The sequence below is a fragment of the Brachybacterium sp. AOP43-C2-M15 genome (assembly GCF_052446295.1).
GTDB lineage: Bacteria > Actinomycetota > Actinomycetes > Actinomycetales > Dermabacteraceae > Brachybacterium.
Map to the genome: position 1 here is coordinate 1 of NZ_JBQSWB010000001.1, position 114,217 is coordinate 114,217.

Sequence of the window (114,217 nt, forward strand, 5' to 3'; positions counted from 1 at the left end):
CTCCCGAGCCCTGGAGATCCCATGACCCTCGTCCTCGCCGAGCTGCCCGCGGACGTCCGGGCCGCCGTCGCCGCCACCCGCGATCGCGTCGCCGCGCTGCACGCCGAGCTCCCCCGCAACGACCTCGTGGTGTGGACCGCCGGGAACGTCTCCGAGCGGGTTCCGCTGCCCGAGGGCGCGGACGTGCCCGGCCTGCTGGTCATCAAGCCCTCCGGGGTCTCCTACGACGAGCTGTCCGCGTCGACCATGGTGGTGTGCACGCTCGACGGCGCGAAGATCGACGACGGCACCCCGGAGAGCCTCCAGCCCTCCTCGGACACCGCCGCGCACGCCTACGTGTACGCGCACCGCGAGGACGTCGGCGGTGTGGTCCACACCCATTCGACCTACGCCACCGCCTGGGCGGCCCGCGGCGAGGAGATCCCCTGCGTGCTGACGATGATGGCCGACGAGTTCGGCGGGCCCATCCCCGTCGGCCCCTTCGCGATCATCGGCGACGACTCCATCGGCCGCGGCATCGTCGAGACCCTGAGCACCTCCCGCTCCCCCGCCGTGCTGATGCAGAACCACGGGCCCTTCACCGTCGGGAAGGACGCCCGCGCAGCGGTCAAGGCCGCCGTCATGTGCGAGGAGGTCGCCCGCACCGTGCACGTCTCGCGCCAGCTGGGCGAGCCGCTGCCGATCGAGCAGCACCACGTCGACTCCCTGTTCGATCGCTACCAGAACGTCTACGGCCAGCACTGACGCGGCCCGACCCGTCGCCCACCCCTGAGAGGACCCCCGATGAACAACCCCTTCGACACCCGCGAGATCTGGTTCCTCACCGGCAGCCAGGGCCTGTACGGCCCCGAGACCCTCGAGCAGGTCGCCGACCAGTCCCGCGTGATCGCCGAGACCCTCGACGCCGCCGGGGACATCCCCGTGAAGATCGTCTGGAAGCCGGTGCTCACCGACCGCGACGCGATCCGCGAGACCGCGCTGGCCGCGAACGTCGATCCCGCCTGCGTGGGCGTCATCGCCTGGATGCACACCTTCTCGCCGGCCAAGATGTGGATCCAGGGCCTGGACGCCCTGGCCACCCCGCTGCTGCACCTGCACACGCAGGCGAACGTCGAGCTGCCCTGGTCCACGATCGACATGGACTTCATGAACCTCAACCAGGCCGCGCACGGCGACCGCGAGTTCGGGTACATCGCCACCCGGCTGGGCGTGGACCGCAGGACCGTCGTGGGCCACGCGAGCGACGCGGGCGTGCAGACGAAGGTGGGCCGCTGGGCGCGCGCCGCCACCGGCTGGGCCGAGATGCACTCGCTGAAGCTCGCCCGCTTCGGTGACAACATGCGGGGCGTCGCCGTCACCGAGGGCGACAAGACCGAGGCCGAGCTGCGGCTCGGCGTCTCCGTGAACACCTGGGGCGTCAACGACCTCGTCGAGGTGGTCGACGGCATCTCGGACGCGGCGATCGACGAGCTGGTCGCCGAGTACGAGGAGCTCTACGACGTCGCCCCCGAGCTGCGCGCCGGCGGGGACCGCCACGAGTCGCTGCGCTACGGCGCGCGCCAGGAGCTGGGACTGCGTTCCTTCCTCGACGACGGCGGCTTCGGCGCGTTCACCACGAACTTCGAGGACCTGGGCGGACTGCGCCAGCTGCCCGGCCTCGCCGTGCAGCGCCTGATGGCCGACGGCTACGGCTTCGGCGCCGAGGGCGACTGGAAGACCGCGATCCTGGTGCGGGTCGCCGCGGTGATGGGCCACGGCCTGCCCGGCGGCGCCTCCCTCATGGAGGACTACACCTACGAGCTCACCCCGGGCAGCGAGAAGATCCTCGGCGCCCACATGCTCGAGGTCTCCCCCTCGCTGACCACCGCGAAGCCCACCCTCGAGATCCACCCGCTGGGGATCGGCGACCGCGAGGACCCGGTGCGCCTGAAGTTCACGGCCGACGCCGGGCCCGCGATCGTGGTGGCCCTCAGCGACATGCGCGAGCGCTTCCGCATGGTCGCCAACGTGGTGGACGTGGTCGAGCCCGAGCACGAGCTGCCGAACCTGCCGGTGGCCTGCGCCGTGTGGGAGCCCGCCCCGGACTTCGCGACCTCCGCCGAGTGCTGGCTGACCGCCGGCGCCGCCCACCACACGGTGATGACCAGCGCCGTGGACCTGGAGACCTGGGAGGACCTGGCGAGGATCGGCGGCCTCGAGCTCGCGATCATCGACCAGGACACCACCGTGCGCTCCTTCGCCCAGGAGCTGCGCACCAACCAGGTCTTCCACCGCCTCGCCCAGGGGTTCTGAGCACGCCCGGGGACCGCGGGCGCACTCCGCCTCGCCCTCCCCCGGGCGCGCCCCTGGCCCCCCACCCGCCGAGCCCCTCGCCTGATCCCCACCCGCCGAGCCCCACCCGGTGTCCACTCCCTGCTCCCCACCCGGTGCCCCACTCCCTGCTCCCCACCCGGTGAGCGGGGCGAAGGTGGGGGAATGGCGGCGCGATTCCCCCACCTTCGCCCCGCTGAGCGAGCAGATCCCGGGCGCGGCAGCAGTGCCGCGCGAGACGGACGAGCAACGACCAGCACGGCCCGACGACAGACCGACGACACACTGACAACAGGCCGACGACAGACCGACAACACACTGACGACACACTGACAACAGACCGACGACAGACCGGAGCGATGATGCCCACCTCGAGCACCCCCGACCCTGCTCTCGAGCGGCCCGGCCGCAGCTGGTCGGGGACCGTGGACTACGGTCCCGGGCCGCTGCACGCCCCGGCCTCCGTCGAGCAGCTGCGGGCGCTGGTGGGGCGCAGCCGACGGATCCGGGCGCTCGGCACCCGGCACTCCTTCTCGAGCATCGCGGCCAGCGACGCGGACCTGGTGACCCTCGCGCAGCTGCCGCCGGACCTGGACGTCGACTCCGCTGCGCGCACCGTGCGCGTCGCGGCCGGGGTCCGCTACGGCGAGCTGGCCGTCGCCGCCCACGAGCGAGGGCTGGCGCTGCCGAACATGGGTTCCCTGCCCCACATCTCCGTGGGCGGGGCGAGCGCGACGGGCACCCACGGCTCCGGGAACCGCCGCCGCTCGCTCGCCGCCTCGGTGCGCGCGATCGAGCTGGTCACCGCGTCGGGCGAGCTGCTGACGCTCTCCCGCGCACAGGATCCGGAGATCTTCGACGGCGCGGTGCTGGCGCTCGGGATGCTGGGCGTCGTCACCCACCTGACCCTCGACCTGGTGCCCGCCGCGCCGATGCGCCAGAGCGTCCACCTCGACTTCCCCGCCGACCGGATGGGCGGCGAGGACCTGGCGACCCTGCTCGCGGGCGGCACCAGCGTGAGCCTCTTCCACCACTGGGACGGGCACATCGCCCAGGCCTGGGTGAAGCAGGTGGTGGGGGACGACGAGGAGCTCCCCGAGGAGTGGCTGGGCGGCCGTCGGGCCCTCGAACCGGTCCATCCCCTGCCCGGCATGCCGGCGGATTTCTGCACCGACCAGAGCGGCGAGCCCGGACCCGCGCACGAGCGCCTGCCGCACTTCCGGCTCGAGTTCACCCCGAGCAGCGGCGAGGAGATCCAGTCGGAGTACTTCGTCGCGCGCGAGCAGGCGGCCGACGCCCTGGCCGCGGTGATGCCGCTCGGGGAGCGTATCCGCCCTCTGCTGCACGCCTCGGAGGTGCGCACCGTCGCCGCCGACGAGCTGTGGCTCTCCCCCGCGCACCGACGGGACAGCGCCTGCGTGCACTTCACCTGGAAGCAGCTCCCCCGCGAGGTCGCGACGCTGCTGCCCGAGATCGAGGAGCGCCTGGCGCCCTTCGCGCCGCGCCCGCACTGGGGGAAGGTCTTCACCCTCGCCCCCGAGCAGGTGCGCGCCCAGTACCCGCGCCTGGAGGACTTCCTCACCCTGCGCGACCGCCTGGATCCCGACCGGGTCTTCACCAACGCCTACGTCGAGCGTCTGCTCGGGGAGTGACGCCATGACCGCCGGGAACAGTGCCGCACCCACCACGGCCGCCGCCGACCGCCCGCCCATGGGCTGGAACTCCTGGGACAGCTACGGCACCACCGTGACGGAGGCGGAGGTGCTCGCCAACGCCCGCTTCCTCGCCGAGCACCTGGCGCCGCTGGGCTGGGACACGGTGGTGATCGACATCGACTGGTCCGACCCGTCGGCCCGCTCGCACGGCTACAACGTCGACGCGCCGCTGACCATCGACGCGCACGGCCGGCTGCTGCCGGACCCGGGCCGCTTCCCGAGCGCCGCGGGCGGCGCCGGGTTCGGGCCGCTCGCCGAGCAGCTCCATGCGCTCGGGCTGCGGCTGGGCATCCACGTGATGCGCGGGATCCCGCGCCGCGCGGTCGCCGCGAACTCCCCGGTGCTCGGCAGCTCGCTGTGCGCCTCGGACATCGCCGATCCCACGAACTCCTGCGAGTGGAACCCTCACATGGTGGGGATCGACCACTCCGTGCCCGGGGCGGACGCGTACTACGACTCGGTGCTCGCGCTGTACGCGGGCTGGGGCGTGGACTTCCTCAAGGTCGACGACATGCTGTGGCCCTACCAGGCCGCCGAGATCGAGGCGTTCTCCGCGGCGATCGCCGGCTGCGGCCGGCCGATGCAGCTGAGCCTCTCGCCCGGTCGCGACCTGTCCCTCACCCGTCTCGATCACCTCCGTGAGCACGCCACCATGTGGCGGATCTGCGACGACCTGTGGGACCGGTGGGAGGACGTCGAGGCGAACTTCGCGCGCTTCGCCCGCTGGGCCCCGCACGCCGGGCCCGACGGCTGGCCCGACGGGGACATGCTGCCGCTGGGCCGGATCGGAATCCGCGCCGAGCGCGGGGAGCCTCGCGACGACCTGCTGACCCCGCACGAGCGGCGCACCCTGATGACGCTGTGGGTGATCGCCCGCTCCCCGCTCATGGTCGGAGGCGACCTGCCCGGCTCCGATCCCGCGACGATCGCGCTGCTGCAGAACGCCGGCGTGCTCGCCGTGCACGCCGGGGCCACCTCGAGCCGCGAAATCTTCCGCGAGGACCCGCTGATCCTGTGGACGGCCGACGGCGCGCGGGGCGAGATGTACGTGGCCGGGTTCAACGTGGGCGAGGAGGAGCTCACCGTCTCGATCGACGCCCAGGACGTGGGGCTGCCCGCGCAGGGTCTCGGCGAGATCATCGAGCTCTGGAGCGGGCAGACGGTGCCGACGCGGGAGGTCGCGGCGCAGTCCGACGCCGCCCGCGGGGTCGCGCCGGGGTCGACCGCGATCGACGTGCGGATCCCCCGCCACGGCGCGGTGCTGCTGCGGCATCGCCCTCGCTGAGGCGGCGACGGAACGGCCGCAGGGCCCTCACGTCGCCGCTGCTGTGCTCAGGCTCGGGCCCAGGGCGCGGTGAAGGTCGTGATCGAGCGCGGAAGGAGCGTCACCGCGGTCCGGGCGAGACCGTCCTCCTCGCGGTCCAGGCGTGCCACCGATCCCCTGGCGAGCGCCTCCCCGTCCGCGGTGCGGAAGGAGCTCAGGCGGAGCGACGGCACCTGCAGGGGGATGCACAGCTCGATCTCCCGCTCCTCCGCGGCCTCGTTGATCGTGACGACCACCAGGTTCCCGGTCTCCTCGTCGAGGTAGGCCGAGGCGAGCACGTCGACGCGGGTGGCGGGCGTCCAGGCGAGGGCCTCGGCCTGCGTCATGCCCTCGGGGACCAGGAGGTCGAGGATGTTGGGGTCCTCGTCGCCGTCGGACCCTCCGCCGAAGTTCCACTCCGAGGCGTTCCTGTGCACCTCCCGCACGCGCAGGGAGTCCGCGGCCATCGACCCCTCGGAGCCGGTGACGACGACCTGGAGGGCCCAGCCGGGCCGCATCTCGCCGAGGAAGGACTTCGGCACCCGCAGGGTGAGGGTGTCGCCGTCGACGGACTGCGCCTCCGCGAGCGGCACGAAGAGCGCCTCGCGCATCGCGGAGGTGACCTTCTCGGCGACGTCCTGCTCGACGACATCGGTGCGCCCGGAGGCGAAGACCGCCCTGTCCCAGGAGAAGCCGTCCGCGACCAGGGCGCGGCGCCCCGGCAGCAGCTCGGTGAATCCGCCATCGGCACCGGTGTCGACGTAGATGTCGATGTTCTGCAGGTCGTAGCCCACCGGGGAGTCTCCCCATGGATCCTCGAGATCGGTGCCGAGCCGGACAGCCAGGAGCACGTCGTCCCCGTCGTCGACCGCCTCGACGGAGAGCAGGTCGAAGCTGCCGGGGGTGAACGCCTCGTTGCCGGGATAGGTGTACTCGCCAGGCCCCCGGTCGTCGCCGGCAGGGTCCTCGACCAGGAAGATCCGATCCCCCGGAGAGGTCCCGGTCGCGATCTGGGGGACCACGAAGGGGATCCGCGCCATGGCGCCCTCGGTCCGCTCCGCCGTCTCGACCTCGAGACCGATGCGTCGGGCGCCCGGCCGGAGGAAGCGGCTGTAGTTGCCCAGCGCCCACAGTCGCTGAGTCTCCTCGATCGTCTCCTCGTCACCGGGAGCGACGAAATCCGTGTAGATCAGGCCGTCACGGTAGTCGTAGCGGCTCACGGCGATCCAGTACTGCCAGGCGGTCGCGTTCGCGATCGTGAGATCGGCGTGCACGGTGCGGGCGAGCACGAGCGCCGAGTCCATGCCGGCGTCGCGGCCGCCGACCATCTCGCACCATTCGGTCATCGCGAGCGGGGCCTGCGGATGCTCGGCCATGCGCTGCGCCGCAAGCTCCCGCTGCTCGTCGGTGGACCAGTAGGAGTGCGTCGCGAACTCGCCGAGCCCGTCGCGGATCGCCTCGTCCTCGAGCAGCCACCCGGCGTAGTCCTGGTCGCTGTACACCGAGGCGTACTCCCCCGCCTCGGGCGCCGAGACCAGGGTGTCGAGGTCGCTCGCCGCGAACGCCTCGATGACCGTGGCGGTGAGATCGCGGACCTGCTCCGGCTCGTAGTGACAGCCTTCCTGGCCGGGGCCGTCCCAGCTCCATTGGGGCTCGTTGATCGGGCTGACGTGGCGGAAGTCGATGCCCTCCTCGTCCCGGAAGTGCCGGACGATGTCGATCAGGTAGTCGGTGAACTCCTCGTGGTGCTCGGGAGGGAGGTTGGAGGTTCCCGGGTCGCCGTAGGTGCGGCCGTTGGCCGTGAGCCTGCGCGGCGGCGAGTTCACGAAGGCGGTGAAGTCCTCGACGCCGTGCTGCTTCGCGAGCTGCAGGAAGCGACGGGCCGCGGCGTCGCGCGACCAGTCGTAGGTGCCGCGGCCGGTCTCGAAAGTCTCTGCGGTGCGCCAGGGATCGTCGATGGTGTCGTCGAGGCCGCCGCCGACGTTGTAGCGGTACTGGGACAGGCCGATGCCCCGGGTGCGGGAGAAGAGCAGCCGTGCCACACGATCACGCCGCGGGGCGGACCATGCGCCGAGGTACTGCGACCACCAGGAGCCCGAGGCGCCGAAACCGTCGAGGCGCTGATGTCTCACCGCGGGGTCGATCGTGAGCCTGTGGGTCGGGGAGTCCGGGGCGGCGCCGTCGGAGAGCGTGCGATCGGCGGAGGCCGGGCCGACGGTGCGGACGGACGCCGCACCGGCGGGGAGCGCGCCGACGCTCACCACGAGTCCCGTCGTGACGCCGGCTCCCATGAGGCCGCGCCTGCTGAGGGTGCGATCGGGGCGTGCCGTGCCGGCACCGGCGGCAGCGTCGGCGGTGCCGGGGACGGCTGTGCCGGGACCGGCTGTGTCGGGTCCGGCGGGGATGCCTCTGGGCTGGGGTGCTGGCTGCATCGGGGCGTCGTCTCCTCGTGTCGATCCTCGTCGATCCCACTTCAAATAACCCTTAGCGTAAGTGGTTGCGTCAGAAGCGTCCAGAGGGACCGTCGAACCGACCATCCCCCTTCCGCTGCTCACGTCCGTGCATTACCGTCGAGCCGTCCCACTTTTAATACTGGGTGAGATAAGGGTGATCGAATGTCGCCCGGCTCGGCACCACGTGCCGATCGACCCGACTCGACGAGGAGTCCTCATGTCCGCATCCCCGCACAGCCTCCGCCGACGCACTCTCTTCGGGGCCGCGCTCGCCGCTCCCCCGCTCGCGATGCTGGGAGCGTCCGCCGCCCGCGCCGACGGAGCCGGCCCCGCCGACGGCCCAGGCTCCGGCACCAGCACCAGCACCAGCACCAGCACCAGCACCAGCCCGGCCTTCACCCCCGGCGAGCCGTGGCTGGACACCTCCGGGAACGTCATCCAGGCCCACGGCGGGCAGGTGGTCATCTCCGAGGACGGGGACGGCCCGCTCTACCACTGGTACGGCGAGGACCGCAGCAACGGCTACGGCTCGAGCCCCGGCGTGCACGTCTACTCCTCCCGCGACCTGTACTCGTGGACCGACGAGGGGCTCGCCCTGCGCGCCCTGACGACGGCGGAGGAGATCGACACCGATCCGTACTTCACCGCGCTCTACGGCGGGTACTCGGAGGAGCAGCGGGCCGCGGTCGTGCGGGATCTCCTGACCACCGCACCGGAGGGCAGCACCGCCGCGATCCTCGAGCGCCCCAAGGTGCTCCGCAACGAAGCGCGGGACACGTGGGTGATGTGGGTCCATGCAGACGGACCCTCCGAGACCTCGGACGCGCAGTACGCGAAGGCCAATGCCGGGGTCGCGGTCTCCGACTCCCCCACCGGACCGTTCCGCTGGATCGACAGCTACCGCCTCCACCACGCTCCCGAGGGCGAGCCGAACTGGCAGCCGGACAACCCCGGGATGGCCCGGGACATGACCCTGTTCCTCGACGACGACGGGACCGCGTACATCATCTACTCGAGCGAGGAGAACTACTCGCTGTTCATCTCCCGGCTCGACGAGGACTTCACGGCGCTCGCCACCCCGGCCGACTCCGCGGTGAAGGGCGTCGACTTCATCCGTCCCTACATCGGCGCCCACCGCGAGGCGCCTGCGCTGTTCAAGCGCGGGGACACGTACTTCCTCCTCACCTCCGGGGCGACGGGCTGGGACCCGAACCCGGCGCAGTACGCGACCGCCACCGACATCCTCGGGGAGTGGACCGACCACGGGAACCCCATCAGCGGGGACGGCGCCGAGGACACCTTCCGCTCCCAGAGCACGAACGTCATCCCCGTCGATCCGGAGCGGGGGACCTACATCTACATGGGAGACCGCTGGACCCCGTCGGACCTCGCGAACGCCCCGTACGTCTGGCTGCCGCTGCGCTTCGGCGAGGGCACGCAGATGTCGCTGGTGTGGGCGGACGCCTGGCGCTGGGAGGACCAGCCGCCCCAGCCCGTCTACACGGTCGACGTCCATCTGCCGGAGGCGCTGCGCCTCGGGGAGTCCGACGGACTCCCGGGAGGCGGCGTCCTGCACCGCGAGGGACTGCCCTCCGAGAGGCGCTCGATCAGCTGGGACGGGGCGCTGGACCGACCGGGCCTGGTCGACATCGTCGGCACGCTCTCCGGCGAGGAGGGGCTCACCGTGCGGCGACAGGTCCTCGTCGCCCCGCGCCACCTCGTCCACCTCGTCAGCGCCGGCGGTGCGGAGACCAGCGACTACCTCGCCCTGCGCACGCAGGCCCGGGGCCGGACGGTGCGGAACTCCGCCGCCGACCAGCCCTTCGGCGCGGACCCCGTCACCGGCGCCCGGTGGGGCTTCGAGGGGAGGTCCCAGGCCGCGGGCGACGAGAGCGACTCGATGGACCGGTCGCTGCGCTACGCGACCGACCACGACGACCTCGTCTACCGCTTCGAGGGCCTCGATGCGGGCCTGTACACCCTGCACGTGGGCTACTACGACCCGTGGCCGTGGGCGGACCGCGCCGCGGAGGTGAGCGTGAACGACGAGGTGGTCGAGACGGAGCGCCTCTTCACCGGCACGCCGGAGGCCGCCGCCTACGACGGCCTGCGGCTCGGGCGCGACGGCGGGATCACCCTGCGCCTGCACCCCACCCGCTCGCCCGACATCCAGGTCAGCTGGATCGCCGTGGTCAAGGAGTGACCCGCCGTCGGCCCTGCCCGCGCGTCCCGATGCGGTCGCCGACCGCGCGCTGAGGGACGGGGCCGGCGGCCTGCGGGACGGGGCCGGCGGCCTGCCGGACGGAGCGGGTCAGCGGCGGGGCAGTGACGCGTCGGCGTGCGGGACCGCCCAGCCCGTACGAGCCGTCCCGGGTCCCGTCGACGCCGCGGCCGGGGAGAGGGCGCTCGACGGGCTCGGCAGGCCGACCCGTTCGAGGAAGCCCTCGAGCGCGAGCACCGCCATGCCCAGGCTCACCCCCTCGCCGTCGGCATCGGTGAACTCGATGCTGAGAGTGCTCGACGGGCCCGGCAGGCACTCCTGGGCGATGCGCTCCCGCACCCTGTCGTGCAGCTCGGTGCCCGCGTAGCGGGTGATCCAGCCGAGCACCGAGACGTGCTCGGGATCGAGCAGGTTGACGAGGTTGCCGATGGCCGCCGAGAGATAGTCGCCGGTGCGCAGCAATGCCTCCTGGGCGGCGGCGTCGCAGGTGGCCTCGGCCCGCATCAGGCGCTCGATGAAGTCGCGGTGGTGGGTGACGGTCAGCAGCTCGTGCTCGGGAGCGATCTCGGACAGGGTGGTGCGGATGCCCTCCGCGCCGATGTAGGTCTCCACGCAGCCGCTCCGGCCGCAGGGGCAGGCGCGTCCGTTCCAGATCAGGGTGGTGTGACCCCATTCGCCGGCAGAGTTGCCGCGCCCGCGCAGGAGCTGCCCGTCGATGATGATCCCCGCCCCCACGCCGGTGCCGAGATTGACGGCGACGAACTGTCGGAAGCGGCGCCCGGCACCGAACCACAGCTCACCGGTCGCGAGCGCCATCAGGGGGTTGTCGATCCGCACCGGGACCGGGACGGCACGCTCGAGGGCCTCCATGAGCGGCACCTCGTGCCATCCCCAGTTCGGGGCGAAGACGTCGATCCCCCGCACGGGATCGACCTGACCGGGCAGCGAGACCCCGGCGCCGAGCACGTGTCCCGCCAGCTCCGGACGGCGACCCAGCAGCGCGTCGGTGCAGCCGCGGATGTGCTCGGCGACGGTCTCGATGCTCTGCGCGCCGGGGTCGAGGTCCACCCGCTCCTGGTCGAGGCGAGCCAGGGAGATGTCGAAGAGATCCACCCGCACGTAGGTCTCGGCGACGTCGACGGCCAGCAGGGCGCCCCTGCTGGGATTCGCCTGGAAGGTCGCGGTCGGACGACCGCCCTGGGAGGAGATCTGGCCGGCCTCGCGCAGCACGCCCTCCTCCACGAGCTCCCCGACCAGGGTGGTGACCGTCGCCGGGCTGAGCCCGGTCTCGGCGCTGATCTGGGCGCGCGTCACCGTGTGGCGCGCGTAGACGGTGCGCAGCACCATGAAGCGGCTCTCGTTGCGGATGTCCTTCGACGTCTTGGTCGCCACCGGTGCCTCCCGTTCGTCCGTGCGCCGTCGGGGGCTGGCTCCACCCTCCGTGCGCCACCCTCCCGGCGCGCTGTCAACGGGCGGTGCGGGTGCGTCTCACCGCCTCGAAGATACCGCCTCGCTCTGCCAGGGCCTCGACCATCAGCAGGACCTCGTCGGCGGGGTCCGTGCGCCAGCCGGACGGGATCCAGGACAGGTGCGGGTCCCCGCCGGCGGTGACCGGGGCCCCCAGCACGTGCCTCGAGACCCGGCGGCCTCCCGCGAGGACTGTGACCTGCACGTCGGCGCCGTGGATCTCGAGCAGCTCGCCGCCGTCGACTCCTCCGGGGCCTCGCCCCTCGCCGGGGGCGACCCGGAGGAGCACCGGCTCACCGGCACCGATGCGCAGCCCGGGCCCGGACGGCCGCTGCTCCTCGGCCGGCAGCGCCCGCCACCGCGAGGGCTCGGCCTCCCGTGCCGTGCGCGTGAGCATCTCGGCGAGCTCCGCCTCCGGCATCCGGCGCAGCGCGTGCACGACGGGCAGTGCGACCTCGAGCAGCTCCGCGCGCTCGAGGAGCCCCCCGGGCACGTGCGGGGCGCGGATCGCGAGATCCGCACTCGCGCCCCCGCCGTCGAGGAGGACGATCGGCGCGGAGGGCATCACCAGCTGCTCCTCGCCGCCGTCGACCGCGACGTGGACGGGCTCCGTCAGCCCGTGCAGGCGCAGCGCGCCGAGGCGATCGGTCCCGGGCAGGGGGACGGTGCGGGCGTAGGTGGTCCCGGCGCCGGGATTGGCGCTCGACCAGCCGCCGAGGTCGCGCAGGGGCGGCACCTCGAGCTCGTCCCTGGTCCTGCGATCGGGCAGGCGCCGCACCTCCCACAGGTCGGTGACGTCCTGTGCCGAGCGCACCTCGAGCACGATGCCGACCCCGCGGCCGGCGCCGATGCGCAGGGCAGGCAGACGGGCGTCGTCGAAGTTCGCCCGACCCCACGTCTCGGCGACGATCCGCAGGCGGTGCTGCGCCCCCGGTGGGAGCGGGAGCGAGAGCGGGGCGCCGTGGGGGACGTGGAGGCCCCGATCGACGCCGTCGAGCTCGAGCCTGACCAGGTCCGCGGCGCCGAGAAGCAGCGCCTCGGTCGCCTCCGCGGAGAGCTCGAGCTCCGCCTGGACCCGGCCGTCGGCGAGCCCGAGCGCCTCCGCACCCGGCAGCGCGCGGCGAGTGGCGGAGGGGACCGGGGCGCCCGCCGTCCGGAGCACGTCGCCGAGGCGGAGCACGCTCCCGCCCGCGGTCTCACGGACGGGCTCGGGATCGGCACGGCTCTCCCCGCGGGGTCCGACCACGATGCGCACCGCCGGGCCCGCGGCGGCGGAGCGGACCGTCCCGTGTCCCTCCTGACGGAGGATCTCCTCACCCTCCCCGCTCGTGGGCAGGACGAGAGCGATCCTCGATCGGGGACCTCCCTCGAACCGGAGCGTCAGCTCGGACCCGGTCTCGTCGTGCTCGACCGCGATCAGCTCGGCGGTCGCGATCGCGAGGGTCCCCTCGACGCCCCACGGCGCGAGGGGCACGTCCAGGGCCCAGAAGGGACAGGCGCCCGGGTCGAGCGCCGCGGCCACGGGCGCCGCCGACCCCTCCGCCCTCGCGAGCGCGGAGGAGCGCAGCCCCACGGTCCGGGCGAGGCCGTCGATCTCGGCGGGTCCGACGATGTGCCCGCCGCCCTCGAGCGCGAGGGCGCCGCCGGCGCGGGCGCCTTCGAGCGGCACCGCGTCGAGCGGGACCGGTGCCGCCGTCGCGAGCCGCTCCCCCCAGGCCTCGAGGGTGGCGGCGAGGGCGATCGCCTCGTCGTACTCGGGGCGGCGACGACCCTCCGGGCTGATGTACCCGCCGAAGTCGTAGTCGTGGGTCATGAGGTTCCCGGGGTCGCCCCAGTTCCCCGCCGAGGGCAGCACCAGGTGGTCGAAGCCGGAGGTCTGCAGGTAGGGCGCCACGAGGCGGGCACCGGCGAGGATCTCGCGGCGCAGGGTGCGGTGCCGCCGATTGGTCTCGGTGACCAGGAGCGGCAGGTCGCGCGCGGCGAGGACGCCTGCGTAGTGCCGGGTCTCCTCGTCGAACGTCGCCGAGGCGTCGTCGGGGTACAGGTTCACGGTGGGCACCACCCCCGCGGCCTCCCCGGTGGCCCCGGCGAGCTCGCCCTGGCCGGCGCACGCGATGATCGGCACCTCGATGCCGTGGGCGCGGGCGCTGCGGGCGAGATGGTCCATGTAGGCGTCCGGGTCCGGGCAGTCGAAGAAGTCCAGCTCGTTCTCGATCTGCACGAGTGCGACCGATCCCCCACGGGTGACCTGCGCATCGGCCAGGAGCGGTATCACCGCGCCGAACCAGCGGTCCACGGCCGCGAGATAGGCGGGATCGGTGGTGCGCAGCGCCGCGGGGGCCCCGTCGGCGTCGCCGTGCAGCCACCAGGGCAGGCCCCCGCCGTCGGTCTCCGAGCAGATGTAGGGCCCCGGGCGGGCCATGACCAGCAGGCCGTGGGTTCGCGCGAGGTCGAGGAAGTGCCCCAGGTCCCGCTCGGGGGAGGTCAGGTCGATGCGGCCGGGGGCCTCCTCGTGGAAGCCCCAGTGCACGTACAGATCGATCATCCGGTAGCCGGACTCCGCCACCAGCTGCAGCCGGTGGTCCCACTGCGACCGCGGGATCCGGAAGGGGAAGAGGGAGGAGCACAGCAGCACCGAGGGGATGCCGTCGAGGTCGAGCCGTGCGGAGGAGAGGTCGATGAGGCCCCGGTTCACAGCGCTGGTCATCACTTCACCCCCGCGCTTCCGGCCGACAGGTTCATCTCGTACATGTATCTCTGTCCGAAGTAGTAGATGACGATCATCGGCAGCGAGAGGAAGATCGAGCCGACCATGATCAGGTTCCAGGGAGGGGTCTGCAGCTCCTGACTCGTCGAGGTCAGATACTGCACGCCCAGGGCGAGCGGCATCTTGTCCTCGGAGTTGATGTAGATCAGCGGGCCCATGAAGTCGCCCCACATCGCGGTGAGGGTGAAGATCGAGATCGCGATCAGGATCGGCGTCATCATCGGCAGGATGAGCCGGACGTAGATCCCGAAGTGGCCGAGCCCGTCGATCTGCGCCGCCTCGTCCATCTCGTAGGGGATCCGGGTGACGAACTGACGCACCAGGAAGATGTTGAAGGCGTTGGAGAAGAACTGCGGCACGATCAGCGGCAGGAAGGTGTCCACCCAGCCCAGCTCGCTGAAGATCCAGAACTGCGGGATCATCGTGATCTGCGCGGGGATCATCATCGTGGCGATCACGACGAAGAACAGGAACTTCTTGCCCGGGGCCCGCAGACGGGCGAAGGCGTAGCCGACCAGCGAGCTCGAGAGCACCTGGCCCAGCGCCGAGGTCACCGAGATGATGACCGAGTTGATCAGGAAGGACCCCACCGGCAGGCTCGTGCGGAAGATCTTCACGAAGTTCGCGAACTCCCAGTCCCGAGGGAGGATCGTGAGCTGCCCGCTCGAGACTGAGGCATCGGAGGCGAGCGCGATGGAGATGACGAAGACCAGCGGGACCATGAAGATCGCCGAGAGGATCACCAGCAGTCCGTAGGTGAAGGGTCCGCTGCGGAAGGCGCTGAGGGTGCGCGGCCGGGACGGTCGCGTGGCGCCGTGTCCGGTGGCGGCCGGGGTGGGGGCCGGGGCGACGGTGCTCATGAGCTCCTCTCCTTCCGCTCGTTCCTGGCAGTTCGTCGACGAGCTGCAGTGCTCATGAGCGCACCTCCGATTCGTAGAAGACCCAGCGTCCGGAGGTCGCGAAGGCGAGGGCGGTGAAGGCCATGATCACGACGAAGAGGATCCATGCGATCGCCGAGCCGTAGCCCATGTGGTAGAAGCGGAACGCCTCGTCGAACAGCATCGGGACGGCCATCTGGCTGGCGTTGTCCGGCCCGCCGCCGGTGAGGATGAAGACCTGCGCGAACACCTGGAACGAGCCGATGATGCCCATGATGAGGTTGAAGAAGATCACCGGGGTGAGCTGCGGGAAGGTCACCGACCAGAACTGTCGGAACCCGGAGGCGCCGTCGATCTCGGCGGCCTCGTAGAGCTCCTTGGGGATGCCGTTCATCCCGGCCAGCAGCAGGATCGTGCCGCCGCCGGCCTGCCACAGGGACATCAGGATCAGCGCCGGCTTGACCCAGTCCGCGTCCCGGAGCCAGTTCGGTCCGTCGATCCCGATCAGCGCGAGCGCCTGGTTCAGCGGCCCCGCCTCGGGAGCGAAGACCATCTGGAAGATCAGGGCGACCGCGACGATCGGGATCAGGTGCGGCAGGTAGACGAGGGTGCGGAAGATCTTGCGGAACCGGATCTTCTTGTTGAGCAGGTTCGCGATGAACAGCGAGGCCACCATGCCCAGCGGCACGGAGATCAGCGAGTAGTACGCGGTGTTGCCCATGACCTTGAGGAAGATCGGATCATCCGTGAGCAGGGTGACGTAGTTGTCCAGGCCCACCCAGACCGGCGCGGTGAACGAGTCCCACTGGGTGAAGGAGAGGTAGATCGAGAACAGCATGGGCCCCAGCAGGAAGGCCAGGAACCCGATCACCCAGGGGGAGATGAACAGGTAGAAGGCGAGCGCCTCCTTGCGACGATGCGGGGGCATCGCCGCGCGGGGGCGACCGGCCCGGCCGGAGGGGCGCTCCGGTCGGGTTTCGGGCAGGAGGTCGGCGGTGGTCATTCCCGGGTCACTCCGACGGCCTGATGACGCGCTCGAGACGGCCCTGGAGATCGTCGGCGGTGGTGCGGGCGTCGGCGTCGCCGAGCCAGAACGCGGCCATCGCGTCCTCGACGGCCTTCTGCATCTCGTTCCACTCGGGGATGAACTTCGGGGTGAAGATCATGTCCGCGGAGTCCGGGAAGGCCTGGAGGTTGATGTCCGCCTCGAGCCACTCGGGATCGAGGAAGGCATCGCTGTCCTGCAGCTCGAGGTTCGCCGGGACGTCCTGCCCCGCGTCGGCGATGGGGGTCTGCCCCTCGACCGAGGTGAGGAACTGGATGATCTCGAAGGAGCCCTGGGGGTTCTTGGCCGCGGTGGGGATCACCAGTGCGGAGCCGAAGGCGCTGACGGCCTTCTCCGCGCCATGGAAGAAGGGCGCGACGTCCCAGTTGAGCCCGTCGATCCCGGCATTGCCGCCGACGGCCCAGAAGCCGGTGGAGTTCATCGCGACGAGTCCCTGCTGGAACGCGCCGTCCGCCCCCATCTCCGGACCCATGTTCGAGTAGTCGACCTCGGTCGGAGCGACCTTGTGCGTGAAGTAGAGGTCGTGCGCGAACTGCAGCGCCTCGACCGCCTCCGGGGAGTTGACCCCGGGGGCGCCCGTCTCCGGGTCGAGCACGTGCCCGCCGTTCTGGGCGACGAGGGAGAACCACTGCGGCCACCAGCCCACACCGCCGTAGCCGAACTGCCCCTTCGAGGGATCGGTGAGCGCCTTGGCGGCCTCGAGGAAGGTGTCCCAGTCCCAGTCCGCGGTGGGGTACTCGATCCCGGCCTCGTCGAAGAGGTCCTTGTTGTAGTACAGGACCATCGCTCCGGAGCGATCGGGGACGCCGTAGGTGGCGCCGTCCCAGGTGTAGTTCGCGCCGACGGGACCGAAGCTCTCCTCGAGGTCGACCCCCGCCTCGGAGAGCAGGTCATCGATCGGGACCAGCTGGTTCTTGGAGGCGTAGACGTTGACGTTCTCGGCGACCTGCATGATGTCGGGGCCGGTCTTCGACGAGATCATCGTCTGGACCTTCTGCTCGTAGTTCTCCGAGGGGATCAGCTGCAGGGTGATGTCGTAGTCGGGGAACCTCTCCTTGGCCAGGTCGATGCGAGCCTGGTAGGCGTTCTTGTCCTCCTCGCCGCCCCAGACGGTCATCACGAAGCTGGTGTGGCTCTCGTCGGACTCGGGGATCCCGCCGTCCGCACCCGAGCTTCCGCCGCAGGCGGCGAGTCCGACGGCGGTGCCGGCGGCGCCCAGGCCGGCCAGGAGATGTCGGCGGGAGACCCCGGCGCGGGAGGAGGGGCCGGCGGACAGGGGGAGGCTCATCGTCGTGCCTTTCGTCGAGCCACGACCTCAGCTCCCCGGCGTGCCGCACGGCCTCGGGAAGTGGTGAGCCCCAATGCCCACCCGTCGCGACATTGCTTACGTTAACCCTTGAGATAAGTGGTGTCGAGAGGGGTGGGTCACGAACAGGTCACGGCGACCAGCCCGACCCCGCCCCGCGGCGGCGAGAGAGCGGTCCGCCCGGCCCCGCCCCGCGGCGCGAGAGCGGTCCGCCCGCCGCCGTCCGTTGGCAACTCGCGGCAACAACGACACACCCCGTCGGGCCTTCGCTTTCCTGTCTGCTCACCCCGTGCTCGACGAGGCCGCGGGGCGGCCGCGGTCCGTGGGCCCGTGCACCGAGGCACAGCCCGACCCCGAGGTCCGGTCGGCGACGCACGCCGCACGACGGCCACCGGGAGACGGCGGCCACCGAGAGGATTCCGATGCCCTTCACCCGCCGCACACTGCTCACCGGGTCGGGCGCCGCCGCCATGGGCCTGGGCGCGGCCGCCTGCGGCTCCGGCGCCGCGATGGACCCCGACGACCCCCTCGACCTCGACGTCGCCGACGAAGACCTCTCCGGGTCGATCAGTCTGCTGACCCCCGACTTCATCGGCGACGACAGGGCCGTCCTCGACCAGGAGGTCATCGCCCCGTTCACCGAGCGCACGGGCCTCTCCGTCGCGGTCGACCAGGTCGACTGGAACAAGCTCAACGAGAAGATCTCGACCGGCATCGCCGGCGGCATCATCGCCGACCTCATCATGACGGGCGTCGGCTGGACCCAGCCCTTCGCGGAGAAGGGGATCTTCGCCGAGATCCCGGCCGACTTCATCGAGAGCCTCGGCTACGACGAGAGCGTGCTCGCCCCGGCCCGCTTCGAGGGGAAGTACTACTCCCTGCCTCAAGCTCTGGACCTGCGCTTCCTCGCGTACCACCCGGAGATGTTCGAGGCGCGGGGGATCACCGAGCCGCCGGCCACCATGGAGGAGCTCGCCGCGGTCGCCGAGGAGCTCACCGGTGACGGCGTCGTCGGCTTCGACTACCTCTCCGGCAGCGCGGGCGGCTCCCGCCAGGCCTTCGTGTTCCTGCTGCACGCCTTCGGCGGCACGATGTTCAGCGAGGACGGCCTGACCACGACGCTGCACGAGGAGCCGGGTCGGCTCGCCCTGCAGTGGATGCTCGACCAGATGGATGCCGGGTCCATCGACTACGACCTGCAGGCGCCCGAGGGCCAGCCCTCCCCCTTCCAGCAGAAGAGGGCCGCGATGTCCCTCGTCGCCACCGGCAACTGGCCGACGTGGCAGCAGATGACGCCCGAGCTGTGCGAGGAGGGTGCCGCGGGCGTCTTCCTCATGCCGCCCGGGAGCGGCGGTGATCCCGTCATGTTCCAGGGCGGCACCTTCCTCTCCGTCTCGAGCCTCTCCGAGAACAAGGACGCCGCGGGAGCCTTCATGAAGCACATGCTCGATCCCGAGTTCCTCGGGATCGCCAATGCCGCCACCGGCAAGGTGCCCCCCACCCCCGACGTCCCCGAGAACGAGGAGATCCAGGGCAGTCTGCTCACGCGATTCGCCCTCGAGAACCTCGCCTACGCCGGGGCCACCGAGGGCGGGACCGCCGCCTACATGCAGATCCGCACGAACCTGGACGGCATCGTCGAGGGCTGCCTGACCCGTCGGGAGAGCGTCGCGCAGACGCTCTCGGACATGAAGTCGCTGTGCGACGACGCGATCAGCAGGCTCCGATGAGCACCACCGCGCATCGAGCCGCCTCGGCCCCTCGCCGTTCCGTGCGGGCGGCCGAGCGTCGATGGGGGCTCCTGCTCGCCGCCCCCGCGACGCTGCACACGCTGATCTGGATCGGTGTCCCGATCATCGTCGCCTTCGCCCTGAGCTTCACCGCGTACGACATCATCCACGCCCCGGAGTTCTCCGGGCTCGAGAACTACGCGATCATCTTCACCGACGGCCTGTTCTGGCGGTCGGTGCTGCACAACGTGATCATCGCGGCCGTGGGCATCCCGGTCTCGATGTTCCTCGCGCTCGTCTTCGCGACCCTCCTCAACCGCGCGATCCCCGGTCGGGGACTCTTCCGCGTCATGGTGTTCCTGCCGCACATCACGGCGACGGTCGCGGTGGCGATGATCTGGCTGTGGATCTACAACCCCTCCGAGAACGGTCTGATGAACGTCGTCCTCGGCGTGATCGGCATCGGCCCGCTGCCCTTCCTCACCAACCCCGACCTCGCGCTCGCCTCGGTCATCCTGGTGACGATCTGGCAGGGCATCGGGCTGAAGATGCTCATCTACCTGGCGGCCCTCCAGGGCGTGGACGGGCAGCTCTACGAGGCGGCGGACCTCGACGGCGCCGGCGTCGTGCAGAAGTTCAGGCACGTGACCGTCCCGATGCTGCGCCCGGCCACGTTCTTCATCCTCATCACCGCGCTCATCGCGAACTTCCAGACCTTCGACCTGATCTACATCCTCACCGAGGGCGGCCCGGCCAACTCGACCTCCGTGGTGACCTACCGGATCTACCAGACCGCCTTCCAGGAGTTCCGCGTCGGCCTCGCCAACGCCCAGTCGGTGATCCTGCTGCTGATCCTCGTGGTGCTCGCCGTCCTGTCCCGCCGGATCGTCGGAGGCTCCGATGACGACTGATGTCCGCCCGACGCCCCGCCCCGGCCAGGAGGCCGTCACCGCCCCGCCCGCGCCGCGCGCGACGAGCCTGCGCCGGCAGAAGCGGGTCGCCTCGACGGCGACGATGGTGTTCCTCGTCGTCGCCTCGCTCGTCATGGCCGCCCCGTTCCTGTGGATGGCCCTGTCCTCGATCCGGGACCCCACGGAGCTCGCGAAGGTCCCGATGCCGCTGATCCCGCAGGACCTGCGCCTGGAGAACTACGCCGAGGCGCTGTCCCGCGCTCCGTTCGCCGTCTATGCGCGCAACAGCCTCATCCTCGCCACCGCGGCCGCCGTGCTCAACGTGGCCTTCGGGTCCGCGTGCGGCTACGCCCTCGCGAAGATGCGGTTCCGCCTGGCGCCGGCGATCTTCGCGTGGATGGTCGCCTGCATCATGATCCCGTTCTACGCGACGGTCATCCCCGTGTTCCTCATGGTGCGGCACATGCCCCTGTTCGGGGGCAACAGCATCCTCGGCGCCGGGGGCACGGGATGGATCGACACCTGGTGGGCGCTGATCGTCCCCGGGGCGATCTCCCCGTTCATGGTGTTCCTGTTCCGTCAGTTCTACGTCTCCACGCCGTCCGAGCTGATCGAGGCTGCGCGGCTGGACGGCGTGAGCGAGTTCGGGATCTACACCCGGATCATCACGCCGCTGATCAAGCCCGGACTGCTCACCGTGGCGCTGCTCAGCTTCGAAGCGGGCTGGAACAACTTCCTGTGGCCGCTGCTGGTGACGACCTCGGAGAGCCTGCGGGTGATCCAGGTGGGGATCGCCTCCTTCCGCCAGGAGGCGGCGACGGACTGGCACCTGCTGATGGCGGGGACCACGATGGCGGCGGTGCCGATGATCATCCTGTTCCTGATCTTCCAGCGCTACTTCGTCCAGGGCTTCGCGGCCTCGGGGATCAAGTGACACGGTCCGTCGCCGGTTCGTCGGCGCCGACGGTGCCGGCGGAACCGACCGAGCCGGTGGCCGCTGCCCCGCTCTCCCGTGCGGAGCGCGGCATCGGCCGACGGGATCCCCTCGAGCCGCGCGGCCTGGTGAGGTTGCTCGCGACCCCGGCGGCCTTCCTCTCGGCCAACTGGGCGGCGATGCTGGGGATCCTCACCGTCGTGGGCATCGTCCCCGCCCTCGCCGCCGCCACCCGCGTCACCGGAGACCTCGAGCAGCATCGGGACTCCGCCTTCACGAGCGCGCTGGCGCACATGCGCCGCACGCTGCGGCGCGACCTGCCTGCCTCGCTCCTCCTGGTGCTGGTGCTCGCGGGGCTGGTCGGGAACGGCCTGGTGCTGCCGAGGCTGGATCCCTCCGTGCGGGTGTTCGCGGTGGGTGTGACGGTCCCGGTCCTGTGGCTGCTGGTGACGGTGATGAGCGCCTATGTCGCGGTCGCCGCCCGGGACCAGGGCGCGGCGCGGGAAGCCGTCGTGCTGAGCGCGCTGTCCCTGGTCACGCGGCGACCGCTCGCGGCGCTCGCGGCACCGGCCCTGGTGGTGCTGCTGTCACCGCTGTGGCTGCTCGCCCCGCTCACGATCGCCTGCGGGTTCAGCGTCCCGCCCTGGATCCTCGGCCGGCTCTGGGGACCGTCGGCGCAGCCGGGAGAGGCGCACCCGCCCCGTCAGCGCTCCGCCACGCGCACGACCACCTCGGCGTCGTAGTCCTGGGAGGTGCGCAGCGCCCCGCGGTACCAGGCCAGCACCTCGCGGGACGGGTCGCCGGGGACGGCGAGGGGACGCACGTTGTCCCTGCCCGAGTCCTCGGTGATCGCCGTCCAGGTCCAGCTCGCGCCGTCGTCGGCGGTGCGGGCATGGAAGATCTCGTGGTGAGCGAGAGGGGTGCCGTCGCGGGGGTCCACCACGGCGGAGAGCCACAGCGCGTGCGGGTCCTCCGGGTCGACGGTGGCCAGGCCCGTGTAGTCCTCCTCGTGGGGGAAGAGCTGGGGGCCCGCTGCAGCGAGCTCCCGGACCTGCCAGTCCCCCTCCCCCGGGGCGAGCACGCCGCGGAAGAAGCGGTGGTCGATCGGAGCGGTCTCGTGGCGGCTGGTGGCGGTGCCGACGGTGTCATCGGCCCGGGCGGTGAACAGCGCCACGAGGGTGCCGTCCGGGAAACGCCGCAGGTCGGTGGTCCAGGCGTGGCTCATCACCGTCCCACCCCAGGTCGAACCGTTGGTGAAGACGCGGGTCAGGTCCTCGGCCCGGGGCGTCGGGTCCTCGAGGGCCCGGCCGAGCGCGCCCACCGCGGTGCCGTCGGCCCGGTGCAGGCGGCCGCCGGCGAGATACCCGTGCCAGATCGAGGTGCCGTAGTCGCGGGGATGGTGCTCGGTGATGATCAGGTCGATGCGGTCCTCGGTGCCGAAGCGGGCGCCCGAGGCGTAGCGGGCGTAGCCGTTGACGTAGCCGACCTTCTCCCGGGTGAGGAGGCGCCCGCCGAACTCCCAGGTGGTGCCGTCGTCGTGGGAGACGAGATAGCAGGGGTCGTCGTTGATCGCGCGGACGAAGCAGTGCAGCACCCCGTCCAGGCGGTGGAGGTTCTGATACGTCACGCCGCGGCCGCCGCCGTGGACACGGGCCTCCTCCGGGGAGTCGAACAGGCTCGTCCAGTCGACGCTCCGCTCGGGGCCCCACCGGGTGGGGTCGTCGACCTCGCTGATCCGCCAGCGGGTGAGGTCGTCGGACTTGTGGCGGCTGTAGACGGCGAGCCAGCGGCCGTCCTCCCGCCGCCACAGGGCGGGATTGTCGTGGTCGTCGGACTCGAGGCCGGCGTGCAGCGGGACCGTGGTGACCGCGTCGTGTGCCCCGAGGCGGTCGAGGTCCACGACGTGCACGTCCACGTCGCCGCCGCGTCGCGCACCGTCCGCCCCGCCGGTGGAGGCGACCGCGCCGAGCAGCAGCGTCCCGGTGGCGGCGTCGACCAGGGCGCGCTCGTCCTGGAACCAGCACCAACCGCCGTTGCGGCTGATCACCGCGGTGCGGGCGGCCGACGGGAAGCTGTCGGCGGCGCGCACGGCGGCGAGCGCGTCGGCGGCCTCGCTCGCCAGGTCCTGCCAGGTGCACTCGATCGAGACCGCGCCGCGGTACCCGCCTTCGCGCAGCGCGTCGAGGAACTCGCGCAGCGGCCAGTCCCCCTGCCCGGGCGGGCGACGATCGGTGTCGGCGATGTGGGCGTGGGCGACGCGGCCCGCATGCTCGCGCACCACGTCCAGCGGCTCCTCCTCGAGCATGATGTGGAAGAGGTCCGCGACCACGCGCATCTCGCCCAGGTCGTGCTCGTCGAGGAAGGCGAGGGCCTCGGCGAGGGTGTTGATCTGGTCGGTCTCGCCGCAGTGGAGCGGTTCGAGGATCGTCTCGAGATCGTGCTCGGCGGCGAGGTCCCGGGCCAGGCGCACAGAGCGCGCGAACTGCGCTCGCGCGGCGGCGGGGTCGACGCCCTCGGGGGTGCGACGGGCGGCGCCGGAGCCGAGGACCACGGTCGCGCCGGGGCGGGCACGGCGCGCCGCGGCGGTCATGACCAGGCGCAGGTGATCCTCGATGTGCTGTGGGTCCGCGGCGGGGTCGGAGAGTCCGAGGCCCGCCGGGGCGATGACCGCGAAGGAGGGGGCCGGCTGCCATCCGTCGGCCGCAGGGGCCTCCTGCCAGGTGCCGTCCGCGATCTGGACCAGCAGGTTCCCGAGCACCGTCGGCTCGATGTAGTCGGCGCCCGCGGCGCGGGCGGCAGGGGCGCCGGCGTGGTCGGTGAGGATTCCGTGCTCCATCGGGTCAGAGCTCCATCAGCAGGGCCGCGATGCGGTCCCAGGTCACGTGCGCCTGGGGCAGGCCCACTTTGTTGAGGTGGCCGTGGGTGACGCCGCGGCGCACCTCGTACTCGACCTCCACGCCCGCCTCGGCGAGCTGCGCGGCGTAGCGGCGGGCGCTCGTGCGCAGGTCGTCGTGCTCGTCGGCCTCGAGGTAGGTGCGGGGCAGGATCGTGAGGTCCTCCGGGGCGGCGAGGCCGGGGAAGTCGTGGACGGTGGCGTCCTCGAGCGGGCGGCCCAGGTAGTTCTCGCACATGATGCGCATCTTCTCGGGCGTGAAGCGCAGCATCTCCGGGAGCTCCTCGAGGGCCGGGGCCTCCTCGGAGGTCGGCGCCGGGTTCTGCGGGTGCAGGGCCGGATACAGCAGCACCGAGACGGCGGGGGTGCGGCGGGCCTCGGCCAGTCGCAGGGAGGCGGAAGCGGCGAGGTTGCCGCCGGCGCTCGCCCCGCCGAGCGCGAGGCGATCCGGATCGATGCCGAGCTCCTCGGCGTGCTCGCGGGCCCAGTCCACCGCGGCGACGACGTCGTCGCCGGGGATCGGTGCCCGCACGTCGAGGCCGGGGTCCGTGCCGGGCAGGCGACGGGCGGGGCTGCCGCCCGGCGGCTCGTCGCACAGTCGGTAGTCGACGGAGACCACGACGGCGTCTGCCCGACCGGCCACGCCACGGGCGGTGTGGTCCGCCTCGGGCATGTCGAGGTCGCCGTGCTGGAAGGAGCCGCCGTGGCAGAGGACGAGCACGGGCCGCGCTCGTTCCGACGGGGCGATCGGGGTGTAGACCCGCAGGGTCACCGGGCCGTGCGGGCCGGGCGCCTCACGGTTCTCGATGCGCAGGTCCCAGCGCTCGGGCGGTCCGTAGGGGGCGTTCCATGCCGCGTCGTCCTCAGGAGCGAGGGGTCCGCGGCGGGCGGCGTCGGCGAGAGTGCGCAGGCGGTCCTGCATGGCGGTGTCCAGCAACTCGGTGTCCTGCAAGTCAGCGGGGTCGGCGGTGGTCATCCGGGCTCCTATTGTGGGGGGACGTGCCCTCGGGCGGCGGCGCGGGCGGAGGCCGAGCGGTCAGCGGCTCGGGCGAGGTGGACGTCAGGCGAGGTGGAAGTACTGCGGGAGCACCTGCTTCTCGCCGCCGCCGGGGGCGAAGTACTCGGCCATCGCAGCCTCCCAGCGCGGACTGACGGCGGCGCGGGCGATCGCCTCCTGCGCGGCGTCGACGTCCTCGGACTCGAAGTAACCGACCACCAGGCCGTCCTCCGGACGCAGGAACAGGGAGTAGTTGCGCCAGCCGGCCGCACGGAGCGCCTCGCGCATCTCGTCCCAGACGTCCTGGTGGGCGGTGACGTACTCGGTGAGCTTCTCGGGCCGTACGTGGAGCAGGAAGCAGCAGCGGTGGGAGCTGCGGGCCGGGGTGGTGGCGAGCAGACGGTCGAGGTCGGGGGTGCTCATGCGGCGCTTCCGGATCGGGGCGGGTCGGGAGACGGGTCGGCGGCGTGCCGGCTCCTCGGGCGTCTCCGCCGGACACCCTGAATCCTCGAACGCGACTTCCCCTGTGTCAAGCGCTTACCAACGGTCCCGCCGACACCCTTGGCCCGGCGTCACGCCCCGTGGTACGGTGCTTTGAGTCGTTTCAAGCATCCGCCCGTTGCCGCGCCGACCGTCACCGTCAACCCAGGTCCCGGTCTGATCCCGAAGGAGCCCCATGCCCACCACCTCCGCCCTCCCCACGGACGTCGCCCGCGACCTCACCGAGTTCTCGATCGAGGTTCCCAGCTGGGGCTACGGGAACTCCGGCACGCGCTTCAAGGTGTTCGGCACCCCCGGCACCCCGCGCGACCCCTTCGAGAAGATCGCCGACGCCGCGCAGACCCACGCCTACACCGGCTCCGCACCGCGGGTCTCCCTGCACTACCCCTGGGACCGGGTGGAGGACTTCGGGAAGCTCGCGGAGTTCGCCGCCGAGCAGGGCGTCTCCCTCGGCATGATCAACTCCAACACCTTCCAGGACGACGAGTACAAGTTCGGCTCGCTCACCCACAGCGAGGCGGCCGTGCGGCGCCGCGCGATCGACCACCACCTCGAATGCCTCGAGGTCATGCGCGCCACCGGCTCGCACGAGCTGAAGATCTGGCTGGCCGACGGCACCAACTACGCGGGCCAGGACTCGATCCGTGCCCGGCAGGACCACCTGGCCGAGTCGCTGCAGGAGATCTACCAGGGCCTCCAGGAGGGCGAACGCATGGTCCTCGAGTACAAGTTCTTCGAGCCGGCGTTCTACCACACGGACGTGCCGGACTGGGGCACGAGCCTGCTGCACTGCCTGGCCCTCGGCGAGCAGGCGATGGTGGTGCTGGACACCGGCCACCACGCCCCGGGCACGAACATCGAGTTCATCGTCGCCCAGCTGCTGCGCCAGCAGCGGCTCGGCGCCTTCGACTTCAACTCCCGCAACTACGCCGACGACGACCTCATCGTCGGCGCCGCGGACCCGTTCCAGCTGTTCCGCATCCTGTTCGAGATCGTGCAGCAGGACGCCCATCGCCCCGCCTCGGGCGTGAACTTCATGCTCGACCAGTGCCACAATCTGGAGTCCAAGATCCAGGGCCAGATCCGCTCGGTGCTGAACGTGCAGGAGACCCTGGCCAAGGCGCTGCTGGTGGATCGCGAGGCGCTCGCCGAGGCGCAGCAGCGGCACGACGTGCTCGAGGCGAACGCGATCCTGATGGACGCGTTCTGGACCGACGTGCGCCCCGCGCTCGCGGCGCTGCGCGAGGAGCAGGGCCTGCCGGCCGATCCCTTCGCGGCATTCCGCGCGAGCGGCTACGAGGAGAAGGTCGCCGCCGAACGCGTCGGTGGGAACCAGATGGGATGGGGCGCCTGAGCATGAGCACTGCACGGGAGACGATCGACCAGCTGCTGACCCGCTCGAACGCGCTCGGCGCGGACCCCACCACCACCAACTACGCCGGCGGCAACACCTCCGCCAAGGGAGCCGACACCGACCCCGTCACCGGGCAGGACGTCGAGCTGCTGTGGGTCAAGGGCTCCGGCGGCGACCTCGGCACCCTGACCGAGAAGGGTCTGGCCGTGCTGCGCCTGGACCGGGTGCGCGCCCTGCAGGAGATCTATCCGGGCGAGGAGCGCGAGGACGAGATGGTCGCCGCCTTCGACCACTGCCTCTTCGGCACGGGCGGGGCGGCCCCGAGCATCGACACCGCGATGCACGCCCTCGTGGACGCTCCGCACGTGGACCATCTGCACCCCGATGCGGGGATCGCGATCGCCACGGCGGCCGACGGGGAGGCGCTGACGGCGGAGATCTTCGGGGAGGCCGTGGTCTGGGTGCCGTGGCGCCGGCCCGGCTTCCAGCTGGGCCTGGACATCGCGGCGATCACGCAGGAGAACCCCCGCGCGATCGGCTGCATCCTCGGCGGGCACGGGATCACGGCCTGGGGCGAGACCTCGCAGGAGGCGCAGGAGAACTCGCTGCGGATCATCGCCGAGGCGACCGCGTTCATCGAGCGCACGGGCGACGCCGAGCCCTTCGGTGCCCACGATGCACGCCGGGAGGCGCTGCCGGAGGCCGAGCGGCGTGCGAAGGCGTCGGCCCTGTTCCCGATCGTGCGCGGCCTCGCCTCGACCGATGCCCCGATGGTCGGGCACTGGACGGACACCGAGGTGGTCCACGAGTTCCTCGCCGGCCGGAAGCTCACGGAGCTCGCCGCGCTGGGCACCTCCTGCCCCGACCACTTCCTGCGCACCAAGGTCAAGCCCCTCGTGCTGGACCTGCCGGCGGACGCCTCGGTCGAGGACTCGGTGGCACGGCTGAAGGAGCTGCACGAGGCGTACCGCGCCGACTACACCGCCTACTACGAGCGCCATGCCGACGCGGACTCCCCCGCGATCCGGGGCGCCGATCCGGCGATCGTGCTGATCCCGGGCGTGGGCATGTTCTCCTTCGGCGCGGACAAGCAGACCGCCCGCGTGGCCGGAGAGTTCTACGTCAACGCCCTCCACGTGATGCGCGGCGCGGAGGCGATCTCCACCTACTCCCCCATCGACGAGTCCGAGAAGTTCCGCATCGAGTACTGGGCCCTCGAGGAGGCGAAGCTGCGGCGCAGGCCGAGGCCCAGGCCGCTCGCCACCCGGGTCGCGCTGGTGACCGGCGGCGGATCCGGGATCGGGAAGGCGACCGCGACGCGGCTCGCGGCCGAGGGGGCGTGCGTGGTCATCGCCGATCTGAACCTCGAGAACGCGCAGGCCACCGCTGAGGAACTGGGCGGTCCCGACCGGGCCGTGGCCCTGCGGGCCGACGTCTCCGACGAGCAGGCCGTGATCGACATGGTCGCCGAGGCGGTCCTCGCCTTCGGCGGGCTGGACCTGATCGTCAACAACGCCGGGCTCTCGCTCTCGAAGCCGCTGCTGGAGACCACCGCGAAGGACTGGGACCTGCAGCACGACGTCATGGCGCGGGGCTCGTTCCTGGTCTCTCGGGAGACCGCCCGGGTGATGATCGACCAGGCCATGGGCGGAGACATCCTCTACATCTCCTCGAAGAACTCCGTGTTCGCCGGGCCGAACAACATCGCCTACTCCGCGACCAAGGCGGACCAGGCCCATCAGGTGCGACTGCTGGCCGCGGAGCTCGGCGAGCACCAGATCCGGGTCAACGGCATCAACCCCGACGGCGTGGTGCGCGGCTCCGGCATCTTCGCCGGCGGCTGGGGCGCCTCGCGCGCGAAGGTCTACGGGGTCGAGGAGGAGGATCTCGGCAAGTTCTATGCCCAGCGCACGCTGCTGGGCCGCGAGGTGCTGCCGGAGAACGTCGCGAACGCCGTGTTCGCGCTGACCGCCGGGGACCTCTCGCACACCACCGGCCTGCACGTCCCGGTCGATGCCGGGGTCGCGGCCGCCTTCCTGCGATGAGCGGCGCGTCCGGCCCCGCTCGGCCCCTCGGCCCGTTCGCGGTCGCGGCGATCGACCTCGGCGCCACCTCGGGCCGGGTCATGCTGGGCGTGGTCGACCACGGCCGGATCGAGCTGGTTTCTGCGCACCGCTTCGAGAACCGCCTGGTGGAGCGCGGAGGCCACCTGTGCTGGGACCTCGAGGCGCTGTGGGCGGAGATCCGACAGGGACTCTCGAACGCCCACGACCTCGCCCTGGTGCGCGATCTCGAGGGGCTGGCCTCGATCGGGGCCGACTCGTGGGCGGTGGACTACGCGCTGGTCGTTCCCGACCAGGCGGGGCCCGACGGCACCCCCGTCCCGGGCCCGGGCGAGCTCATCGGCGAGGTGATCGCCTACCGCGACAGCCGCACCGACTCCGTCGCCGACGCGCTCGCCGAGCGCGTGCCCCGGGAGCGCCAGTTCGCGCTCACCGGGATCGCCCAGCAGCCCTTCAACACCCTCTACCAGCTCGCCGCCGAGGACCGCCTCGCGGCGCTGCCCGCGGGCAGCTCGCTGCTGATGGTGCCCGATCTCATCGGCCACCTGCTCACCGGCGAGCGCCGCACCGAGCGCACCAACGCCTCGACCACCGGCATGCTCGCCGCCGACGGGCGCGACTGGTGCGAGGAGCTGCTGGAGGCGGCGGGCGTCGGGCGAGAGCTGCTCGCGCCGCTGATCGCCCCGGGCGAGCAGCTGGGCACGGTGCGCCCCGCGCTCGCCGCCGAGCTCGGGATCGGCGAGGTGCCGGTGATCGCGGTCGGCTCGCACGACACCGCCTCGGCGGTCCTCGCCGTCCCGGCGCCGGGGACCGGGCCGATCGCCTACATCTCCTCGGGCACCTGGTCCCTCATCGGACTCGAGCTCACGGACCCCGTGCTCACCGAGCAGGCGCGGGAGGCCGGCTTCACCAACGAGGGCGGGGTGGACGGCACCGTCCGCCTGCTGAAGAACGTGGCCGGGATGTGGCTGGTCAGCGAGTCGATCCGGCAGTGGGAGGAGGACGGCGCGAGCGTGGATCTGGCCGACCTGCTCGAGGCCGCGGCGGCGGTGCCCGGGGACCGTTTCCGGATCGACCCCACGGATCCCGAGTTCCTCTCCCCCGGCCGGATGGCCGACCGGGTCGCTGCGGCCGCCCGGCCCCTCGACGGCGAGGACGAGCGCCCCCGCACCCCCGCCCAGCTGGTGCGCTGCATCCTCGAATCGCTCGCCGAGACCTACCGCGACGAACTGCACGCCGCCTGCCGGCTCGCCGGGGCACCGCTTCCGCAGCGCCTGCACGTGGTGGGCGGCGGCAGCCAGAACGCCCTGCTGAACCAGCTCACCGCCCGGGCGATCGGCATCCCGGTGATCGCGGGGCCGGTCGAGGCGACGGCACTGGGGAACATCGCGCTGCAGGCACGCGCGCTCGGAGCGATCTCCGACGCGCCCGGTGCGATCCGGGACCTGGTGCGTGCGAGCGCCGAGCCGGAGGTGTTCAGCCCGTCACCGGCCCGCGCCACAGCGGGCCCAGAGTGAGGCCACCCGGGCCGGAGTCCGAGGTCAGGACCGTTCTCGCTCCCGCCCCGCTCCCCGCACGTCGCGCGGTACCGGGGCGCACCCGGTCGACACGAGCACGCCTTTTCCCGGATCCCGCACCGGCTCAGGGGTTGTGGGGGCGTCACCGACGTTGCTAGCGTCGACCACACCTCGTGTTGAGTCGTTTCAACACACGGAGGCTCCGCGACGGCGCCTGCGGGCGTCGCCATCCCGCCACCGGTTCGAAGGAGAACAGCGTGCCACCACATCACCCCGAGACCACCTCCCCGAGCCCCTGGCTGGTGGCGCTGATCTGCGGGATGGCCTCCTACATCGACGCAGCGGCCATCGTCAGCTCCGGCACCGCACTGGTCCTCTACCAGCACTCCATCGGCCTCACCGAGAGCCAGATCGGCATCCTCTCGGCCACGCTCACCCTGAGCATCGCCGTGGGCGCGCTGACCGGAGGGCAGCTCGGGGACCGCTTCGGCAGGCGCGCGGTCTTCCTGGTCACCATGGCGATGATCGTCGCGGGGTCGGTGCTGCTGATCCTCGCTCCCGGCGTGGGCCTGCTCATGGCAGGGATGGTGCTCGTGGGCCTCGGCTCCGGGGCCGATCTGCCGGTCTCCCTCGCCACCATCTCCGAGGCCGCCTCGGATCACCATCGCGGGAAGCTCGTCGGCTTCTCCCAGATCCTCTGGTTCGGCGGCATCATCGGGGCGAACGTCTTCGGGATCGTCGCCGGCGGGATGGGCCAGCTGGGAGGCCAGATCATGTTCGCCCACGTGGGGATCGTCGCGCTGATCGTGATGCTCGCCCGGCTCAGCATCCCGGAGTCGAGCACCTGGTCCCTCGCGAACCGCGAGCGCAGCTCCGGGTCGGCCACGATCCGGGCGCGGAGCACCGGCATCCGGGACATCCTCGGGAACCGGATGCTGCTGGTCCCGTTCCTGGCTCTCGTCGGCTTCTACACGCTGACCAACATCGGCGCGAACACGGGCGGCCAGTTCGGCACCTACATCGGCGTGAACGTCGTCGGGCTCTCCGTCCAGGCGCAGTCCCTGCTGGGCATCGTGATGCTCGGCGTCGGGATGCTGGGGGCGTTCGTGTTCATGCGCGTCGTGGACACCCCGCTGCGCATGACCTTCTACGCGATCGGTGCGGTGCTGCTCGCCGGTTCCTACCTGATCCCCGTCGCCCTCGGCTTCAGCACGATCCCCTGGATCGCGCTGAGCTTCTTCAACGCCATCGGCGGCGCCTTCGCCTTCGAGGCGATCATGAAGGTGTGGTCCCAGGAGTCGTTCCCGACCCTGCTGCGCTCGACCGTCCAGGGCTACGTGATCGCCGTGGCCCGCGTGATCGCGGCCGGTGTCGCCCTGATGACCCCGGCCCTCATGAACACCCCGACCCTGGCCTACTCGTTGCTCGCCGCCGTGGTGGCGCTCGGCCTGGCCTGCGGCTGGGCCGGATTCCGGCATCCGCGGTTCGACGCCTTCGCCGAGGAGACCGAGACCGACCCGGAGGTGCGCCCCGCCGGGGCCTCGCTCTCCTCGCCGGGATCCTCCTCGACGCTCTCCCCGACCACCAGCCCGTACGCTCCCTCCGAAAGGTGACCTCCGATGACCCACCACTCCCCCGCCGCCCCCGACAGCACCGCCCTCCTCGACTCCCTCACGGAGGCACGCGCCCTCACCGCCGAGCCCCATGACGGACGCGCCCCCGTGCTCTCCACACGCGCCGCGCTCGAGCAGCCGGCCTCCGCCGTCGCCCGCGCCGAGCTGCTGGCCACCGCGCACGGCGTCTACGAGGCGAGCATCAACGGCCTCCCCGCCACCGACTCCGTGCTGAACCCGGGCTGGACCGTCTACGAGTCCCGTCTCCAGGTGCAGCGCTTCGACGTCACCGAGCAGGCCCGCACGAGCGGCCCGGAGCTCGAGCTGTCCGTGCTCCTGGGCCGGGGCTGGTGGAACGGCGACTTCGGCTTCGAATCCGCCGACGCCAACTACGGCGAGGAGAACGTCCTGCTCGCCGCCCTGGAGATCACCTACGAGGACGGCACCGTCCAGCGCATCGTCACCGACGAGTCCTGGAGCGCCACCGACTCCCCGATCACCTCCGCGACCATCTACGACGGCCAGCACGAGGACCGTCGGCTCGCCGCCGGGGCGCCCCGCCCCGTGCGCACCGCCGAGATCGATCGCGCCACGCTGATCGAGCAGACCTCTACGCTCATCACCCGCCACGAGTCACGGCGCCCCGAGAGGATCTGGACCTCCCCCTCCGGGAAGACCCTGCTCGACTTCGGGCAGAACCTCGTGGGCTGGCTGCGCTTCACGGTCACGGGCCCCGAGGGCACCGTGATCACCCTGCGCCACGCCGAGGTGCTCGAGCACGAGGAGCTGGGCACCCGGCCGCTGCGGGCCGCGAAGGCCACCGACTCGATCACCCTCGCCGGAGATCCCGCGGGCGAGGCCTTCGAGCCCACCCTCACCTTCCACGGCTTCCGCTACGCGGAGATCACCGGCTGGCCCGGCGAGCTCACCGCCGAGGACGTCGAGGCCGTGGTGGTGCACTCCGACATCCCGCGCACCGGCTTCTTCGAGTGCTCCCACGAGGGTGTGAACCAGCTGATCAGCAACTCGATCTGGTCCCAGCGCGGGAACTTCCTCGCCGTGCCCACCGACTGCCCGCAGCGCGACGAGCGACTGGGCTGGACCGGGGACATCGCCGCCTTCGCGGCGACGGCCGCCTTCCAGTTCGACGTGAACGACTTCCTGCACAACTGGCTGCTCGACGTGCACGCCGAGGCCGCACTGCCCCCGCTGAGCTTCGTGCCCTTCGTGGTGCCCGACATCCTCAAGCTGCGCTCGGCCGGCTCGGACCCCTTCTTCGGCGACGAGCCGCAGGAGATCCCCACCGCTCTCTGGGGGGACGCCGCCGTCTGGGTCGCCGAAGCGCTGTGGAACGCCTACGGCGACCTCGAGCGGCTGCGGGCGCAGTACCCGGGCATGGTCCTGCACCTCGAGTCCGTCGAGCGGGCCCTGTCCCCCAGCGGGCTGTGGGACACGGGCTTCCAGTTCGCCGACTGGCTCGATCCGGACGCCTCGCCCCACAGCCCGGCGGACGCGAAGGCGGACAAGGGCGTGGTCGCGACCGCCTGCCTGATCCGCTCCGCCCGCTTCGCCGCCGAGACCGCGCGACTGCTCGACCAGGAGGCCGACGCCGCCCGGTGGCAGGAGCTCGCCGACCGCACGCTGGCAGCGTTCACCGACGCCTACGTGCAGGCCGACGGACGCATCCTCTCGGACTGCGCGACCGTCTACGCGCTCGCGCTCGCCTTCGACCTGCTCGATCCGGCCACGCGCCCGCTCGCGGCCGAACGCCTCGCCGAGGTGGTGCGCGAGGCGGGATACAAGGTCTCCACCGGCTTCGCGGGCACCCCGTTCGTGACCTGGGCGCTCTCGGAGACGGGCCATGTCGAGGACGCCTACCGGCTGCTGCTCGAGGAGGAGTGCCCCTCCTGGCTGTACCCGGTGTCGATGGGGGCGACCACGATCTGGGAGCGCTGGGACTCGATGCTGCCGGACGGCTCGATCAACCCCGGGGAGATGACCAGCTTCAACCACTACGCCCTCGGCGCCGTCGCGGACTGGGTCTACCAGGTGGTGCTCGGGATCCGTCCCGCCGAGCCCGGGTACCGCCGGATCCTGATCCAGCCCACGCCGGGGCCCGGCATCGACTGGGCGAAGGGGGCCTACGACTCGGCCGCGGGCCGGATCGAGGTGAAGTGGGACTCGGCGGCCGACGGGAGCTTCGCCCTGGAGGCCCTGGTCCCCGAGGGCGTCGAGGCGGACATCGTGCTGCCCGATGGTGCTCGGCACGCCGTCACCGGCGGACGGCACCGGTTCTAAGACGGCGCGATTCCGCACCGACCTCGGATCAGTCGACGAGCTCCCATTCCGGATCCGTGAAGTGGCCTGCATCGATCAGCGAGCCTTCCGCGTTCACGAGAAGCCTCGGACAGGGATTGCTCCTGCTGCCGTTGGCATGGGCGACTGTCGCGCTGAGACCTCTCGCGCGGTAGAGCAACGGCACCAGGGGGGCGGGAACCCATCCGAGTCGGACGCCATCGTCTGTCGTGATGAGAAGAGCAGAGGGGTCGACGAGATCGTCCACCTCGGGAACGATCCGGAGGGGATCACCCTGAGCGATCCCGTCGATCATCTGCTGCTCCTCCGGAGAACGATGTCGCATGCCGTGAGCGAGGAACCGCAACCTCTCCGTGCCATCCCCCTGCGGAACCGGCAGCTGGATGAGCTCGATGAAGTCTCCGTGGCGTCGGCCGCCGTTGCGCGCGAGGAGCTCGAAGGCCGTGGCGGTCTCGTCGAGCCCGAGCGAGGCCGGGATCCGAGACCGATCAGGCCGTCGGGTGGACAGGACCCGCTGCGCGAACAGAGGGAACAGATTCCGTGACCGGATCGGGGCGTCCGTGGCCGTCAGGCCAGGGAGAGGCGAGATCCCCGGCGTGGAGGCGACCTCCGAGAAGTATCGGAACTCCCAGCCGTCCCGTATTTCCGTGAGCACGCCGAGTTTCTCGTACTGCCGCAACTCCGGGTGCTGGCGCGTGACGAGGAAGGACCGGGAGCCATCGAAGGCGAGCTCGGGTGTGTTCGTGTCCTGCAGGGCGATCGTCGTCATGAGCCCACCAGCCTCCTTCTGTTCTCCTCGAGCATGCGACGGACGAACCCACGTCGGAGGTCCGACAGTCCTGGCGCCGTACCCACGATCCGCTGCTCGTCGGCGATCCGTACCGCGTTGAGACGTTCGATCCAGGGCCCTCCCCACAGATCCAGCGCCTCATGCGCGATATCGATCAGAGGAACATTCTTCCCCTGATCGAACTTTGTGCCATGAGGATACGCGCGGAGGGAACACGAAGCAGTTCCGCGAGTCCGTGTGCGATGAATTCCGACTGTGCATCGAACCATGTGAAGGTGCAAGTAGGTGCTCCGCCCGGGGCGAGAACAGGTGTTCGACGCGAGGGTTTGAACAGCCATCTGACCTGCTTCGGGCACCCGTTGCCCGGTGGCCGATTCACCCAGACCTTCTCCTGGTCACCGAGCCACTCGTCGTCAACAACGGGCCAGCCGGAGACGTCGATGGTCGGGGCTTCTGTGGGACCGTCCCCGTGAGCCACGTCGACGTCGGATCCGCCGCTCATCCTGTCGTCGACTCCCGCTCCACCAGCTTCGGCGTGAAGCTCACGTGCCGTGGGGCGGCGTCGGGGGTCGCGATCTCCTCCTCGAGCAGGGCCAGCGCCGTGCGCCCCATGAGGTCGGCGGGCTGGGAGACGGAGGTCAGCGGCACCACCGTCGAGCGCGCGAAGGCGATGTCGTCATAACCCACCAGGGCGATCTCCTCGGGCACCGCGACCTGGTGGCGGAAGGCGAAGGCCTGCAGCACCCCCACGGCCAGCAGGTCGTTGACGCAGAACACGGCATCGGGCCGGTCGGCGCGGGGCCGGGCCACGATCCCCTCGCCCGCGCTGCGCCCGGCCAGGACGGTGAGATCCTCGGCCTCGATCACCTCGAGCTCGAGGCCCGCCTGCTCGGCGGCGTGACGCGCCCCGCGCAGGCGGTCGGCGACCTGGCGCAGGTCCTGCCGGGCGGCGACGACCCCGAGGTGCCGACGGCCGAGACCGGCCAGGTGCTGCACGGCGATCTCCCCGCCGGCGATGTCGTCCACGCTCACCGAGGAGCCGCCGCGCGCCTCCCGATCGCTCTCCACCAGCACCACCGGCGTGCCGCGCCTCCGGATCGCCGCGACCAGCTCGGCGCTGCCGCCGGTGGAGGCGAGCAGGATCCCGCGCACCCGCTGCTCCTCGAACAGGGAGAGGTAGAGCCGTTCGCGCTGCTCCCGGTTGCCGGTGCTGCCGGCGATGACCATCAGCTGCGAGGCCTCCGCCGCGGCCTCGATCCCGCCCACCAGCTGGGTGTAGAAGGGGTTGCCGGAGTCGAGCACGATCGCGCCGACGGTGCGGGATCGGCCCAGCTTCAGCTGTCGAGCGGCGTCGTTGCGCACGTAGCCGAGCTCGGTGATCGCGGCCTCGACCCTCTCGCGGCGGTCCGGGGAGACGATCTCGGGGCGGTTCAGGACGTTGGAGACGGTGCCGACGGAGACGCCGGCCTGCCGGGCGACGTCCTTCATACCGACCGTGCGGGTCGCGGCCATCCCCACGCTCCTCGCCTCGTCCGTGACGGCCCGGGCGGGCGCCGCGGGCCATGGCCTCGACTTTATCGCGAGCGGCCGGGACCCTCGGGCACCGCCGCACGTGGCCCTGCCGGGCGAGCCCGCCACGGTGCCGCGGCGGGACGTCGCGGCGAGGTGCTGCGGCGAGGTGCCGGCAGCGGTGCGACACGGTGACGGCGCAGCGGCGAGCGCCTAAGCTCGTCCCAGAGGGTCCTCCGGCGCCGCAGGACATCCCGGGAGCCTCCCTGAGCCGACGACGACCCCAGGAGGTCACCGTGACCACGGATCCCCGACCCGACGCCAGGTCCGACGGCGCAGCGCCGCCCGACCCCGCTCTCCGTCCGCGCCCGGGCTCCGGGGTCGTCGCGCGCCTTCTCACCGTCGCGATCGCCCTGGTCGTCACCCCGATCGCCACCGGCCTCCTCGCCTACGGCGGCTTCGGGTGGCGGATGTTCTTCATGAACTACGGACACATGAGCGTCTCCCCCACGGAGCTGCTGACGAGCCCCGTGGGGATGCGGGTGCTGCTGGGCGTCGGCCTCGGCGTGCTGCTGCTCATGGGCGTCGTCGCGACCGGGATCGCGAGCTCTGCGGGGCTCGTCGCCGTGGGCGCCCTGAGCCTGGTCAGTCTCACCGTCACCGCCGTTCCCGGGCTCCTGAACCAGGTGTACGCGAACGTCCCGGACATGCTCCCGAACGAGGTCCTCGACGGGCTCGTCCTCGGCCTCCCGTCCCTGCTGCATCCGCTCCTGGGCGGTCTGGGGGTGGCCCTGGCGCTCGCCCGACGGCGACCGGACGCCCACGTGGCCCTCTCGATCACCGGAGCGGCCCTCGTCCCCGTCCTGCTGCTGCTGGGAGCGGGACTGCACCTGTACGGCCTCGCGGAGGGCGCCTTCGTCGCGGCGGTGACGTTCGACTCGCGCTTCAACCCTCTGACCGCGGTGCTCGTCCTCGCCGGCGCGCTGCTGGTGCTCCTGGGCGCGGCGGCGACCCGCTGGTCGCCGTACTCGCTGGTGGTCCCCGCGCTCGCGATGCTCGCGGTGACGCTCATGGTCATCGTCCCGGGGGCGCTGTCCGCCGTGCCCCTGCTGTGGACCAACCGGACGGGAAGCGCGGTGATCTCGTTCGCGATCACGGGCGGTGCGCTCGCCGCGGCGATGATCATGCTGACGCACACGGGTGTCCTCGCGCTCGTGCGCGGTCGGGCGCGACGCCGGGCGCGTGCTCTGCCGCCGTCGGTGCCCGCCTCAGCACCGGCACCGGCACCGGCACCGGCACCGGCACCGGCGTCAGCCTCCACGCCGACGTCAGCGTCCACCTCAGCCCCCACCTCAGCACCTCCGCCCGCGCAGGGGCCGGGCGCGACCTGACCCCGGCGGCCGAGGGCCGGGATCCGCGTCGGCCGCCGACCGGATGCCGGAAAGCGGTTGACGCTCCCCGCTCCGGAGGCCCAGACTGGCGGTCCGCAGCCGCTCCGGGCCGGAATTCTCACGTGGGCATCGATGCCCGCACCGGCCCGTGGCACCCCCGCTCCCTCGACACGCAGGAGACGACCATGCTCACCCGACGACACCTGCTCGGCCTCCTGGCAGCCGGCGGCGCCACCTCGGCCCTCGCCTCCTGCGGCCCCAACGCCGGATCCTCCGAACCCGACACGCTGCGCGTGTACTGGTGGGGCGCCGACCTCCGCGCCGGCCTCACCCAGGAGGTCCTGGACATGTACACGGAGGATCATCCGGACCTCACCATCGAGCCCGAGTACAGCGACTGGTCGGCCTACTGGGACAAGCTCGCCACGCAGACCGCCGGCGGCGCCGCCCCCGACGTGATCCAGATGGACGAGGCCTACATCGACTCCTACGGAAGCAAGGGGTCCCTGCTGGACCTCGAGAGCATCCCGGACATCCTGGACCTCTCGGAGATGGACGAGGCGATCCTCGAGACCGGGCGGCTGGCCGACGGCACCCTGGTGGGCGCCCCGAACGGCTTCAACCTCTACGCGACCGGCATGAACCCCGCCGTGCTCGAGCGAGCCGGTGTCGAGATCCCCGACGACGCCACCTGGACCTGGGACGACTTCCTCGAGATCTGCCAGCAGGTCTCCGACTGGGCGGAGTCCGCAGGCGAGAGCGTCTTCGGCACCAGCTCCTTCGGACTCGGCGCCGGGGACCTCGCCGCCTGGGCGCGTCAGAGCGGCGACGAGCAGCTCTTCCCGCGGGAGGACGAGCAGCCGGTCAGCAAGGACACGATCGTCTCCCTGCTCGAGTTCACCCGGAAGCTCACCGACACCGGCGCCGCGCCGGATGCGGCCGCGCAGATCGAGAACTCCTCGGCGAGCCTCGAGCAGGGCATGTTCGCGACGGCCGGCTGTGCCTTCCAGCAAGTGCCGAGCTCCCAGATCCTCACCTTCCAGGACTCCACCGGGGATCCGCTGCAGCTGCTGCGCATGCCCGGGCGCACCAGCGGTGAGGCGAAGATGGTCAACAAGGCCTCGATGTACTGGTCGATCGGTGCCCAGACCGCGGACCCCGACGCCGCCGGGGCGCTGAGCGACTTCCTGCTCACCGACGAAGGCGCCGCCGAGGTCCTGAAGATCGAGCGCGGCATCCCCGCCTTCCCGGCGATCCAGGAGGCCGTGCGCCCTCTGCTGACCGAGAACGAACTGGTCTCCCTCGACTTCGCCCAGGCGATGCAGGACGAGGTCGTCAAGCCGCCCGTGGTGACCCCCGCGAGCGCCGTCGGCTTCGGCGACGAGTTCACGCGGCTCGCGCAGGACGCGCTGTTCGACAGGAGCACGGCGTCCGAGGTCGCCGACGAGATGCTCCAGATCCTCGCCGACATGCAGCCCGAGACCTGAGGGCCCGGACCGCCGCGGGGGACCTGCGGGCCCTCAGAGGAGCCGCAGCTGCGGCACGACGGCGAGGCCGGTGGCGACGCCGTCGAGCATCCGCTCGAGCTGCTGCTGCTGGAATCTCTCGCCGTAGGCGGCGTGCGCGGCGGCGACCGTCGCCGCGGCCTCGTGATCCGCGGCGGCGGCGGGAGCCGTGGTGCCGTGCACGAGGATCCGCAGTCGGTTCCCTCCCGGCCGCAGCGCGGCGGTGAGGTCGAGGCAGTACGGCGGGCGCCAGATCACCCCGCATCGGCGGCCGTCGACCTCGACCACCGCGATCTCGCGCACGGGCGGGGCGAGGTGCGCACGGTAGCCCTGGACGCCGGGCACCGGCGGCAGCGGCGTGCCCTCGCCCAGATCCAGCACGATCCGGCCGCGCAGCTGCTCGGCGGTGAGGTGCACGGTGGTCTCGAACACCATCGGGCTCGGATCCGGATCGGGCGCCGGATCGCGCAGATGCGGCAGCGAGACCGGTTGCGCTGCGCGGTCGCCGCGCGCGAGGGTCCAGCCGTCGACGGCGACCTGGTCCGGGGTGGCGACCGGGTCAGGAGCCGTGACCGAGGCGCTCCTGCTCGCCGCGGGCACGGCCCGCTCGCACCGGGTACCGGCCTCGACCTCTGCCCCGTCCTCGTTCCCGTCCTCGCCCCCGCCGGAGCCGTCACCGGAGCCGTCGTCGGCGACCAGCAGCATCGCCTGGTACGGCGCCAGCCGCAGCGACCCGCCGTCGGCCGCGAGAGCGGTGCGCGTCCCGTCGGCGGGATCCCACAGCGCCAGGTGGGTGCGGGGCTCGCGCAGGTGCACGGTGAGCTCGCGGGTGGTCGGCCCGGTGTTGGCGAGCAGGTACAGATCGCCGTCCTCGAGACGGCGTCGCACCACCCCGAGGTCGCCGCCGCCCCCGTCGACCCGCACCGGCGGCTCGAGCGCGGCGCGCAGCGCGGTCTCGAGCGGGTCCGCAGCGCCGTCGGCGGTCGCCCGCGGCGCCTGCTGCTCGTCGGCCCCCCGCCCCGCCTGCTGGGCAGCGGCGGCCAGCAGGGAATGGTCCACGAGCGTCGCATCGTCGAGAGGGTCCGCCGGCGCCGTGGCGGCGACCCCCGCGGGGTAGGTCGGGGAGTCCACCGCCAGGACGGTCCCGCCGGCCTCCCGCACCCGGTCCAGCCATTCCTTCGCGGCCCGAGGGAGGCGGTGCACCCGCGGCAGCACCACCAGCGGATACGCGGCGGGGTCGAGGGTGCTCAGCGCGTCGTCGTCGACCAGGTCGAGGTCGTAGCCGGCTCGGCGGATCCGGGCCGGGATCTCCTCTCCCACATGGGCCCGGCAGGCGCGCCACAGGTCGTGACCGCCGGAGTGGGCGGCTCGCACGTCCGCATAGGGCAGGTAGAGGGCCACGTCGGCCCCCGGCCTGCCCTCGCTCATCACGCCGGCGAGGCGCGTGAGGTACGCGGTGAGCTCGGGCATGGCCGGCCACCAGGCGTTGCGGTCGTCCAGGGCGCCGGCGGCGTAGAAGGTCCAGCCCAGCCCCGGGGCGTCGGGGGCGCTGTAGGGCCAGCCGTGGCCCACGAAGCGGGTGATGCCGAGCAGCAGGTGCTCATGGGCCTCGCCGAGGAGATCGAGCGGGGTGGCGCGGAAGGACGGGGAGTGCACCCAGGTCCAGATCTCGCTGGACACGGAGGGGCGGTCCTCGAGATGCGCGGCCGACGAGGCCCACCTCGACTGGGTCAGCGAGGTCCATCCGGCGCCCTCCCCCTCGATCAGGTGGGCTCCGCGCTGGGCGCTCAGGGTGATCGGGGGCTCGCCGTAGCCCTGCAGACGGAAGCGGACCCCGTGATCCTCGGCCCACTCCCGGCAGACCGCGACGAAGTTCTCCTCGACCATTTCGGACAGCGTGAGGCCGACGTCCTCCCGGAATGCCGCGGCGCCCGGGCCGTCCACCTCGAGCAGGTGCAGCAGCGGCAGCGGGTCGTAGCCGCGGCGGGCCCGGAAGTGCTCGGGCAGGCCTGCGGTCCATCCCGCGTCGTACACCTCGAGGCTGTCGCTGAACACGGAGCCGAGCAGCTCGGCCGGGACGGCCCGGAGGATCCGCTCCCCCACCACCTCGAGATGGTGGCGCGTGGCGGCGGCGCTGAGATGGTCCAGCACCGGCCCCTCGGCGCCGGCGGCGGAGCGCTTGACCTGCTGGCCGGTGGTGGTCGACCAGGCGATCAGCACGGTGCGCGGCCCGCGGCCCGCGGGGATCTCGAGCCGGACCGGGGGAGCGGACGGGCCGCGGTCGGGCGACGGGCCGACGCCGTGGTCGCGCTCGAGGTCGCGCTCGAGGTCCAGCGGGCGCCAGGCCGACGGCGGGAGGCCGTCGCCGAGGCAGGCGACGACCACCTCGTCCCCGGGCCAGGAGGGCACCAGGTCGACGCTCAACGCGGCCGGTCCGAGATCGCGGCGCTCCCAGCGCAGGCGACGGGAGGCGTGCTCGGGCCCGATGTGCGCGCCGCCGTAGCTCCAGCCGCTGCCGAGGGTGACGTCCAGGCGCAGGCCCAGCTCCCGGGCGGTCTCGGCGGCGTGACGGAGGCGGCCCATGGCCCGGTCTGAGAGGTACTGCGGGGAGCTCGGCCGCAGGGGATAGACGAAGGAGACCTCGGCCCCTCCCAGGCCGGCGTCCGCCATCGCTCGCAGCTCACGGTCGATCTCGGCCTCGTCGACGTCGGGCCCGAACCACCACCAGCGCATCATGGGGCGCGCTGTGGGATCGGGCCGGTCGAGGCGGTCCAGGACCTGGGCGACGGTGGCAGCGGGCATGGGGCTCCTTCGTGGTGTGTCCGAGCTCAGCCTCGGGACGGGGTCCAGGTGTGCACGGCGTCCTCCCGCGCCCAGGGGACGCCGAGCTCGCTGAACGGCCGACCGGTCTCGAGAGCCTCCTCCAGGATGCTCTCGATGTCGGCGACCACGGGATGGGCGGCGTCCTCCTCGCCCACCCAGGTGACTGATCCGGGGTCGATGGGCCGAGGGTCCGGGGCGGCCTGGATCGCCTCGAGCACGGCGCTGAACGCCCCGGTGTCCGCGAGCGGGCTGATCAGAGAGATCGACCGGTCGCGCACATGGGCGAGCAGGTTCTCGACCAGGTCCGTGCGGCCGTACTCGTGACGGGTCACGGCGCCGTCGACCGTGCGCACCTCGGCGACGTCCTCGGTGTAGAACAGGCGGGCCGAGCCCTGCGTCCCGACCACGTCCACGCGTGGGGCGGACTGGTCGGGAGCGGTGGTGGTCAGGGCCGCGAGCACGACGGGACGAGCGCTGCCGGCTCCCGCCTCGCCCGCGGCGCCCGGCGCCGCGGCGGGCTCGATCCGCAGGAAGCTCGTGTCGTCGGCCTCGATGTCGTGAGCGCGTCGCAGCTCCGTGACCACCGAGGAGATGTCCTCGGCGGTCCGGATCCCGGCGAGCGCGAGCGCCGCGTGGACGGAGTGGGCGAGCGGGTTGGTGGCGACCCCGTCGGCCACTCGTCGGCCCTCGAGCCGCCGCCGGCCCGCCCAGCGGGAGCGGCGGTAGTAGGCCCGATCGCGCTGCCACGCCCCGTAGGCGCGGACCGCACGGATCTCCCCGAGCTCGCCGCCGGCCATGGCGTCCCGCAGCGCGTCGATGCCGGCGCCGCCGCGGGCCTGGAACCCCACCTGCACGCTGCGCCCGGCGGCATCGGCCGCGTCCTGCAGCAGCGGCAGCTCCTCCAGGGCGGGCACCGGGGGCTTCTCGAGATACACGTCGCACCCCGCGCCGAGCGCCTCGAGCGCGAGCGGCACATGGGTGTCGATCGGGGTGGCGATGATGACCACCTCGGGGCGGTCATCAGCTCCGAGCGCACCGAACAGCTCGGCGAGGTCGCGGTGGTGGATCCCCGCGACCTCCGCCGGGGGCTCGGCGACGTCGACCACGCCGACCAGACGGGCCAGGCCCTCCGCGCTGAGCCGGTCGAGAGTGCGCAGGTGCACGGCCCCGAAGCCGCGGGTGCCGACGAGCGCGACGCGCACGGGGTCGCTCATCGCAGGGCCTGCGCGGTCCCCGCGGGCGCTGAGCTCCCTGCGAGCCCCGCGCTCCCTGCGAGCCGCGACGTGGCGTCCGTCGCGCGCCGGAGGTCCAGGCCCAGGAACTCGGTGACGTCGACCGGGAGGCCGCTGCTCAGGGACTCGTTGCCGCAGATGCCGACCGAGATCGCGCGCAGTCCGTCGCGGTGGTCGGAGGGCCTGCCGAGCTCGTCCTGCGCCGGGCCGACGAACACGTCGCGCAGCAGCAGCGCGTCACCGCCGCCGTGACCGCCCGTGCCCTCGGGGATCTCGACCTCCCGGGCGGGAGCGAAGTGGGTCTGCACCACCAGGCGCTCGCCCCGCTCGCGCGCGCCGGCGTCGGCGGTGGTGACCGCGACGGCGCTCGGGTCCACGTGGGCGGAGGAGCCGGACCCGTCACCGCCCTGCGCGATCACCTCGGCGCGCTCGACCACCTCGAGCTCCGCGCGGCCGGCGGTGCCGTTGACCGCGACCCGGTAGCCCTCCCAGGGGCTGTGGGCGTTCAGGGCGTAGGTCAGCACGGCGCCGCGGGAGTAGTCCACGAGGGCGGTGAGGTTGTCCTCCGCGGTGATCCCGGCATCGAACACGGAGCGGTCGCGCTGGTAGCCGTCGTGCTCCTCGGCCTTCAGGTAGAGGGCCTCGAGACGCTCGTCCGAGCGCAGGTCCAGCTCGAAGGGATCGTGCGGCCCGTCGTGCGTGCCGCGCCCCGGCAGCGGGGCCCGCCCGCGCTGGGCGGCGGCGTCGGCCCCGTAGAAGCGCAGTCCGCCCCGGGCGTACACGCGGGCGGGAGTGTCCGCGATCCACCAGTTCACCAGGTCGAAGTGATGGGCGGCCTTGTGGATGAACAGGCCGCCGCTGTTGGTCTTGTCGCGGTGCCAGCGACGGAAGTAGTCCGCGCCGTGCTGGGTGTCCAGCACCCACTCGAAGGTCACCGAGACCACCTCGCCGATCTCCCCGGAGGCGATGACCTGCTTCAGCGCGGTGTTGCGCGGGCTGTAGCGGTAGTTGAAGGTCACCACCACGGAGCGTCCGGTGCGGTCGATCGCCTCCTGGATGGCGCGGGCCGACGGGGCGTCGATGGTCAGCGGCTTCTCGACCACCACGTCGGCCCCCGCCTCGAGGGAGCGGACCACGTGCTCGGCATGGAGCCGGTCCACGCTGGTGACGATGACGCGATCCACCTGCTGTTCGCGGATCACCTCCTCGAGCTGCTCGGGACCGGCGAGGAGCACGTCCGCGAAGGCGGGCACCCGGTCGCGGTGGAACTCGCTCCGAGCGGGGTTCACGTCCAGCAGCGCCACCAGCTCGGCGACATCGGCATGCGGTCCGGCGATCGCGTCGAGGTACATCTGGGCTCGGTGCCCGGCACCGATCAGGGCGTAGCGGGTGGTCATGTCTCTCCTGGCAGTGAGTGGCGGCGGATGGCGGCGGGATAGCAGCCGAGGGCGGCCGCGGGGTCGGGGGAGGCGGTCGGGACGGTCGGTCGGTCGCCGAGGGGTGATCGGGTCTACTTGATACCGGTGGTGGCGAAGCCCTTGACCAGGAAGCGCTGACCGAACAGGAACACCAGGAACAGCGGCACCAGCGACAGCACCGACATGGCGAACATCGCGCCCCAGTTCGAGGCCCCCTGGGTGTCCAGGAACTGGCGCAGCGCCAGCGGGACGGTGAAGTTCTCCGGGGTGGTCAGGTAGATCAGGGAGCCGAAGAAGTCGTTCCACGTCCACATGAAGGTGAAGATGGTGGTGGTGGCCAGGGCCGGCAGCATCAGCGGCAGGATCACCTGGAAGAAGATCCGGAAGTGACCGGCCCCGTCGATGCGGGCGGCCTCGTCCAGCTCCTTGGGGATGCCGCGGATGAACTGCACCATCAGGAACACGAAGAAGGCGTCGGTGGCCAGGAACTTCGGCAGGATCAGCGGCAGCATCGTGTTCACCCAGCCGGTCTGGCTGAACATGATGTACTGCGGCACGATCACCACGTGGATCGGCAGCATCAGCGTCATCAGCATCAGCGCGAAGGCGATGTTGCGGCCCCAGAACTTCAGCCGCGCGAAGGCGTAGGCGGTCAGCGAGCAGGCCACCAGGTTCCCGATCACGCAGCCCAGCACCAGCAGGGTGGAGTTCATCAGGTAGTGCGAGAACGGGTGCGCCAGGGCGTTCCAGCCCGAGACGAAGTTCTCGGTGTTGAAGCTCAGCGGCCACAGGCCGGGATTGCGGAAGATCTCCTCATTGGGTCGCAGCGAGGAGACCACCATCCACAGCAGCGGATAGATCATCGCCAGGCTCGCCGCCGCCATCAGCACGTGCTTGACGGTGCGCCGCACCAGGCGGCGGGGCCGGGCCTTGGGGGTGATGGTCGTGGTGCCGGCGGCGGGATCGCTCGCGCCCGTCTCGGGCCGGTGGTGGAGATCAGTCATCGTAGAACACCCAGAACTTGGAGACGAAGAAGTTGATGGCGGTGAAGATGGCGACGATGATCAGCAGCAGCCACGCCATCGCGGAGGCATAGCCCATGTCGAACTGGGTGAAGCCCTTCTGGTACAGGTACAGCGTGAAGAACATCGTCGAGTCCGAGGGACCGCCGGTCCCGCCCGAGACCACGAAGGCCTGGGTGAAGGTCTGGAACGAGTTGATCACCTGCAGGACCACGTTGAAGAAGATGATCGGGGTCAGCAGCGGGATGGTGATCTTGAAGAACTGCGAGACCTTCGAGGCCCCGTCGACCGAGGCCGCCTCGTAGTACATCTCGGGGATCTGCCGCAGACCGGCCAGGAAGATGATCATCGGCGAGCCGAAGGTCCACACGTTCAGCAGGATGATCGTGCTCAGCGCCGTGTCCGGGTTCGAGACCCAGCCCGGCATGCCCGTGAAGCCCAGCACCTCCAGCAGCTGGTTGACCAGACCGTTGGCGCCGAACATCTGGCGCCACAGGATCGAGATCGCGACCGATCCGCCCAGCAGCGACGGCAGGTAGAACACGGAGCGGTAGAAGGACAGGCCCTTCATCCCCTGGTTCAGCACGACCGCCAGGGCCAGCGCGGCGATGAGCTGCAGCGGCGTGCCGACGAACACGTAGATGAACGTGACCACGAGCGAGTTGTGCAGGCGGGTGTCGCCGATCATCTCCCGGATGTTCGCCAGCCCCACGAACTCCGGCGGGGCCAGCAGGCTGTAGTCGGTGAACGCCAGGACGAACGAGGCGATCATCGGCAGCAGCGTGATGCCCAGGAATCCCAGCAGCCACGGCGTCATGAACAGCAGCGCCGGTTTGTTGTCCGGATGCTCCGCCTTCGCCCCGCCCTTCTTCCTCTTCGACACCATCTGTGTCAGTTCTCCGACCGCACTCATACGGTCACTCCCTTCTGCGCTGGAGGCCGTTCCGGGGCCGGCCGGGGCAGCCGCCCCGGCCGGCCCGCGAGTCACCCGGAGCGGTCGATCCGCTGCCCGAGTGGCCAGGCCCTGCGGCCCCGCCCCGCTCTCACGGGACGGGTGCCAGGTTGATCAGGACAGGGCTGCTTCCAGCTCGTCGACGAGTCGCTGGGCACCCTCTTCCGCGGTGATGTTGCCGAAGAGGACGTCCTCGCTCGCCCGCTGGAGGATGGACTCGAACTCGCCGCCTCCCTGCGGGGTGATCTCGGGGGCCTCGCCGAGCTCGTCCTCGATGGCCTCGAGGTAGTCGACCGCCAGCAGGTTGGACTCGTCGAGGTCCGGCGTGATCGCCTCGCGCACTGCGAGGTTCCCGGGCACGCCCCGCTCGACCGAGATGATCTTGCCGGCCTCCGGGGAGTTGACCAGGAAGTCGACGACCTTCAGCGCCGCCTCGGGATCCGCGGTGGTCGCGGAGATGGACCAGTACATCGACGCCTTGTACCAGAGCTGCGCATCGGCGGCGGAGCCGGACATCGACGGCGGCCGGAGCAGCACGGCGCCCCCTCCGATCATCGAGTCGAAGGCGACGGCCTGGTTGGACCACGCCGGGATCATCGCCTGCTTGCCGGTGGCGAAGAGCGTCTGGTCCTGGGACTGGTTGCCGTCCTCGACGGAGACGCTGGCACCGGGGCTCGCCTCCGAGTCCTGGAGGCGCAGCGCGTACTCGAGCAGCGAGGTGGCCGCGTCGACGTCGAAGCCGGCGCCGCCGTCCTTGTACTGGTCCTGCCCCATCTGTCGCACCCAGACCTGGAACAGGGCCTGGACCCCGCCGAACTGGCTGCTGCCCCAGGTGCCGTCCTCGGTGTTCTCGGTGATCTCGGTGGCGATGTCGATGAACTCGTCCCAGGTCCAGGTGGAGTCGTCCGGGAGGTCGACGCCGGCCTCCTCGAACACCGCGGGGTTCGCCAGCATGGTCACCGCGTTCAGGCCCGCGTTGATGGCGAGCAGCCCGTGGTCCGGCAGCTCGCCGACCTCGACGGCGCCCTCGGCGAACTCGGAGGTGTCCAGGCCCGCTTCGGCGAGGTCGAGCAGCTGCCCGCGACCGCCGTACTCGGCGATGTACTTCTCGTCCATCTGGATGATGTCGGGGGTGTCGCCGCCGGCGGTCTGGGTGGCCAGCTTGTCCCAGTACCCTCCCCATTCCCCGGGCTCGAGGGAGATCGAGATGGAGTCGTCGACCTCCTCGAAGGCCTCGACGACCTCCTGGGTGTCGGCGTCACGGGTGGGATTGCCCCACCAGGCCAGGCGGAGCGAGGCGGAACCGTTCTCGCCGTCGTCCCCGCCGCCGGTGCCGCCGGCGGCGTTGGGGCCGCAGGCCGCGAGGCCGGCGAGGGCGGGGAGGGCGAGGCCGGCGGACAGTGCCATGCGTCGGTTCAGCATGAGATCTCCTTTGATCGTCGTGGTGCAGGTGAGGGGCGGAGCGTCGGAGCGGCCGTCGCGGACGATCCGGCAGGAGGCCGACGGTGCGGGCAGGGGTGACCCGACGGACCGTCGATGGAAGGTTTCAACTCGGTGGTGCGGACCTCGCTGCCCGCCGTCCGGGTGGACGGCTCGACCGTGAGGTGATTCACTACAGGAAAGCGCTTCACGAGAGTGCTGTCAAGCCCGCTCCATCACGCCCGGGTCACGATGCTCCGAGGCCGCGCGACGCGGTGCCCCTCGAGAGCACCGCCCGCGGGAGCACCCGAGGGGTCGACCCGTCGGCATGGGACACTGTTGCCCCGTCTGAGACGACTCAATCTCCGGCATCGATGCCGCGAGGAAAGGATCGATGATGATCACCCGTCGCAGCACCTTCGCCCTGCTCGCCGCCGCCGGCGGCCTGCCCGCCCTGGCCGCCTGCGGCCCCAACGCCACCCGCGGATCCGGCGACGGGGACGGGGACGCCGGCCCGGTACGGATCTACTGGTGGGGAGGCGACCTGCGGGCGGAGATGACCCACGAGGCCCTCGACCTCTTCGCCGCCGCGCACGAGGACGTCGCGGTCGCCCCGGAGTACAGCGAGTGGACGGGCTACTGGGACAAGCTCGCCACGCAGTTCGCCGGCGGGGACGCGCCCGACGTGCTCCAGATGGACGAGTCCTACATCGACTCCTACGGCACCCGCTCCTCCCTGCTGGACCTCGAGACGCTCTCCGACGTGCTCGACCTCAGCGGGATGGAGGATGCCGTGCTCGACACCGGGCGGCTCGCCGACGGCACCCTCGTCGGCGCCCCGCTCGGCATCGGGATCTTCTCCGTCGGCGTGAACCCCACGCTCCTCGAGCAGGCCGACGTCCCGATGCCCGACGACACCACCTGGACCTGGGACGACTTCGCCGAGATCTCCGCCCAGGTGAGCGACTGGGCCGCGAGTGCGGACGAGGACGTGGTGGGCTTCGACTTCTTCGGCACCAGCGCCGCGGAGCTCGGCGCGTGGGCGCGGCAGAGCGGCGAGCAGCTCTTCCCCCGTGAGGACGAGACCCTCATCAGCCACGACACGATCGTGGCGTATCTCGAGCACGCCCTGTCCCTGGTGGAGTCCGGCGCGGCCCTGGGCCCCTCCGAACAGCTCGAGGACTTCGCCGCCGGGGTCGAGCAGGGCCGCTTCGGCAACAACCGCGCGGCCTTCCACCTGCAGTTCCACACCCAGGTGCAGACCTTCCAGCAGTCCTCCGGCTCCCCGCTGCGGCTGCTGCGCCTCCCCGCCCGCACCAGCGGGGACCACCAGATGGCGAACAAGGCCTCGATGTACTGGTCGATCGCCGCCGGGACCACGAACCCCGAGGGCGCGGGGACCCTGGTCGACTTCCTGCTGCGCGACGAGGACGCCGCGCGGGTCCTCCGGATCGAGCGGGGGGTGACCGCCTTCCCCGAGCTGCAGACGGAGATGGAGTCGGTGCTGGACGAGGGCGAAATGGTCGCCCTGGACTTCGCGCGGGACATGCAGGCCGAGGTGTCCAGCCCGCCGCTGGTCACCCCCGCCTCAGGCGTCGGCTTCGGGGACGAGTTCTCCCGGCTGGGCGAGGAGTCGCTGTTCGGCAGCCGACCTCCCGCCGAGGTCGCCGAGGAGATCCTCACCATCCTCACGGACATGCAGCCCGAGACCTGACCGGCCCCGTCCGCCCGGCGCCCGAGTCGCTGCGCACCACCGCACCACCGCACCACTGCCCCCCGCACTCCCGCACTCCCGCACTCCCGCACTCCCGCACTCCCGCACGAGAGGCTCACCGATGATCACTCGCCGAAGCACGCTCGGACTGCTCGCCGCCGCAACCGCCCTGCCCTCCCTGGCCGCCTGCGGACCCAACGCCTCCCCCGGGGCGGACGCCGAGGACACCCGGTTGCGGTTCTCCTGGTGGGGGAACCCCGAACGCGCCGCCACCACCGGGGCCGTGATCGATCTCTTCGTCCGGAAGCACCCCGAGATCGAGATCGACACCGAGCCCGGAGACATCTCCGGGTACTTCGACAAGCTGGCCACCTCCGTCGCCGCCGGGGACGAGCCCGACGTGATGACCATGGGCGGGGCCTATCCCGCGGAGTACGCGGCGCGCGACGTGCTCCTGGACCTCGGCGAGGTCGAGGACGTCCTCGACCTGAGCACGATGGACGAGGCCGCCCGCACCAACGGGCAGGTCGACGGGGTCCAGATCGCCGTGACGACGGGGATCAACGCCCCCGGGATGATCGTGAACCGGGCGGTGCTGGAGGCCGCGGGCGTCGAGCTGCCGGACACCGAGACGTGGACCTGGGACGACTTCGCCGAGGCGGCGGCTGCGGTGAGCGAGAGCTCCCCCGAGGGGACCTACGGCTCCGGCACGGTGTTCTCCCACGACTCGATCGATCTGTGGGCCCGCCAGAACGGCCAGATCCTCTACACCGAGGAGGGCGAGATCGGCGTGGACGCCGCGACCGTGGAGTCCTTCTTCGCGTTCTCGAAGAGCCTCGTGGACAGCGGTGCCTCCCCCGGAGCGGATCAGCTGGTCGAGCTGACGGACGTCGGCCCCGAGCAGACTCTCGTGGGCCGCGGCCTCGCCGCCTTCATGCTCACCTGGTCCAGCTCGCTGACCGCGCTGTCCGAGGCCGCGGGCGCCGACCTCGAGATCGTCAAGGTCCCCGGCGAATCGCAGGAGACCGGGGTGTGGCTGCAGTCCTCCCAGCTCTACACCATCTCCGCCCGCACCGCCGCTCCCGAGATCGCCGCGACCTTCGTCGACTTCCTGATCAACGACCCCGAGGCCGGGACGCTGATCCTCACCGACCGCGGCGTCCCCGCGGTCGAGGAGGTGCGGCAGGCGATCCTGCCCGAGCTGTCCGGGACCGCGCAGCGCGAGGTCGAGTACATCTCCGCCCTGGGCGAGCAGGAGCTCAAGCCCACCTGGATCGGGCCGGCCGGCTCCACCGCGGTCGAGGAGATCACCCCTCGCCACCAGAACGACGTCCTGTTCGGGAACGCGACGGCGGAGCAGGCCGCGCGGTCCTGGCACGACGAGGCCGTCGCCGCCGTCGCCGGATGAGCACCCGATGAGCACCCGATGAGCACGAGCATCGATGTCCGCACCGTCGTCTCACGCCACTCCCCACGGCTGAGCGGCGACGACGACGTGATCCTCTCCGTGGGCAACGGAGGGTTCGCCGCAGGCGTGGACCGCACCGGGACCCAGACCTTCTGCGGGCCGGGCAGCAGCGAGACCAGGGTCAACACGCTCGCCGAGTGGGGGTGGCACACGATGCCCGATCCGCCGGCCGCGCCGTGGGAGTCCCTGCCGCGCCCCTACGACTCCCCGCGCGGCCGGGCCCTGCACATGGACCTCGAGGAGGGCACCGAGAACCCGGGGCCCACCGCGGCCTGGTTCCGGGAGAATCCGCACAAGCTCTCCCTGCTCCGCTTCGCGCTGTCCGATCCGGCGAGGGGCGCGAGCCCGCGTCCCGAGGAGATCACGGACGCCGACCAGCAGCTGGACCTGTGGACTGGCACGGTCCGTTCGACGTTCCGGTACCGCGGGACCCGCTGCACCGTGAGCACCACCTCGGACCCGACCCTCGACGCGCTCGCTCTGCGGATCGACGCTCCCGGCCTGGAGCTGGTGCTGGACTTCCCCTACGGGTCACGGGGCTGGGACCTCGCGGCCGACTGGACGCGCCCGTCGGACCACAGCACGTCGACGCAGGGGAATCGGATCCGTCGCCAGGTCGATGACCTCGAGTACGACGTCCTCGTCCACGGCGCCCGGCCGATGCCTGCCGACGGGCAGACGGTGCGCCTGGAGCCGGACCCCGGACGCGGTGCTCTCGACGTGGTCCTCGAGCTCCTCCCCCGCGCGTCCCGCGCCGCTCCCCCGGCAGCGACGGCCCGGGGCCGACTGCCGGAGCCGACCGGTCCCGCGGTGCGCGAGAGGGCGGCACGCTTCTGGGCGGAGCACTGGGAGACGACCGGCGTCCTGGATCTGGGCGCGGCGGACGACCCCCGGGCCGAGGAGATCGAGCGGAGGGCGGTGCTGTCCCGCTACCTCCAGCGGGTCCATGCCGCCGGGGAGCTCCCGCCGGCGGAGACCGGTCTGCTCGCGAACTCGTGGCACGGCAAGTTCCATCTCGAGATGCACTGGTGGCATGCGGCCCACTTCGCCCTCTGGGGCGATGCGCCCTCGCTGCGCCGCAGCCTGTCCTTCTACGCCACGGCGCTGCCCGTCGCGCAGGAGACGGCCCGACGGCAGGGATGCCGCGGGGCGCGCTGGCCCAAGCAGATCGGCCCCGACCTGCGAGAGTCCCCGAGCGACATCGGGCCGTTCCTGCTGTGGCAGCAGCCCCACCCGATCCACCTCGCCGAGCTCGTGCGCCGCGCCGATCCCGCCTCCGGCGCCGATCCGATGCTGCAGGAGCTGGTCGAGCAGACGGCGCTGTGCCTGCAGGACCTGCTGCGGCCGGACGGGAAGCGCCTCGGCCTGGGGCCGCCGCTGATCGGCGCCCAGGAGCGGCACGTCCCGGAGCGGCGGCATCTGCGGGACCCTGCGTTCGAGCTCGCCTACACGGCGTGGGCGCTGCGGGTGGCCGACGGCTGGCGCCACCGGCGCGGGGCGCGGGATGCCGGGGAGCTCACCGCGATCGCCGAGCGGATCCACTCCCCGCTGGGCGCCGACGGCAGGCTCACGACCTTCCGGGCGGGACCGGCGATGAACAGGTCCGATCATCCCTCGCATCTGCTGGCCCACGGCATGGTGCCGCCCACCGGGACGATCCCCGACGAGGCGGCCGGGGCCGCGCTCGAGGACGCGCTGGCGGACTGGGACTGGGACTCCACCTGGGGCTGGGACTGCCCGGCGCTGGCGATGACGGCGGCTCGTCTGCGACGTCCGCAGGATGCGGTGGACGCCCTGCTGCTGCCGACGGTGAAGAACCGCTGCGACCGCGCCGGGCACTTCCCCCAGCGCCCCGGACTGCCCGCCTACCTGCCGGCCAACGGCGGCACCCTCGTGGCGCTGGCGCTGATGGCGGCCGGGTGGGACGACGGCCCGGACTCCCCCGGCCTGCCGGCGCGCTGGGGAGCCCGTCACGAGAGGATCCTGCCGCTGCCCGCCCGCTGACCCGCGACGGCGGAGACGGTCGCCCGCGACGCCCGGGCCCCAGCGCCTACGCTCGAGGGATGAGCCGCGCGCACCGCTCCGACACCGAACCGGACGCTCCCGTCCCGGGCACGGCGGGCCCCGCCGCCGACGTCGGCCGCTGGTTCTCCACCGCCGCCCGCGCACCGCTGGACGGCCCCGGTCCCACCCGCGGCGGGCCGCGCCTGCCCGCCTGGGGGCCGATGGAGGGGGCGCAGTACGGCCTGCGGAGCGTCCCGGACGAGATCGACGCAGGGTTCGCGCTGCTGCGCGGACGCCCGGTCGCGGTGCTCACCGGTGCCGGCATGTCCACGGGCTCCGGGCTGCCGGACTACCGAGGTCGCGATGCGGTGCCGCGCTCCCCCATGACCTACCAGGAGTTCATGCGCCACGACCTCGCACGGCGCCGCTACTGGGCACGCTCCACGGTGGGCTGGGAGCAGTTCCGCAGCGCCCGTCCCGGCGCGACCCATCGACTGCTCGCGGCGCTCGACCCGACACCCCTCCCCCTCACCGCGGTGATCACCCAGAACGTGGACGGGCTGCATGCGGCCGCGGGCTCGGATCCGGTGGTCGACCTGCACGGACGTCTGGACCGGGTGCGCTGCCAGCAGTGCGATGCGCTCTCCGCGCGCACCGCTCTCCATCAGCGGATGCTCTCGATGAACCCCGAGCTCGCCGCGCGCCTGCCGGAGCTCGCCGCCGATGCGGCCCAGGCCCCGGACGGCGACGCCGAGGTGGATCGCACCAGCACCTTCCGCTATCCGCCGTGCGCCCTGTGCGGCGGGATCCTCAAGCCGGACGTGGTGTCCTTCGGGGAGTCCGCCCGGCCCGAGGTGGTCGCCGCGGCCTTCGCGGCGCTGGAGGCCGCCGAGGCGCTGCTGGTGCTCGGCTCGAGCCTCACGGTGCAGTCCGGGCTGCGCTTCGTGCGCGCCGCCGGGAAGTCGGGCAAGGACGTCGTGATCCTCAACGACGGACCCACCCGCGCCGACCCCGAGGCGACGCTGCGGCTGCACGGTCGGCTCGAGGACGTCCTGGCACGGTGGTCGGCCCTCGCCGGCTGAGGCCGGCTCCGGCAGCGGCTCAGGGCTGCGAGGAGTCCGCCGACCAGGCCGCATAGCCGCCCTGGAGATGACGCAGGTGCCCTTCGCGCCCGCTCCAGGCCGGTCGCAGCCTCTCCAGGGCCTGGGCGGAGCGCACCCCGCCCTGGCAGAACAGCACCACCTCGCCCCCGCCGACGCCGCCGGGCAGCGCCTCCGCGCCGCGGTCCAGGACCTCCCCGAGCGGGATCGGGTGCGCACCGTCGATCGTGCCCGCGGCGGTCTCCCACGGCTCGCGCACGTCCACGAGGGTCACGCCGCCGTCCAGCAGCCGGCGCAGCGCCGGGACGTCGAGGGTCTCCTCCTGCGTCGGACCGCCGCTCCGGCAGGACGGGTCCGCGGCGGCGGGCACCTCGACGCGCGTGGCCGGGGCCCGGTCCGGATCCCGCGCGATGCGCAGTGAGCGGGTGGAGCTGGTCGCCTCGTCCCAGAGCATGAGCGTGCCCACCAGCGGCCGGCCCGTCCCGGTGACCAGCTGGACCACCTGGGAGGCCATGACCGTGCCGATCATCCCGGGCAGGGTGCCGATCACCCCGGCTTCGGCGCACGAGGGCGCCTCGCCCGGTGCCGGCGGCTCCGGGAACACGTCGCGGTAGTGGGCGCTGCGACCGGGCCAGAACACGCTGACCTGACCGTGGTGGCGCAGGACCGCACCCCAGACCACGGGCACGCCCGTGATCTCGCTGGCATCGGCCACGAGGTAGCGGGTGGCGAAGTTGTCGGAGCCGTCCAGCACCACGTCGTGGCCGCGCACGAGCTCGACGACGTTCTCCGCGTCCAGGCGCGTCCGATGGGTCTCGACCGAGACCTCCGGATTGATCCGGCGCACCGCGTCGGCGGCGGAGTCGACCTTGGGGGTGCCGAGACCCTCGGTGCCGTGGATGACCTGGCGGTGGAGGTTGGAGAGGTCCACGACGTCGTCGTCCACGACGGCGAGGGTGCCGATGCCGGCGCCGGCGAGGTACTGCAGCGCGGGGGTGCCCAGGCCGCCGGCGCCGACCACGAGGACGCGGGCGGCGCGCAGGCGCCGTTGGCCGAGGGTGCCGATCGCGGCGAGGGTGATCTGGCGGCGGTAGCGGTCGATCTGGTCGGGGCGCAGCTCCGGCCCGGGCTCGACCAGCGGGGGGTGGGTCACCACGACTCGGCCTCCCGTCCGCCGCTCTCTCCGCGCTCGACGGGGTCGATGAGCCCGTCGGGGGCCGAGGAGGCCAGGGCGAGGCGGCGGCGCGGGATGCGACCGGCCCCCGCGGCCGCGCGCCCGGCGCGCACGGCCAGGTCCATGGCGCGGGCCATGTCCTCGGGCTCGCGGGCACGGGTGACGGCGCTGGCCACGAGCACGGCGGAGCAGCCCAGCTCCATGGCGAGCGCGGCGTCGGAGGCGGTTCCGACCCCGGCGTCGAGGACGACGGGCACCCCGGCCCGCTCGCAGATCATCTCGATGTTGTGGGGGTTGAGGATCCCCAGTCCGGTGCCGATGGGGCTGCCGAGCGGCATCACCGCGGCGGCGCCGGCGTCCTCGAGCCGGCGGGCGAGCGCGGGGTCGTCGCTCGTGTACGGGAGCACGGTGAAGCCGCGCCGCACGAGCTCCTCGGTGGCCTCGAGCAGTTCCACCCCGTCGGGAAGGAGGGTCTCCTCGTCGGCGATGACCTCGAGCTTGACCCAGTCGGTCTCGAGCGCCTCGCGGGCGAGCTCGGCGGTCAGCACCGCGTCACGCACGCTGTAGCAGCCGGCGGTGTTCGGGAGCACGTCGATGCCCAGACGGCGCACCAGCTCGAACACCGAGCCGCGGGTCTGCGTCGAGTAGCGGCGCATGGCGACCGTGGTCAGAGCGGTGCCGGAGGCGATCAGGGCCCGCTCGAGGGCGGCGAGGTCCCGGGCTCCGCCCGTTCCCATGATCAGCCGGGAGGCGAAGGCCCGGCCGGCGACGACCAGCGGGTCGCCCGCAGGAGAGGGAGCCCCAGGAGAGGGAGCCGCGGGAGCGCGATCGGTGGTGGTCATGCTCAGCCTCCCTGGACGGCGGTGACGATCTCGCAGCGCGCACCGTCGGTGAGAGCGGTGGCGGCCCAGCGGCTGCGGGGGACGACGGCGTCGTCGACGGCGACGGCGACGCCGAGCGATCCGCCGTCGGCGGCGCGACCGTCCTCGCCGACCTCCTGGCCGACCTGATCGGCGACGAGATCGCGCACGGTCCACGCGGCGGGGACCGCGCGCTCCTCGGCGTTGACGGTGAGAGCAAGGGTGCTGGTCATCGGGCCTCCTCGAAGACAGGGGCGCCGGTCGGAGCGGCGCCGGGGGTGAAGCGGTCGGGGCGCACGGCGTGCAGGTGCTCGGCCGTGCGGGAGTCCGGGGGGACTGCGTCGATCAGATCGGCGGTGCGCTGCGCGGCCCAGGCGGCCAGCAGGATCCCGTGGCGGTGGTAGCCGGTGGAGACGATCACGTGCTCGGCTCCGGGGACCGGGCCGAGCAGCGGGAGGTCGTCGGGCGTGCCGGGGCGGTCGCGGGTGGTGACCTCGAGCAGCTCGGTCTCGCGCACGGCGGGCAGGATCTCCGCGGCGTCCTGGAGCAGCTGCAGCACCCCGCCGGCGGAGGTGCCCGCGAGGTCGTCCTCGCGGCTGGTGGCGCCGAGCACGAGGGTGCGGTCGTCGCGGGGGACGAGATAGACGGGACGGCCCCGCACGAGGGCGCGCACGGTGCGTCCGACGAGGTTCTCCTCCCCCGGCAGGAGCAGCGACTGCGGGACCCGCAGGCGCAGGATGTCGCCGTGGACGGGGCGCAGGGAGAGGTCGAGCGCGCGATGGGGTCCGTCGATCGCCGGGACGCCGAGCCCGGCGGCGAGGACCACGGCGTCGGCCTCGATCCCCGCGCAGTCGGTGACCGCGCCCCGCCGGATCTCGACGGGCGGTCCGGCTCCGGGCACGGAGCGGGCCGAGCGCGGCGCGGGGTCCGAGGGCCCCGTCGCCCCGAGGGCGTCGAGGACGCTCGCCGCGAGCCGTCGCGGGTCGACCTGGTGATCGCGCTCGAGGAGCACGCCGCCGGCGAGCCCGCGCAGCAGCGCCCCCTCCTCGCGGTGCAGCGCGGCGCCCGTGAGCTCCCGCACCTCGGCCCCGGTCGCGCGCTGGACGGCGCCCAGGGCGCGCAGGTCCGCGAGATCCGCGGCGTCCCGGCCGACGACGAGGGTGGAGGCGTCGCGGTACCCGGCGCCGGGGAGCTCCGCGGCGAGCTCGCGGTGCAGCTCCCCGGCCGCGCGCATGATGTCCCACAGCGGCCCCTGGCCGTGCTGGATCTCGGCGGCGGGGGCGAGCATCCCGGCGGCGGCGAAGCTCGCCCCCTCGGCGATCCCCTGCGAGCGCAGCTCCACCCGGTGCCCGCGGCGGCGCAGCTCGTACGCGGTGAGCAGGCCCACGATGCCCGCTCCGATGACGACGACGTGCTGCATGAGCGCTCTCCTCCTGACGACGGCATGATCCGCATCCAGTGCTGGTGGTCGGCGCTGCGCGCCCTCTCAGCCCGGCACCCCGGGCTCCCACGGAAGGTCTCGAGTCTATGCCGTCGAACGCCTCCCGCGCAGAGAGGTCACCCGGGCGCTCCCCCGCCGGTGATCAGGACGGTGGCGAGGGCGCGCAGGTCCTCGGCGTCCACGGCGCGGAACTCCAGCTGCGGGTCGTCCGCGCCGGGATCGAGGGCCTCCATCGTCAGCACCCCCTCCGGTGTCGCGTACACGCTGGCCTGCTGCACCGTCCCGTCGGCCGTGCGGACCACGGTCAGCACGGTGAGCGCGCGGGTCAGGGCGAGCTGCTGGGCGATCGCGCTGCTCGCGAGAGCGGAGGAACGCACCCGCAGCGGCTCGCCCGACCGGGTGGTCGTGCCCTCGGGGTCCAGCAGGTGCACCAGCCGGGCGACGGCCTGCTCCCGCCGCAGCGGGGTGAAGCGGTGGATGCCGAGGGGTGTCACCTCCTCCTCGAGCACCCCGTCGTCGTGCACACAGTGGTGCAGGCGCTGCACCTGGGGGCCCTGGGCGGTCTGCACGGTGCGCTCGGCGGTGAGGAAGAGGGTCGCGGTGCGCCGCAGCACCAGGCAGCCGGCGAGCTCGGGGTCCGCTCGCCACTGCGCCCGTCCGCTCTCCGGGTCGACGGTCTCGCGGACCTGACCGGCGGCGATGAGCGCCCGCAGCCCGACCCCGGCCGCGAAGCTCCGCCGGTCGGGGTGCTCGTCGAGCCAGGGCGTCGCCGTGAACTGGCGCCGCTCGTAGCCGTCGAGCGCGGCGAGCTGCTCGTCGGTGAGGGCGAGCAGCAGCTCCGCGTCGCCCTGCTCGGACCGCTGCAGCACCTCGGCCGCCGCGGAGACGTCCGACGAGGAGAAGCGGATCGGGGCCGCAGGATCGCTCGATCCCAGACCCGCCGGGAGGTCGGGGACCGCCCCCGGCGTGGTGGGGGACGGATCCTGGGTGGCGCCGACGGGCCGGTCGGCGGGGTTCTGGCTCATGATTCGACACTATCGGCCTCCGGAGGGCCGACAATGGACATGCCCCGCCGCCCCGCGTGAAGGAGAGGATCCCCGATGACCGCCCAGCTCACGCCGCTCGACCTCAACGCCGACCTCGGGGAGGGCTACGGCGCCTGGTCGATGGGGGACGACGCCGCGATGCTCGACGTGGTCACCACCGCGAACATCGCCTGCGGCGGGCACGCCGGGGACCCGGGGACCATGCGGGCGGCGACCCGTGCGGCCCGCGCCCGGGACGTCGCGATCACCGCGCACGTCGCCTATCCGGATCTGGGCGGCTTCGGCCGGCGCTTCCTCGACGTCTCTCCCGCCGACCTCACCGATCTGCTGATCGTGCAGGTGGGGGCGCTGCAGGCGATGGCCGGGGCCGAGCGGGCGCAGGTGCGCGGGGTGAAGCCGCACGGCGCCCTCTACAACGCCCTGGCCCATCACGAGGCCCAGGCGGCCGCCGTGGTGCAGGCGCTGCAGGAGCTCGGCGGCGAGCTGCCGCTGGTCGCCGCGCCCGGCGCCGTCGTGGTCGACGTCGCGCGGAGGGCCGGGATCGAGGTGGTGCTCGAAGGGTTCGCGGATCGCGCCTATCTCCCCGACGGCACCCTGACGCCGCGCGCTCTGCCCGGCGCCGTGCTCACCGATCCCGCGGCGGTCGCCGAGCAGGCCCTGTCGATCGCCACCGAGCAGCGGGTGCGCGCGGCCGACGGGAGCCGGGTCGAGCTGCCGGTCCGCTCCCTCTGCCTGCACGGCGACACCCCCGGCGCGGTGGAGCTCGCCCGGGCGGTGCGCGCCGGCCTGGAGTCGGCGGGCGTGCGGCTCGAGGCGGCGCTGTGAGCGGGAACGGCGAGGTCGCGCGGCCGACGAGCACGATCCCCGACACCCTCGACCCCCCGCTGGCCGTGCATCGCGCCGGCGAGACCGCGCTGCTGGCCGAGTACCCGGACACCGCCGCGGTGCTCGCCGTCGCGGCCGCGGTGCAGGCCCTGTCCCCGGAGCACCTGGTGGACCTGGTCCCGGCCGAGCGCACCCTGCTGCTCGCCGGCACCGCCCCGCAGGACCTGCAGGACTTCACCGCGCTGCTGCGCGAGCTGCCCGTCCCGGACCGGCAGGACTCTCCGGGCGAGGAGGTCACCGTCGACGTGGTCTACGACGGCGAGGACCTGGACGTGGTCGCCGCTCTGCTCGGGATGGGGACGGACGCGCTGATCGACGCCCATTCCGCGGCGCGCTGGACGGCGGCCTTCGGCGGCTTCGCCCCCGGCTTCGCGTATCTGCTCGCCGAGGACTCCGCGGCCCCCGTCGGCCCGCCCTGGGACGTGCCCCGCCGCGGCGAGCCGCGCACCGCCGTGCCGGCCGGCGCCGTCGGCCTCGCCTCCCGGTACTGCGGCATCTACCCTCGCCCGTCCCCCGGCGGCTGGCAGCTCATCGGCCGCAGCGACGCCGTGCTGTTCGACGTGGACCGGGAGGCCCCGGCCCTGCTCGCCCCCGGCACCCGGGTGCGCTTCGCCCCGCAGCGGCCGACGGCACGGGCCGCCGCACCCACCACCGCGCTCTCCCGCGCCGCCCGCGGCGCCGCCGCCGTGCCCGGTCGTCTGGGGCGCCGTCGGCCCCGGTCCGCGCAGCCCGTGCCCGGCAGCCCGGTGCTCGAGGTGCTCTCGCCCGGGCCCCGGTCCGTGGTGGAGGACGACGGCCGTCCCGGCCGCGCCGCCATCGGCGTGAGCCGCTCCGGCGCCTTCGACCGCGGCGCGATGCTGCGTGCGAACCTCGCCGTCGGCAATCCCGCGCGCTCCGCGGTGCTGGAGACGGCGATCGGGCCGCTGCGGCTGCGCGCCATGGCGCCGACGGTGGTCGCGGTCTCCGGTGCCCGGGCCCCGCTGGTCGTGCACCGCCACGACGAGGACGGTCGTGACCTCGAGCTCGATGCCGCCGAGGCCCGGGAGCGGCCGATCGCCCTCGATGCCGGGGATCTCCTCGACGCGGGACCGGCGACGCAGGGCCTGCACCTGGTGCTCGCGATCCGCGGCGGGATCCGCGGGGTGCGAGCGGCCGACGGGACGGGACCGGCGCCGGACGCCCGAGTCCCCGGTCCCGGCGCCGGGACCGGCTCCGCACCCGCCGACGTCGGGCCGTCGGACGGGCACCAGGGCGGGCCCGTGCTCGGCGCCCTGTCCCGCGACACCCTGGCCGCGCTCGGGCCCGCGCCGCTCCGGACCGGGGACGTGCTGCTGGCCGGCCCGAGCGACGGGCTGGACGCCGTCCCCGCCGCCGTCGCGCCCGCCGACTCCCCGGGCGACTCGGACGCGGGCGTGCCCGTCCCCCCGACGGCACCGACGGCAGGGCCGGCAGCGACGGCGGGGCCGGCAGGGTCGGCGCCCGCTCTCGAGCTCCCGGTGATCCTGGGCCCGCGCGAGGAGCTGCTCGGCACCGAGGCGGTGGATGCGCTGCTGGCCACGACCTGGACCGTGCGGTCGGACTCGGACCGCGTCGGGGTGCGCCTGGAGGGGCAGGCGCTGCCGGTGCCCGCGGAGACCGGCTCGCTGCCGAGCGAGCCGATGGTGCCGGGCGCGATCCAGGTCCCGCCCTCGGGGCTGCCCGTCGTCTTCGGACCGGACCATCCCACCACCGGCGGCTACCCGGTGATCGCCGTGCTCACGCGGGCGGGGACGGACCTGCTGGCCCAGGCACGGCCCGGAACGGCCCTGCGCTTCCTCGCGGAGGGGTGACACGATGGGGTCATGCCGCGACTGCTCCCGGACCCCGCCTACTTCGCCTCGCTCCCCAAGGCGATCACCTCCGGTGCCGTGATCCTGCGCGACGAGGACGGCCGCTTCGTCATCGAGAAGCCGAACTACCGGCCCCACTGGCTGCTGCCCGGCGGCGGAGTGGACGCCGGGGAGGATGCCCGTGCCTGCGCTCAGCGGGAGGTGCAGGAGGAGCTCGGCCTGGACGTCGAGGTGGGGCGCCTGCTGGCGGTCGACTGGTTGCCCTCGAGCGCGGTGCGCAGCGCGCCGATGGGCGTGCACTTCGTCTTCGACGCCGGCATGATCCCGCGGGCCCAGCTCGAGGGATCGGTGGTGGCGCAGGTCGAGGAGCTCGACGACTGGGCGCTGATCGAGGAGTCGGACGCCGAGCTCCTCTCTCCCTGGGGTGCCTCGCGGGCGCGCCGCGCCCTCGCCGTGCTGCGGGGTGAGGCCGAGGTGGACCTGTTCTGCCACCCTCCCCGCTGATCCGCACCGGGTCGCGGGCAGCTGACGCCCTCCGAGGGCTGCGGGGTTCCGACGACTGCAACACTTCTGAGACCTCCGACTTTTTCTCATACTGACCGGGAGTGGGAGTGTCGTCGCCCCGGCGCCCACCCGGAGCAGTGTGATCCACGCCTCGGGCCCCGCGCGTCCCGTGCGACATGATGTGCCCACCCGTCCCCACGTCCGCCCCCGTCCCCACGTCCGCCCCCGTTCCCTTCCCCTCCCGGAGATGAGAATGCACCCCACACCCACCGCGGCGTCGGCCCACACGGCCGACGGCCCGCTGACCAGGTCGCAGCGACTGGACCGTCTGCCCTTCACCCGCAAGCACGGCAAGCTGCTGGGCGCTTCCGGCATCGGCTGGGCGCTCGACGCGATGGACGTGGGCCTGATCTCCTTCGTGATCGCCGCGCTGAGCGTGCACTGGGAGCTGAGCAAGGGCGACGGCTCGCTCATCGCCTCGGCCGGCTTCGCCGGGATGGCGATCGGGGCGAGCGTGGGAGGCCTGCTCGCCGACCGCATCGGCCGCCGCTCGGTCTTCGCCCTCACGCTGCTGGTCTACGGCCTGGCCACCGGCGCCTCCGCACTCGCGATGGGCGTGGGCGCGCTGATCGTCCTGCGCTTCGTCGTCGGCCTCGGGCTCGGTGCCGAGCTCCCGGTCGCCTCGACCCTCATGAGCGAGTTCGCCCCGGCCCGCATCCGCGGCCGAGTGGTCGTGTGGCTCGAGGCGTTCTGGGCGCTGGGCTGGATCCTCGCCGCCGTGATCGGCACCTTCGTGGCCGCCTCGGGGCCGACCGGGTGGCGCTGGGCGCTCGCGATCGGCCTGGTCCCCGCGGCCTACTCGCTGGTGATCCGGCTCGGGATGCCGGAGTCGGTGCGGTTCCTGGAGAAGAAGGGACGCACCGAGGAGGCCGAGCGCGTGGTGCGCGAGCTCGAGGCCTCCGCCGGGATCGACGCCCCGGCGGACGACTCCCGTGCCGGCTCCGAGCCGGTCACGAGCGGGGCCGGCGCCTCCGACGCGTCCGCGCCGTCCGACGCGCCGGTCGCCACGTCCCGCGTCGCGGCCGACGAGGTGGGCGCGATCCCCGTGGCGGACGAGGTCGAGGCCACCGGCGGGATCTGGTCCTCAGCCCTGCGGACCCGCACCGCCGGGCTCTGGGCGGTGTGGTTCTGCATCAACCTGTCCTACTACGGCGCCTTCATCTGGATCCCGACGCTGCTGGTGGACCGCGGATTCGACCTCACCCGCTCCTTCACCTTCACGCTCATCATCACGCTCGCCCAGATCCCCGGCTACGCCGCCGCGGCGTGGCTGATCGAGGTGCTCGGGCGGCGCTGGACGCTGACGGTCTTCCTCGCGGGCTCCGCACTCTCCGCCGTGGGCTTCGGCATGGCGGACTCCGAGGCGACGATCCTCGCCGCGGGCTGCCTCCTGAGCTTCTTCAACCTCGGTGCCTGGGGCGCCCTGTACGCGATCGGCCCGGAGCTGTACCCCACCGCGGTGCGCGGCACGGGCACCGGTGCGGCCGCCGCCTTCGGCCGCCTCGCCTCGATCATCGCTCCGTTCCTGGTGCCGGCGCTCGTGGTGGCCGGCGGCCAGTGGCTGGCCTTCGGCGTGTTCGCCCTGTCCTTCGCCCTCGCGGCCGCGGCCGCGTTCACCCTGCCCGAGCAGCGGGGGAAGGCCCTCGCGGAATAGCCCCGGCCGTGCCGTCGCGCGGCGGTCAGGCCTGCTCGAGCGAGCCGTCGTAGGCGCAGATCGCGTCGACCTTGGCCGCGGAGGAGGAGGCGGGGTCGAACTCGAGGTCCAGCCACACCTTGACCAGCTCCTGCGCGAGCTCGAGCCCGACGACCCGCTCTCCCATGCACAGCACCTGCGCGTTGTTGGAGAGCACCGAGCGCTGCACGGAGTACAGGTCGTGGGCGGTCACGGCGCGGACGCCGGGGACCTTGTTGGCCGCGATCGCGACGCCCAGGCCGGTGCCGCAGATCAGCAGCGCGCGGTCCGCCTCGCCCGCCGCGATCCGCTCGGCGGCCTCGACCGCGACGTTCGGGTAGTAGGTGCCGTCCTCGCGGCCGGTCACGCCGACGTCGAGGACCGCGTCGACCCGCGGGTCGCTCTCGAGCAGCTCCTTCAGCGCGCTCTTGTGGCCGTAGCCGGCGTTGTCGGATCCGGTGACGATCTTCCAGCCCATGGGGGGCCTCCTTCGTGTCGTGGGGGTCGCGCGGCGAGAGCGGCGCAGTGGTCGGTGGGGCGGGAGAGCGGACGTGCCCGGCCCCGCGGGTGCCTCAGTCGGCGAAGGCCTCGCCGAGCAGGGTGACGATCTTCGCGAAGGAGATCGCGCCCGGGTCCGGGGTGCCCACGGACTTGTCGCCGTGGTTGCGGGCACGGCCCATGCTGGCGGCGATCTCGGAGGTGGCCTCGGCCGCCTCGGTGGCGCGGGCCGCGGCCGTGGTGATCACGCGGCCCAGCGGCTCCTCGCCGCCGGAGGCCTGGGCGAGGGCGATCGCCTCGCGGAAGGGCACGGCGGCGTCGACCATCGTCTTGTCACCGGGCTTCGCACGCCCCAGCCGCTCGACGGCCTCGACCGCCTGGACCAGACCGGTGAGGAGCTGATCGGCGCTCACCGCGGAGTCGTCGGAGAAGGCGCTGCCCATGCTGGTCAGCGCCGCTCCCCAGAGCGCCCCGGAGGTGCCGCCGGCCTCGGCGGACCACGCGGCGCCGGCCTGGACGAGCACGGTGCGGGCGCCGCTGCCGGCCTCGACGGCGCGGTGGGCGGCCTCGTCGGCGGCACGGGAGCCGAGCACCATGCCCTGGCCGTGGTCGCCGTCGCCGGCGACCTGATCCATCCGTCCCAGCTCGGGCTCGAGCTCCACCAGCAGCGCCGCGACGTCGCCGAGGAGGCCGCCGATGCGCTGGGCGGAGCCGCGGGACTCCTCGCTCGCCTCGGGGATCGGGTCCTCGCCGGGGGTGTAGATCTCGCCGCGCTCGTCGCCGAGGTCACCGGCCACGGTGCCGCCGCGGCGGAAGGCGGGGGTGTCGGCCGGGGCCAGCCACAGCTGTTCGAGCTCCTCGTCCAGCCGCATCACGGTGAGCGAGAGGCCGGCCATGTCGAGGCTGGTCACGTGCTCGCCGACCTCGGGGCGCACGACGGTCAGGCCCGCCTCCTCGAGCAGCTGCGCGGCGTGCTTCCACACCACGAACATCTCCTCGTACTTCACGGTGCCCAGGCCGTTGAGGATCACCGCGACCCGGTCCGAGTCCAGCTCGGGGGTCTCCTTCAGCACTCCGTCGACCAGGACCTTCGCGAGCTCGGAGGCGCTCGGCATGTCGACCTCGTCGATCCCGGGCTCGCCGTGGATGCCCAGGCCGATCGCCATCCTCCCGTCGGGGACGTGGAAGAGGGCGTCGTCGGCCCCGGGGAGCTCGCAGCCGTCGAAGGCCACGCCGAGGGAGCGGGTGGCGTCGTTCGCCTTCCACGCCAGGCGCTCCGCCTCGTCGATGTCGGCGCCGGCCTGGATCGCGGCGCCGGCGATCTTGAACACCGGCAGGTCGCCGGCGATGCCGCGGCGGTCGCGGTGCTCGCCCGTCCGCCCGGAGGCGACGTCGTCGCTCACGGCGACGATCCGCACGTCGATGCCCTCGGCGCGCAGCTTCTCGGCGGCGACGCCGAAGTGGAGCACGTCGCCCGCGTAGTGGCCGAAGCCGAGGATCACGCCGCCGCCGCGCTCCGCGTTGCGGGCCACCGAGTACACCTGGTCGGAGGACGGCGAGGAGAAGATGTTGCCGCAGGGGGCGCCGTGGGCGAAGCCGGGGCCCACCCAGCCGGCGAAGGCCGGGTAGTGCCCGGAGCCGCCGCCGACGACGAGGGCCGGCCGGCCCTCGGGCGTGGCCCGCTTGCGCACCACACCTCCGTGCACGCGCAGGAGCTCCTCGGGATGGGCTGCCACCAGGCCCTCGACGGCGTCGGAGGGGAAGGTCTTCGGATCGTCGAACAGATAGGTCACGGCACTCTCTTCTCAGGTGTCGGCGGAGGGGCGGTCAGGCGGCGGTGTAGCCGCCGTCGATCGAGAGGATCGACCCGGTGACGAAGGTGCTGGCGTCGGAGGCGAGGTAGACGGCGGCACCGCCGAGCTCGTGCGGCTCGCCCGGACGACTCATCGGGGTCATCATGTTCCACTGATCGATCTGCGGTCCACCCTCCTCGTAGAACCCGCGGGTCAGCTCGGTGCGCATGTAGCCGGGGGCGATCGCGTTCACGCGCACCCCGCGCTCGGCCCATTCGAGGGCGGCGGAGCGGGTGAGGTTGTGGACGGCGGCCTTGGAGGCGTTGTAGGAGGCCTGCGTCTGCGGGACGTTGGCGATGATCCCGCTCATGGACCCGGTGTTGATGATCGAGCCGCGTCCGCGCTCGAGCATCTTCCGCCCGACGGCGGAGAGCACGTGGTAGACGCCGTCGAGGTTCAGCGACATGACCGCGCGCCACTTCTCCCCGTCGCCGTCCTCGAGGGGGTGGTGGATGGTGCGCCCGGCGTTGTTCAGCAGGATCTCGATCCCGCCGACCTCCTCGTCGATCTCGGCGACGACCGTCTCCACCAGCTCCTGGTCGGTGACGTCGAGGTGGCGGTAGGAGACGTCCACCCCGGTGTCGGCGGCGAGCTGCGCGGCGGCCTTCTCACCGGCCTCGTCGTCGATGTCCGCGAGGACGATCGGGGCGCCGTGCTGGGCCAGGGCGGTCGCCATCGCGAGGCCCAGGCCCTTCGCGCCGCCGGTGACGAGGGCGGTGCGGCCGGTGAGGTCGAAGAGGGGCGAGATCGGCTGTGCCATGTCGGGACTCCTTGGTGGTGTGCGGGTGATGCGCGGCGGGCGGCGGGGGCCGGCGGATCGGCCCCCGCCGATCCGCTCAGGCCTCGGCGGCCGGGATGTCCTTCTTCCCGATGCGGGGCTGGTCGACCTTGAGCACGAAGGTCATGAGGAACGCGCAGAGGTACAGGGCGACGAAGGCCCAGACCACGCCGACGTCCCCACCCCAGGGGCGGACCACGGCGACCACGGCGGAGCCGAGGAAGGTCGCCCCGCCGGCGGCGGTGGTGTACATGGCCATGGCGGCGCCCTTGTGGTCGGGGGCGAGCGCGGGCATGATCGCGCCCAGCGGCACGAAGCCGGCCAGCAGGATGCCGAAGACCGTGCCCGCGATGACGGCGACCACGAAGCCCCAGTCGGAGCCGGCCGGCACCCAGTGCGGCACGTACCACCACAGCAGCAGGCCGATCGCGGAGCCGACGATGCCGAACCAGCGCACCGTGGTGGTCCAGCCGATGCGGTCGCCGAGTGCGCCGAAGAAGGCGTTGAACAGGATGTTGCCGGCGAAGATGACGGAGGTCATCAGCAGCCAGCGGGACTGGCCCCAGCCCAGGGTGTCGGCGATGACGGTGGGCAGGATGATGAACATGCCGAACTGCGGGGCGGTGTTGATCAGCCGGGTGAGGAAGCCGGCCAGCACGCGCTTGTTCTGCCAGGAGAGCACCACACCGGAGAAGATGACCCGCGCGGAGCTCTCGCCGGCCGGCGCCAGGCGTCGGCCGCCGTGCTCCTCGCGCACGCCGAGCCAGGCGATCAGGAAGCCGCCCACCACGATCGCGGTGGAGGCGACCATGGCCCAGCGCTCTCCGAGCGGACCACCGCCGAAGGCGGGGATCATGCCGATGGCCACCAGGGAGCCGATGGTGGGCATGCCACCGGTGAACATGACGTAGAACCAGCCCACGGCCGTGCCGTTGCGCTCCTTGGGCACCACGGCGTTGACCCACACCAGGAAGGAGAAGGCGAACAGCGGGAAGCCGAAGCCGCGGATCGTGTAGGCGGCGAAGATCAGCACTGCCGACTCGGTCGCGAGCGCCCCGATGAAGGCGGCCTGGAAGACCACCCAGATGACGACGCCCAGCAGCATGACCCTCCGCGGGCCCCAGAGGTCCGAGAGGGCGCCGGCGAGGTAGGAGCCGACCAGGGCGCTCAGGGAGTAGAGGGTGATGGCCGTGGCGGCGAGGTTGATCATCTCGTCGCCGCCGCCGAAGACGTTGGCCATGTGCGGGGAGACGAAGTTCGTCTCGACGCCGTTGCCGGTCATGAAGATCAGGACGCCGAGGAACCCCCAGCGCAGGGCATGCGGGATGCCGATCCGGTCGAAGCGGGTCTCCTGGGCGGAGCCCGCGGGAGGGACCGCTTCTTCGACTGTCTGCGACGCCGAGGTCATACAGAACACTCCTTCGTGTGGCTGCGGTCGGGGAGCCGACCATCGTGCACGACCGGACGCTCGTCGAGTCGGGCGCGGTCGGGGTGACCTTAGGACGAACGGAGAACAATCGTCAAGCACAAATGTTCTGGGGTTCACGGTTCGTGCCGTCCGTCACGTCGCATCGGCTCCCCGGGGACGGCGCGAGGGCCGACGACCCCACGGTCGTCGGCCCTCAGGACGCCGTCGGGAAGACGACCTCACTCCGTGTAGGTGAACGGCGCGGTCATCTTGTCGACGTTGTCCTCGGTGATGAGGATGCAGTCCAGCGCCTGCTTCTCCTCCTCCGGCTCGGTGCCGTTGCGGAGGAGGTCGTCGGCCATCTCGATGACCAGCTCCGCGAACTGGGCGACCGGCTGCAGCACCGTGTAGGCGAGCTCGCCGTTCTTGATCGCCTCGACCGCGTCGGGGGAGCCGTCGAACCCACCCACCACGATGCCGTCGAGCGCCCCGGCCTCCTTGAAGGCCGCGATCGCGCCGAGCGCCATCTCGTCGTTCCCGGAGATCAGGCCGGCGATGTCCGGGTTCGCCTGCAGCAGCGACTGCGCCTTGTCGTGGCCCATGGTGCGATCCCAGTCCGCGACCTCCTCCCCCACCTTCTCGAGATCCGGGTACTGGCTGATGGTCGTGGTGAAGCCGTTCGAGCGGGTCTGCGCGTTGTTGTCCGAGGGCAGCCCGAACAGCTCGACGTAGGTGCCCTCCTCCCCCATCCGCTCGACCCACTCCTGGGCGCCGAGGGCCGCGCCCTGGGCGTTGTTCGAGACCAGCTGCGCCTTGACGATGCCGGACTCGTTGATCTCCGCGTTGATGAGGAACACCGGGATGTCCGCCTGGATGGCCTTCTTGATGGTGCCGATCGACCCGTCGGCATTGGCCGGGTCCATGATCAGCGCGACCGACTGGTTCGAGATCGCGGTGTCCACGAGGGTGTTCTCGGTGTTGGTGTCGCCCTTGTGGGCGCCGACGGTGGTGGTGTACCCGAGCTCCTCGGCCTTGGCCGCGGCGACGTCCCCCTCGGTCTTCCAGTAGGGGTTCGAGGGGTCGTTGACGATGATCGTGATGAGTCCGCCGTCGGTGCCGCCGCCGTCGTCGCCGGCCTCGTCGGTGCCGCCGGAGCCCCCGCCGCATGCGGAGAGTCCTGCCGCTGCGGCGCCGATGCCGAGCGCGGAGAGGAAGTGCCGTCGTTCCATGGTGTGTTCCTTTCGAGGGGATGCTCCCCGTCCGGGGTGCATCGGAGCTGCTGGTCGAAGTGCCGGTCGATGAGGTCCTGCGGCTGTCGGGCGAGACGGACGGGGCCTCGGCTCACGGCCGGGGGTCGTGAGCGGTCGGGTCGGCGTCGGGGCCGGGGGCGGGCTCGGAGTCGGTGCGCGTCCCGAGGCCTCCGGGGGCGGGATCGTGCTCGTCCTCGGAGCCGGCAGCGGCCCCGGTCGCGGCCGTCGAGACCCCACCGGCCGCGCTCGCCCCGCCGTCGTCGGCGGCCCCCGCCCGGACACCGGCCTTGGCGGCCCGCCGGGGGCGCCCGTACTGCAGCGAGTTCAGCAGCACGGCCACGACGATGACGGCGCCGACGAAGACCGTCTGCCAGTAGGCGGAGACGCCCACGAGCACGAGGCCGTCGGAGAGGAAGCCGATCACGAAGGCGCCCAGCAGGGTTCCGCGCACGGTGCCGCGCCCGCCGGAGAGCGCCGCACCGCCGATCACGACCCCCGCGATCGCGGTCAGCTCGTAGGTGTTCCCGGCCGTGGGGCTCGCGCTGGTCAGGGTCGAGGCGAGGATCAGACCGGCCACCGCGGAGCAGAGGCCCGCGACGACGTACACCCAGATCGTCACCTTCTTCACCGGCACGCCCGAGAGACGGGCCGCCCTCTCGTTGCCGCCGGTCGCGTACAGCCAGCGGCCGAAGGTGGTGCGGCCCAGGACCACGGCGATCGCGAGGGCGATGACGGCCATGATCAGCACGCCTGCGGGAATGCCGAGAACGCGGTTGAACCCGAGCCACTCGATGCCGGTGTTGCCCATGGCCTCGTCGCCCGAGATGTCGTTGATCGTGCGCCCGTTGGTCATCAGCAGCGCGAAGCCCCGGACCACGTAGAGCATGCCCAGGGTCGCGACGAAGGGGGCGACCTTGAACCGGGCCACGAGCACGCCGTTGATCAGCCCGATCAGCCCGCCGAGGGCGACCGCGATCACCACCGAGGCGACGACGTTCGGGTACAGCGTCACCCCGAAGATGCTCAGCGGCACGCCGCGCAGCAGGAAGCCCCCGATGACGGCCGTGAACCCGAGGGTCGAGCCGACGGACAGATCGATCCCGCCCGTGAGCACCACGAGCAGCTGCCCCAGGGACAGCAGCGCGAAGATCGCCACGTGCGAGGCCATGATCAGAAGGTTGTTGACGGTCAGGAAGTTCGGGGACAGCGCCGAGAAGACGACGATGATCAGTGCGAGCGCGAGGAAGGCACGCCCCTCCAGGAGGAGCTTGGAGATGTCCCGCTTCTTCGCGACGTCGCCGGTGACGGTGGTGGTCATGGTGCGTTCCGTTCTGGAGGCTGGATCAGGGGGTGACGGCTTCGCCGGAGGCGGCCATGACGTCGGCCTTCGCCGCGTCGGGAGAGAACTCGGCCGATATCCGGCCACGTCGCAGCACGACGATGCGGTGGGCGATGCTGAAGCACTCGTCGACCTCGGAGGTGGTGAAGACGACCGCGAGGCCCTCGCGAGCGCGTTCCGCGAGCAGGCCGAAGACCTCCGCCTTCGCCCCCACGTCGATCCCGCGGCTGGGCTCGTCCAGGAGCATCACCCCGGGGTGGGTCGCGAGGATCTTGCCGATCACGACCTTCTGCTGGTTGCCGCCGGAGAGCGAGCCGATGGGGACCTCCGGCCCGGGCGCCTTCACGGTGACGTCCCGGATCAGGTCCCTGGCCAGCGCCGTCTCGGCGCGCCTCGAGGTGAAGCCGCGTCGCAGGAAGCGGCGGATGCTCGACAGGGTGAGGTTCTGGCCGACGGACATGGTCTGGACCAGCCCGTCGCGCTGACGGTCCTCGGGGACCAGGCCGATGCCCATCTCGAGGCGGTCGCGGAGCGACGTCCCGGACAGCTCCTGACCGCGGTAGACGATGCTGCCGCCGGCGATCTCCCCGCCTCCGGACACGGCCTCGAGGGTCTCGGTGCGTCCGGCGCCCATCAGCCCGTAGAGGCAGACGATCTCCCCGGCGCGCACGTCGAGGGTCAGCCCGTCGACGACGGAGCGCTCGGGATTCTCGCGGTCCCGCACGACGAGGTCACGGATCTGCAGGACGGACTCGCCGAGCTCCTGACCCTCCGGCGGGGAGCCCAGGTCGAAGTTCTCGCCGACCATGTGCCGCACGATCCAGTCGAGGTCGATCTCGTCGCGATCCCCGCGGGCGGTCACGCTGCCGTCCCGCAGCACCACGGCGTGGTCGGTGACCTGCAGCGCCTCCTCGAGGTGATGGGAGATGTAGACGAGGGACACGCCGCGCGCGGTGAGGTCGTCGATGATCCCGAAGAGGGTCTCGACCTCGCGCGCCGCGAGGGCGGAGGTCGGCTCGTCCATGATGAGGATGCGTGCATCGATGGACAGCGCCCGAGCGATCTCGACGATCTGCTGCTGGCCCACGCGCAGGTCCCCCACCGGTGTGGAGGGGTCGACGTCGAGCTTCATCTCCTGCAGCAGCGCCGCGGTCCGGCGGCCCTCCTCGGCGAAGTCGACGCGCCCGCCCCGGGTGATCTCGCGGCCGAGGAAGATGTTGTCGCGCACCGACAGGTTCGGGGCGAGCGAGAGCTCCTGGTGGATGATCGTGATCCCGAGGTCGCGGGCGTCGTTGGTGGTCGCGAAGGCCACCGGCTCACCGTCCAGGAGGAGGTGGCCCGACGTGGGCTGCTCGACGCCCGAGAGGATCTTCATGAGGGTCGACTTCCCGGCGCCGTTCTCACCGAACAGCGTGGTGACCCTGCCTCGGTGGACCCCGAAGTTCACGCCTGCGAGCGCGCGCGTGCCGCCGTAGTCCTTGACGATGTCCCGGGCCTGGAGCACGACGTCGTCCTCGGCGGCGCCGCCCGGGGCGGCGGGCCGGATGTCCGCGGCGGTCACCGGACCTCCAGGGAGACGGGGGTGACGAGCCACCCCTCCGGGTTGATCGCGGTGAAGGCGCCGGTGACCGTCACGTCCTCGCCGCTGAGCGAGTCCGGGTCCACCGGGTCCAGCACCTGGACCTTCATCTCCTCGTTGAGGGCGGCCCCGGCATCCTGGAACTCGATCTGGTTGGTGAACTGCCCGAAGTCGTACTCACCGGTCGCGTCCCGCAGCTCCGTGCCGTTGATCGCCGGTCCGGTCTGGATGCGCACGGTGACGTCCTCGGGCATCCCCTCGATCTCGACCTCGTAGATCCCGCCCGAGCCCTCGCCGACGGTGCCGGTGAAGGCGGTGCTGTAGACCGTGTTGCCCGCGGCCTCGACGCCGTGCTCCTCTGCAGCGGCATCGGGATCGGCGGCGATCGCCTCGGCGAGCTCGGTCGCCGGGACGGCACGTTCGGTGACCGCCTCCTGCACGACGGGGAACTGCTCCTCCCCGAAGGTGGCCTTGTCGAAGGCCGCCGACTCGGCGGCGATCTCCTGTGCCTGGTCGTCGGGCACGACCTTCGTGCCGAGCACGACGACGAGCAGGGCGAGGACGGTGAGAGCCGCGCCGATCCAGCGGCCGAGATGCTTCTTCCTCGGTGCCGGGCGGGGAGCGGTCGGCGGGGCCGCGGCGGTGGCGGTGCTCATGCGGAGCCTTCCTGTCGGATGTCCGGGACGGAGACCGGGACGGACGGGGACCGAGACGGACGGGAGCCGTGTCGGCGGGAGGGCCGGCCCCGAGGGGTCGGCGAGGGGTGCGGGTCGCCCACGACGCGCCGATGCGCCGCGGTGCCGACGCGTCGATGCGCCGTGCTCGAGGCCCGCTGAGGGGTGCTCGTCGGTGAGCAGGTGGTCGATCGGCGGCCCGGAGGCGTCGCCGAGGACGGCGGTGGTCCGTCCGCCGCGGTCGGTCCTCGGCCTCGAGGCCGCCCGCGGTGGACGCGGTGCCGGTCAGGAACCGGGGACGATGGACACCTTCACCGAGGCGCCGCCGGAGTCGGCGACGGTGTCGAGCGCCTTCTGGACGTCACCGAGGCCGAACTGGTGGGTGCAGATCTCGTCGAGAGGCAGCACACCGGACTCGATGATCTTGATGGCGGCCGGCCAGCAGTGCGGCCCCAGGTGGGCGCCGAGCACGTCGAGCTCCTTGTCGTCGGAGATGATCGACCAGTCGACCGACACGTTCTCCTTGAACACCGAGTACTCGACGTAGCGGCCGAGCTTGCGCAGCAGGTTCAGGCCCTGGCCGACGGCGCTCGGATGGCCGGTGCACTCGATGTAGACGTCGGCCCCGTAGCCGCCGGTGAGACCGCGGATCTCCTCGTAGACGTCGACCTTCGAGGGATTCAGCGTCAGATCGGCACCGCACTTCTCGGCGAGCGCGAGCTTGTCCTCGTCGAAGTCGAGCGCGATCACGAGCTTGGGGTTCTTGTGCGAGGCGCCGATGATCGCACCGAGGCCGATCGGACCGGCGCCGGCCACGACGACGACGTCGTCGAAGGTCAGCTGCGCGCGCTCGACGGCATGCAGGGAGCAGGACAGCGGCTCCGCGAAGGCCGCGTGGTGCGGGGGGATCTCCTTGGAGATCCGGTGGGCGCGGGCGATCGACGGGACGATCATGTACTCGGCCATGCCGCCGTCGTAGTGCTTGAAGCCGAACATGTCGTGCGGGCCACACATCCAGTAGAAGCCGCGGCGGCAGTACAGGCACTCTTCGCAGGGGACGATCTGCTCGACGACGATGCGGTCGCCGACGTCGACACCGTGGTGGGCGAGGGCCTCGGCCGATCCGGAGACGACCTCGCCGGTGATCTCGTGGCCGGGCGTGATGCCGGGCTCCACCCAGCGGTCGCGGTTCTCGTCGCCCCAGAACTTGGCCGCCCCCGCGTAGGCCTTGAGGTCGCTCGCGCAGACGCCGACGGCCTCGACCCTGATCAGCAGCTCGTCCGCGGCGGGCGCGGGGACGTCCTTCTCCTCGAGGCGGTAGTCCTCGGGGGCGTGCATGACCACGGCCTGCATGGTCTTCGGGATATCGCTCATGTCCACACATCTCCTTCGATCCGGTGCCGACGCAGACGTCGCGCGGGCTGGCATCGGGGTCCGTCGTGGCGGCGCGGCCCCGTCAGCTGTGAGCGTAGACACCATCGTGCACATTCGTCAAGCACAAATGTTCTCCGGCGGGATCATTCGTTCTCCCGATGCCTCCCGGCGGTTCAGGACGCCGCGAGCGGCGAGGCGGCGGGCGCGATGACGGCCACCGCGCCGGGACCGGTGGCGCACGCACCGGCGGCGCGCCGCCGGGGCATCCACGCTCCGGGGGTCAGCCGCGCCGGCCCGTGCCCCCGGCGCCGACGTCACCGAGCACGGCCTCGGCCGTGGGCAGGTCCGTGATGAGGGTCGTGAACAGGCCGGCTCTCGCCCCGGACCGGATCGAGGGCGCCTTCTCCCGCCCCACGGCCAGCGCGATCGTGGTGGGGATGCGGGCGAGCACCTCCCGGGAGGGCCGCACCAGCAGGTCCGAGCCCGGATACAGCACCTCGTTCCCCTCGGCGTCGAAGAAGTGCAGGCAGACGTCACCCACCGCGGAGCGCAGCGCAGGATCGTCGCGCGGAACCACGGAGGTGAGCGAGGAGCGGCGCGAGTACGGTGCCCCGATGCCGCTGACCAGCACCTGCGCCCGCGACCAGAGATCGGTGATCTGGACGAAGCTGGGATCGGCCTGGAGGGAGCGCCACAGACTCGGGCTCGGCAGGGCGGGGGCGAACATGAACCGCGGCTCACCCCCGGTGCTGTCAGCGAGGTTCCGCACGATCTCATTGGTCTGGAAGGCCGCATCGGGCTCCTGCTGACCGCCGACGGTCGGCGCGATGACGACCCCGCGCAGCTCGGGCATCCCGGACATCCGACTGACCGCGTACGTCGTGTTCCCCGAGGAGATCAGCAGCACGTCCCCACGATGCAGGTCCAGGCGGCGCAGCTCCTGCCCGAGCAGGTCCCCGATGCCGCGCAGACCCCGCTCCACCTGGTTCCCGGGGGCGATCCTGACCCCGGCGATGCCCAGGCTCTCTCGCAGCCGCACCTCGAGGTCGGTGAGGTCCGGGTCGACGACGTCGAGCACCTCGAACCTCACCATCCCGATGCGGCGCGCCTCGGTGAGGAGCTTGCTGACCGTGGGGCGGGAGATGTTCATCAGGTCGGCGATCTCGGCCTGTCGAAGGTTCTCGAGGTAGTACGCGGAGGCAGCGCGGTGCAGGAGCTGCGGATCCATGTGCGATTCGAGCACGTCCACCCCTTCGTCGTCGTCCGGACGTCGACCTCTGCGTCACAGCCCGGGAGCGCGAGGACATCTGCTCGCCTCCGGCGTGACGATCCTATAGACCCACGACGGACTCCGTGCAACCGCGAGCCCCGGCGGAGGTCGAGGAGCAGCCCTCTCCGCACCGTCCTCCGGGCGGCCCTCGTCGGTCGCGCACGCCCGTCGGGGCTCTCGGCACCTCGCCCATCGTCCCGAGCGGTGCCTCTGTCGGCCCTGGGGCGGCCGTCGATGGCAGAATGGCGGAGGCCCACCGGCCATGACCGGTCGTGGCCGCATCGTGGCGGGACGAAGGAGAGACTGGTCGATGACTGATCGCGAGGAGGCGGTGCTCGGCGTCGACGTCGGCACCTCGTCCACCAAGGGCGTGCTGGTCGCCCTCGACGGGACGATCCTGCGCACCGCCACCCGCGAGCACGCCGTGGACCGTCCCGCTCCGGGACACGTCGAGATGGATGCGCGCCTGTGGTGGGCGGAGTTCGTCGGGATCGCCCGCGAGCTCATCGATGGATCGTCCGTGCACGTCACCGCCGTCGGCGTCTCCGGCATGGGCCCCTGCGTGCTGCTGACCGACGACGCCGGCACCCCGGTGCGTCCCGCGATCCTCTACGGCGTCGACACCCGCGCCGAGGAGCAGATCACCGAGCTCACCGAACGGTACGGCGAGGACGAGATCCTGGCCCGGGGCAGCTGCGTGCTCAGCTCGCAGGCCGCGGGGCCGAAGATCCGCTGGGTCGCGCAGAACGAGCCCGAGGCCTACTCCCGCGCCACCCGCCTGTTCATGCCGTCCTCGTACCTCGCCTTCCGCCTCACCGGCGAGTACGTCCTCGACCATGCCAGCGCGAGCATGACGACGCCGCTCTACGACACCGCGGCGCTGGAGTGGTACCGCCCGTGGGCGGACGAGATCGCCCCGGGGCTCGACCTCCCGCCCCTGCACTGGGCCGGCGAGGTGGCGGGCACCGTCTCCGCATCGACCGCACGCACCATCCCCGGCCTCGACGAGGGGACTCCCGTGGTCACGGGCACGATCGATGCCTGGGCGGAGGCGATCAGCGTGGGCGCGACCGCCCCGGGTGACGTGATGCTCATGTACGGCACGACCACCTTCCTGGTCGCGATCACCGACGCCCCCGCTCCCAGCCGCGCCCTCTGGGTCACCTCCGGCACGTCCCCGGGGACCTTCACCCTCTCCGGCGGGATGTCCGCCTCGGGGGCGATCACGGCCTGGCTGCGCGATCTCACCGGTGAGGACGACTTCGACGGTCTGGTCGAGGAGGCCTCCACGAGCGGCGTCGGCGCGAACGGCCTGCTCATGCTCCCCTACTTCGCCGGCGAGCGCTCCCCCATGCACGATCCCTCGGCCCGCGGGGTGATCGCCGGGCTGACCCTGACCCACACCCGCGGCGACCTCTACCGCGCCGCCCTCGAGGCCGCGGCCTACGGGGTCCGCCACCACGTGGAGGAGCTGCGCGCGGCCGGCGTGCGCATCGAGCGCATGATCGGCGTGGGCGGCGGGGCCCGCAACACGCTGTGGCCCCAGATCGTCTCCGACGTCACCGGGCTCCCGCAGCAGCTCCCGCAGCGGGTGGTCGGCGCCTCCTACGGCACCTCCATGCTCGCCGCGCAGGCCGCGCACGGCACCGACACCACGCGGTGGAACACGATCGACCACGTCTGCCGACCCGACCCCGAGGCCGGGAAGCGCTACGACGAGATGTACCGGATGTACCGCGAGCTCTACCCGGCCACGCGCGACATCAGCCACGCCCTGGCCGCTCTGCAGCGAGGCTGAGCCGACCGGTCCCACCGCCCGTCAGCCCTTCACGGCTCCAGACGAGACGTTCATGATCCGGCGCTGGAAGATCAGGAAGACGATCATCACCGGCACCGTCATCAGCGCGGCGGCGGCCAGCTTGAGCGGGTACTGGCTGCCCTGTGAGAGCTGCCCGGAGGCGAGCTGAGCGACACCCTTGGTGAGCGTCGTGAGCTGCGGGCTCTGGGTGGAGACGATGAAGTGGTTCAGCTCGTTCCAGGATCCCTGGAAGGACAGGATCACGATCGTCATCAGCGCCGGTGTGGCCATCGGCAGGACGATCGACCAGAAGGTGCGGAAGGTGCTCGCCCCGTCGATCTTCGCCTGCTCCTCGACGGAGCGCGGGATCGACTCGAAGAAGTTCTTCATGATGAACACCCCCGTGGCGTCGGCGAGCAGCGGCAGGGCCATGCCGGCGTAGCTGTCGTAGATGCCCAGCGAGTTGATCACCAGGAAGCGCGGGATCAGCAGCACCACTCCCGGCACCGCCATCACCGCCACCAGCAGCGCGAACACCAGCCCTCGCCCCCGGAAGTCGAGACGGGCCAGCGCGTAGCCGGCCAGCGAGTTGAAGAACACCCGGCCCAGGGTGACGATCACCGTGACGATGAAGGAGTTCGCCGCCCAGGTGGGGAAGTCGGAGTGGGCGAACAGCCGCACGTAGGCCGTCACGGTCCAGCTCGACGGCACCAGCGACAGCGGGGACTGCGCGGCCTCGGCATCTGTCTTGAAGCTCGTGGCGACCTGCACCAGGAAGGGATAGATGTAGATCAGGGCGAGCACGGCGAGCAGCAGGTACATCCCGCCGCTGCCGGACCCGGGTCGGAGCCGGTCGCGCCAGGCGGTGCCGCGGCCGGACGCTCGCGGCGCGGAGGTGGGTGCGGTGGCGCTCATGCGCTGGCTCCTTCCGCGGTCGTGGCCGTCGCCCGGGGACGTCGGCGGCGGCCGGAGCCGTCCCGCTCGCGCAGCGCCCACCGCTGCAGCAGCGTCAGCGTGACGATGATGAAGAAGAGGATGAAGGAGATCGCGGCGCCCTGTCCCCAGCGCTGGCCCTCGAAGGCCGCGGTGTAGGACAGGTACGCGGGGGTCAGGGTGGTCTTGGAGGGCCCGCCCTGGGTGCCGGTGTAGATCTGGTCGAAGACCTGCCAGGTCCCGATGAGCCCGAGCGTGACCACCGTGAAGATCGTCGGGCGCAGCTGCGGCACGGTGATCCGGAGGAACCGCTGGACGCGGCCCGCTCCGTCCATCGTCGCCGCCTCGTCGACCTCGGGGTCCAGCGCCTGCAGCGCTGCGAGGAACAGCAGCATGAAGGTGCCGGAGGTGGTGAACACCGCCATCAGGATCAAGGCCGACATCGCGACCGACGGGCCGGCCAGCCACTCCCAGCCGGTGACCCCGAGGGCCGCGGGGTCTCCGAAGGCCGACGGGGCGGACTCCAGACCGAACCAGCCGGCGATCACATGGATCACCCCGCGCGGGTCCTGGAACCAGTTGGGGCCGTCGAGGCCCACGAAGGAGATCAGCCTGTTCACCGGACCGGTCGCCGAGAACAGGAACAGCCACAGCACGGTGATCGCGACCGCAGAGGTCACCGAGGGGAAGTAGAAGGCGGTGCGGAAGAACCCCACTCCCTTCATCGCACGGCGGTTCACGACGCTGGCCAGCAGCAGGGAGAGCACCGTCTGCAGAGGCACCACCAGCAGGACGTAGTAGAGGTTGTTGCGCAGCGAGATCCCGAAGTCCCGCTGCTGGAGCCCGGGCTCGGCGAGGATCTGCTGGTAGTTCTGCGCCCCGATGAAGCTGACGCCGGAGGAGAAAGGGCTGCCGCGGCCGGTCCAGTCCGAGACGCTCACCCAGGCGGCCATGAGCACGGGGACCACCAGGAACAGACCCAGGATGAGGATGATGGGCAGCGTGAACAGCCACCCGGCGGTGGCATCACGCCCGGCGCGGGCACGTGCACGTGCAGACATGGGGATCCTTCCGGGGACGGGACGGGGAGCTGGACGACGAGGGTGCCGGGGGCGGGCCCCGAGCGGGCATCGCCCGTCTGCTCAGGAGTCGAGCACGGCCTCGAGGTTGGTCTGCACGGACTCGAGGATCGCGGCCGCGTCCGCGCTCGAGAGTGTCTCGAGCTGGGCGTTGAGGTCGGCGATCACGTCCGCGGTGCCGGCCTCCGAGGGCGGGTTCATCGCATACTCGGCGCCCGCGAGGAACGCCGCCTGATCGGGGAACTCCTCGCCCCACTGGTCGGCGATCGCGGTGACCGAGGGCATCGGGCCGAAGGCGCGGGCGAACTCCATCTGCTGCTCCGCGCCGACGAGGTGGGTGATCAGCGCGACCGCCGCGTCCTGGTTCGGGGAGTCCGCCGCGACGCCCCACGCGTTCGTGAACTGCAGCGTCCCCTTCCCGGCGGGGCCGGCGGGCATCTCCACCACGCGATAGGGGACGTCCGGGTAGTCGTTGGCCATCGCCCCGGTGATCCAGTTCCCCTCGACGACCATGACCGCGGAGCCCGCTCCGAAGGCCTCCCCGCCCCAGCCCGCACCGAGGTCCGCGGCGAACACCAGCGCCCCGCTCTCGGCGAGGGACTGGACGTATTCGAGGGCCTCGACATTCTCGGGCGAGTCCGCGGTGGCGGCGCCATCGGTCACCAGCTCGCCCCCGGCAGCGGCCATGAACGCGCCGATGCGCTGGTACTCGGTGCTCATCGTCAGCCCCGCCACCCCGTCGGAGGCGGCGCGCTCGGCGACGTCGGCGAGCTGGTCCCAGTCGGTGGGGATGTCGTCCTCGGTGAGCCCGGCGGCCTCCCAGAGGTCGGTGTTGATCAGCAGAGCGAGGGTCGAGACGTCCTTGGGCAGGCCGTAGAGGTGGTCCTCGAGGGTGAAGGCCTCGATCAGCGCCGGGTAGAAGTCCCCGGTGTTCTCGACGTCGTCCCCGTAGGGCGCGAGGGATCCGTTGGCGGCGTAGCCCGCCAGCGCATCCGTGGACAGGTAGAAGACGTCCGCCGGCGAGCCCGAGGCGAAGCCCTGGGACAGCTGCTGGTTGAGGTCGGAGGCGACCAGGACCTCGGTCTCGGTGCCGGACTCCTCGGCCCAGGCGGCGACGGCGTCCTTCACGGCGGCGGTCTCGGCGTCCCCCGAGGAGCCGATGAGCACGGTCAGGCCCTGTCCCCCGCCGTCGCTGCCGCCGGCGGCGGGATCGTCCTCGAAGCCGCTGCCGCCGCAGGCGGCCAGGCCGAGTCCGAGGGCGGGCAGGGTCGCCAGGCCGAGAGCCCGTCGGCGCGAGAGGGTGGGGGTGGTCGACATGATGATCTCCTCGATCGGTGGTCGGAGCAGGGTCAGGCGGTGGCGGACGAGCGGCGCCGACGCACGGTCGGGGTGAGCAGCTCGCGGGGGGTGGTGGGCGGCTCTGCTGTGGGGTGCTCGATGCGGTGGACCAGCAGGTCGACCATGCGGTGGGCGGACTCCTCGATGGGCTGGTCCACGCTCGAGAGCCCGACGGCTCGGGCCACGGGCGTGTCGTCGAAGCCGATGAGCCGGTCCATGAGATCGCGTCTGCCACGTCCGCGCAGCTGGGCGAGCGCCCCCAGGGCGAGGGAGTCGGAGACGCACACGAGAGCGTCGACGTCCCGCTCGAGCAGGTGTGCGGTCGCGTCGGCGCCTGATTCGAAGCCGTCCTCGCGCCGTTCGACGAGGTCGGCAGGCAGTCCCCTTCCCGCGCAGGCGCGGCGGTAGCCCTCGAAGCGGTCGTCCCCGGCCCCGGAACCGACGGGCCAGCCGAGGAATCCGATGCGACGTGCGCCGCCCTCGACGAGACTGTCGACAGCCGCTTCGGTCCCCGCTCCGCCGTCGATGTCGATCCAGTCGTGACTGCGGTCCGTCGCGGCGTCGTCCCGTCCCCACGGACGGCCGAAGGCGACGAAGGGGATGCGGTGCTCCTGCAGCCAGTCACTGCGGCGGTCGCCGTGGTTGGTGTCGGTGAGCAGGAAGCCGTCGAGCATGTTGGTGTCGAGCAGCTCCTGATAGGCGACGATCTCCTCGTGATCGTCACCTGCCGCGAAGACGAGGAGGGAGTATCCGCGCTGATGCGCACGGGCGGTCAGGGCATGCAGCAGGCGGTCGTGGATCGAGCCGTTGATGCCGTCGGGCGTCTCCCGCATGCGGAAGCCGAGCAGCTGGGAGCGTCGGGTGCGCAGCTGTCGGGCGGCGGCGCTCGGCCGGTAGCCGACGCGGCGGATCTCCTCGCGGACCTGCGAGAGGGTCGGCTCGGCGACGCGCGCGGGGTCGTTGAGCACGTTCGAGACCGTCTGCCGCGAGACACCCGTGGCTCGCGCGATCGAGTTCAGGGTGGGCTTCTGCGGCCGGGCGGAGCCGGGGCCTGCTGCCGTGTCCATCGGCGACGCTCCTCTCTGCGGGGCCTCCGTGGCCTCGCGTCCGGAGCGGCCTCGCCCCGTGGCGGTCGTGCGGTCCCCGCGTACTCCGTCGCCCCGGGGACCCGGGACGGGCCGTGGCGCCGCCCTCGCTGTTGATCGATCCAAAATGTACCACCACGGAGTTTGATCGATCAACAGGGAGATGTCATCATCGTCGGAAGCAGGCCCGGCCCTCGAGAGTGCCGCGGCCGACCCAACCCGTCACCCGCCACCGGCGACGCGCAACGTCCGCCAGGATCGGAGACCCCGATGCCCTCCCCCAGCTCCCTCACGACGACCCCCGCGGCGCCGAGCACCGACCGCCCCCTGCAGCGCCACCAGCCGTTCGTGCACGACCTGGTCGGCGTCTTCCACGCGCCGGTCCAGGCCTGGTCGCGGACCGACGGGGCGCTGCACGGCCTCGGTGCCGAGGGCATCTACCTCGGCGACACCCGGGTGGTCTCCGACCTGCGGTGCACCGCGGAGGGCGCGGACCTCTCGCCGCTCGGGGCGCAGGTCCGCTCCGCCAGGGAGGCCGAGTTCCGCGACGTGGTCTCCCTCGCGGACGGCGTCGTCGATCCGCTGCTGACCCTCCACCGACTCCGCCGCGCCGGGGCCGGGGGGATCACCGAGGAGCTCCGCCTCGTCTCCGACGACGACCGTCCCCGCCGACTGCGGCTGCGCTACGAGCTGATCACCGACGGGGCGTCGATGTCCGCCGTGAAGGATCCGCGGCTGCTCGCGGAGGCGGGCGAGGTGCGCCCGGACGCCGCGCCGGAGGGCCGCGTCGCACGGTGGCGGATCGGCGACGAGGGCGGCGCGGCCCGGCTGGTGCTGCAGGACGGCAGCGGCGCGGTGCACGGCACCCTCCGCACCACCGACGCCCTCGATCCCGACGCCCCCGTCGGCCCCCTCGTGACCTGGCACCTCGACCTCGAGGTCCCGCCCGGCGGGGAGGCCACGGCAGCCTGGCAGCTCGTGCTCTCCGACCCGGCCGTCCCCTTCGCCCCGGTGGACGCGGAGACGGAGGCCGCACGCCCTGCGCTGCCGACGGTCGAGGCCGTCGGGAGCACCGCCCCGTCGGCCGCCTCCCCCGAGCACCGCGCCGCCCGCGAGCTGCTGGAGCGCTCGCTCTCGGACCTCGACGCCCTGCGTCTGCAGATCCCCGGCGACCCCTCACAGGCGTTCTTCGCTGCGGGCGCGCCCTGGTTCCTCACCCTCTTCGGCCGCGACTCGCTGATCGCCGCCTCCCTCACCCTGCCCGTGGATGCCCGCATCGCCGAGACCACCCTGCGCACCCTCGCCCGCCGGCAGGGCACCGTGCGGGAGGTCGAGACCGCGCAGCAGCCCGGCAAGATCCTCCACGAGGTGCGCGCGGCCGGGATGGAGATGACCGATGCGCACCTGCCCCCGGTCTACTACGGCACCATCGACGCGACCCCGCTGTGGATCGAGCTGCTGCACGATGCCCGTGTCGCCGGGCTCGGGGACGAGGTCCTCCACGAGCTGCGTCCCTCCCTCGAGGCGGCCGCGATCTGGCTGCTCGAGCATGCCGACGCCGACGGCGACGGACTGCTGGAGTACATCGACGAGTCCGGGCACGGGCTGGTCAATCAGGGATGGAAGGACTCCGGGGACTCGATCCGCTTCGCCGACGGCTCGCTCGCCGAGGGCACCATCGCCCTCGCCGAGGTGCAGGGATACGCCTACGCCGCCGCCCTCCACGCGGCGGACCTGCTCGCGGGCGGCGCCCCCGCAACGGACGTCGGCCTCCCCGCGAGCCTGCGCGCCTGGGCCGAGCGCCTGAAGGAGCGCTTCCACGCCGCCTTCTGGTGCGAGGACGAGCTGGGCCCCTACCCCGCCCTGGCCCTCGACGGGGCGAAGCGACCGGTGGACGGGGTGGCCTCGAACATGGGGCACCTGCTGGGCACCGGGCTGCTCGATGCCGCCCAGGAGCGGATCGTGGTGGACCGGCTGCTGCACCCCAGCATGTTCTCCGGCTTCGGGATCCGCACCCTGTCCACGACTAACGGCGGCTACGGGCCACTGCGGTACCACGGCGGCAGCGTCTGGACCCACGACACCGGCTACATCCTGCGTGCCCTGCTGCGCAGCGGCTTCCCGGCGGAGGCGGAGGTCCTCGCCCGCGGCCTGCTCCGGGCGGCCGACGGCTTCGAGCTGCGCCTGCCGGAGCTGTTCAGCGGCGAAGGCACGGAGTCGGTGCGCCGGCCCGTGCCCTACCCCGCCTCCTGCCGCCCGCAGGCCTGGGCTGCCGCCTCCGCGGTCCCGGTGGCCCAGGCCCTCGGCGTGCTCTGAGGGTCATCGCGAGGTGACAGGTCTGCTGACGCGTCGACACACGTACACCCGCTCGTACCGGGCGCGCAGCTCGGCCTCGTCCCGCCGGTCCGCGTGGCAGAAGGCGGTCACGGGGGCGGTCAGAGGCGCGGGAGAGGCCCATCCGTCGGCCGGATCCCTCCAGCTCTTGTAGACGTGCAGGTAGTGATCGGATTCCGTGAACCCGTGCCGGCGATACCACCGCAGAGCGGGCTCGTCCTCCCGGGTCCAGGCGTCGAGCGTCGTGACCTCCTCGCCGAGCTCGCTCAGAGCACGGGAGAGCAGCGCGGAGGCGATCCCCCGGTTCCCGTGGTCCGGATGCACCGCCACGGTGTCGATCGTCGCGAGGTCGCCCTCGATCTCGACGTCGAGGATCCCCACGACCAGCTCGGCGTCGACGGCCACGAGCTGCACCGCGGGGCTCACCGGGCGCCCGGTCCACACGTCGTCGTAGTAGCAGGTGCCGAGGAAGGACAGCGCTCGACAGCGCAGCCAGCTCTCCTCGTCGCCCGCACGGGTCCGGCGGATCTCGACGGTCATGGTCCTCCCGGAGTCGCGGTCAGCCCGTCCCAGCGACCCACCTGGTCCCTCATTCCGACAGCTTGGGCTCGATCTCCTTGGTGTAGATCCCTTCGAGCGTCTCCTGGAGACCGTCCATCGCCTCCTGGACGTCGCCCTCGGTGGTGACGATCGAGGCGATCGCCTCGGCCATCTCCTGGTCCGCGCCGGGCAGGAACACGCGCGCGAAGTCCTGCGGCTTGGTCTGGTCCAGCTGGTCGACCGCGGTCTGGATCTCCGGGGTCTCGGCGGTGAGCTCGGTGAGGTCCGCGCTCTTGCGCACCGGCATGTAGCCGGTGGCGGCGGAGAACGAGACCGTGGACTCGGGGCGGCCCATGAACTCGATCAGCATGGCGCCGGCGAGCTGCTCCTCCTTGCTGATCGCGGCGGGGATGCCCAGACCCGCGCCGCCCGTCGGGCAGACGGGGCCGTCGACGGGTCCGCCCGGCAGGAAGCCCACTCCCACGTCGAACGACGCGGACTCCAGCACGCCCACGAGCGAGCCGGTCGAGGCGATGGTCGTCGAGCACACGCCGGCGGCGAAGGTGTCGGCCGAGTCGCTCGAGGCGACCTGCGCCCAGCCGTTCGAGAACACCGAGTCCTGCACCCACTGCAGCGCCTCGACGGCCTCCGGGGAGTTGCAGGTGATCTCCCATTCCTCGGACCATGCGGCGCCGTTGCCCCACAGCACGTTCTGCAGGGTCCAGCCGGCGTAGCCGGCGAGGTCCGGGTACATGTACGCGGTCTCGCCCTGCGTGAGCTCCGGTGCCCACTCCTCGAACTCCTCCCAGGTCTCGGGGGCCCGGTCGGGCAGCCCGGCCTCGGAGAAGTGGTCCTTGTTGAAGTAGAACAGCGGCGTGGAGCGACCGTAGGGCAGGGCCCACTGCTGGTCGGCGTACTGGTAGTCCTCGACCAGCGAGTCGCGGTAGTCCGAGATGTCGATCCCGAGCTGCTCGACGAGGGTGTCGATCGGGATGATGTTGCCGTTGATGTAGTAGCGGAACCACCACACGTCCGAGAGCACCACGGCGGCGGGGAGCCCGGAGTTGGCGGCCTGCGCGGTCTGGAAGCGCTGGGCGATCTCCTCGTAGTTCGAGCCGGCGGTCACCTGGTTGACCTCGATGCCCGACTCCTCGGTGAAGGCGGCCAGGAGCTCCGCCTCGACCTCCTGGGAGCCGCCGGGGTGGCTGGTCCAGAAGTCGATCGAGGTGGCGGGCTCGACGCCGTCGAAGTCGAGGTCGAGCTCCTCGTCGCCGCCGCCCTCGCCGCCGACGTCGGGGCCTCCGCAGGCCGCGAGGCCCAGCGCACCGGCACCGGCGACGCCGAGACCCAGCAGGGAGCGTCGGCGGAGACGACGGGGAAGATGAAGTGAGCTGCTCATGGGAGCGATCCTTTCGGGGTGGTGGGACGGACGCGACTGCGTCAGCCGGTGACGCTGCCTTGGGTGAGGCCGGAGACGATGTGCCGCTGCAGCATCGCGAAGACGATCAGGACGGGGGCGATCACCAGCACCGTGCCGGCCATGAGGATGCCCCAGCCGGCGCCGGTGTTGCCCTCGGAGTTGCTCAGGGCCGTCAGGCCCACCGGGAGGGTCATCCGGCTGGCCTCGGAGGTGATGATCAGCGGCCAGATGTAGTCGTTCCACTCGGTGACGATCGTGACCAGGGCGACGGTCGCGACCGTCGGGACCGAGATCGGCACCACCACCGAGAACAGGGTGCGCAGGTGCCCGGCGCCGTCGATCTCGGCCGCCTCGAGCATGGTCGGCGGGATCGTCATGAAGAACTGTCGCAGCAGGAAGGTGCCGAAGGCGGTGCCCAGGCCCGGCAGGATGATGCCCCAGTAGGTGTTCACCCCGCCCAGCCCGGCGATCAGCACGTAGTTGGGCAGGATCGAGACCTGCGGCGGCACCATGAGCGCCACCAGGATCAGCACGAAGATGACCTTCTTGAAGGGGAAGCGCACGAACACCAGCGCGTAGGCGGTGAAGATCGCCAGCAGCACCTTGATGCTCGAGCCGATCGTGGTGACGATGACGGAGTTGAGGAAGAACCGCGGGATCGGCACCGAGTTCCACGCCGCCTCGTAGTTCGACAGCGACGGGCTCTCCGGCAGCACCACGAGACTCGTGGAGAGGATCTCCTGCGGTGCCTTGAGCGAGCTGATCATCATCCACAGCAGCGGCAGCACCATCACGAGGGTCGCGACCACCAGGGGCAGGTAGCCGCCGGTGAGCGTCGCCCAGAGGTTCGCGCGCGAGAACGGTCCGTTGTTCCGCGCCCGGGGTGCGGGGCGGTCGGTGCCGCCCGGCGCGGGGTCCTGGAGGGTGGGTGTGCTCATGAGTAGTGCACCTTCTTCTCGACGAAGAGGATCTGGGCGACCGTCATGACGATGAGGATGACGAACAGCAGCACCGAGATCGTGGCCGAGTACCCGGCCCGGGAGTAGCCGCCGAAGGCCTGCAGGTAGGACTCGAAGATCATGGTGTTGGTGCCGCGACCGGTGGGGGTCATGATCCGCAGCAGGTCGAAGGCCTGCAGGCTGTTCAGGGTGGTGGTGATCAGCAGGAAGAACGTGGTCGGCGAGAGCAGCGGCAGCGAGATGCTGAAGAAGCGGCGCACGGCGCCGGCGCCGTCGAGCTGCGCGGCCTGCATGACGTCCTGGGAGAGGGACTGCAGCCCGCCCAGGTAGACGATCGCGCAGTAGCCGAGGTTCTTCCAGACGTACACGATGATCACCATGACCAGCGACATGTCCGGGTCGAGAAACCACTGCGGGCTGCCGAGACCCATCTGGCGCAGGATCCAGGCGAGCACGCCGAAGTTCGGGTCGAAGATGAACAGCCACACCAGCCCGACGCCCACGCCCGAGAGCACGTAGGGCGCGAACACCGCCGAGCGGGCGACGGTGCGGCCGGGGATGTCGACGTTCAGCGCGAGGGCGATCAGCAGCCCGAGCACCATCGCCCCGCCCACCGTGAGGAGGGTGAAGATCGCGGTGATGCGCAGGCTGGTCAGGCCTGCGTCGGAGGTGAAGAACTCGATGTAGTTGTCCAGCCCGATGAAGGTCGCGGTGCGCGAGCCGAGGGTCCAGTCCAGCATCGAGTACTGGATGTTCAGGAACAGCGGGCGATAGGTGAACATCGCGATCAGCACCAGGTTCGGTGTGGCGAAGGCGAGGAAGACGAGGGCGTCGCGACGGGCGCGTCGGCTCATGCGGCGGCGCCTCGGCACGGGGCGGGCCGACGGATCGGCGGTGCCGACGGACGGGTCCGGCCTCGACGTCGGCGGGGCATCGGTGCCCTGGCCCCGACTCGGGGAATCGGTCATGGGGTGCTCATTCGGTCAAGGGTGAATGCCGCCGACGGCCTCGGTGCCCCCGGCTAGTGCCCATTATGACCATGTTCCGCAGGCCGCTGTCGCACTTTGCGGCCGCCGAGGCGGGTCGTCGCGTACTGCCGGGCCGGCCCGCGGGCGCCGCAGAGCGGGGCACCGCGCTGCGCAGGTCGGATCTCGGGCCGCCCCCGCGCGGCGTACGGTGGGGACGTCACCGGCGCTGCGCCCGTCGGCCCCGCCCCGGGCACAGCGCACCCGCGCCCGGAACCGGAGGTTCCCATGCACGCCGATCGACTCACCGGATCGCTCAGCCACCATGCCGAAGGGCCCTGGTGGTCGGACACCTGGGGCGGACTGCGCTGGGTGGACATGCTCGCCGGGGACGTCCTGCATCTCGACGACGAGGGCGCGGTGGCGCGCCTGCCCACTCCGAGCCCGGTCGTGGCCTGCGTGCGCCCGGCCTCGAGCGGCGGCGCGGTGCTCGCGCTCGAGAAGGGCTTCGCGCTCGAGGACGCCGACGGCTCGATCGCCGCGCTCCCGCCGCTGTGGAGCGAGGAGGTGCGGATGAACGAGGGCGCGGTCGCGCCGGACGGCTCGTTCCTGTGCGGCTCGATGGCCTACGACCAGCGGCCCGGGGCGGCCGCGATGTGGCGCCTGCTGCCCGACGGCACCACCACCCGCCTGTTCGGCGACCTCACGATCTCCAACGGGCTCGCCTTCTCCGCCGACGGGTCGCTCGCCTACTACGTCGACACCCCCACCGGTCGGGTGGACCTGTTCGACTGGTCCGACGAGGACGGTCTCGTCGGTCGCCGCCCCTTCGCGGACCTCGGCGACCAGGAAGGGAGCCCCGACGGGCTCTGCCTCGACGACGAGGGGAACGTGTGGGTGGCGATGCACGGGGGATCGCAGGTCCTCGGCCTCGATCCGCGAGGTGCGGTGGCCGAGCGGGTCGAGGTCGACGCCCGCCAGGTCACGGCCTGCACGTTCGGCGGCGCCGACCGCTCGACGCTGTTCATCACCACCAGCCGCGAGAACCTCCCCGACGGGGAGGACCCGGCGGCCGGGTCGCTGTTCACGGCCCGGCCCGGGGTGCGGGGTCCGGAGGCCGAGCTGCTCTTCGGCGGCTGAGCGGCCTCCGCGGGGCGCGCTCAGGACGTCGCGGAGGTCTCCGCGGAGCGGTCCCGGGCCTCGCCCGTGGAGAGCGCCTCGACCATGTCGTCGAACTGCTCCATCGCCTTCGCCGGCGGCTGCGGGGTGACCAGGCTGACCACCACCGCGAGCACCAGGCAGACCAGGAAGCCCGGAATGATCTCGTAGAGGTGCTGGTCCCCGAAGAGGCCGAGCGCCTTGTCCGGCTCGAACTGACCCCAGACGAAGGAGACCACGGCACCTGCGACCATGCCGACCGCGGCACCGGCCATGGTCAGGCGGCGCCAGAACAGCGACAGCAGCACGATCGGGCCGAAAGCGGCGCCGAACCCGGCCCAGGCGAAGGCGACGAGGCCCAGGACCGAGCTGTTCGGGTTCAGGGCCAGGATCACGGCGATGATCGAGACTCCGAGCACGCCGATCCGGCCGCCCCAGAGCTTCGCGTGCTCGGTGAACGAGATCCCGACACCGCCCACCAGGTCCTCGATCAGCGCCGAGCTGGTGACGATCAGCTGCGAGGAGATGGTGGACATGATCGCGGCGAGCACCGCGGCCAGCAGGAACCCGGCGAGCAGCGGGTGGAAGAGGATCTGGGAGAGGTCCAGGAACACGGACTCGGCGTTGGTGGTGTCGGTGAGGGACTGGTCCTGGTTCTGCTGGAAGTAGGCCAGGCCCGCCATCGCCGTGAAGACGGCGCCGGTGACGCACAGGATCATCCAGGTCATCCCCACGATGGTGCCGTACTTCGCATCCCGCGAGGTGCGCAGCGCCATGAACCGCACGATGATGTGGGGCTGGCCGAAGTAGCCCAGCCCCCAGGCCACGGCGGAGAGGATCCCGATGAACGTGCCGCCGGAGACGAGGCTGCCGAAGCTCGCGTCGACCTCCCGCACGGACTCGAACATCGCCGTCGGCCCCCCGACCACGAACATCGCCGTGATCGGCACCAGCAGCAGGGAGACCAGCATGATCAGGCCCTGGACCACGTCGGTGTAGCTGGCGCCGAGGAAGCCCCCGAACAGGGTGTAGAGGATGGTCACGCCGCCCACCAGCAGCATCCCGGTGAGGTACGGGCCGCCGAACATCGACTGGAAGAACAGGCCGCCGGCGACCATGCCGGAGGAGACGTAGAAGGTGAAGAACACCAGGATGATCAGTCCTGCCGCGATGCGCAGGATGTTGGTGCGGTCGTGGAGGCGGTTGCCGAAGAAGCTCGGCACCGTGATCGAGTTGTCGGCGATCTGCGTGTACAGGCGCAGTCTCGGCGCGACGAAGATCCAGTTCAGGCCGGCCCCCACGGTGAGGCCGATGGCGATCCACGCCTCGACCAGACCGTTGAGGTACAGCGCGCCGGGCAGGCCCATCAGCAGCCAGCCGGACATGTCCGAGGCGCCGGCCGACAGCGCGGCGACGAAGGGGTGCAGCTGCCGGCCGCCGAGCATGTAGTCCTCGCCGCCCTTGGTCTTGCGGAAGGCATACAGGCCGATGCCGATCATGACCGCGAAGTACGCGACGAGCGCGACCAGTTTGAAGGCGAGGTCCATGGTGGGACTCCGATCTCAGGGAGGGGGCGGGGAAGGACGGTCACGCCCGGCGGCCGACGGGCGGCAGCAGGGCGCGGGGGAGAACAGGTGCGGCCGACCCTACGCCGGATCGGTGCGGAACGCCCTGCTCGTTGCGCGACGGTGACCTGACACGCGCGGCCGTCCGGGCGGGAACAGCGCCGATCGCGGCAGGGCTCCGGCCCGGGATCGCTGCCGGCACCGGCACCGACAGCACACGGGCCCGGCACGGCGGAGGGGGCGCGGGGTGGCGCCGGGGGGGCCCCCCGCCCCGGGGGGGCCCCGGCCGGGGGGCCCCCCCCCGGGGCGCCCCGGGGGGCCGGGGGGGGGGCGGGGGGGGGGGGGTGGGGGTTGTGGCGGGCGGGCGGGGCGGGGTGCGGGGGGGGGTGCTCGGTGGGGTGGGTGGGGGGGGGGGGGGGCGCGGCGGGGGGGGGGGGGGGGGGGTCCCGGGGGGCCACCCCCCGCGCCCTGGTCAGCCGCGTCCTGGTCAGCCGCGCCCTGGTCAGCGCTGCGTCACGGTCGAGGTCTCGAGGCGACGCTCGGCCCGCTCAGCCGAACAGCGCCTCGGTGTCCTCGTCCACCCAGTCCAGGGTGCGGTCGACGGCCTTCCTCCACAGGCGCATGTAGCGGTCGCGGGTCTCCTCGTCCATCTGGGGCTCCCAGCGCTTGTCCTCGGCCCAGTTGTCGATGACGTCCTGCTCGCCGTCCCAGAAGCCCACGGCGATGCCGGCCGCGTAGGCGGCGCCGAGCGCGGTGGTCTCGATGACCTTCGGGCGCACCACGGGCACGCCGAGGATGTCGGCCTGGAACTGCATGAGGGTCTCGTTCATGACCATGCCGCCGTCGACCTTCAGCTCGGTGAGCTGCACGCCGTCCTCGGAGGCGTCGGCGATCGCCGCGTCCAGCACCTCGCGGGACTGGAAGGCCGTGGCCTCCAGCACCGCGCGGGCGATGTGGGACTTGTTGTGGAAGCGGGTCATGCCCACCATCGCGCCGCGCGCGTCGGAGCGCCAGTGCGGGGCGAACAGGCCCGAGAAGGCCGGGACGATGAACAGCCCGCCGTTGTCGTCGACCTTCGTGGCGAGGTCCTCGATCTCCGGGGCGTCCTTGATGAGCCCGAGGTTGTCGCGCACCCACTGCACCAGCGAGCCGGTGACCGCGACCGAGCCCTCGAGGGCGTAGACCGCCTTCTGGTCACCGATCTTGTAGGCGACGGTGGTCAGCAGCCCGTTCTCGCTGCGCACCAGGTCCTCACCGGTGTTGACCAGCATGAAGTTGCCGGTCCCGTAGGTGTTCTTGCCCATCCCGATCTCGAAGCAGGCCTGGCCGAAGGTCGCGGCCTGCTGGTCGCCGAGGATGCCGGCGATCGGGGTGTCGATGAGCAGGCCCTGCTTGCGGCCCGTGCCGTACACCTCGGAGGAGGAGCGGATCTCGGGCAGCATGGACAGCGGGATGCCCATGTCCTTCGCGATGTCCTCGTTCCAGTCGAGGGTGTCGATGTTCATCAGCATCGTGCGCGAGGCGTTGGTGACGTCGGTGACGTGCACCCCGCCCTCGGCGCCGCCGGTGAGGTTCCACAGCAGCCAGGCATCCGTGTTGCCGAACAGCAGCTCCCCGGCCTCGGCCCGCTCGCGCACGCCGTCGACGTTGTCGAGGATCCACTTCACCTTGGGGCCGGAGAAGTAGGTCGCCAGCGGCAGGCCCACCCGCTCCTTGTACTTGTCGGCGCCCTCGTCGCCCGCGAGCTCGTCGCAGATCTTCTGGGTGCGGGTGTCCTGCCAGACGATCGCGTTGTACACGGGCTCGCCGGTGGCCTTGTCCCACACCACGGCGGTCTCGCGCTGATTGGTGATGCCGACGGCCGCGAGCTGGTGGCGGTTGATCTCCGCGCCGGTGAGGGCCTCGCCCACCACGGAGCGGGTGTTGCGCCAGATCTCGAGCGCGTCGTGCTCGACCCAGCCCGACTTGGGGAAGATCTGCTCGTGCTCCTTCTGGCCGCTGGCGACGATCTGCCCGGCGTGGTCGAAGACGATCGCACGGGTCGAGGTCGTGCCCTGGTCGATGGACAGGATGTACATGGTGTCGTCGTTCATCAGAACTCCTTCGTCATGGATGAGGGGTGGATCGGGGTGAGGGGGCGGGGCCGCGCGGCGTGCCGCCCGGTGCGGGACGCCGCGGGACCGCTCAGAAGTAGAGGATCGAGGCCACGCCGGCGAGGACGCCGCCGATCATGGGACCGACGATCGGCACCCACGAGTATCCCCAGTCGGAGCCGCCCTTGTTCGGGATCGGCAGGACGGCGTGCGCCAGTCGCGGTCCGAGGTCACGCGCGGGGTTGATCGCGTACCCGGTCGGTCCGCCGAGCGAGGCACCGATCGCGACCACCAGCAGGGCGACCGCGAGCGGACCCAGCTCGTTCGGCGTGTTGCCGAACATGAGGATCACGAACACCAGCACGAACGTCGCGATGATCTCGGTGACCAGGTTCCAGCCGTAATTGCGGATCTCCGGGCCGGTGGAGAAGGTGCCCAGGATGGCCGCGGGATCGGTCTCCTGGTCGTAATGGTTCTTGTAGGCCATCCAGGCGAGCACGGCGCCGAGGAAGGCACCGATCATCTCGGCGAGGAAGTAGGCGAGGGTGGTGCCGACGCCGACGGCGATGCCGGGCGCGTACTCCTCGGCCCCGCTCGAGAACAGGCCGATGGTGACGGCGGGGTTCAGATGGGCGCCGGTCGAGAAGGCGACCCAGACGCCGGCGAAGACCGCGAGGCCCCAGCCGAAGTTGATCAGCAGCCAGCCGCCGCTGTTGCCCTTGGTCTTCCCGAGGACGACGTTGGCGACGACGCCGCCGCCGAGCAGCGTGAGCATCGCGGTGCCGGCGATCTCCGAGAGGAAGATCGTTCCGATGGATTCCATGTGCTTCTCCTCTCCGATCCGCGTCGGTGCGGATCGAGGGACCGGCGTGAGTTCCTGGCATCCGCGGAGCGACAGCTGTGTCCGTGTCCGCGGGAGCGAGAGCCGTCGTCCGCTCCCGGTGGAGCGGCGTCGACTCGGCGGGAACCGTTCGATCGGCCGGTCGCGGGCCCGGGTGGGCCCGCTGGGGCGCGCACGGTGCACGCCCCTCGGAGCTCCCGGATCTCGTCTCCGGGCGCTCTGTCGATCATCGTCTGGTGGGCACCTCCGGAGCGTCGGCGATGCAGGCCGCGGCCAGGTCGTCGCTGCGGGTCGACTCGCCCTCGAGGCGAGCGGCGATGAAGGCGCGGTAGGTCTCGAGCTCGCGCTCGCGCGCGGCGTCGTCCCAGCCCAGCTCGGGGCCGACGAGCGCAGCGATCTCCACCGCGGCGTCGACGCCGCGGTCACGGGTCTCGTAGTCCAGGCGGGTGCGGCGCTGGAGGACGTCGGCGAGGTGGCGCGCGCCCTCGGCGCGCACCGCGTAGAGCACCTCGGCCCGCAGGTAGCGGGGGGCGTGCTCGAGCGGCTCGCCGAGAGAGGGGTCCTCGTCGATCAGCGCGAGCACGTCCTCGAGCAGGGCGCCGTAGCGGAACAGGAGCCGGTCCGTGCGGATCTCGTCGAACCCGTGCCGTCGGCCGATCTCCTGCCGGTCCCGCACCAGTGCGGCGTATCCCTGCGCGCCGATCACCGGGATCGAGCGGGTCAGGCTCGGTCGCCCGGGCTGGGAGTCCTTGATCGCGAAGTCGACCACGTCCTCGGCCATCACGCGGTAGGTGGTGTACTTGCCGCCCGCGATCGCGGTCAGGCCCGGCTCGACCTCCATCACGGTGTGCTCGCGGGACACCTTCGCGGAGCCCTTGCCGTCCCCGGAGCCCTTGCCCGATCCCTTGCCCCTGCTCGCGGCCTTCGTCACCGGCTGCAGCAGCGGGCGCAGCCCGGAGTAGACGCCGATGACGTCCTCGCGGCGGAGGTCGTCGGCGAGCACCGCATTGGCGTGCTCGAGCACGTAGTCGATGTCGTCGCTGGTCGCACCCACGTCGCGCGGGTCCTGGGTCCAGGGCGTGTCGGTGGTGCCGATGACCCAGTACTCGTCCCAGGGGATGATGAACAGCACGGACTTCTCGGTCTGGGTGATGATCCCGGTGTCGGGGACCGCAGGGATGCGCCCCCGCGCGACCGTGATGTGGATGCCCTTGGAGGCGAGCACCTCGAGCCCGGTCTCGGCGCCGGCCAGCTCCTGCTGGTCCTGGGTCCAGACGCCGCCGGCGAGGATCGTCTCGCGCGCGTGGACCTCGAACTCCTCGCCGCTCTCCTCGTCCCGCACCCGGGCACCGATCACGCGCTCGCCCTCGTGGAGGTAGCCGATGACCGTGGTGTAGTTGGCGACGGCCGCGTCGTGCTGCGCAGCGGAGCGCACCAGCATCATCACGAAGCGGGCGTCGTCCATCTGCGCGTCGTAGTACTCCAGCGCGCCGACGGCCTTCTCGCCGTCCAGGGCCGGGAACACCTCGAGCATCCGGTCGTGCAGGAGGTGGCGGTGGAAGGGCACCGCCCGCTTGCGCCCCACGGACTGCATCGCGTCGTAGAGGGCGACGCCGGAGCCGATGAAGGCGCGGTCGACGACCTTCTTGAAGAACGGGAAGACGAACTTGATGGGTCGCACCAGGTGCGGGGCGGTGTGCTCGAGCAGCAGGTCGCGCTCGCGCAGCGCCTCGGCGACGAGGGGGAAGTCGAGCATCTGCAGATAGCGCAGGCCGCCGTGCATGAGCTTCGAGGAGCGCGCGGAGGTGCCGTTCGCCCAGTCCCTCGCCTCGACGAGGCCGACGGAGAGTCCGCGGGTGGCGGCGTCGAAGGCCGCGCCCGCGCCGTTCACGCCACCGCCCACGACGAGAACGTCCAGCGGGTTCTCGACGGTGGCGCGGCGCAGCCGCGCGAGATGCTCCGTCCGGCCGGCGGGGGTGAGGGCGGACCGCTGCTGATCGGACACGTGGCTGCTCCTTTGCCGTGACATCTGCCCGGCGGCATCCGGCCCTCGCGGCCGGATCCGTCGTCGGCGCCGCCGTAGGCCGCGGCACCTGGTCTGCACATGGTGGAACCTCCGTGCAGCATTTCGCAAGCGCGATGCACGAACGTGCAACACTGGGTCCGTGACTGCCGATTCCCGCCTCGATGCGCTGTACGAGGCTGCACGGATGTACTACGGCGAGCAGCAGACGATGGAAGCGATCGCCGCCGCCCAGGGGGTCTCCCGCTCGACCGTCTCGCGCATGCTGCGTGATGCCCGCGATGCCGGACTCGTCCAGATCTCCCTGCGGCCGCCCGGCGCCCACCGCGTCGAGGAGCTGCGGCGCCGCATCGCCCGCCAGTACGGGGTGCGAGTCCACATGGTCCCCGTGGTCTCGGGATACGGCGAGCGCGAGCGCCTGCAGTCCGTCGCGGAGACCGGCGCGGAGGTGCTCGACGGGATGCTCGAACCGGGCATGACCGTCGGCATGGCCTGGGGCACCACGCTCGCGGCCCTGGTGCGATCCCTCCACCCCCGCCCGGTGCCCGGCCTGCGGATCGTCCAGCTGAACGGTGCCATCAACACCGAGGGCTCCGGGCTCACCTACGTCTCCACGGTGCTCGCGCGGGCCGCGACGCTCTGGGACGCGACCGTGCACCACTTCCCCGTGCCCGCCTTCTTCGACTATGCCGCGACCCGGGACGCCATGTGGCACGAGCGCTCGGTGCACCGGGTCCTCGAGGCCCAGCAGCAGTGCACGCTGGCCGTGTTCAGCGTGGGCGCCTTCGACGCGGAGGTCCCCAGCCACGTCTACACCAACAACTACCTGACCCGCGACGACCTGCGGTCGCTGCGGGCCGACGGCGCCGTCGGGGACGTCTGCACCGTCTTCCTCCGGGCCGACGGCACCTTCCGCGACATCGGCATGAACGCCCGCTGCTCCGGTCCGGACCCCTCCCAGCTGGCGCGGATCCCGCACCGCCTGCTCCTCGCGGCCGGCTCCCGCAAGGCCCTGCCCCTGCGGGCCGCCCTGCGCGCCGGCGTCGCCACCGACGTCGTCGTCGACGAGGTCACCGCCGCGAGCCTGCTGGCGCTGCCGTGACAGGCGAGGTCAGGGTCGGCGAGGTGACCACACGTGCAGCACGCGGAATCGTTCGCACACCACGGGCATGTCCGGGGAGAAGCCTCGCGCGGAGTGCTCTGTCCAGAACTGCTCGTGGATGCGCCGCCACGCGGCGAGGCTCCGGTCGCCCTCCCCCTCGGCGCGGGCGTGCTCGGCGGTGACCTCGCCGAAGGGGACGATCTCGATCTCGCTCACCTCGAGGACGGCACGCGGCAGCCCGGAACCGTCCAGCACGATCGACAGGTCACCGACGACCGGGAGCGGTTCGCCGTCGGATTCGTAGTCCTCCGCCGCCGACGCCGTCTTGGTCCCCTCGAGCACCAGGGTGAGCAGGTCGTCCGCCTGCTCAGGCGTCGCACCGAAGGCCCAGGCCTCGGGCGGTTCGGCGGGGAGCGCGGGATGCTCCGCACGGGCTTCGGCCCAGAGGTCCGCGAGGTCGACACCACCGGCCGCACCAGCAGAACCTGAAGAACCTGCCGGACCAGCCGCACCAGCAGGGCCGGCATCCTCCCTGCGGTCGGGAGCGGTCACGGGCACCTCCTCGATCGACGCGACGCCCGGAGCCCCGACGCCGCCACCGGTGGCGTGCTCAGCCCTCGGCGGCGGAGAGGTCCAGGCGCTCTGGATGGGTGTAGACGTTCATGCGGCCATCGCCGTCCTCGGCGGCGCGGGTGAAGCCGACGAGGGTCATGCCGAACTCCTCGGCGGTGTCCACCGCGAGCGAGCTCGCCGCGGAGACGCAGGCCAGCAGTGGGATACCGGCCATGTATGCCTTCTGCGCGATCTCGAAGCCGGCCCGCGAGGAGACGAGCAGGAAGCAGTCCCGCAGCGGCAGGCGGTCCTCGAGCAGGGCCCAGCCGATCACCTTGTCGACCGCGTTGTGCCGTCCGACGTCCTCGCGCACCACCAGCAGGTTCCCCTCGAGGTCCACGAGAGCGGCGGCGTGCACCCCGCCGGTGCGGGCGAAGACCTCCTGCTGCCCGGTGAGCGAGCGTGCGGCGGTGAGAAGCGTGCGCGGATCCACCGACCAGCTGTGCAGGAGCGTGTAGCGGCTCTTCTGCCGCACCGCGTCGATGCTCTCGGAGCCGCAGACGCCGCAGGCCGACGTGGTGATGAAGCTCCTGGTCGCCGGTGGCAGCAGCTGCGGACGAGCTGTCGTGACGTCCATGACGTTGTAGGTGTTGCGGGCGAATCCGCTGCCGTCGTCGACCACTGCCCCGTCGCAGTAGCGTGCCTCGATGACGTCCTCGCGGTCGCGCACCAGGCCCTCCCCGTGGAGGACACCGTGGATGAGCTCGACGTCGTGGCCGGGGGTGCGCATGGTGAGCGAGAGCGCGCGGCCGTTCAGGCGGATGTCCAGGGGCTCCTCGACGGCGACGTGGTCGCCCTTGCGCCCGGCGTACAGCCGGCCGTCGCGCACCCGGACGGTGCGCAGTCGCGTGCTGTCGGTGACCCTGCCCATCCCTCGAGGATAGCCCGCTCACCTGCGCGACGGCCGGTCGCTCGTGGTGGGGTCGCGCTCCTGCTCGCGGCGCTCCGCCTCGTCCCTGATCCCGGCGAGCCGCCGGTCCCAGCCCTGCGCGACGAGTCCGAGCAGGTCGGAGATCTCCCGGAGCCGCGAGGCCTCCACGGCGTGAACCCGTCGGCGGGACTGCCGTGTCGCGGAGACGATCCCGGCCTCCTCGAGCAGTCGCAGCTGCTTGGCGACCGCCTGACGGGTGAGGTCGAGGTCCCGCGCCACGGCTCCGGCATCGTCCGGGCGCTCGGCCAGCCGCACCAGGATCTGCCGACGGGTGGGATCGGCGAGGGCGCCGAAGGCCCGGTCGGCGTCCGCGCCGAGCAGGGCCTCGGCGGCGGGGCGCGCGGTCATGCCCTCGCAGGCCGCGGCCCGGTGGGCCCGCCGGCCCGCGGCCCGTCCGACGCACCGGCCCGCGGGTCGGCCGGAGCCCCTGCCCGCGCTTCGGCCTGCACCCTCGCGACGTCGAGCTCCTCGATCCAGCCGCCGAGGTTGTCCTCGTAACGGGCCCGCCGCTCGGCGTCGGTGCTGATCCCCGCGAAGCCGGTCTCGCGCACGGTGAGCCGGACGCCCTCCCCCTCGGGCTCGATCGTGAACTCGATGGTGGTGGCGGGGCCGTCCTCGAGCGCTCCGGCAACGCCGCTCAGCCACCGGAACACGGCCCTCCGGGGAGGGTCGAGCTCGACGGTGCCGATCTGGAACCCGCCGTGGACCGGGTCGACCACGATCGCGGTCGGGCCTTCACGGGTGATCCGATGCTCGCGGTACTCCCCGTCGTTGATGAACCATCCCGGCTCGCTGATCACGTCGAACACCGTCTCGGCGCTCGCCGCGACGTGGATGCTGCGCAGGATCTCGTCGGGGACGTCGTCCGTGGTGAGAGGGGTGGGGGCGGTGCTCATGGCTGCTCCTCGGCGGTCGTGCCGGACGATCCGGCCGACGGCTCCACCCTGGCACGGCAGACCCCGTAGTACAACCCATGAGTTGCACTATGGGGTCGGGGCACGATCCGGCTCGTCGGTGCCGCCGTCGGCGTCCCCGTCGTCGCTGCTGTCGGGGCTCTCGGTGCCGCTTCCGGTGCCGCTGTGACGGCTCTCGGCCAGGTCGCGCGCGAGCTCCAGCTGCTGCTCCCAGCCCGCCAGGTTCTCCTCGTAGTTGCGTCGGCGCAGCTCCTCGTCGACGCCGAGGCGGGCGAAGCCGCGCTCGCGCACCGTGAGCCGCACCTGGTTCCTCGCGGCGGTGCCGGCGGGGTCGATGATGAACTCGACGGTGTTGTGGGGGGCGTCGGCGATCTCCCCGAGCCCGCCGCCGAGCCAGCGGAAGGCGACCCGATGGGGCGGCTCATGCGCCTCGGTCGCGATCTGGAAGGTGCCGTGGACAGGGTCGACCACACTGGTCACCGGACCGTCCACGCTGATCCGGTGCTCGCGGTGCTCGCCGTCGTTGATGAACCACCCCGGCTCGCGGACGATCGCGAACACGGTCTCGGCGCTCGCCGCGATCGGGATGCTGAGCGAGATCTCGTCGGGGACCTCGGCGCCGGAGGGGAGAGCGGACTGGTCGGCCATGACTGTGCTCCTCGGGTCGGGAGGCGGCCCCGTCGCCGCCCGGAAGAAGCTTCTCAGACGTCCGGCGCTCCGGCGACCTCCGCGGCCGTCCGGCGTCGTGACCGCGCCGCCCGTCAGGGCCTCGTGACCGCAGTGCCCGTCAGGGCTTCGTGACTGCTGCGGCCAGCAGGTTCAGCGACTCCTCGAGGTCCTCCTGCGGGATCGCCGGGAAACCGACCTTCTCGAGCAGCTTCTCGTCCGTGACCTTCGACCAGTCGTAGGTCAGGGACACCTCGGTGGAGTCCGCGCCGAGGGACGTGAGCTGGTAGAGCCACTCCCAGCCGAGCGGCTCGGTCGGCGCGGTGCCGTCCTCCGCCTCGGGGGCCGGCTGCCAGCCGATCATCTTGTTCTCGTCGTAAGCGGTGACGAAGTTGTGGGTGCGGTAGTCGCCGCCCATCGCCTCGCGGTTCATGTTCATCACGAACTTCTCGCCGGACTTCCCGATCCGCTCGGTGTCGTCGGCATTGCGGACGGTCCCGGAGCCGTCGAACTCGTGATGCCTCGCCGGCAGCGAGAGCAGGTCGAAGAGGTCCTTCGCGGGGACGTCGACGGTGCGGGTGACGGTCAGGTGCGTCTGGTTCTGGGTCATGGCCTCACCCTGCCTCACCCGCCCCGCCCTCGTCACCTCTCTCCCGACCGCCCGGTCGAGCGGGCGGAGCAGCGCAGAGCTCACAGCAGGCGGAGCAGCGCAGAGCTCACAGCGGATCGGCCACCGCCTCGGCGAGAGCGATCGGCTCCCGCCCCAGCACCTCCCGGACATCGTCCGTGACGACATCGAGCGCGCCCGCGGCGATCGCGGTGTAGGTGCTGATCCAGGCCTCGACCTGCCAGTCGGGGGCCTGGTACGGGGCGCGGGATGCCCGCGCGTCGGCGAGGGTCTCGTCGACGTACTCGTACTCCTCCCTGCGGGCACGGGTCATGAGCAGCGCCGCCTCGGCGAGGGACACGGCCACCGGGCCCGTGAGGTCCAGGACCCGACCTCGCCACGGGCCGGGGTCGCGCAGAATGCTCGCGGCGACCTCCGCCACGTCGCGCCGGGAGACGAAGGCGCAGCGCCCGGTGCCGCCCGGCCCGCGGATCACCCGTTCGGGGCCGGCGAAGTCGAGCAGCACCTCGGAATAGAAGCTGTCGCGCAGGAACGTCCAGGCCAGCCCCGAGTCCCGCAGCATCTGCTCGGTCTGCCCATGGTCGCGGGCGAGGGTGAACTCCGCCTCCGCGGAGGCGCCGAGGAAGGAGGTGTAGACGACGTGGCCCACCCCGGCCTCGACGGCGGCCGCGATCGCGGTGCGATGCTGCTCGAGCCGGTCGGACGCCTCCCCGGCGGAGACCAGCAGCAGGGAGTCGGCGCCGGCGAAGGCCCCCCGGCAGGCCGCGGCGTCGGCGAAATCGACGCGCAGGAACGTCGCTCCCTCGATCTGCGGAGCGCGCTCCGGGCTGCGCCCCGTCGTCCGCAGCTCGATCCCCGGGGCGGCGGAGAGCAGGCGGGAGACCTGCCCGCCCACCGTCCCGGTCGCGCCGGTGACCACCACCCGCATCAGATCAGACCCTTCTCCGCCAGCCATGTCGAGGCGATCTCCGCCGAGGCGCTCTGGTCCACGACGCTCTGCCGGTTCAGCTCGACCAGGTCGTCGGGGCTGAGCTCGGCGATCACAGCCTCGATCGCCGCCTGGGCGGCGTCGTCGACCCTCTCGCCCACCACCGGCACCACGTTCTGCGGAAGGATCAGCGACTCGGGATCCTCGAGCACCACCAGGTCGTTCTCGGCGATCGCAGGATCCGCGGTGTAGATGTCCGCCAGCTGCACGTCCCCATCGAGCAGGGCCTGCACCGTGAGCGGCCCGCCGGAGTCCTCGACGGGCACGACGGCGAGCTCGACCCCGTACACCTCCTCGACCCCCTCGGGGCCGTAGGGGCGCACCTCGAACTCGCTGTTGGCGGCGACCTTGAGGTCCTCGTCGACGCCGGCGAGATCGCCGATCGAGGTGAGGGAGTGGGCGGAGGCGAATTCGGAGGTGGTGGTGTAGGAGTCCTGGTCGGAGGCCTCGGCGAAGGCGAGCACCCGCAGTCCGGACGGCAGCGCCTCGTCGAGCGCGGAGTGGATCTCCTCGGGAGCCGCGGACGCGGCGTCGGACTCGTAGTGCTGGAGCAGGTTGCCGAGGTACTCGGGCATGACGTCGAGCGAGCCCTGCTCGAGCTCGGGCATGTACACCTCGCGCTGGCCGATCTGGTACTGGCGGTCGACGGTCAGCCCCTCCCCCTCGAGCACCTGGGCGAACAACTCCGCGATGATCTCGTTGGAGTAGTAGGCCTGGGAGCCGACGGCGATGGCGCCCTCACCGGCACCCTCGTCGGAGCCGTCGCCGCCGGAGCCGCCGCCTCCCTCGCCGCCGCCGTCCTCCTCCTCGAAGGGGTCGTCGTTGCCGCAGGCGGCGAGACCGAGGGCGAGGCCGCCGAGGCCGGCGGCGCCGAGCAGGTGGCGGCGGGTGCTGTGGATGGTCATGAGGTTCTCCTCCGGTGGGGCGATGGGTCCACGATGATCACGAGCGGTCAGGGATGGTCGCGGGTGGTGATGGGCGGTCATGGGCGCTCACGCGGCCCGCGCCCCGGCCGGGGCGGTGAGCCGCTGGACGAGCAGCAGGGCGAGGTCCAGGAGCAGGGCGAGCGCGATCACGAGCAGCGAGCCGGCGATCATCTGCGGATAGTTCTGGGAGCCGAGGCCCTGGAAGATGTACCGCCCCAGACCGCCGTTGCCCACATACGCCGCGAGCATCGCCGTGGCCACGACCTGCACGGTCGCGCCGCGCACCCCGCCGATGAGCAGCGGCATGCCCAGCGGGAGCTCGACGCGGGTGAGGATCTGCAGCTCGGTCATGCCCTGGGCGCGGGCGGCGTCGACGGTGGCGGGGTCCGCCGACTCCACCGCGGAGTAGGCCCCGGCCAGCAGCGAGGGGATCGCGAGGATCACGAAGGCCAGCAGCGGAGCGGTGAGCCCGATGCCCATGAGCAGGGCGAACAGCGTCACCAGGCCCAGCGTGGGCAGGGCCCGGGCGGCACCGGCGCTCGCGACGGCAAGACCCTTGAGCCATCCGGTGTGGCCGACGAACAGGCCGACGGGCACAGCGAGCAGCGCGGCGACGAGGACTCCCAGGGCCGTGTAGCCGAGGTGCTCGAGGGCGCGCATCGGGATCCCGGCGGGCCCGGACCAGCGCTCGGAATCCGCGAGCCAGAGCAGGGATTCGAGGTAGGGATTGCCGGTCATGGCCTGCGCACCCCCTGCCTGCGTGTCCAGGGCATCACCGCACGGCCCAGCAGCACCAGCAGGGCGTCGGTGAGCAGGGCGAGGGCGGCGGTGACGACGATCCCGGCGGCGATCTCGACCACGATCCCGCGGCGCACCCCGTCGGTGAACAGCATCCCCAGGCTCGGCACCCCGAGCACGCCGCCGACGGTGACCAGCGAGATGGTGCTCACTGCGACCACCCGCACCCCGGCCAGCAGGACCGGGCCGGCCAGCGGCAGCTCGACCCGCAGGAAGCGGGCGGCGGGGGCGTAGCCCTGCGCGGTCGCGGAGCCGAGCACGTCGCGGCTGACGGAGCGGAAGGCGTCCGAGGCGGTGGGGACCATGAGCGCGAGCCCGTACAGCGACAGCGCGATCGAGATGTTCAACGGGCTGCGCACGCTGGTGCCGATCAGGCCCGGCAGCAGCACGAACAGCGGCAGGGAGGGGATCGCGTACATCAGCCCGGAGGTGGTGGTGACGGAGGTGCGCAGCCATCCGCGGGCGTTGGCGAGCTTCGCCAGCGGCAGGGAGAGCACGAACGCGACCAGGATCGGCGGCAGCGCCTGCACCAGATGGGCGCCGGTGTAGGTGGCGATCACGTCGAGGTTGTTCAGGACCCAGGTCACGAGGGCCGCTCCCCCGTCGGCCGCTCGCCCGACGACGGCTCCCCTGCCGAGGATTCGCCTGCCGAGGACTCCCCTGCCGACCGCTGACCGGAGGCCGCGAGCACGCCGGCCGCGCGCCCTTCGGCGTCGACCACGACATCCTGCCCGTCGACCCGCTCGAGGTGCAGGGTGCGGGCCCCGCGGTCGGCCCCCACGAACGTCCTCACGAAGTCGTCGGCGGGCTCGGCGAGGATCTCCTGCGGGGTGCCGACCTGCGCGACGATGCCGCCGGGCTTGAGGATCACCACCCGGTCGCCGAGGAGGAACGCCTCGTCGATGTCATGGGTGACGAAGACGATCGTCTTGCGCAGCTCGCGCTGGAGCCGCTGCAGCTCGCGCTGCAGCTCGGTGCGCACGATCGGGTCGACGGCGCCGAAGGGCTCGTCCATGAGCAGGATGTTCGGATCCGCGGCGAGCCCGCGCGCCACCCCGACGCGCTGCTGCTGACCGCCGGAGAGCTGGGCCGGGTAGCGGGCGGCGAGGGCCGGGTCCAGGCCGACCGTCTCCATCAGCTCGTGGGCTCGGGTGCGCGCCTCGCCCTTCGCGGTGCCGCGCAGCACGGGCACCGTGGTGATGTTGTCGAGCACGGTGCGGTGCGGGAGCAGCCCCGAGGCCTGCATGACGTAGCCGATCGAGCGGCGCAGCCGCACCGGGTCCAGGCTCGCCACGTCCTCGTCGTCGATGCTCACCCGCCCGGAGGTGGGATCCACCATGCGGTTGACCATCCGCATCAGCGTGGTCTTGCCCGAGCCGGACGTGCCCACCAGGACCACGCACTCGTGCGAGGCGATCTCCAGGCTGAAGTCCTCGACGGCCAGCGTGCCGCCCGGGTACTCCTTGCGGACGTTCTCGAATCCGATCACGGGGCCTCCCAGCGGGGTCGGGCCGACGAGCTGTCTCTGCCGGACGCTCCACCCTATCCAGATGCGCCCCCGTCCGGTCGGTGCACGCGAGCCGTGGACCGAGCGGTCGAGAGGACGCCGGTCCTCCGCACCGCGCTCAGCTCGCGGCGGCGCGGGCCTTCATCCGGGCGTCGAGGGCGAGCGCGACACGGGTGAGCAGGAAGTTGATGACGATGTAGATCACCGAGACCACGAGATACGTCTGCACCAGGTAGCGGGTGATGGACACCAGCGTCTTGCCCTGGAACTGCAGCTCGTTGTAGCTGACCACGTAGCCGAGGGTGGAGTCCTTCAGCAGGGTCACCAGCGCCAGGATCAGACTGGGCAGCACCAGGCGCACCGCCTGCGGCAGCACCACCGAGACGAGGGCGTCGCGGCGGCTCAGCCCGATCGCGGCGGCGGCCTCGTGCTGGCCCCGGTCCACCGCCTTGATGCCCGCGCGGAACACCTCGGCGGTGGCGGCGCTGGAGACCAGGATCATCGGGATCACCAGCATCCAGAACCGCGGGAAGGTCACCCCGAACGCGGGCAGCGCCAGCAGGAACGCGTAGACCACCAGCAGCATCGGGATGCCGCGGAAGAACTCGATCCAGGTCACCGCGACGGCGCTGAGGAGCGAGAACCGCGAGATCCGCGCCAGCGCCAGCACCAGTCCGAAGGGGAAGGCGACGACGGCCGCGAGGGCCGTGACCTTGAGCGTGCCCCACAGGCCGTGCCCGAGGAAGGCGAGGTAGTCGACCCGCAGGTAGACGATCCACCTGTTCGGGTCGAGCTGGCCGTTGGCATGGAACTGCCACAGCCCCGCGGCCAGCAGTGCGAGGATCGCCGCGACGCTGAGGACCGACAGCAGCAGGATGCGGCGGCGGCCCTTGGGCCCCGGGGCGTCGAAGAGGACCTGGGTGGCGGAGGAGGACGTGGTGGTCATGCCTGTGCTCCTGCCGTGACGTCCAGCCTGCTGCCAGACGTCGAACGCCCTCTGTCCCGGCTCGGGGAGACCGCTCGCTCGATGACGCCGCCGAGCGCCGCACCGCCCAGCGACATGCCGAGGTACACGATGCCGGCCACCATGAACATGACCACCGCGCGCCCGGACTGGATGTTGAGGGTCTGGGTGACCCAGGTGATCTCCGTGACCGCGATCGCCGAGCACAGCGCGGAGCCGATCACGGTGCCGATGAACACGTTCACCAGCGGCTGGACCATGGCCCGGAACGCCTGCGGCAGCACCACGAAGCGCAGCGTGCCGAGGAAGCCGAGGCCGATCGACCGGGCCGCCTCGGCGTGGCCGATGGGCACCGTGTTGATGCCCGAGCGCACGTTCTCGCAGACGAAGGCGCCCGAGGACAGCGTCAGGCCGAGCACCCCGCACCAGAAGTAGGGCAGCTTCAGCCCGACGTCCGGCAGCCCGAAGGCGATGAGGATCAGCAGGCTCAGCAGCGGGATGTTGCGGAAGATCTCGACGTACACCGTCGCGGCCCAGCGCAGCGGCGGCACCGGGCTGACGCGGAACACCGCGAGCACGGTGCCGAGGACCAGCGCGAGCACGTATCCCACGACGGTGAGCGCGACGGTGTAGCCGACCCCGGCCAGCAGCAGGGGGAGATTGTCCAGGAGCAGGGCGATGCTCTCCTGCAGGTACAGGACGATCCCTCGAAGGAATGCCATGAAGTGCCTCTCGGTGCTGTCGGGGGTGGCCGACGGGGGCGTCCGCGGCGCGTCCGGCGGGCGGACCGCCCCCGGTCGGCGTCAGCGGTTCTCGGCCGGCGCGGGAGGGATCCCGCAGGTCGGGTCCCGCCGGACGGGCCCCGCGGAGCGAGAGCCGCGGATCGGGTGCCGCGGGTCAGGCCGGCAGGTCGCCCGGGGTGGGCGGCTCGGGGACGTCGCCGTCCATGACCTCGCCGATGGTCGCGGACCACAGCGAGTCCCACGTGCCGGAGTCGATGATCTGCTGCAGGAAGGTGTTGACGAACTCCACGGCGTCCTCGCTGTCCTGCGACAGGCCGATGCCGTAGGGGTCGTCCACGAAGGGCTCGCCGACCACCACGACCTCGTCGTCCGCCGCGGAGTTGCCGAGCAGCACGCCCTGGTCCAGCACGTAGGCGTCGGCACGGCCCTGCTTGAGCGCCGCGACGCAGGACTCGTTGTCCGGGAGGGTCTGGACGAGGGAGGCGTCGTAGTCCGGGATGTTCTCCTCGGCGGCCTGGATCCCGGTCGAGTTGGCCTGGGTGACCACTTCGAGACCGGTGAGGTCCTCGGGGCCGGAGATCGTCTCCGCGTCCTCGGCGCGCACCTGGATCGCGGTGCCGGAGAGGTAGTAGGGGCCGGCGAAGTCGATGACCTCGAGGCGCTCGGGGGTGATCGAGTAGGTCGCGATCACGCAGTCCACGGTGCCGTTCTGGATCAGGGTCTCGCGGGTCTCGACGGTGGTGTCGATGTACTCGACCTTCTCCTCCCCGCCCTCGCCGAGGATGTACTTGGCCAGCAGCTGGGTGATGCCGGCGTCGAAGCCGGTGGGCTGGCCGCCGGAGGTCGAGGCCAGGGAGAAGACCTGGTTGGCGACGGTGCCACCGCGGATCAGCTGGTCCTTGTCCTTGATGGCGGCGGCCCAGGGGCTCGCGGCGACGGCGTCGTCCTCGGCCACGGGGCCGGAGGCGATCACGTCGGCGAAGGGCGAGCCCTCCTCGTCGCCGCCCTCGGCGCCGAGATCGGGGCCGTCCCCGGTGTCGCTGGAACAGGCGGCGAGGCCGACGAGGGGCAGGGCGGCGGCCGCGGCGACGACGGCGCGCCGGCCGGGTCGGAAGCTCGTGCTGGTCATGGATCTCTCCAGTCTCTCGATCCGCTCCCTGAGGAGCGGAGTGTCAGGTCCGGCCGGGGCCGGGGTCCGCGGTCGCGGCGGTCGGTGGGTGCTCGCCGGGGCGGGCGGTCGGTGTGGGCGGAGGGTGAGAGGAGTGCGGTGCGAGCTCAGTGCGCGAGGATCTTGCTGAGGAACGCCTTCGCCCTGTCGCTGCGCGGGTCGGTGAAGAACTGCTCCGGCTCGCCCTGCTCGACGATCTCGCCGTGGTCCATGTAGACCACGCGATCGCAGACGTGCCGGGCGAAGCCCATCTCGTGGGTGACCACGAGCATCGTCATCCCCGCTTCGGCCAGCTCGGTCATGACGTCCAGGACCTCGTTGATGACCTCGGGGTCCAGCGCCGAGGTGGGTTCGTCGAAGAGGAGCGCCTTGGGCTTCATGGCGAGGGCGCGGGCGATCGCGACGCGCTGCTGCTGACCGCCGGAGAGGGCGGTGGGCAGGGAGTTCGCCTTGTCGGCGAGACCGACCCGCTCGAGCAGCTCCATCGCCTGCCGGTCCGCATCCGCCTTGGAGGCGCCGCGCACCTTGCGCGGCCCGAGGGTGACGTTGTCGATGGCCTTGAGGTGCGGGAAGAGGTTGAAGCTCTGGAACACCATGCCGACGTCGGCGCGCAGCCGCGTGAGGTCCCTGCCCTCCTCGGGCAGCAGCTCGCCGTCGATCGTGATCTCGCCGTGGGTGATGGTCTCCAGGCGGTTCAGGCATCGGCACAGCGTCGACTTCCCGGAGCCGGAGGCGCCGATCAGCGCGACCACCTCGCCGCGGTGGATGTCGAGGTCGATGTCCTTCAGCGCCTGGAAGTCGCCGAAGAACTTGTCGACGCCGCGCGCGGAGATCAGCGGGTCGCCCGTCGGGGCGGGGCGCCGCGAGGAGCCGCGGGCGGCAGGTGCGGCGTCCCCGCCCGTCGTCCCCTGCGAGGACGACGGGGCCGGGGACGACGCGGGATCCGGGGCGTCCTCCCGGTGCGCCCCCGGAGGCGTGGTGCTCTCGTTCATGTCCTGAGAATGCTGTGCGATCGGACATCTGTCCAGGTGGCGGGTTACGCGTTCACACTTCGGAACGGTTTCGTGATCGATCCGCGATGCACTCACGGGACGACCGGCCGGTCCGGCACTCCTGTGTTCCACGGTGGGAACTCACGTGCACCAGACCGTCCGGTCACCGGGACTCGAGGGCTCCGGGCCTGGCGGCTCACGCCTCGACGGTGGGGTCGGTCAGGCGCGGTAGGCGCCCTGGTAGACGGCATCGAACGGGGTGGCGCCCGGCTGCCGGTTCTCGATGGAGCTGGTGACCAGAGCCTTCGCGGTGCGGGCGGCCTCGAGCGGGGTGGCACCCTTGGCGAGCTCGGCGGTGACCGCGGCGGCCACGGTGCAGCCGGCACCGGAGACGCGGTGCTCGCCGATCTTGGGGCTGCGCAGCTCGACGGTCTGCTCGCCGTCGTGGAAGACGTCGACCGCCTCGGGCCCGTCGAGCACCACGCCGCCCTTGGCCAGCACGATCACGTCGTAGGCGTCGTGGATGCGGCGGGCGGCCTCGGTGAGGTCCTCGACGCTCTCGATGCTGTCCATCCCGGACAGCGTCATGGCCTCGAAGTGGTTGGGGGTGACGAAGGTCGCCAGCGGGAGGATCTTCTCCTTGAGGGCGTTGTCGGTGTCGAGCGCGGCACCGGGCTCCTGGCCCTTGCAGATGAGCACCGGGTCGAGCACCACGTTCGTGAAGCGGCGCTCGGCGAGCGAGGACGCGACGGTGTCGATCGTGGCCGGGGTGCCGAGCATGCCGATCTTCACCGTGTCGATCTCGTGCACGGTGGTGGTCGCCTCGATCTGGTCGGCGATCACCTGCGGGTCGACGGGCACGAAGCGGTGGCCCCAGTCGTTCTTCGGATCGAAGGAGACGATGCAGGTCAGGGCCGCGGTGCCGAAGGTCCCGAGCTGGTGGAACGTCTTGAGATCGGTCTGCGCCCCGGCGCCTCCGGTGGTCTCGGAGCCGGCGATGGTGAGGGCGACGTGCGTCATGGATGCCTTCCTTGGAGGTGTGACTGTCGAGGCCGCACGGGTCTGGCCCGGCGGGCGGGGCCGACCGGAGCCGTCGCAGCGGCCGTGACCGAGCGCTCCCAGGGCCGGATCGCGGGGGATCCCTCGGCCCGTCGCCGCGGTCGGGCCGCGCGCTCCCAGGGCCCGGCGCCTCTGTCGAGTCCGTGAGGTCGCACCGGCCCGTCGCAGCGGCCGAGCTCCGATGGTATCGCCTCGGGTACAGTGCCGGGCGTGCTGACGCCGGAATCGACGACGGGTTCGACGACGGAGGAGACGCCTTCACCCACCGCCTCCTCCGGCGCCTCCGCACGCGCGCGCACCTCCCCGCCGTCGCGGACGTCCGCTCTGGTCGCGGAGCATCTGCGTCCCACGGTGAAGTTCCTCCTGGTGGGCGGAGCGGTGTTCCTGCTCGACGCCGCGATGTACAACCTGCTCGTGTTCTGGCATCCCGCGGACGGATGGGGCCGGGGGCTGATGCACGCCAGCCCGCTGACCGCGAAGGTGCTCACCATCGCGATCGCCTCCTGCCTGACCTATCTGGGCAACCGGCTGTGGACCTTCGGGGACCGCCCGCGCCCGGACACCACCCGGTCGGTCATGCTGTTCATCCTGGTCAACCTCATCGCGACCGGGCTGCAGCTCTCCTGCCTGGGCTTCTCGAGGTATGTGCTGGGCCTGGACTCGGTGCTGGCGGACAACATCGCGGGGACCTTCATCGGCCAGATCGTCTCGACGTCCTTCCGCTACGTCACCTACGGACGGCTCGTCTTCCCCAAGCGCTGAGGCACGCCGTCGGCCGGCGGCCCGGTGCGCCGACGCGCGGCTCAGGCCTCCAGCCGGGCCCGGAAGGCCCTCTCCGCCGCCTCGCCGAAGGGTACGAACACGACGGTCCCGACCGTCTCCCCCAGCTCCTCGACGCTCTCGCGCACCGTCTGCACGGCCAGGCGCGCGGCATCGTCCATGGGCCAGCCGTAGACGCCTGCGGAGATCGCGGGGAAGGCGATGCTGCGGGCACCGAGCCCGGCGGCGACGCGCAGGCTCTCGCGATAGCAGGAGGCGAGGGTCGCCGAGCGGTCCTCGCTCGCGGAGTGCACGGGGCCGACGGTGTGGATGACCCACCGCGCGGGCAGTCTCCCGGCGGTGGTCGCGACGGCCTGCCCGGCGGGCAGTCCGTCCGGGAACGACGTGGCGCGCAGCTCCCGGCAGGCGGCGAGGATCTCGGGGCCGCCTGCACGGTGGATCGCCCCGTCCACGCCTCCGCCTCCCAGCAGGCCCGAGTTCGCGGCGTTCACGATCGCGTCGGTCTCGGCGGTGGTGATGTCCCCGGGACGGATCTCGATGTCCATGTCGGGCTCCTTCGCTCGTCGTCGTGCTCGTCGTGGTCGGGCTCGTCGTGGTCGGGCTCGTCGGTGGTGGTCGGCTCCTGGCGAGTGGGCGCGGGTTACGGAAGAAATGTGCCATCCGGGCCGCTGTCGCGCCACCTCCCGGCCAGGATCCCCGCACCCGGCCCCCGGTGACAGCAGCCGGATCCTGCTTCCGGACCCTGCTTCCGGACCCCGCTTCCGGACCCTGCCCGTGGGGACGACCGCGTCACCGCCCCCGACGAGCTGGTCGTCGCCGTGGACCGGCGCTCCGCGGTCGCGGCCCTCTGAGAGACTCGGGGCCATGGAGACCACCGGCCCCTGGACCCGTGCCACCGCCGCCGCCGGCCTGATGAAGGACGGCGAGGCCCGCCCCACCGTGTTCGCCCGGATGTCCGCGAGTGCCGCGGAGCACGGGGCGCTCAACCTCGGCCAGGGATACCCGGACGACGCCCCTCCCCCACAGGTCGCCGAGGCCGCGGTCGAGGCGATCCGCCAGGGCCGCAACCAGTACCCGCCAGGAGCCGGCGAGGCCGTGCTGCGCGAGGCGATCGCGGAGCACCAGCAGCACTGGTACGGGCTGACCTGGGATCCGGCGCGCGAGGTGCTGGTGACCACCGGCGCGACGGAAGCGCTGGCCGCCACGGTCCTCGCCCTGGTGGAGCCGGGCGACGAGATCGTGACCATCGAGCCGTTCTACGACCAGTACGCCGCGCTGACCGGCCTGACCGGCGCGGTGCACCGCACGGTGCCGGTCACCTCCGTCGCCGAGGAGGGCTCGGGCGACCTGGTCCTGGACATCGACGAGGATGCCCTGCGCGGCGCGTTCTCGCAGCGGACCCGACTCGTGCTGGTGAACACGCCGCACAATCCCACGGGGCTGATGCTGCGGGAGTCCGCGCTGCAGGCGATCGTCGACGAGGCGGAGCGGCACGACGCGCTGATCGTCACCGACGAGGTCTACGAGCACCTCACCTTCGGCACCTCTCACCGGCCGATCGCGACCCTCCCCGGGGCGCAGGACCGCACCGTCTCCATCTCCTCGGCGGGCAAGACGTTCTCGGTGACCGGCTGGAAGATCGGCTGGATCACCGCCCGCCCCGAGCTGGTCACGGCCATCACCGGTGTGAAGCAGTGGCTCACCTACTCCTCGGGCGCCCCGTTCCAGCCCGCCGTGGCGGCCGGGCTGGGGCTGCCGGACTCCGTCTTCCACGACCTCGCCTCCGACCTGCGCGAGCGCCGTGACCTCCTCACAGCAGGGCTGCGCGAGATCGGCTTCCGCGTCAGCATCCCCGAAGCGGGGTACTTCACGGTCGCGGATGCCGGCCCGCTCGGGGAGGGGGACGCCGATGCCCTCGCCGCGCGCCTGCCGGTCGAGGCCGGCGTGGTGGGGATCCCGCTGTCCGCCTTCTACCGCGACGGGAACGCCGGTGCGGCGAGCTCCTACCTGCGCATGGCCTTCTGCAAGAGCAGAGAGACGATCGAGCGGGCGCTCGAGAAGCTCGACGCCTGGGCGACCCCCCGCCGCTGAGCCCGGCCCTGCCCGGATCCGCGCAGGGCCCCTCCGGGCCGCAGGGAGCACTGGGGCACGGCGCCCCCGGGACGGCCGCACAGCCGGCGCCGCTGCGCACGAGGACCGCCCGCCGGCACCTGCTGGTGCGGGCGGACGGTCGATGCACTGCCGGGCGGGGTCAGGTGGCGGCGACCCACACCGGGTCGGCGGAGAAGTCCAGGATGTACTGGACGGAGAACGTCCCGTCCTGCACATCGTCCTCCGGGACGATGATCCCGAACTCCCAGCTCGTGCTGTCCCCGTCCTGCAGGGTGTCGGTCTCGAGCCACGAGTTCGGGGTCACGCTCCCCTCGTCGGCGTATGCGCCGCCCCCGCTGGGGTGGTACTCGACGAAGAGCGTGAAGCCGGGCTCGAACGTGTCGTCACCGCGGTAGGTGATCGACACCGGGACCAGCACGTAGGTCTCGCCGTCGCCGGGTTCGTCGTTGTAGGCGTTCGCCTCCATCACCTTGTCGGTCGCGTCCCAGTCGATCTCACCGACGGTGACGTCGAGGCTGCCTCCCTCGCCGTCCTCGATCGTGAACTCCTCGCCGAGCGCGTAGGGGTTGTCCTCCGACCCGTCGCCGCCCCCGGCCGCGGCACCGTCGCCGCCTTCCTCGGTGCTTCCTTCGTCCGTGCCTTCGTCCGTGCCGCCCTCGTCGGTGCCGCCCTCGTCGGTGCCGCCCTCCTCCTGGGTGGTCGCCGCCCCGCCGCCGTCGCCCTCGGATTCGCCGCCCCGGGTGAACAGGTAGATGCCGCCGCCCACCAGGACCAGCAGGAGGACGAGCACCGCGCAGCCGGCGCAGAGGATGATCGGCAGCGCGTTGGACGTCTTCGGGGTGCCGCCCTGCGGGGCGAAGCCCTGGCCGGCGCCGTCGCCGACGTTCGGCCCGTAGGACGGGTCCTGGCCGAAGGCGCCGTTCGGGGACGGCTGCCCCTGGCCCCCGTACCCCTGGTCGCCGAATCCCTGCTGGCCGTAGCCGGGCTGATCCTGCCCGTACCCCTGCTGCCCGAACCCATGCTGTCCGTATCCCTGCTGC

Annotated in this window: 92 protein-coding genes and 1 riboswitch (1 of these 93 cut by a window edge); of the genes, 30 read left to right on the top strand and 62 right to left on the bottom strand. The window is 72.0% G+C overall.

All coding sequences use genetic code 11. The features are described 5' to 3' along the window. Positions 1-21 precede the first annotated feature (21 nt). From ACT3SP_RS00005 to ACT3SP_RS00020, 4 genes are all read left to right on the top strand, one after another. Positions 22-744: an L-ribulose-5-phosphate 4-epimerase gene (locus ACT3SP_RS00005; RefSeq protein WP_444585171.1), complete on the top strand. Its 723-nt coding sequence runs from the start codon at positions 22-24 to the stop codon at positions 742-744. 39 nt (positions 745-783) lie between these two features. Further along, the gene (araA, locus tag ACT3SP_RS00010; protein WP_444585172.1) at positions 784-2,292 is read left to right on the top strand and encodes an L-arabinose isomerase; all 1,509 of its coding nucleotides are present in this window, start codon (positions 784-786) and stop codon (positions 2,290-2,292) included. A 380-nt stretch (positions 2,293-2,672) separates the two neighbouring features. Beyond that, positions 2,673-3,962 carry a D-arabinono-1,4-lactone oxidase gene (locus ACT3SP_RS00015; RefSeq protein WP_444585173.1) on the top strand — a complete coding sequence of 430 codons (1,290 nt, stop codon included), beginning with the start codon at positions 2,673-2,675 and terminating at the stop codon, positions 3,960-3,962. A 4-nt stretch (positions 3,963-3,966) separates the two neighbouring features. Beyond that, complete coding sequence (locus ACT3SP_RS00020; protein ID WP_444585174.1) at positions 3,967-5,310, top strand: glycoside hydrolase family 27 protein; 1,344 nt, start codon at positions 3,967-3,969, stop codon at positions 5,308-5,310. 47 nt (positions 5,311-5,357) lie between these two features. Here the strand turns inward: ACT3SP_RS00020 and ACT3SP_RS00025 are convergent, their stop codons facing one another. After that, on the bottom strand, positions 5,358-7,619 hold the full coding sequence (locus ACT3SP_RS00025; RefSeq protein WP_444585175.1) for a glycoside hydrolase: 2,262 nt from the start codon (positions 7,617-7,619) through the stop codon (positions 5,358-5,360). Positions 7,620-7,998: 379 nt separating this feature from the next. Here ACT3SP_RS00025 and ACT3SP_RS00030 point away from each other — a divergent pair, with 379 nt between their 5' ends. Next, positions 7,999-9,984, top strand: a complete 1,986-nt coding sequence (locus tag ACT3SP_RS00030) for a glycoside hydrolase family 43 protein (protein WP_444585176.1) — start codon at positions 7,999-8,001, stop codon at positions 9,982-9,984. Between the two features lie 108 nt (positions 9,985-10,092). On the opposite strand, the gene ACT3SP_RS00035 is transcribed toward ACT3SP_RS00030, so the two are convergent. The 5 genes from ACT3SP_RS00035 to ACT3SP_RS00055 form a co-directional block, all read right to left on the bottom strand. Further along, positions 10,093-11,394, bottom strand: a complete 1,302-nt coding sequence (locus ACT3SP_RS00035; protein ID WP_444585177.1) for an ROK family protein — start codon at positions 11,392-11,394, stop codon at positions 10,093-10,095. 73 nt (positions 11,395-11,467) lie between these two features. Then, positions 11,468-14,176 carry a beta-galactosidase gene (locus ACT3SP_RS00040; RefSeq protein WP_444585178.1) on the bottom strand — a complete coding sequence of 903 codons (2,709 nt, stop codon included), beginning with the start codon at positions 14,174-14,176 and terminating at the stop codon, positions 11,468-11,470. Beyond that, a complete protein-coding gene (locus ACT3SP_RS00045; protein WP_444585179.1) occupies positions 14,176-15,096 on the bottom strand; it encodes a carbohydrate ABC transporter permease in 921 nt (306 codons plus the stop codon). The genes ACT3SP_RS00040 and ACT3SP_RS00045 overlap by 1 nt, the downstream gene beginning before the upstream one ends. A gap of 52 nt (positions 15,097-15,148) precedes the next feature. After that, complete coding sequence (locus ACT3SP_RS00050; RefSeq protein ID WP_444585180.1) at positions 15,149-16,117, bottom strand: carbohydrate ABC transporter permease; 969 nt, start codon at positions 16,115-16,117, stop codon at positions 15,149-15,151. A 7-nt stretch (positions 16,118-16,124) separates the two neighbouring features. Then, positions 16,125-17,468: an extracellular solute-binding protein gene (locus ACT3SP_RS00055; RefSeq protein WP_444585181.1), complete on the bottom strand. Its 1,344-nt coding sequence runs from the start codon at positions 17,466-17,468 to the stop codon at positions 16,125-16,127. A 440-nt stretch (positions 17,469-17,908) separates the two neighbouring features. On the opposite strand from ACT3SP_RS00055, the gene ACT3SP_RS00060 reads away from it, so the two are divergent. From ACT3SP_RS00060 to ACT3SP_RS00075, 4 genes are read left to right on the top strand one after another with little or no spacing between them, the layout of a single operon-like run. Continuing rightward, a complete protein-coding gene (locus ACT3SP_RS00060; protein WP_444585182.1) occupies positions 17,909-19,216 on the top strand; it encodes an extracellular solute-binding protein in 1,308 nt (435 codons plus the stop codon). Then, on the top strand, positions 19,213-20,127 hold the full coding sequence (locus ACT3SP_RS00065; protein ID WP_444585183.1) for a carbohydrate ABC transporter permease: 915 nt from the start codon (positions 19,213-19,215) through the stop codon (positions 20,125-20,127). Before ACT3SP_RS00060 ends, ACT3SP_RS00065 begins: the two co-directional genes overlap by 4 nt. Then, on the top strand, positions 20,117-21,061 hold the full coding sequence (locus ACT3SP_RS00070; protein WP_444585184.1) for a carbohydrate ABC transporter permease: 945 nt from the start codon (positions 20,117-20,119) through the stop codon (positions 21,059-21,061). The genes ACT3SP_RS00065 and ACT3SP_RS00070 overlap by 11 nt, the downstream gene beginning before the upstream one ends. Positions 21,062-21,117: 56 nt before the next feature. Then, entirely contained in the window at positions 21,118-21,804 is a 687-nt protein-coding gene (locus ACT3SP_RS00075) for a hypothetical protein (protein ID WP_444585185.1), read from the top strand. Here the strand turns inward: ACT3SP_RS00075 and ACT3SP_RS00080 are convergent. The 3 genes from ACT3SP_RS00080 to ACT3SP_RS00090 form a co-directional block, all read right to left on the bottom strand. Then, complete coding sequence (locus ACT3SP_RS00080) at positions 21,765-23,897, bottom strand: sugar phosphate isomerase/epimerase family protein (protein WP_444585186.1); 2,133 nt, start codon at positions 23,895-23,897, stop codon at positions 21,765-21,767. The genes ACT3SP_RS00075 and ACT3SP_RS00080 overlap by 40 nt on opposite strands. 4 nt (positions 23,898-23,901) lie before the next feature. After that, positions 23,902-24,930: an alpha/beta hydrolase gene (locus ACT3SP_RS00085; protein WP_444585187.1), complete on the bottom strand. Its 1,029-nt coding sequence runs from the start codon at positions 24,928-24,930 to the stop codon at positions 23,902-23,904. Positions 24,931-25,014: 84 nt separating this feature from the next. Further along, positions 25,015-25,374: an L-rhamnose mutarotase gene (locus ACT3SP_RS00090; RefSeq protein WP_444585188.1), complete on the bottom strand. Its 360-nt coding sequence runs from the start codon at positions 25,372-25,374 to the stop codon at positions 25,015-25,017. Positions 25,375-25,627: 253 nt separating this feature from the next. Here ACT3SP_RS00090 and rhaI point away from each other — a divergent pair, with 253 nt between their 5' ends. The 5 genes from rhaI to ACT3SP_RS00115 all read left to right on the top strand — a co-directional run bounded on the left by rhaI (position 25,628) and on the right by ACT3SP_RS00115 (position 34,297). Then, positions 25,628-26,806, top strand: a complete 1,179-nt coding sequence (gene rhaI / locus ACT3SP_RS00095; RefSeq protein WP_444585189.1) for an L-rhamnose isomerase — start codon at positions 25,628-25,630, stop codon at positions 26,804-26,806. Positions 26,807-26,808: 2 nt separating this feature from the next. Further along, positions 26,809-28,851 (top strand): bifunctional aldolase/short-chain dehydrogenase, encoded by a 2,043-nt coding sequence (locus ACT3SP_RS00100; RefSeq protein WP_444585190.1) that lies wholly within the window; start codon positions 26,809-26,811, stop codon positions 28,849-28,851. Next, the gene (locus ACT3SP_RS00105) at positions 28,848-30,386 is read left to right on the top strand and encodes a rhamnulokinase (protein WP_444585191.1); all 1,539 of its coding nucleotides are present in this window, start codon (positions 28,848-28,850) and stop codon (positions 30,384-30,386) included. Before ACT3SP_RS00100 ends, ACT3SP_RS00105 begins: the two co-directional genes overlap by 4 nt. Before the next feature lie 257 nt (positions 30,387-30,643). After that, complete coding sequence (locus ACT3SP_RS00110) at positions 30,644-31,999, top strand: MFS transporter (RefSeq protein ID WP_444585192.1); 1,356 nt, start codon at positions 30,644-30,646, stop codon at positions 31,997-31,999. A 6-nt stretch (positions 32,000-32,005) separates the two neighbouring features. Further along, positions 32,006-34,297 (top strand): family 78 glycoside hydrolase catalytic domain, encoded by a 2,292-nt coding sequence (locus ACT3SP_RS00115; protein ID WP_444585193.1) that lies wholly within the window; start codon positions 32,006-32,008, stop codon positions 34,295-34,297. A 28-nt stretch (positions 34,298-34,325) separates the two neighbouring features. On the opposite strand, the gene ACT3SP_RS00120 is transcribed toward ACT3SP_RS00115, so the two are convergent. Continuing rightward, positions 34,326-35,084, bottom strand: a complete 759-nt coding sequence (locus ACT3SP_RS00120; RefSeq protein WP_444585194.1) for a hypothetical protein — start codon at positions 35,082-35,084, stop codon at positions 34,326-34,328. A gap of 519 nt (positions 35,085-35,603) precedes the next feature. Next, positions 35,604-36,617, bottom strand: a complete 1,014-nt coding sequence (locus ACT3SP_RS00125) for a LacI family DNA-binding transcriptional regulator (RefSeq protein ID WP_444585195.1) — start codon at positions 36,615-36,617, stop codon at positions 35,604-35,606. Between the two features lie 293 nt (positions 36,618-36,910). On the opposite strand from ACT3SP_RS00125, the gene ACT3SP_RS00130 reads away from it, so the two are divergent. Both ACT3SP_RS00130 and ACT3SP_RS00135 read left to right on the top strand, forming a co-directional pair. Then, positions 36,911-38,005, top strand: a complete 1,095-nt coding sequence (locus ACT3SP_RS00130) for a hypothetical protein (protein WP_444585196.1) — start codon at positions 36,911-36,913, stop codon at positions 38,003-38,005. 185 nt (positions 38,006-38,190) lie between these two features. Further along, a complete protein-coding gene (locus ACT3SP_RS00135; protein ID WP_444585197.1) occupies positions 38,191-39,492 on the top strand; it encodes an ABC transporter substrate-binding protein in 1,302 nt (433 codons plus the stop codon). Positions 39,493-39,525: 33 nt separating this feature from the next. Here the strand turns inward: ACT3SP_RS00135 and ACT3SP_RS00140 are convergent, their stop codons facing one another. From ACT3SP_RS00140 to ACT3SP_RS00165, 6 genes are all read right to left on the bottom strand, one after another. Next, positions 39,526-42,312, bottom strand: coding sequence for a glycosyl hydrolase (locus ACT3SP_RS00140; RefSeq protein WP_444585198.1), 2,787 nt, complete (start codon positions 42,310-42,312; stop codon positions 39,526-39,528). Between the two features lie 26 nt (positions 42,313-42,338). Further along, positions 42,339-43,547: a Gfo/Idh/MocA family protein gene (locus ACT3SP_RS00145; protein ID WP_444585199.1), complete on the bottom strand. Its 1,209-nt coding sequence runs from the start codon at positions 43,545-43,547 to the stop codon at positions 42,339-42,341. After that, positions 43,544-44,962 (bottom strand): Gfo/Idh/MocA family protein, encoded by a 1,419-nt coding sequence (locus tag ACT3SP_RS00150; protein WP_444585200.1) that lies wholly within the window; start codon positions 44,960-44,962, stop codon positions 43,544-43,546. The genes ACT3SP_RS00145 and ACT3SP_RS00150 overlap by 4 nt, the downstream gene beginning before the upstream one ends. Before the next feature lie 113 nt (positions 44,963-45,075). Beyond that, the gene (locus tag ACT3SP_RS00155) at positions 45,076-45,987 is read right to left on the bottom strand and encodes a carbohydrate ABC transporter permease (RefSeq protein WP_444585201.1); all 912 of its coding nucleotides are present in this window, start codon (positions 45,985-45,987) and stop codon (positions 45,076-45,078) included. Next, entirely contained in the window at positions 45,980-46,918 is a 939-nt protein-coding gene (locus tag ACT3SP_RS00160; RefSeq protein WP_444585202.1) for a carbohydrate ABC transporter permease, read from the bottom strand. The genes ACT3SP_RS00155 and ACT3SP_RS00160 overlap by 8 nt, the downstream gene beginning before the upstream one ends. A gap of 153 nt (positions 46,919-47,071) precedes the next feature. Then, on the bottom strand, positions 47,072-48,379 hold the full coding sequence (locus ACT3SP_RS00165) for an ABC transporter substrate-binding protein (protein WP_444585203.1): 1,308 nt from the start codon (positions 48,377-48,379) through the stop codon (positions 47,072-47,074). A gap of 391 nt (positions 48,380-48,770) precedes the next feature. Here ACT3SP_RS00165 and ACT3SP_RS00170 point away from each other — a divergent pair, with 391 nt between their 5' ends. The 4 genes from ACT3SP_RS00170 to ACT3SP_RS00185 all read left to right on the top strand — a co-directional run bounded on the left by ACT3SP_RS00170 (position 48,771) and on the right by ACT3SP_RS00185 (position 54,644). Beyond that, positions 48,771-50,090 (top strand): ABC transporter substrate-binding protein, encoded by a 1,320-nt coding sequence (locus ACT3SP_RS00170; RefSeq protein ID WP_444585204.1) that lies wholly within the window; start codon positions 48,771-48,773, stop codon positions 50,088-50,090. Between the two features lie 121 nt (positions 50,091-50,211). Further along, positions 50,212-51,498, top strand: coding sequence for an ABC transporter substrate-binding protein (locus ACT3SP_RS00175; protein ID WP_444585205.1), 1,287 nt, complete (start codon positions 50,212-50,214; stop codon positions 51,496-51,498). A gap of 18 nt (positions 51,499-51,516) precedes the next feature. Then, a complete protein-coding gene (locus ACT3SP_RS00180; protein ID WP_444585206.1) occupies positions 51,517-53,562 on the top strand; it encodes a hypothetical protein in 2,046 nt (681 codons plus the stop codon). Between the two features lie 59 nt (positions 53,563-53,621). Beyond that, positions 53,622-54,644: a Sir2 family NAD-dependent protein deacetylase gene (locus ACT3SP_RS00185; RefSeq protein WP_444585207.1), complete on the top strand. Its 1,023-nt coding sequence runs from the start codon at positions 53,622-53,624 to the stop codon at positions 54,642-54,644. Positions 54,645-54,663: 19 nt separating this feature from the next. Here ACT3SP_RS00185 and moeB read toward each other — a convergent pair whose 3' ends face one another. The 5 genes from moeB to ACT3SP_RS00210 all read right to left on the bottom strand — a co-directional run bounded on the left by moeB (position 54,664) and on the right by ACT3SP_RS00210 (position 59,162). Further along, a complete protein-coding gene (gene moeB, locus ACT3SP_RS00190) occupies positions 54,664-55,815 on the bottom strand; it encodes a molybdopterin-synthase adenylyltransferase MoeB (protein ID WP_444585208.1) in 1,152 nt (383 codons plus the stop codon). Next, entirely contained in the window at positions 55,812-56,678 is an 867-nt protein-coding gene (locus ACT3SP_RS00195) for a thiazole synthase (RefSeq protein WP_444585209.1), read from the bottom strand. The genes moeB and ACT3SP_RS00195 overlap by 4 nt, the downstream gene beginning before the upstream one ends. 2 nt (positions 56,679-56,680) lie before the next feature. Beyond that, positions 56,681-56,929 carry a sulfur carrier protein ThiS gene (gene thiS, locus ACT3SP_RS00200; protein WP_444585210.1) on the bottom strand — a complete coding sequence of 83 codons (249 nt, stop codon included), beginning with the start codon at positions 56,927-56,929 and terminating at the stop codon, positions 56,681-56,683. Continuing rightward, positions 56,926-58,116 (bottom strand): glycine oxidase ThiO, encoded by a 1,191-nt coding sequence (gene thiO / locus ACT3SP_RS00205; protein WP_444585211.1) that lies wholly within the window; start codon positions 58,114-58,116, stop codon positions 56,926-56,928. Before thiO ends, thiS begins: the two co-directional genes overlap by 4 nt. Then, positions 58,111-58,217, bottom strand: a riboswitch (TPP riboswitch). (Overlaps the previous gene by 6 nt.) Before the next feature lie 36 nt (positions 58,218-58,253). Next, positions 58,254-59,162: a hypothetical protein gene (locus ACT3SP_RS00210; protein WP_444585212.1), complete on the bottom strand. Its 909-nt coding sequence runs from the start codon at positions 59,160-59,162 to the stop codon at positions 58,254-58,256. 75 nt (positions 59,163-59,237) lie between these two features. On the opposite strand from ACT3SP_RS00210, the gene ACT3SP_RS00215 reads away from it, so the two are divergent. From ACT3SP_RS00215 to ACT3SP_RS00230, 4 genes are all read left to right on the top strand, one after another. Continuing rightward, positions 59,238-60,008, top strand: a complete 771-nt coding sequence (locus ACT3SP_RS00215) for a LamB/YcsF family protein (RefSeq protein ID WP_444585213.1) — start codon at positions 59,238-59,240, stop codon at positions 60,006-60,008. Further along, complete coding sequence (locus ACT3SP_RS00220; RefSeq protein WP_444585214.1) at positions 60,005-61,897, top strand: carboxyltransferase domain-containing protein; 1,893 nt, start codon at positions 60,005-60,007, stop codon at positions 61,895-61,897. The genes ACT3SP_RS00215 and ACT3SP_RS00220 overlap by 4 nt, the downstream gene beginning before the upstream one ends. A gap of 12 nt (positions 61,898-61,909) precedes the next feature. Then, positions 61,910-62,401, top strand: a complete 492-nt coding sequence (locus ACT3SP_RS00225) for an NUDIX domain-containing protein (protein ID WP_444585215.1) — start codon at positions 61,910-61,912, stop codon at positions 62,399-62,401. A gap of 247 nt (positions 62,402-62,648) precedes the next feature. Beyond that, positions 62,649-64,115, top strand: coding sequence for an MFS transporter (locus ACT3SP_RS00230; protein ID WP_444585216.1), 1,467 nt, complete (start codon positions 62,649-62,651; stop codon positions 64,113-64,115). Positions 64,116-64,140: 25 nt separating this feature from the next. Here ACT3SP_RS00230 and ACT3SP_RS00235 read toward each other — a convergent pair whose 3' ends face one another. From ACT3SP_RS00235 to ACT3SP_RS00280, 10 genes are all read right to left on the bottom strand, one after another. After that, a complete protein-coding gene (locus ACT3SP_RS00235) occupies positions 64,141-64,611 on the bottom strand; it encodes a ribose-5-phosphate isomerase (RefSeq protein WP_444585217.1) in 471 nt (156 codons plus the stop codon). 94 nt (positions 64,612-64,705) lie between these two features. Continuing rightward, entirely contained in the window at positions 64,706-66,424 is a 1,719-nt protein-coding gene (locus ACT3SP_RS00240; protein ID WP_444585218.1) for a dihydroxyacetone kinase family protein, read from the bottom strand. A 34-nt stretch (positions 66,425-66,458) separates the two neighbouring features. Next, positions 66,459-67,244, bottom strand: coding sequence for an SDR family oxidoreductase (locus ACT3SP_RS00245; RefSeq protein ID WP_444585219.1), 786 nt, complete (start codon positions 67,242-67,244; stop codon positions 66,459-66,461). Between the two features lie 76 nt (positions 67,245-67,320). Beyond that, on the bottom strand, positions 67,321-68,670 hold the full coding sequence (locus tag ACT3SP_RS00250; RefSeq protein ID WP_444585220.1) for an MFS transporter: 1,350 nt from the start codon (positions 68,668-68,670) through the stop codon (positions 67,321-67,323). A 239-nt stretch (positions 68,671-68,909) separates the two neighbouring features. After that, positions 68,910-69,899: a D-ribose ABC transporter substrate-binding protein gene (locus ACT3SP_RS00255; protein ID WP_444585221.1), complete on the bottom strand. Its 990-nt coding sequence runs from the start codon at positions 69,897-69,899 to the stop codon at positions 68,910-68,912. Positions 69,900-70,011: 112 nt separating this feature from the next. Continuing rightward, positions 70,012-71,238, bottom strand: coding sequence for an ABC transporter permease (locus ACT3SP_RS00260; protein ID WP_444585222.1), 1,227 nt, complete (start codon positions 71,236-71,238; stop codon positions 70,012-70,014). A gap of 25 nt (positions 71,239-71,263) precedes the next feature. After that, positions 71,264-72,820, bottom strand: coding sequence for a sugar ABC transporter ATP-binding protein (locus ACT3SP_RS00265; RefSeq protein WP_444585223.1), 1,557 nt, complete (start codon positions 72,818-72,820; stop codon positions 71,264-71,266). Next, the gene (locus ACT3SP_RS00270) at positions 72,817-73,494 is read right to left on the bottom strand and encodes a DUF2291 family protein (RefSeq protein WP_444585224.1); all 678 of its coding nucleotides are present in this window, start codon (positions 73,492-73,494) and stop codon (positions 72,817-72,819) included. Before ACT3SP_RS00270 ends, ACT3SP_RS00265 begins: the two co-directional genes overlap by 4 nt. Before the next feature lie 303 nt (positions 73,495-73,797). Beyond that, entirely contained in the window at positions 73,798-74,886 is a 1,089-nt protein-coding gene (locus ACT3SP_RS00275; RefSeq protein ID WP_444585225.1) for a zinc-binding dehydrogenase, read from the bottom strand. A gap of 280 nt (positions 74,887-75,166) precedes the next feature. Further along, positions 75,167-76,114 carry a sugar-binding transcriptional regulator gene (locus tag ACT3SP_RS00280; protein WP_444585226.1) on the bottom strand — a complete coding sequence of 316 codons (948 nt, stop codon included), beginning with the start codon at positions 76,112-76,114 and terminating at the stop codon, positions 75,167-75,169. A gap of 352 nt (positions 76,115-76,466) precedes the next feature. Between ACT3SP_RS00280 and ACT3SP_RS00285 the strand changes: the two genes are divergently transcribed. Then, positions 76,467-77,954, top strand: coding sequence for an FGGY-family carbohydrate kinase (locus ACT3SP_RS00285; RefSeq protein WP_444585227.1), 1,488 nt, complete (start codon positions 76,467-76,469; stop codon positions 77,952-77,954). A gap of 21 nt (positions 77,955-77,975) precedes the next feature. Here the strand turns inward: ACT3SP_RS00285 and ACT3SP_RS00290 are convergent, their stop codons facing one another. The 4 genes from ACT3SP_RS00290 to ACT3SP_RS00305 form a co-directional block, all read right to left on the bottom strand. After that, positions 77,976-78,869 carry a carbohydrate ABC transporter permease gene (locus ACT3SP_RS00290; protein WP_444585228.1) on the bottom strand — a complete coding sequence of 298 codons (894 nt, stop codon included), beginning with the start codon at positions 78,867-78,869 and terminating at the stop codon, positions 77,976-77,978. Further along, positions 78,866-79,948, bottom strand: a complete 1,083-nt coding sequence (locus ACT3SP_RS00295) for a carbohydrate ABC transporter permease (RefSeq protein WP_444585229.1) — start codon at positions 79,946-79,948, stop codon at positions 78,866-78,868. The genes ACT3SP_RS00290 and ACT3SP_RS00295 overlap by 4 nt, the downstream gene beginning before the upstream one ends. A gap of 81 nt (positions 79,949-80,029) precedes the next feature. After that, positions 80,030-81,283: a sugar ABC transporter substrate-binding protein gene (locus ACT3SP_RS00300; RefSeq protein ID WP_444585230.1), complete on the bottom strand. Its 1,254-nt coding sequence runs from the start codon at positions 81,281-81,283 to the stop codon at positions 80,030-80,032. A gap of 32 nt (positions 81,284-81,315) precedes the next feature. Beyond that, positions 81,316-82,371: a LacI family DNA-binding transcriptional regulator gene (locus ACT3SP_RS00305; RefSeq protein WP_444585231.1), complete on the bottom strand. Its 1,056-nt coding sequence runs from the start codon at positions 82,369-82,371 to the stop codon at positions 81,316-81,318. Positions 82,372-82,659: 288 nt separating this feature from the next. Here ACT3SP_RS00305 and ACT3SP_RS00310 point away from each other — a divergent pair, with 288 nt between their 5' ends. Then, positions 82,660-84,705, top strand: coding sequence for a glycogen debranching N-terminal domain-containing protein (locus tag ACT3SP_RS00310; RefSeq protein ID WP_444585232.1), 2,046 nt, complete (start codon positions 82,660-82,662; stop codon positions 84,703-84,705). Positions 84,706-84,708: 3 nt separating this feature from the next. On the opposite strand, the gene ACT3SP_RS00315 is transcribed toward ACT3SP_RS00310, so the two are convergent. The 4 genes from ACT3SP_RS00315 to ACT3SP_RS00330 are packed head-to-tail and all read right to left on the bottom strand — an operon-like array spanning position 84,709 to position 88,610. Next, positions 84,709-85,263 carry a GNAT family N-acetyltransferase gene (locus ACT3SP_RS00315; RefSeq protein ID WP_444585233.1) on the bottom strand — a complete coding sequence of 185 codons (555 nt, stop codon included), beginning with the start codon at positions 85,261-85,263 and terminating at the stop codon, positions 84,709-84,711. Between the two features lie 49 nt (positions 85,264-85,312). Continuing rightward, positions 85,313-86,662: an ABC transporter substrate-binding protein gene (locus tag ACT3SP_RS00320; protein WP_444585234.1), complete on the bottom strand. Its 1,350-nt coding sequence runs from the start codon at positions 86,660-86,662 to the stop codon at positions 85,313-85,315. A 41-nt stretch (positions 86,663-86,703) separates the two neighbouring features. Then, the gene (locus tag ACT3SP_RS00325) at positions 86,704-87,621 is read right to left on the bottom strand and encodes a carbohydrate ABC transporter permease (protein WP_444585235.1); all 918 of its coding nucleotides are present in this window, start codon (positions 87,619-87,621) and stop codon (positions 86,704-86,706) included. Then, positions 87,618-88,610, bottom strand: coding sequence for a carbohydrate ABC transporter permease (locus ACT3SP_RS00330; RefSeq protein ID WP_444585236.1), 993 nt, complete (start codon positions 88,608-88,610; stop codon positions 87,618-87,620). The genes ACT3SP_RS00325 and ACT3SP_RS00330 overlap by 4 nt, the downstream gene beginning before the upstream one ends. Positions 88,611-88,895: 285 nt before the next feature. Between ACT3SP_RS00330 and ACT3SP_RS00335 the strand changes: the two genes are divergently transcribed. Continuing rightward, positions 88,896-89,747, top strand: coding sequence for an SMP-30/gluconolactonase/LRE family protein (locus ACT3SP_RS00335; protein ID WP_444585237.1), 852 nt, complete (start codon positions 88,896-88,898; stop codon positions 89,745-89,747). 20 nt (positions 89,748-89,767) lie between these two features. Here the strand turns inward: ACT3SP_RS00335 and putP are convergent, their stop codons facing one another. The 4 genes from putP to ACT3SP_RS00355 form a co-directional block, all read right to left on the bottom strand. Continuing rightward, positions 89,768-91,312, bottom strand: coding sequence for a sodium/proline symporter PutP (gene putP / locus ACT3SP_RS00340; RefSeq protein ID WP_444585238.1), 1,545 nt, complete (start codon positions 91,310-91,312; stop codon positions 89,768-89,770). Positions 91,313-91,878: 566 nt separating this feature from the next. Beyond that, positions 91,879-93,423, bottom strand: a complete 1,545-nt coding sequence (gene glpK, locus ACT3SP_RS00345; RefSeq protein WP_444585239.1) for a glycerol kinase GlpK — start codon at positions 93,421-93,423, stop codon at positions 91,879-91,881. Positions 93,424-93,514: 91 nt separating this feature from the next. Next, positions 93,515-94,237: an MIP/aquaporin family protein gene (locus ACT3SP_RS00350; RefSeq protein WP_444585554.1), complete on the bottom strand. Its 723-nt coding sequence runs from the start codon at positions 94,235-94,237 to the stop codon at positions 93,515-93,517. A 253-nt stretch (positions 94,238-94,490) separates the two neighbouring features. Continuing rightward, positions 94,491-96,269, bottom strand: a complete 1,779-nt coding sequence (locus tag ACT3SP_RS00355; protein WP_444585240.1) for a glycerol-3-phosphate dehydrogenase/oxidase — start codon at positions 96,267-96,269, stop codon at positions 94,491-94,493. A gap of 160 nt (positions 96,270-96,429) precedes the next feature. On the opposite strand from ACT3SP_RS00355, the gene ACT3SP_RS00360 reads away from it, so the two are divergent. Next, positions 96,430-97,389: a sugar-binding transcriptional regulator gene (locus tag ACT3SP_RS00360; protein WP_444585241.1), complete on the top strand. Its 960-nt coding sequence runs from the start codon at positions 96,430-96,432 to the stop codon at positions 97,387-97,389. Positions 97,390-97,398: 9 nt separating this feature from the next. On the opposite strand, the gene ACT3SP_RS00365 is transcribed toward ACT3SP_RS00360, so the two are convergent. The 16 genes from ACT3SP_RS00365 to ACT3SP_RS00440 all read right to left on the bottom strand — a co-directional run bounded on the left by ACT3SP_RS00365 (position 97,399) and on the right by ACT3SP_RS00440 (position 110,246). Further along, complete coding sequence (locus tag ACT3SP_RS00365) at positions 97,399-97,941, bottom strand: ASCH domain-containing protein (protein WP_444585242.1); 543 nt, start codon at positions 97,939-97,941, stop codon at positions 97,399-97,401. Between the two features lie 58 nt (positions 97,942-97,999). Then, a complete protein-coding gene (fdhD, locus tag ACT3SP_RS00370) occupies positions 98,000-98,872 on the bottom strand; it encodes a formate dehydrogenase accessory sulfurtransferase FdhD (RefSeq protein WP_444585243.1) in 873 nt (290 codons plus the stop codon). An 18-nt stretch (positions 98,873-98,890) separates the two neighbouring features. Then, positions 98,891-99,280 carry an ArsR/SmtB family transcription factor gene (locus tag ACT3SP_RS00375; RefSeq protein WP_444585244.1) on the bottom strand — a complete coding sequence of 130 codons (390 nt, stop codon included), beginning with the start codon at positions 99,278-99,280 and terminating at the stop codon, positions 98,891-98,893. After that, on the bottom strand, positions 99,277-99,828 hold the full coding sequence (locus ACT3SP_RS00380) for an SRPBCC domain-containing protein (RefSeq protein WP_444585245.1): 552 nt from the start codon (positions 99,826-99,828) through the stop codon (positions 99,277-99,279). Before ACT3SP_RS00380 ends, ACT3SP_RS00375 begins: the two co-directional genes overlap by 4 nt. 87 nt (positions 99,829-99,915) lie before the next feature. After that, positions 99,916-100,494 carry a polyketide cyclase gene (locus ACT3SP_RS00385; protein ID WP_444585246.1) on the bottom strand — a complete coding sequence of 193 codons (579 nt, stop codon included), beginning with the start codon at positions 100,492-100,494 and terminating at the stop codon, positions 99,916-99,918. Between the two features lie 139 nt (positions 100,495-100,633). Further along, a complete protein-coding gene (locus ACT3SP_RS00390) occupies positions 100,634-101,122 on the bottom strand; it encodes an SRPBCC family protein (protein ID WP_444585247.1) in 489 nt (162 codons plus the stop codon). 106 nt (positions 101,123-101,228) lie between these two features. Then, positions 101,229-102,095 carry an SDR family oxidoreductase gene (locus ACT3SP_RS00395; RefSeq protein ID WP_444585248.1) on the bottom strand — a complete coding sequence of 289 codons (867 nt, stop codon included), beginning with the start codon at positions 102,093-102,095 and terminating at the stop codon, positions 101,229-101,231. Next, a complete protein-coding gene (locus ACT3SP_RS00400; RefSeq protein ID WP_444585249.1) occupies positions 102,068-103,033 on the bottom strand; it encodes an ABC transporter substrate-binding protein in 966 nt (321 codons plus the stop codon). The genes ACT3SP_RS00395 and ACT3SP_RS00400 overlap by 28 nt, the downstream gene beginning before the upstream one ends. An 87-nt stretch (positions 103,034-103,120) precedes the next feature. After that, positions 103,121-103,792, bottom strand: coding sequence for an ABC transporter permease (locus ACT3SP_RS00405; protein ID WP_444585250.1), 672 nt, complete (start codon positions 103,790-103,792; stop codon positions 103,121-103,123). Further along, positions 103,789-104,439: an ABC transporter permease gene (locus ACT3SP_RS00410; protein WP_444585251.1), complete on the bottom strand. Its 651-nt coding sequence runs from the start codon at positions 104,437-104,439 to the stop codon at positions 103,789-103,791. Before ACT3SP_RS00410 ends, ACT3SP_RS00405 begins: the two co-directional genes overlap by 4 nt. Continuing rightward, a complete protein-coding gene (locus ACT3SP_RS00415) occupies positions 104,436-105,341 on the bottom strand; it encodes an ABC transporter ATP-binding protein (protein ID WP_444585252.1) in 906 nt (301 codons plus the stop codon). The genes ACT3SP_RS00410 and ACT3SP_RS00415 overlap by 4 nt, the downstream gene beginning before the upstream one ends. A gap of 136 nt (positions 105,342-105,477) precedes the next feature. Continuing rightward, positions 105,478-106,305, bottom strand: a complete 828-nt coding sequence (locus tag ACT3SP_RS00420) for an amino acid ABC transporter permease (RefSeq protein ID WP_444585253.1) — start codon at positions 106,303-106,305, stop codon at positions 105,478-105,480. Then, the gene (locus tag ACT3SP_RS00425; protein WP_444585254.1) at positions 106,302-107,045 is read right to left on the bottom strand and encodes an amino acid ABC transporter permease; all 744 of its coding nucleotides are present in this window, start codon (positions 107,043-107,045) and stop codon (positions 106,302-106,304) included. Before ACT3SP_RS00425 ends, ACT3SP_RS00420 begins: the two co-directional genes overlap by 4 nt. Before the next feature lie 175 nt (positions 107,046-107,220). Next, complete coding sequence (locus tag ACT3SP_RS00430) at positions 107,221-108,195, bottom strand: glutamate ABC transporter substrate-binding protein (RefSeq protein WP_444585255.1); 975 nt, start codon at positions 108,193-108,195, stop codon at positions 107,221-107,223. Positions 108,196-108,341: 146 nt separating this feature from the next. Continuing rightward, complete coding sequence (locus tag ACT3SP_RS00435) at positions 108,342-109,226, bottom strand: amino acid ABC transporter ATP-binding protein (protein ID WP_444585256.1); 885 nt, start codon at positions 109,224-109,226, stop codon at positions 108,342-108,344. Between the two features lie 219 nt (positions 109,227-109,445). Further along, positions 109,446-110,246 carry a hydroxymethylpyrimidine/phosphomethylpyrimidine kinase gene (locus tag ACT3SP_RS00440; RefSeq protein ID WP_444585257.1) on the bottom strand — a complete coding sequence of 267 codons (801 nt, stop codon included), beginning with the start codon at positions 110,244-110,246 and terminating at the stop codon, positions 109,446-109,448. A gap of 249 nt (positions 110,247-110,495) precedes the next feature. Between ACT3SP_RS00440 and ACT3SP_RS00445 the strand changes: the two genes are divergently transcribed. Beyond that, positions 110,496-111,047 (top strand): GtrA family protein, encoded by a 552-nt coding sequence (locus tag ACT3SP_RS00445; RefSeq protein WP_444585258.1) that lies wholly within the window; start codon positions 110,496-110,498, stop codon positions 111,045-111,047. Positions 111,048-111,088: 41 nt separating this feature from the next. On the opposite strand, the gene ACT3SP_RS00450 is transcribed toward ACT3SP_RS00445, so the two are convergent. Next, positions 111,089-111,610: an O-acetyl-ADP-ribose deacetylase gene (locus ACT3SP_RS00450; protein WP_444585259.1), complete on the bottom strand. Its 522-nt coding sequence runs from the start codon at positions 111,608-111,610 to the stop codon at positions 111,089-111,091. Between the two features lie 319 nt (positions 111,611-111,929). On the opposite strand from ACT3SP_RS00450, the gene ACT3SP_RS00455 reads away from it, so the two are divergent. Next, positions 111,930-113,156 carry an aminotransferase class I/II-fold pyridoxal phosphate-dependent enzyme gene (locus ACT3SP_RS00455; protein WP_444585260.1) on the top strand — a complete coding sequence of 409 codons (1,227 nt, stop codon included), beginning with the start codon at positions 111,930-111,932 and terminating at the stop codon, positions 113,154-113,156. A 160-nt stretch (positions 113,157-113,316) separates the two neighbouring features. Here ACT3SP_RS00455 and ACT3SP_RS00460 read toward each other — a convergent pair whose 3' ends face one another. Beyond that, on the bottom strand, positions 113,317-114,217 hold the 3' portion of the coding sequence (locus tag ACT3SP_RS00460) for a hypothetical protein (protein WP_444585261.1). It continues 83 nt past the right edge of the window; 901 of the gene's 984 nt are visible here — the last part of the coding sequence; its start codon lies beyond the right edge, outside the window; it ends in the stop codon at positions 113,317-113,319.

Bases quoted from the DNA above. Each gene is read 5' to 3' on its own strand.
- ACT3SP_RS00005 (WP_444585171.1), top strand. From the start codon at position 22: ATGACCCTCGTCCTCGCCGAGCTGCCCGCGGACGTCCGGGCCGCCGTC.
- araA (WP_444585172.1), top strand. From the start codon at position 784: ATGAACAACCCCTTCGACACCCGCGAGATCTGGTTCCTCACCGGCAGC.
- ACT3SP_RS00015 (WP_444585173.1), top strand. From the start codon at position 2,673: ATGCCCACCTCGAGCACCCCCGACCCTGCTCTCGAGCGGCCCGGCCGC.
- ACT3SP_RS00020 (WP_444585174.1), top strand. From the start codon at position 3,967: ATGACCGCCGGGAACAGTGCCGCACCCACCACGGCCGCCGCCGACCGC.
- ACT3SP_RS00025 (WP_444585175.1), bottom strand. From the start codon at position 7,619: ATGGGAGCCGGCGTCACGACGGGACTCGTGGTGAGCGTCGGCGCGCTC.
- ACT3SP_RS00030 (WP_444585176.1), top strand. From the start codon at position 7,999: ATGTCCGCATCCCCGCACAGCCTCCGCCGACGCACTCTCTTCGGGGCC.
- ACT3SP_RS00040 (WP_444585178.1), bottom strand. From the start codon at position 14,176: ATGACCAGCGCTGTGAACCGGGGCCTCATCGACCTCTCCTCCGCACGG.
- ACT3SP_RS00045 (WP_444585179.1), bottom strand. From the start codon at position 15,096: ATGAGCACCGTCGCCCCGGCCCCCACCCCGGCCGCCACCGGACACGGC.
- ACT3SP_RS00050 (WP_444585180.1), bottom strand. From the start codon at position 16,117: ATGACCACCGCCGACCTCCTGCCCGAAACCCGACCGGAGCGCCCCTCC.
- ACT3SP_RS00055 (WP_444585181.1), bottom strand. From the start codon at position 17,468: ATGAGCCTCCCCCTGTCCGCCGGCCCCTCCTCCCGCGCCGGGGTCTCC.
- ACT3SP_RS00060 (WP_444585182.1), top strand. From the start codon at position 17,909: ATGCCCTTCACCCGCCGCACACTGCTCACCGGGTCGGGCGCCGCCGCC.
- ACT3SP_RS00065 (WP_444585183.1), top strand. From the start codon at position 19,213: ATGAGCACCACCGCGCATCGAGCCGCCTCGGCCCCTCGCCGTTCCGTG.
- ACT3SP_RS00070 (WP_444585184.1), top strand. From the start codon at position 20,117: ATGACGACTGATGTCCGCCCGACGCCCCGCCCCGGCCAGGAGGCCGTC.
- ACT3SP_RS00080 (WP_444585186.1), bottom strand. From the start codon at position 23,897: ATGGAGCACGGAATCCTCACCGACCACGCCGGCGCCCCTGCCGCCCGC.
- ACT3SP_RS00085 (WP_444585187.1), bottom strand. From the start codon at position 24,930: ATGACCACCGCCGACCCCGCTGACTTGCAGGACACCGAGTTGCTGGAC.
- ACT3SP_RS00090 (WP_444585188.1), bottom strand. From the start codon at position 25,374: ATGAGCACCCCCGACCTCGACCGTCTGCTCGCCACCACCCCGGCCCGC.
- rhaI (WP_444585189.1), top strand. From the start codon at position 25,628: ATGCCCACCACCTCCGCCCTCCCCACGGACGTCGCCCGCGACCTCACC.
- ACT3SP_RS00100 (WP_444585190.1), top strand. From the start codon at position 26,809: ATGAGCACTGCACGGGAGACGATCGACCAGCTGCTGACCCGCTCGAAC.
- ACT3SP_RS00105 (WP_444585191.1), top strand. From the start codon at position 28,848: ATGAGCGGCGCGTCCGGCCCCGCTCGGCCCCTCGGCCCGTTCGCGGTC.
- ACT3SP_RS00115 (WP_444585193.1), top strand. From the start codon at position 32,006: ATGACCCACCACTCCCCCGCCGCCCCCGACAGCACCGCCCTCCTCGAC.
- ACT3SP_RS00120 (WP_444585194.1), bottom strand. From the start codon at position 35,084: ATGACGACGATCGCCCTGCAGGACACGAACACACCCGAGCTCGCCTTC.
- ACT3SP_RS00125 (WP_444585195.1), bottom strand. From the start codon at position 36,617: ATGGCCGCGACCCGCACGGTCGGTATGAAGGACGTCGCCCGGCAGGCC.
- ACT3SP_RS00135 (WP_444585197.1), top strand. From the start codon at position 38,191: ATGCTCACCCGACGACACCTGCTCGGCCTCCTGGCAGCCGGCGGCGCC.
- ACT3SP_RS00140 (WP_444585198.1), bottom strand. From the start codon at position 42,312: ATGCCCGCTGCCACCGTCGCCCAGGTCCTGGACCGCCTCGACCGGCCC.
- ACT3SP_RS00145 (WP_444585199.1), bottom strand. From the start codon at position 43,547: ATGAGCGACCCCGTGCGCGTCGCGCTCGTCGGCACCCGCGGCTTCGGG.
- ACT3SP_RS00150 (WP_444585200.1), bottom strand. From the start codon at position 44,962: ATGACCACCCGCTACGCCCTGATCGGTGCCGGGCACCGAGCCCAGATG.
- ACT3SP_RS00155 (WP_444585201.1), bottom strand. From the start codon at position 45,987: ATGACTGATCTCCACCACCGGCCCGAGACGGGCGCGAGCGATCCCGCC.
- ACT3SP_RS00160 (WP_444585202.1), bottom strand. From the start codon at position 46,918: ATGAGTGCGGTCGGAGAACTGACACAGATGGTGTCGAAGAGGAAGAAG.
- ACT3SP_RS00165 (WP_444585203.1), bottom strand. From the start codon at position 48,379: ATGCTGAACCGACGCATGGCACTGTCCGCCGGCCTCGCCCTCCCCGCC.
- ACT3SP_RS00170 (WP_444585204.1), top strand. From the start codon at position 48,771: ATGATGATCACCCGTCGCAGCACCTTCGCCCTGCTCGCCGCCGCCGGC.
- ACT3SP_RS00175 (WP_444585205.1), top strand. From the start codon at position 50,212: ATGATCACTCGCCGAAGCACGCTCGGACTGCTCGCCGCCGCAACCGCC.
- ACT3SP_RS00180 (WP_444585206.1), top strand. From the start codon at position 51,517: ATGAGCACGAGCATCGATGTCCGCACCGTCGTCTCACGCCACTCCCCA.
- ACT3SP_RS00185 (WP_444585207.1), top strand. From the start codon at position 53,622: ATGAGCCGCGCGCACCGCTCCGACACCGAACCGGACGCTCCCGTCCCG.
- ACT3SP_RS00195 (WP_444585209.1), bottom strand. From the start codon at position 56,678: ATGACCACCACCGATCGCGCTCCCGCGGCTCCCTCTCCTGGGGCTCCC.
- thiS (WP_444585210.1), bottom strand. From the start codon at position 56,929: ATGACCAGCACCCTTGCTCTCACCGTCAACGCCGAGGAGCGCGCGGTC.
- thiO (WP_444585211.1), bottom strand. From the start codon at position 58,116: ATGCAGCACGTCGTCGTCATCGGAGCGGGCATCGTGGGCCTGCTCACC.
- ACT3SP_RS00210 (WP_444585212.1), bottom strand. From the start codon at position 59,162: ATGAGCCAGAACCCCGCCGACCGGCCCGTCGGCGCCACCCAGGATCCG.
- ACT3SP_RS00215 (WP_444585213.1), top strand. From the start codon at position 59,238: ATGACCGCCCAGCTCACGCCGCTCGACCTCAACGCCGACCTCGGGGAG.
- ACT3SP_RS00225 (WP_444585215.1), top strand. From the start codon at position 61,910: ATGCCGCGACTGCTCCCGGACCCCGCCTACTTCGCCTCGCTCCCCAAG.
- ACT3SP_RS00230 (WP_444585216.1), top strand. From the start codon at position 62,649: ATGAGAATGCACCCCACACCCACCGCGGCGTCGGCCCACACGGCCGAC.
- ACT3SP_RS00235 (WP_444585217.1), bottom strand. From the start codon at position 64,611: ATGGGCTGGAAGATCGTCACCGGATCCGACAACGCCGGCTACGGCCAC.
- ACT3SP_RS00245 (WP_444585219.1), bottom strand. From the start codon at position 67,244: ATGGCACAGCCGATCTCGCCCCTCTTCGACCTCACCGGCCGCACCGCC.
- ACT3SP_RS00250 (WP_444585220.1), bottom strand. From the start codon at position 68,670: ATGACCTCGGCGTCGCAGACAGTCGAAGAAGCGGTCCCTCCCGCGGGC.
- ACT3SP_RS00255 (WP_444585221.1), bottom strand. From the start codon at position 69,899: ATGGAACGACGGCACTTCCTCTCCGCGCTCGGCATCGGCGCCGCAGCG.
- ACT3SP_RS00260 (WP_444585222.1), bottom strand. From the start codon at position 71,238: ATGACCACCACCGTCACCGGCGACGTCGCGAAGAAGCGGGACATCTCC.
- ACT3SP_RS00270 (WP_444585224.1), bottom strand. From the start codon at position 73,494: ATGAGCACCGCCACCGCCGCGGCCCCGCCGACCGCTCCCCGCCCGGCA.
- ACT3SP_RS00275 (WP_444585225.1), bottom strand. From the start codon at position 74,886: ATGAGCGATATCCCGAAGACCATGCAGGCCGTGGTCATGCACGCCCCC.
- ACT3SP_RS00280 (WP_444585226.1), bottom strand. From the start codon at position 76,114: ATGGATCCGCAGCTCCTGCACCGCGCTGCCTCCGCGTACTACCTCGAG.
- ACT3SP_RS00285 (WP_444585227.1), top strand. From the start codon at position 76,467: ATGACTGATCGCGAGGAGGCGGTGCTCGGCGTCGACGTCGGCACCTCG.
- ACT3SP_RS00290 (WP_444585228.1), bottom strand. From the start codon at position 78,869: ATGAGCGCCACCGCACCCACCTCCGCGCCGCGAGCGTCCGGCCGCGGC.
- ACT3SP_RS00295 (WP_444585229.1), bottom strand. From the start codon at position 79,948: ATGTCTGCACGTGCACGTGCCCGCGCCGGGCGTGATGCCACCGCCGGG.
- ACT3SP_RS00300 (WP_444585230.1), bottom strand. From the start codon at position 81,283: ATGTCGACCACCCCCACCCTCTCGCGCCGACGGGCTCTCGGCCTGGCG.
- ACT3SP_RS00305 (WP_444585231.1), bottom strand. From the start codon at position 82,371: ATGGACACGGCAGCAGGCCCCGGCTCCGCCCGGCCGCAGAAGCCCACC.
- ACT3SP_RS00310 (WP_444585232.1), top strand. From the start codon at position 82,660: ATGCCCTCCCCCAGCTCCCTCACGACGACCCCCGCGGCGCCGAGCACC.
- ACT3SP_RS00315 (WP_444585233.1), bottom strand. From the start codon at position 85,263: ATGACCGTCGAGATCCGCCGGACCCGTGCGGGCGACGAGGAGAGCTGG.
- ACT3SP_RS00320 (WP_444585234.1), bottom strand. From the start codon at position 86,662: ATGAGCAGCTCACTTCATCTTCCCCGTCGTCTCCGCCGACGCTCCCTG.
- ACT3SP_RS00325 (WP_444585235.1), bottom strand. From the start codon at position 87,621: ATGAGCACACCCACCCTCCAGGACCCCGCGCCGGGCGGCACCGACCGC.
- ACT3SP_RS00330 (WP_444585236.1), bottom strand. From the start codon at position 88,610: ATGACCGATTCCCCGAGTCGGGGCCAGGGCACCGATGCCCCGCCGACG.
- ACT3SP_RS00335 (WP_444585237.1), top strand. From the start codon at position 88,896: ATGCACGCCGATCGACTCACCGGATCGCTCAGCCACCATGCCGAAGGG.
- putP (WP_444585238.1), bottom strand. From the start codon at position 91,312: ATGGACCTCGCCTTCAAACTGGTCGCGCTCGTCGCGTACTTCGCGGTC.
- glpK (WP_444585239.1), bottom strand. From the start codon at position 93,423: ATGAACGACGACACCATGTACATCCTGTCCATCGACCAGGGCACGACC.
- fdhD (WP_444585243.1), bottom strand. From the start codon at position 98,872: ATGGGCAGGGTCACCGACAGCACGCGACTGCGCACCGTCCGGGTGCGC.
- ACT3SP_RS00375 (WP_444585244.1), bottom strand. From the start codon at position 99,280: ATGACCGCGCGCCCCGCCGCCGAGGCCCTGCTCGGCGCGGACGCCGAC.
- ACT3SP_RS00380 (WP_444585245.1), bottom strand. From the start codon at position 99,828: ATGAGCACCGCCCCCACCCCTCTCACCACGGACGACGTCCCCGACGAG.
- ACT3SP_RS00385 (WP_444585246.1), bottom strand. From the start codon at position 100,494: ATGGCCGACCAGTCCGCTCTCCCCTCCGGCGCCGAGGTCCCCGACGAG.
- ACT3SP_RS00390 (WP_444585247.1), bottom strand. From the start codon at position 101,122: ATGACCCAGAACCAGACGCACCTGACCGTCACCCGCACCGTCGACGTC.
- ACT3SP_RS00395 (WP_444585248.1), bottom strand. From the start codon at position 102,095: ATGGCTGGCGGAGAAGGGTCTGATCTGATGCGGGTGGTGGTCACCGGC.
- ACT3SP_RS00400 (WP_444585249.1), bottom strand. From the start codon at position 103,033: ATGACCATCCACAGCACCCGCCGCCACCTGCTCGGCGCCGCCGGCCTC.
- ACT3SP_RS00405 (WP_444585250.1), bottom strand. From the start codon at position 103,792: ATGACCGGCAATCCCTACCTCGAATCCCTGCTCTGGCTCGCGGATTCC.
- ACT3SP_RS00420 (WP_444585253.1), bottom strand. From the start codon at position 106,305: ATGACCACCACGTCCTCCTCCGCCACCCAGGTCCTCTTCGACGCCCCG.
- ACT3SP_RS00425 (WP_444585254.1), bottom strand. From the start codon at position 107,045: ATGGCATTCCTTCGAGGGATCGTCCTGTACCTGCAGGAGAGCATCGCC.
- ACT3SP_RS00430 (WP_444585255.1), bottom strand. From the start codon at position 108,195: ATGACCAGCACGAGCTTCCGACCCGGCCGGCGCGCCGTCGTCGCCGCG.
- ACT3SP_RS00435 (WP_444585256.1), bottom strand. From the start codon at position 109,226: ATGAACGAGAGCACCACGCCTCCGGGGGCGCACCGGGAGGACGCCCCG.
- ACT3SP_RS00440 (WP_444585257.1), bottom strand. From the start codon at position 110,246: ATGACGCACGTCGCCCTCACCATCGCCGGCTCCGAGACCACCGGAGGC.
- ACT3SP_RS00450 (WP_444585259.1), bottom strand. From the start codon at position 111,610: ATGGACATCGAGATCCGTCCCGGGGACATCACCACCGCCGAGACCGAC.
- ACT3SP_RS00455 (WP_444585260.1), top strand. From the start codon at position 111,930: ATGGAGACCACCGGCCCCTGGACCCGTGCCACCGCCGCCGCCGGCCTG.